Genomic DNA, 115343 nt, shown 5'->3' with positions numbered 1-115343 from the left:
GTAGATTGCGTCCGAGAACTTGCGCTGAATCAGTACGACGCCACTGCGTTTCGCGATCGGGCCCAGTGGCCAAAATCCGACATTGATGCCGCCCATCACGTGATTGAGCGGCAGACCCTCGGCCAACAGTGCAGGTCGAAGGACGAGTGGATCGAGGTAGGAGCGGTGGTTCGGCAGAAACACCAACGGATAGTTCTTGTTGAGTTCGCGGACCTTCTGCAGCTGATCACGATCGACGTCGACCTTGTACGCACGCGAGAAGTAGGCACCGAGGGTGCCCCACATCTCCACCGCCCGACGGGTCTCGGTTGCGACCATCTCCCCGAGAATGTCGTTGACCCGCTTGTCGACTGCATCGCGATCCTGACCGACTTCGTCCGCGAGCGCGGTGATGCCGTCACGGAACTTCTTCTGCTCCGTCATGTCCTCGACGACGAATCGCGGAATCTTGTACTCGGAGCCGATCACGCCACGCTCGGCCTTGTCCAACGCCAGACTGGCCTGACGGAGGATGAACGACGACAGAGAGGTTCCGCCGCCGCGCTCGAACCGATCCTGTAGATCACTGAGGGTCGCGGGCTCGCCCACCAACACCGCCGAACGATCGGGATCGTCGTTCGCCACCCACCGCTGCCACACCTGGGTGGGCTTCGATCGTCCGCGCGGAGCGAAGATTCTGTGCAGGATGCCGTTCTTGCGATCGGACAACGTCACGCGCAGCGGAATCAGAAGCGGATCGTCTGCGTAGCCGCGAACACTTTCCGCCAGTGAGGTTCTCGCTTCGCCGGAGAGCACCACCGACGGCGGCCGAGGCTCCCCGTCCGGAGTGGTCGCATCGATCCACTGATTCAGAGCCTGAACCTCGAGGGTGGATTTGGCGTCGAGCAAATACACGTGCGGACCGTCGCTGAGCGACTGTTCGTCCGCGTCGAGGTGGTACATCGAGGCTCCTGTTCCGTACCCATTCGATAAGGCACGTCGCCAGGCTACGCGGGAGGTACCGGGCGCGAGGGTGGTTCGGCGAGGTCGCAGCGCGACCGAATGTCGAGGGTGCCGCGCACGACTACCGGTCGGTAGTGAATGTGACGTCGAGTGGCCTTTCGGGGAGTCGATGTCACGTCGAGTGGACTTGGGCGGGCGGGCGCTCAGGAGTGTCGTCGTATAAAGTCGGAGACGTCGGCCCATCTCGGCCAAGCAATCTTAGTGTGAATCCAAGTAACAGTTACTTCTGGTTACAGTTACTTCGATCGAAGCGCGCATCGATTCGGTATCCATGCCCGGAGCTTCCACGGCGGCATGTGCAGCATGCTCGGTCGGTGACACCGTGGCGCAACTGTGCGACAGTATTCGCAAACACTTTCGAGAGAGGCCGGTAGTCGATGCCACCCCGTGGGCGCGCCGTGAACGATTCGTTGACCCCCGAGAATCTGACCACCCTGGCTGCGGAGCTGGCCGAGGGGCGTCGGGCCACTGTCTATCTTCGTGAGCCGAACCCCAGCCTCGGACTGCCCGACGGCACGTCGGCAAAGGTCGTCTCGATCGACGGCAACACGGTGACGATCAGCCCCAAGGGTGTCAACGATGAATTGCCCTATGAGGCAGAGGAATTGCGCATCACCCGCACTGCTGCAACCCCGCCTGCGGCCAAGCGTGTGCCGGCGAAGAAGGCGACACCGCCGGTGACCTCCGACTCGGATCGGTCCCGAGCAGTGCCGGCACCGACCAGGGCTGTCGCGGAACTACCCAGGGCAGTGGTCGAAAAGCCCGCAGCCGTGGCGGACAAGCCCAGGGCCGTGCAGCCGCAGAACCAGGTTTCGCGTCGACCCAAGAAGGCTCCGGGCGGGGTCAGTGTCACCATTCATGCCGGCGCGGACAACGACTGGTCGGTCACGGTCACCCAGGGTGCGAAGAGGCCCACCAAGGCGCAGCCGGTGAGTCCGGAGTCGGTGAGCCGTGCAGTCCGCGAGTTGGGTGATCCCATCGCACGTGACGCAGTCGAGGCCGTCATATCTCACGCGCGCGAGGAAGCCGCACGCCGCGTTGCAGAACTGAGCCGTAAACTCGAGGAGGCGCGCACGACGCTCGCAGCCCTCGAGCAGGACGTATGAGCGACTCACTCGTGTTCGTACACCTGTTGTTGCTAGGGTTCTGCCGACACCGCTGAGAGGGAGTACATGTTCAAGAAAATCATGCTCGTCGTCGTGGGGGCGGCTGCAATCGTAGCCAGCGTCGGCGTGGGAACCGCATCCGCGGTCACTCCAGCAGCTCTCGGCGGCGGCTCGGGAATCATCGTCGGAGGCCAGGCCGAGTGCACGCTGACGACGATCGGAAACGATCGCGACGGAAATCTCGTCGGCTTCACCGCCGGCCACTGTGGCCAAGCGGGCGCGTCCATCGTCCCCGAGTACGACACCTCACTCGGCGAGGTCGGCCGCATCGCGTTCTCCAACCCGGAGTATGACTACGCCTTGATCCAATTCGACCGTGCCAAGGTCGCTCCGATCAACCGCGTGGGCAACGTGACCATCTCGCAGGTCGGTCCGCCGACCGCATTCCCGAACATCGTCTGCAAGGAAGGCCGTACCACCGGCAACACCTGCGGACTCGCCTACGGCGACATCCTTCAGTCGCAGGAGACCTGGGCGCAGCTGTGTGTCGTCGAAGGTGACTCGGGCAGCCCCGTCGTCGTCGGCAACACCCTCGTCGGCATGGTCAACGCCTACCTCGGCGTAGCGTGCTTCGGACCCGAGGTCGGCACCAACTTCGACGCGATCCTTCGCAACGTCGATCTGGGCAACGGGCTCGGTGCAGGATTCGTCCCGGCTCCCTAGATCCACCGATTTCGGCCGAAGGCCCCGCTGGCGCACGACATCGCGCGAGCGGGGCCTTCGCCGTGTGCGGGGTCCGTGCTGCGTTCAGTGGGAGCGAGCGGGCACGTCGGACGATCGAACGTCGGCAACGATGCGTTCCGCGTCGCCGGGCTCGATGCCCAGCAACACCAGGCTCGACGTCGTGGCAGCTCCCGCAGGGTCGCCGATCAATCCGGCGTTCGTGGCGTCGAGGATCGACAGCGCAATGGCCTCGATGTTGAGTATCAGTACCTCGGCTGCGAGATACGAGGAGAACACACCTTCGCGCTGTCCCCGCCGGATGACCGCGGCGGCCGACTCGCGCATCGGCGTCAGGAGATCATGAATGCTGTTGTGCCCCAAATCGGATCGAGCGACCGCCAGCAGTAGCCGGTACTGATCTCCCACCCGTGCCAGCGCCAGCGTCTGCCGAACGAACACCGTCACCGCCGATTCGTCTGCAGCAGGAATTCGAGTGAGCGCGGCCGAGATTCCTTCGGCCGCTTCCCGGGCGATACCGTCGATCAGAGCTTCGCGCGAGGCGAAGTGGGCGTAGACGGTACGCCTGACCACCCCAGCAGCGGCGGCGACGTCGTTGATGGTTGCATCGGGATTGTCTGCCAGTACCCCCTGTGCCACATGCAGAATCCGCGCGCGGTTCGACCGGGCGTCGCTGCGCTGCACGGACGGCGCTGCGGCGACCCGTGCAGACGAGCTCGACTCCGTCGTCTTACGCACAGTCAACATCTAGCACGATCGTGTGCGCAGAGTGTGGTTGCCGCCACAAAAGATTGCCGATCCTAGTCGACTCTTCTTAAGCTGCACAGCACTGTGCAAGGTGTGTCTCGCACTTTGCCAACGGGGGGAACACACGATGACACTGCTTGCGATGACGCCTGTCCAAGATATGCACAAGCCGTACCCACGACGCTGGTCGGCACTGGTGGTGCTGTGCCTGAGCTTGCTGATCGTGGTCATGGCCAACACATCGCTGCTGGTCGCGGCACCGTCGATGACTCTCGACCTGGGTCTGACGAGCAGCGATCTGCAGTGGGTGATCGATGGGTACACCGTGCCCTACGCGTCGCTGATGCTGCTGTGCGGCGTGATCGGAGATCGCTACAGCCGCCGCGGCGCGCTGATTCTCGGCCTGATCATCTTCGTCGCGGGTTCGATCGCCGGCGCACTGACCGACGCCACGCTCGGCGTCATCCTGGCTCGCATCGTCATGGGCGTCGCCGCGGCGATCGTCATGCCTGCAACTCTGTCCCTGTTGGTATCGACGTTCCCGAAGCGGGAGCGTGCCACCGCAGTCACCGTGTGGGCAGCGACATCGGGACTCGCCATCGCAGCGGGTCCGTTGCTGGCGGGGTGGCTGCTCGAGAGCTTCACCTGGCATTCGACGTTCCTGATCAACGTTCCTATCGCGTTGGCCGCCATCGTCGGAGCCGTCATCCTGGTTCCACCGTCGCGGGCCGTCGACCCCGGTGCGATCGATTGGATCGGTGGGCTGCTGTCCGTCCTGGCCGTATCGACCGTCGTGTACGCGATCATCGAGGGCATGCACTTCGGTTGGACCGTCGGCCCGTTGTACTTCGGACTCGTCGGCCTGCTGTCGACCATCGGTTTCGTGGGATGGGAACTGCGCCATCCCAATCCGTTGCTCGACGTCCGAATGTTCTCCTCCCGCATCCTTGCCGGAGCAACCCTTGCCGTGCTGGTGTTCTTCCTCGTCACGTTCGGAGCCATCTATTTCGTCGCCCAGTACCTCCAGTTCGCTCTGGGGTACGGCCCGGTGTCCACGGGAGTGCATCTGCTGCCGCTGGCCGGTGCAGTATTCGTCGGATCCGGAATCACGATGTGGCTCACGCCCAAGCTCGGGCCCCGCGTCACCGTGACCGCAGGCATGGTCGTGGGTACGTTGTCGGTGGTCTCGTTGCTCGGAATCGACTCGGCGGCAACGTATACCGATTTCCTGCCCGTGTTGACGCTGCTGGGTCTGGCGATCGGGCTGTCGGTCTCGCCCTGCACCGACGCGATCATGGGGGAGTTTCCGGACAGCAAACTCGGCGTGGGAGGCGGACTCAACGACACAGCTCTCGAACTAGGCGGATCCCTGGGCATCGCTGTGCTCGGGTCGGTGCTCGCCGCGTCCTACCGCCAGGGAATCGACGGGTTTCTGGAGGCCTTCCCCGGCAAGCAGCCGAACGGTCAGTACACCGGTCAGGCAGCGGAAGGCCTTGCTGCATCGCAAGATTCGCTTGCTGGTGCAGTGATCGTGTCCGACATCATTCGTTCTCAGAACGGCTTCCTCAGCGGGTTCGCCGACAATCTCGAAGCTAATGCCGTTGCCGCGTTCGGCGAGGCAGTGGTACACACCAGCCTTGTTGCCACCGTGGTGTTCGGCGTCGGCACCGTGATCGTCGCTGTGCTGATCCCCTCGAAGAACGCTGCACAGACGGCGTCGTCGGAGAAGATCCCGTTCGAGCCGATCGTGCCCTTCGTCGCTCCGTCCACCAAGGACGCCGCAGCCGATCGAGAGGTTGCCGCACTCGAACAGCTACTGGAACGGCCGTCGGCCGCCAGAAACGACAAGACGGGCGCGCGGCACACGTCACGAAGCGACGAGAAATCCACTCCGAAGACGGTCCCGGCGCGCACCGTGGCCGAGCCGGCTCTGGTGGACGCCGAACTCGAACGCCCGAGCATCTACCAGCTGGCCTCGAAGGTGTACGAACTGGACGCATCGGTCGCCCGACAAGCCTCCCTGGACGCCCGGTCCGGTGAGCGGGTGACCATCCACCAGCTCGCATTGTCGAACCTGGCGCGCACCCGACGCGTCGAGGCCGAGGAAGCTCTCGACGCTGCACTCGAACTCAGCGACCTCCCGGTGGCTCCGGTGCACACGCCGAAGCGGCCCGTCGCTCCGCTGCAGACCTTCTACCAGCGAGCCAGCAAGCAACACGCGAACTGCACCGAATTCAAGGAACGTTCGAGCTCCATGTGGGCAATGCCGCTGTAGCTCTCCCGCTTTGGTTCTGCCGCTGCTGTCCCGCTGCCCACCCCCGCCCGCCCGCCCCCCGTCCGCCAGCCCCGCGTGAATGGACCCTTGCACTGCTCAGACGTATGCAGTGGTTCATTGACGCGCGGCTGATCGCGGCGTGAATGGACCCTTGCACTGCTCAGACGTATGCAGTGGTTCATTGACGCGAACGGTAGTGGGGCGGGCCGGCGAAGAGACTGTTGCTAGATCAGCACCGCACCGTTCGATGCGGAACCGACCAGCTTGGAGTACTTGGCCAGCACTCCTCGGGTGTAGCGCGGCGGCAGTGGAGCCCAGCCCTGTGCTCGGGATTCGAGCTCGGCCGCATCGACGAGGAGATCGAGGGTGCCCTTGCCGACGTCGAGTCGGATCTGGTCGCCGTCGCGCACGAAAGCGATCGGACCGCCGTCGACGGCCTCGGGGGCAACGTGTCCGACGCACAGGCCGGTGGTGCCGCCGGAGAATCGGCCGTCGGTGAGTAGCAGGACGTCCTTGCCGAGTCCCGCGCCCTTGATAGCTCCGGTGATGGCGAGCATCTCCCGCATCCCCGGTCCGCCCTTGGGTCCCTCGTAGCGGATGACCACGACGTCGCCCGCTGCGATGGTGCCGTCTTCGAGTGCGTCCATGGCCGCGCGTTCACGCTCGAACACGCGTGCAGTGCCGACGAAGACGTCCGAGTCGAAGCCTGCGGACTTCACCACTGCCCCGCCGGGGGCGAGTGAGCCCTCGAGGATGGTGATGCCGCCGGTCGGGTGGATCGGCTTGTCGAGTGCGCGCAGTACCTTGCCGTCGGGATCCGGGGGCGCGATGTGTGCGAGGTTCTGCGCCACGGTCTTTCCGGTGACCGTCATGCAGTCGCCGTGCATGAGGCCCGCGTCGAGCAGCGCCTTCATCACCACGGGGACACCGCCGATGGCGTCGACGTCGGTCATGACGTGCTTGCCGAAGGGCTTGACGTCGGCGAGGTGCGGAACCTTCGCTCCGACGCGGGTGAAGTCCGCGAGAGTCAGCTCGACCTGCGCCTCGTGGGCGATGGCCAACAGGTGCAGTACGGCGTTGGTGGAGCCGCCGAATGCCATGACGACGGCGATGGCGTTCTCGAAGGCTTCCTTGGTGAGGATGTCGCTGGTGCGGATGCCGCGTCGCAGCAATTCGACGACGGCCTCGCCGCTGGCGTGGGCGAATCCGTCACGTCGGCGATCGGGGGCGGGAGGAGAAGCGCTGCCGGGCAACGACATTCCCATAGCTTCGGCGGCGCTGGCCATCGTGTTGGCGGTGTACATGCCGCCGCAAGCGCCTTCGCCCGGGCAGATGGCGCGTTCGATGGTGTCGACGTCTGCACGCGACATCAGTCCACGCGAACAGGCACCGACAGCCTCGAAGGCGTCGATGATCGTCACCTGGTGCTCGCTGCCGTCGGACAGGGTCGCGAACCCGGGCAGGGTGGAGCCGGCGTAGAGGAACACGCTCGCCAGATCCAGACGTGCTGCGGCCATGAGCATTCCGGGTAGCGACTTGTCGCAACCGGCGAGCAGGACGGAACCGTCGAGACGTTCTGCGCTGATGACGGTTTCGACGCTGTCGGCGATCACCTCACGGGAGACCAACGAGAAGTGCATGCCCTCGTGGCCCATCGAGATGCCGTCGGAGACCGAGATGGTGCCGAATTCCAGCGGGTAGCCGCCGGCGGCGTGGACGCCCTGCTTGACGGCCTTCGCGAGTCGTTCGAGCGAGAGGTTGCACGGGGTGATCTCGTTCCACGAGGACGCGACACCGATCTGGGACTTGCCCCAGTCCTCGTCGCCCATTCCGACGGCGCGGAGCATGCCGCGGGCGGCGGTCTTCTCCAGTCCATCGGTGACGTCGCGGCTACGCGGCTTGACGTCGATGCCTTCTTGCGGATTCTGCGGGGTCGTCATGACACTCCTGAGCGGTCGGCGAATATGGATCCTCGGTCGCGTCCTGGAGGTTCCGCTCCTGAGGTCGCATTCACCGTCAACCCTAAACCTGTGGGTTCGGCGAGTTCGCCCGGGCGAGCGAACGACACCTTGTCTGCCCGCGACACGCCGTACCGGGACTGGCAGGGTTGTCCGCATGCGACTGGTCGACCATGCTGCCCACCCGGGAGCAGTGCACGGCATCGCGGGCCTGCAGACCCGCCTGCTCAGGTACTACCTCGTGGTGACCACGGCGCTCTACGCAGCCGGGGTGACGGTGACGCTCCTACCGCACGGTGGGCGATCCACTGCGGTGGTCACGGGCGGAGTGTTGGCCGTCGGCCTGGGGATCGGCGGTGTTGCGGTGTTGTGGCTTCGTCCGCGTACCGCTGTCGGACACCGGGTGGCGCTGATTGCTGCGGTGCTGGCCACGCCGGCCGTGATGGCGTTTCACACCCTCGCGTCGGCGCAGTCTCTGTGCTTGATCGCGGCGATGTTTCTCGCGATGTACGTCCGCGCGTTCCTGCGTGATCGGCTCGCTCACGCGGTGGTGGGGGTGCTGGTGGTTCTCGTGCTGCTCGCCCTGTGGTGGGCACCGGCTCCGACCTATCCGATCACCTATCCGATCTTCGGGGTGGCGATCGTGGCCGCGGGTGGCGCGTTCGGTGTGGTGACCAAGGCGTTGATCGCGGCATCGTGTACCGACCCGTTGACCGGAGTCTTCAACAGGGCGGGTTGGGAGATGGAGACCGCGAAAGCCCGGGCCGGTCTGCCGATCGGTGATCCGGTGGCGGTGGTGATCGTCGACGTCGATAACTTCAAACGGGTCAATGACACGCAGGGCCATCGTGCGGGCGACGACTTGTTGGTCGAGCTGGCGCAATCGTGGACGCGGTCGTCGCCGCGGGGTGCGGTCATTGCCCGTCTGGGTGGGGACGAATTCGCGGCGCTGTTGGCCGGGCATCCACCCGAGCTCATGGACGAGTTCGCTCGCGCCACCACCGAGGCCCTGCCGTTCGTCAGCGTGGGAACAGCATGGTCGACGGATCCAGGTGAGCAGGTCTCGGATATTCTCGCGCGCGCCGATGCGGAGCTGTATCGGATCAAACAGGCCCGCCGAGAACAACTCTGACCGGACTCGCGCTCCGACGTCGTCGGCGATGGTCCCCCTCATGCGGTGACCGATGACCCTGTCGTGCACTGCCGACGTGGGTCGACAGTGGTGGGCAGCCGCCGCCTCGCGGTGGGAGGTCGAGGAGAGACGATGAACGATCAGCCGGATTCTGCCGTGGTGGAGATGTTGGTGGAGCTCGCGGGCCGCGCTCCGTCGGTGCACAACAGTCAGCCGTGGAGGTGGGTTTACTCCGAGCACGGACTCGATCTGTTCACCGATCGGTCTCGACTGCTCGGGGCGATAGACCCGACCGAGCGGCAGCTGGTCCTCAGCTGTGGGGCCGCGTTGGACCATCTGTGCACTGCGGCCGCGGCATTTCGGTGGACTGCCGATGTCGAATCGATGCCGACGCCCGGTGCGCCGGATCATCTTGCGCGTGTTCGGCTCACCCACGACGCGCATCCACGATCGCACGAGTTCGACTTGTTGGCGGCGATCAACCGCCGGCACTCGGATCGTCGGGCGTTCGGGCCGGTGCCGAACAATCGCATACCGGCGCGCTACCCGAGGCGGGTCGACGGAGTCCACGACGTCCGAACGACGTTCCTGTCGGCCGAAGCCAAGGAGACGCTGGCCACGGCGTCGAGGTTGAGCGCGAACGTACGAAAATACGACGCGTCGTATCAGGCCGAGATCAGGTGGTGGGCCGGGCACTCGTTCCGATCGGGGGGAATTCCGCCCGAGGCCCTCACCGATCGCACGGAGTCCTCCAGGGTGCGGGTGGGCCGAGAGTTTCCCGAACCGCATCGAATCGGCAGGACGGGAACAGCGGCGACAGACGAGTCCACGGTGGTGCTTCTCGGCACTGCTTCCGATGAGCGCGTGAACTGGTTGCAGTGCGGGCGGGTCATGTCCGCATTCCTGCTGGCCGCAACCGCCGACGGGCTGGCGACCTGCCCGCTCACGCATATGACCGAGCAGGCGGGCAGTCGAGCCCTGGTCGAGTCACTGGCCCCCGGCCGTGGTGTGCCACAGGTGCTGATTCGGATCGGTGCGCCGATGGTCGGGTCGCCTCTCGCACCGACCCCGCGGCGAGCGGTGTCGTCGGTGCTGTCCGTGGCCACAGGTAGCACGGCGCGAGGAACACGCAAAACCCTGCCGCTGTGACGAGGTAGCAGGAACCCGAAACTGGGGACCAAATGCTCTGTGGCGCGGCCGCTCTCGAGTTGTCCAATGGCAGAGAAGCATCCGAGGACAGGAGATGGCCATGGTTCTGGCAGATCATCACAAGATCGTTGTGGGCGTCGATGGTTCGCCGAGCAGCATCTGCGCTGCTCTCTGGGCGGCAAACCTGGCCGAGCGGTTGAAGGCCCCGCTGCACATCGCCGTGGCGGTGCAGCATCCTGCGTTCTACATTGGTGAGTCCGCATCGGTCCTTCCCCTCGACATCTGGGAGGAGCAGCGTCGCGCTGCAGAACGCGTCGTGACCGACGTTGCTACCTCGGTGCTGGCCCGGCATCCGCACAGTGCGGTCACCACTTCCGTCGAGGAGATGTCGGCGTGCTCGATGATGGTCGAACTCTCTCGCACCGCACGCATGCTCGTCGTCGGCAATTCGGGTTCGGGCCCGATCGTGTCGGCGTTGTTCGGGAGCACGGCGCAGAGGACATCGACCGCGGCATGGTGTCCGGTGATCGTGTGGCGCAAAGGAACCGACGTCGTCGACGCACCTGTCCTCGTCGGCATCGACGGCAGCGCGACGAGTGAAGCAGCGGTCGGGCAAGCGTTCGATCTGGCCTCGATGTTCGGCGTGCCGATGATCGCCGCACACGCCTGGAGCTCGTTGTCCCAGGGGGCTGCTCTGTCCCTGCCCGGATCGACCGACGAGACCGAGATCGAGCGCGAACAGCAGCTGTTGCTGTCCGAGAGCCTCGCCGGGTGGAGCGAGAAGTACCCGGATGTCACGGTGGAACATGTTGTCCAGCAGGGCAACCCGGCGCACCTGCTGATAGAGCAATCCACGCGCGCCGGCATCGTCGTGGTCGGCAGCCACGGGCGAGGAGTCGTCGCCGGTGCCCTGTTCGGATCTACCAGTAGCAACCTCACCCGGCATGCGCACTGTCCGGTCATGATCTGCCGGGACCGATGACCGACCGGATTCGGGAAAGTGGGTGGTTGCGGTGTTCGGATTCGATGTTGCTCGCTGGTGGCGTCTGGCACCGTGGAGTACCAATCCCCTGATGCGAGGCCGTGATCGAACTGCGGCCCTCGTTGTCGCGTGTGGGACGGCGGTGATTCTGGCACTCGTTCCCTTCGCCGCACTGCTCGGATCGCTCACCTACGCCGATCTGAATGCCGCGTCGGCCCGAACGAGGGCCGGCACCCAGCAGATCGATGCTCTGGTGACGAGTGAACCGACGCTGCGATCGGAAGAGACTGCCGTCTTCGATCCGGCCGAGCACTACGCAACGGTCGTGTGGGAGTGGCCACCGGGGCAGCGGCACCGAGACGAGGTTCGAGTCCCGGACGAAGCCGAACAGTGGGAAACAGTTTTGGTTCGGGTCGATTCCGAGGGCGGGCGGGTTGCGGAACCGCCGTCTTCCACCTCGAACGCTGTGCTGGGAATCAGTGCAGCCGTTGGGTTCTGGGTGACCTGCGCGATGGTTGTCGTCGTCGCCGTCCAGGCGATGCGGTACTTCGGTCGGCGTGCCCGAATGCGCCAGTGGGACCTCGACTGGCTGGAGTTCGAGACCGAACGTGGTCGGACCAAGGGAGACTCGACATGAGGGACCTCGGCCACCTCGATGATGGACCGCGTGCTCCGAAGGTGGGCGCGGTTGCAGATCTACGGTCGATTCGATTCGACTGCAAGAACAGTCGACCACAAGACGAGGACGAATCATGAGCAATTCCACCGACCGCGTGCTTCCCATCCTCGTCGGCATCGACGGCTCCAGCGAGGCCGATGCCGCGGCGCACTGGGCGGCGGCCTATGCGGGGAAGGTACGCGCACCCGTGCGCCTGGTTCATGCAGTCCCCGAGGGTGATTGGTACGGGTCCGCGGCATTCGTCGACGGCGGTGCGCTGGAGAGGGACCTGCGTGCGATCGGTCGCAAACATCTCGCCCGCGCCGAGGCAGCGTTTCACGACGCAGCACCCGAGGTGTGCGTCGATACCGTCACCGCCGATGGGACCATTGCCTCGTACGTGGCGGATGCCGACGCGGAATTGGTGGTTCTGGGATCGAGGAAGTCGAGCGCACTGCGAGACCTGACTCTCGGCAGCAACACGCTCCGAGTCGTGACGCACGCACGGTGCCCGGTGCTGCTCATCCGCAACGCCGTCGACAGTGCCGACTCCGCACGCCCGATCGTGGTGGGGGTCGACGGGAGTGAGCCGTCAAATCGGGCGCTGTGGGCGGCGTTCGAGATTGCTCACACTCTCGGCTCGCCGGTGGTCGCCGTCAACTACTGGGGATTTGCCACTCAGGCAGGTCTTGGAACAGGATTCGAGGACGTCGACTGGGTGAGTATTCGTGCTCACGAACAGCATTGGCTCGATACGCAGGTGGAGACCGTGCGCGAGAAGTACCCAGATGTGGCGCTGACTACTGTGAGTGCGCAGTCGAGCCCGACGCGAGGCCTGCGTGCGATGTCCGCGTCGGCATCGATGATCGTGGTCGGGTGCCGGGGCCGGGGTGCACTTCTCGGAACGATTCTGGGATCGGTAAGCCAGAATCTCATCCACTACGCCGACTGCTCGGTACTGGTAGTCCGATGACCCGATGCGGTGAGTACTCAGTTCGGGTCCGTGCGTCGTCCGATCGGCGGTGAGCCCATATCGCAGTGCGGTGGGCAGTTCGATGCCTCGTCGCCGGGGCCGCGGATCAGCACGGCCGCGATGGCGGCACCGAGTACCAGCAGTCCGGCGCATATCAGCATTGCGCTGTGGAAACCGTCCGAGAATACGTCCGGCGCAGAGTAATCGGAGCCTGCGATCCCGGCGAGGGCAGGTAGCGCGGCGACGGCGAGCAGTTGACTGGTGCGGGCCACGGCATTGTTGACGCCCGACGCGATTCCGGCGCGATCGGTGGATACCGCACCCAGGACGGCCGCGGTCAGCGGGGCGACGAGCGTGGAGAGGCCGAGTCCGAACACGAGGACGGCGGGCAGGATGTCGGTGGCGTAACTGGATCCAGGACCGACGCGCAGCATCAGCAGTAGGCCCAGGGCGGACAGCAGCGGCCCGACCGTCATCGGAATTCGTGGTCCGATGCGCCCGGCGATTCTGCCCGCGCGGGCAGAGAGGAGGAGCATCAGAGCGGTGATGGGCAGCGTCGCCACCCCGGCGGCGATGGGCGAGTAGCCCACGGCGAACTGCAGCTGCAACACAAGAAGGAAGAACACTCCGCCCAGGGCGGCATAGACGGTGAACGTGACGAGGTTGGCGGCCAGGAACACTCGCGAGGCGAACAGTGACGGCGGCACCAATGGATCGTGCGAGCGGCGTTCGATCAGCACGAACACCGCGATCGCCACCACGCCGAGCACGAGTGCCGGTGTGTGCGACTCGATCAGCCCATAGGTGAGCAGACCCAATGCCGCCGCGACCGTCAGTGCGCCCGGTACGTCGAGCCGACCGGACACGTGCGGATCCCGGCTCTCCGGAACATGTTTCGCGGCAACGACCACGACCACCACGGCAAGCGGGATGTTGATCAGGAACACCGAGCGCCACCCGACGGCGTCGACCAACCAGCCGCCGAGCAAGGGCCCGATGGCCGACGCGACGCCGCCCAGTCCCGACCACAGCCCGATCGCAGCTCCCCGATCCTCGGCTTTGATGGATGCTGAGATCAGCGCGAGAGAACCCGGCGTCAGCAAGGCCGCGCCGACGCCCTGCAGAAGTCGCGCCGCAATCAGCACCTCGATGTTCGGGGCCAGTCCACACAGCACCGATGCGGACGCGAACCAGACCGTGCCCCAGACGGCCACCCGTCTGCGCCCCATCCGGTCGCCGAGAGAACCGCCCAGCAGAATCAGCGACGCCAGCGTCAGGGTGTAGCCGCTCACCGTCCACTGCAGGCCGGTGACGCCCGAACCGAGATCGCGACCGATCGCGGGTAGCGCAATATTGACCACGGTGGCGTCGAGCATCGCTAGAGAAGAGCCGAGCACCGTGGCCGCGACGATCCAGCGCCCCCGAGCGCTGGACAGTGAGATGGCCTCATCGCTCACAAGCGTTCGACACAGACGACGAAGTTGCGGGTGTCCTTCTCGTATCCGTACAGCGCCGGGTCGGGGCAGTCGTCGACCGAGGAGGTGCCTTGCAGGATGGCCACGACGCGCCGGGTGTCGGCGCCTGGCGTGGCGCAGTCGACGCGTCGAGCGAATTCGTCGACGATGTCCATGCATCCGCCGAGCTGCCAGTCGATGTCGAGGCACAGAGCACCCTGCTCGATGTCGAAGTAGGTCTCGTAGTAGTACTGATCGGCGTCCGCCGGGCACTCGGCCGAGGTCGGGGTCTTGGCGAAGACGACGTAATTGGACTCCGGCGATCCGCAGGTCGCGTTGGTTATGGACGCCTCCTCGACGGTCCCGCCCAGCTCGACGCATTCGCCGACCTCCACGTCGATCTCGACGCTGCCGCCGTCGTCGATGTCGGGCGTCGGTGCGGTGGTGGGAGGGCTGGTGGTCGAGGTGGCCGGAATGCTCGCGCCGGGGATCGCGACGGCGGTACCGGACACTTCCGCGGCGCAACCGCCGAGTACCAGCGCCGCACACGCCGACAGCGCGAGAACCAGAGCGCGGACCGAACGGTGGGGTGACGCCATGATGAGTCCTGCCCTCGTAGATTCATGCGTGCTGTGAGTAGAAAATATCGGACTCGCGTGTCGGCCGCATGAGGCAGGATGAACTGCGTGGATCTTCCTCTCGCCGTTCCGGTTGCGCCGATGCTCGCCAAGGCCGCGAAAGTGGTACCTGCCCAGCCCGAGGACGGGCCACCGGTGTGGTCCTACGAGCCCAAGTGGGACGGCTTTCGTGCCATCGTTTTCCGCGACGGCGACGAGGTGGTGCTCGGATCTCGAGGGGGCAAGGACCTGGCCCGCTACTTCCCGGAGTTGTTGGAAGCGGTCAAGGCCGAGTTGCCAGAGAAGATCGTCGTCGACGGCGAAATCGTGGTTCCCCGCGAGAAGAACGGTTCCACTCGTCTGGACTGGGAGTCGCTGTCGGAGCGAATTCACCCTGCGGCGAGTCGGGTGACGATGCTGGCGGAGAAGACACCCGCGCAGTTCATCGGCTTCGATCTGTTGGCCGTCGGCGACGAGGATCTGACGGGTGAGCCGTTCTCGACGCGGCGAGCGCGATTGCTCGACGAGGTGGGAACCGGCGGGCCGAGTTGCTTCGTCACCTCCGCCACCGATGATGCTGCGGTTGCCGAGGATTGGTTCGAGCGGTTCGAGGGCGCAGGCCTCGACGGTGTGGTGGCCAAGAAGCTCGACGGACCCTATCTGCCGAACAAGCGCGAGATGATCAAGATCAAGCACGCACGGACGGCCGACTGTGTGCTGATCGGTTATCGAATTCACAAGTCCGGCAACGGTATCGGATCGCTACTGCTCGGACTCTACGATGGCGATGATCTGCGCATGATCGGCGGTGCATCGGCGTTCACCGACAAGCGTCGGGTGGAATTGCTCGAAGAACTCGAACCCCTCCGAATCGGCGACGACGTCACGCATGCGGGCGAAGCGACCCGCTGGAATTCGTCGAACGACCGTAACTGGATTCCGGTGCGGATCGAGCGGGTCATCGAGGTCGCCTACGACCAGATGGAAGGCGCACGGCTGCGGCACGTGGCCCGGTTCCTGCGGTGGCGTCCCGATCGTGAACCGCGCTCGTGCGCGTACGACCAGCTCGAGGTTCCGGTGCGCTACGACGTCGCCGATGTGATTGCCGGGGGCCGCTAGTCATGGCCGCGAAAACACCACCGGCGTTCGTACAGGTCGGCGAGCGCGAAGTACGAGTGTCGAGCCCGGACCGCGTGATCTACGAGGCCACCGAACGGACCCCCGAGATCACCAAGCTGCAGGTGTGCGAGTACTTCGCCGCCGTGGGGGAGCCGCTGATGCGGGCGATCGGAGATCGTCCCACCGCGATGGAGCGTTGGCCCGACGGCTATCGCGAGGGCATGCGATTGGCGCTTGGCCCCCAGGACAAGGAGGGCGACGGCTTCTATCAGAAGCGGCTGCCCAAGGGCGCGCCCGAGTGGATCGAGACGGTGAAGATCGCGTTCCCCAGCAAACGCACCGCCGAAGAGCTGTGCCCGTCGGAACCGGCTGCGCTGGTGTGGGCTGCGCAGATGGGCACCCTGACGTTCCATCCGTGGCCGGTCCGACGACCGGACGTGGACCACCCCGACGAGCTGCGGCTCGATCTGGACCCTCAGCCCGGGACCACGTTCGCAGACGCGCTACGCGTGGCCGACGTGACGCGAGAGTTGTTGGAGGAGCTCGGCTTACGGGGGTATCCGAAGACGAGCGGCAATCGGGGCATTCACATCTATGTGCGTATCGAGCCCGAATACACCTTCGAGCAGGTGCGGCACGCGGCGATCGGTCTGGGCCGCGAACTCGAACGACGCGACGACGGGGTGACCACCAATTGGTGGAAAGAAGAACGCGGAGAACGCATCTTCATCGACTACAACCAGAACAACCGCGACCGGACGATTGCCAGCGCCTGGAGTCTGCGAGCCCGACCGGGCGCACCGGTCAGTACTCCGATGACATGGTCGCAGTTGGCCGACGTCACTGATCCGCGCGAGTTCAATCTCGTCACTGTGCCGGACCTGGCGCAGGACGGCGACCCGTGGGCCGACATGGATTCCCAGGCATACTCCCTCGAACCCCTTCTGCACCTGTGGGAAACACTGCCCGGTGGTGAGCTCAACTTCCCGCCCGACTACCCCAAGATGCCCGGCGAGCCGCCCCGAGTGCAGCCGTCGAAGAAGGTCGCGGAGCACTGGGATGCCGAGGGGAATCGCACCGAGAGCTGACGGAGCCGGGCAAGGTTGCACACAACGGTGCCGAATCGACGGGATCCAGTCGACGCAGCCGCGTCCGGTGCAACCTTGCCCGCGCTCACATGGATTCGAGCTCTCGGATCAACGTCGCCGCGTCGTACGGCCCGACATGGCGGATCAGATTCTTGTCTCCGCGACCGAGGTAGAAGGTGGGCGTTCCGTCGACGTCCGAGGACGAGGCGTCGAGTTCGTCGTCCTCGACGCGCACGACGTGATCGCCGGTGCGGATGTCGTCCTCGAACTTGTCCATGTCGAGGCCCAGTTCACGCGCATAGCCGTCGATGTCGTCGGGTTCGAGGGCATCACTGTTGCGGAACAACACGTCGGCCATCTCCCAGAACTTGCCCTGCGCCGCGGCGGCCTCACTGGCGTACGCGGCGTAGCGGGCATGCGGGTGGTAGTCGTCGAGCGGCAGGTGACGGTAGACGTAGCGGAGGTCGTCGCCGAAGTGCTTGCGTACCTCTGCGACGCTGCCGGTTGCCTTGCTGCAGAACGGGCATTCGAAATCGGCGTACTCCACGATGGTCAGAGGAGCGTCGACCGGACCGCGAATGTGATCACGTTTGGCGTTGACCGGCCTCAGAATGCGGAGCGACGCTTCGGCTTTCGGCGGGTGAATTCTCGCGTCGATGCGGAACAGAATCCAGCCGAGCAGTGCGGCGATCACCGAGGCCGCCAGCACACCGACCCGTGCTTCGTCGGCGAGCAACTCGTCGTCGAGGGCGAGGTCGATGATGAACAGGGAGATCGTGAACCCGATTCCGGACATCGCCGCACCGCCCGCGATGTGCGAGAGCGTCAGGCCCGGTGCCAGAGCCGAGGGCCTCAGCCTGGCGAAGATGGCCGATGCACCGGTGATTCCGACGAGCTTGCCGAGAACGAGTCCGGCGATGATGCCCCAGGTGAGCGTCGAGGTCGATGCCGCTTTCAGAGTGTCCGAGCTCAGCACCACGCCGGCGTTGGCGAGCGCGAAGATCGGCACGATGATGAAGGCCGTGTACGGCTGATAGAGCCGCATGAGCCGTTCGTTGACCGACACTGCTCGATCGAGTCCGAGTCGAGCAGCCCGGGCGTACTCGGGGTTGGGCGACTGCCGGAACGCACGTGTCAGGTCCGACGCGCGCTCCACCTCGGTGCGGCGCGGCGGGTAGACCGGAAGAATCAGCGCGATCATCACGCCCGCAAGGGTGGGGTGAACTCCGGACTCGTACATCGCGACCCAGGTGAACAACGAGACGACGAAGTAGCCGACGCCGCGCCACACTTCGAGTCGACGAAGAAGAAAGATCAGCCCGAGGCCGACGAACGCCAGCGCCAGCGGCACGATGTCGAGGTTGTCGGTGTAGAAGAAGGCGATGATCGCCAGTGCGCCCACGTCGTCCGCGACAGCAAGAGTGAGCAGGAAGATGCGCAGCCGCGCAGCCTTCTTCGGTCCCAGAACGGCGAGCGCTCCCAATAGGAACGCCGTATCGGTGGAAATGACGACGCCCCACGCCTGCGCGGCCGGCCCGGACGGATTGAACGTGAGGAACAGCAACGCCGGCACTGCCAGTCCGGCGAGCGCAGCCACGATGGGAATGGCGGCTCGTGATCGGTCGGTGAGCTCACCCATCGCGAATTCGCGCTTGACCTCGAGGCCGACGACGAAGAAGAACAGCGCCATGAGCCCGTCGTTGACCCAGTGGGCAAGATCGAGAGAGATGCCGTGCTCGCCCACGGTGATCGACAGTTCGGTGTGCCAGAACGATTGATAGGTCTCGCCCAGGGGCGAATTGGCCCAGATCAGTGCGATCAATGTGGCCCCCAGCAGGAAGCCGGCTGCCAGGGTCTCGCTGTTTCTCTCGCCGCGAGCGCGCGAGATCCGCTCGACGAAACGTGCCATCGGCCGATTCGTCGGCGTGATCTGATCTGCCATGTGCGGCCCGGGTCCTTCCCAAGAGTGTCGTGAAGCAGTGTGTACCAACACCGCTGTCGGCGCTTTCCTTCCGGGCACTCGAGTAGAGTTGTCGGGTCGCGGGCCCGAACCGCCGGGAGAGATGTGCACGACATATTCGGCAACAGGCATTAGTCCGCGGATAAACGGGAATACGAGCCCGACTCACCCCTGCCACGAAGGAACATCCATGCGTGATTTCATCTGCCGCAAATGCGGACAGAAGCTGTCGTTCGAGAACTCACTGTGTCTGAGCTGCTCGAGCGCACTCGGCTTCCATCTGCCGAGCAGAGCTCTGCTGGTGCTTCCCGACAAGGCCGACGACGGTGTCGCCGAAGCCGAGGTGGACGGCACCACCTGGAAGATGTGCGCCAACCTCAACACCGCACGATGCAACTGGCTGGTCGATACCGCGGACACCGACGAGCTCTGTGTGTCCTGCCGACTGACGCAAACCCGGCCGGCCGACGACGACGTGGACGCCATGGCCGCCTACGCCGATGCCGAGACCAACAAGCGCCGCGTGATCCTCGAGCTCACCGAACTGGGACTACCCATAGTGGGCCGAGACGAGGATCCCTCGACGGGCCTGGTGTTCGATCTACTGTCGAGCGCCGACCAGCAGGTGATGACCGGTCACGACAACGGACTGATCACCCTCGACCTGGCCGAGGGCGACGATGTGCACCGCGAGCAACTGCGAGTGGCGATGTCCGAGCCGTACCGGACGCTCGTCGGGCACTTCCGGCACGAGATCGGCCACTACTACCAGATGGTGCTGGTCGGAAACGGCGAGCATCGGGCGGCGTTCGAGGAACTGTTCGGCGATCCGGATTCGAGCTACCAGGACGCTCTCGATCGCCACTACAGCGAGGGTGCGCCCGACGGCTGGGAAGACAACTACGTCTCCTCGTACGCCACGATGCACCCCGCCGAGGACTGGGCCGAGACTTTTGCGCACTACCTGCACATCCGCGACACCCTCGACACGGCCGCGGCCTTCGGGATGGCACCGGCCGGTTCGACGCTGGAAAGCCCGCTCCCCGGTGACGTCGGCTTCGATCAGATCGTCGACTGGTGGCTGCCGTTGTCGTGGGCACTGAACCAGATCAACCGATCGATGGGTCATCAGGACCTCTACCCGTTCGTGCTGCCGGCGACCGTGGTGAAGAAGATCGGGTTCGTGCACTCCTTGATCGCACCCAGCGGACTCTGAACCTCCGCTAACGGTTCTCGATCTGCACCTCCTGGGGCGTATCCTGTGGTGTCGGCATTCGGCCGACGTCGGGATACGCCCCTGCGTGTAGTGGGGGCGGGTGCAGAGCAGGACGAGGTGACCGCAATCAGCGAGCAGACACTGAACGCGTCGGGACCGATCCCGCGGGTTCCCGACTTCGACCTGAGCCGACGACTGGCCGAGGTGGCCGAGAAGCTGCGGCGTCAGCACTCGGATCCCGATCGAGTGCTTGCCGTCATCACCGAGTCCGCGGTGGCGAACGTGCCCTCCGCGGAGTGCGCGTCGATCACCACCGTGCTGCAAGGCAAGTTCGTGCACAGCGCTGCGCTGTCGGGTGAGCCGGCCGGTCAGTGCGACAAGATTCAGGAACGCTTGGGCGAAGGCCCGTGCCTCGAATCGGCTATCGAACAGAAGACCATCAGAATCGACGACATGGACAGCGATACCCGCTGGCCACAGTTCGCCGCTGCGGCGTCCGCGCTCGGGGTCAAGAGCATGATCTGCTTCCAGCTCTACGTCGAGGGAATCAATTTCGGCGCTCTGAACCTGCACTCCACCCGAACGAACGCGTTCTCGGGCGAGGCGGAATCCATCGGATCGTTGTTCGCTGCGCACGCCGCCATTGCCTTCTCCGCCGCGCGCGAGGAACAGCAGATTCGGGCTGCCTTGACGAGCCGAGACCTGATCGGTCAGGCCAAAGGCATGCTGATGGAGCGGTACAACCTGAACTCGCAGGCAGCATTCGCGTTGTTGGCCAAGCTCTCCCAGGACACCAACGTCAAACTCGCCGAGCTGGCAGAACAGCTCGTGATCGACGCGGCTAAGTCCACCGACTGACCTCCATCCGGTCCACATCGAGCGCAGTCAGCGCACGTCGAGACCGTCCGTGCTTGCAACCGACACTGCCGGCCCGTCCGAGACGACGAAGATCTCGATGCGCACGTCCTCGTCCAAATATCGGCTGAGCAACGCCAATCCCGGTGTGGCCGCGATGATCTCGTGCACACGGTCACCGGCGAGCGGATAGTCGTCCACTTCGTGACGCCAATGAGCCGCCACGAGAGTACCGCCGGTCTCCAGATGCTCGACGACGCGACTCATCGCCGACGCCAGATCCGCAGCATCGAGGTAGTAGCCGACCTCGCTGACGACGACCAGATCGAACGGCACCGTGGAATCGGGCAGGGCCGACCAGTCGTCCGTCAGCGACCACAGCGCGAATTCCACTGCCGCAGAGCCCTTCAGCCGAGCCCGAGCGGAATCGAGAACGCTCTGCACCACATCGGTCGAGACCACCTGCTCGCACCGCGCGGCCAACTGCTCGGTGAGTACGCCGATCGAACAACCGGGCTCCAATGCTCGTCGATACTGCGGCTTGGGGAGCGACGCCATGGTCAGCGCGTACTTGCGTCTCTCGTACCACTTGCTGTCCAGCATGAACGGATCGTCCGTGGACGCGTAGACGTCGCGGAAGTACTCGGCGCTCAGGCTCGAGCTCGTCCGAGGACTCTGGCTCATGCGAAGACCACCTCGAACGGACGCCGGTAGCGGGCAAGTATGTGCGGCGGCAGGACGGCTCTATCCGCGGGGTGATCCGACAGCGGCCGGATCTGAGAGTCGAACTGCTCGATGGACGCGCGCTTTGCATCGAGGGCGTGCGCCGGGAGATCCACCCGGCGACAGCGCGTCCACGGTACCGCAGGATGCTGCGGAGTTGCCCAGTGCCACATCCAGATCGGGTACTCCACCACCGGGATTCCCACCGCATTCGCCGCGGTGAGACAGGCTCGCGCGGTGGCTTCGTGGTCGGGATGGCCGTCTCCTCGCCACGGCGTCAGGCACCAGGTGCCCGGGGTGGCGTCGAGTAGCGGCATCAGTGCATCGGTCAGTGCGCTCTCGTGATGTTCGACGGCACCGTCGGTGAACTGCAGACGCGTCGGAGAGTGGTCGATGCCCAGCTCGGCCAACGCACGCTCGGACTCGACGGGGCGTCGGGCGCGAAGATCGTCCGACGTCACGGTCGGGGAACCGGGATGTGAACCGTCGCCGTCGGTCACCGCGACCACCCGCACGTCGACGCCCGCCGCCGCCGCCAACGACAGCAAGCCACCGACGCCCAGGATCTCGTCGTCCGGGTGCGGGGCAACGACGACCATGGTGACCACGTCCGTCCAGTCGAGACCGGGGACGGACCAATCGGCCGTCATCCAGTCCGATTCTGTGGTGCCGACATCCACTTCGGTGTCGAAGGCGTTCTCTACCATGGGTTGTCCTCCTCGGCGATATCGCGGCCGAGTGCTTCGAGATCGCGCTCGGCATGGCTCTGCCGCAGGTAGACGGTGAGATCGGCGACGCGTCCGGCATGCTCTGCATCGCTGCACAGGGGGCCGGCTCCGAGGGCGCGACCGACGCGGTCGATGCACTGCGTGGCCGCATCCTCGACGACCGCCCGCACGATGCGGGCCCGCGTACGGGCGCGACCGGAGCGGTCGAACGGGTCGGCGTCCACCTCGGCCGCCGCGGTGGTCAGTGCGCTCGACGCCGCGCCGAGTGCTGCGGCGATGGCACCGAGATGGGCTGTGCGATGGGGATCCGGCCGCTCTCTGACGGCAGCATGCAACGTGTCGGCGACGGCGCACGCGCTGCCGAACCACGCCGCTGATACACCGATCGCGCCGTGCCAGAATCCCGGTCGAGTCAGATAGTCGGTCGGACCTCCGGCGGTGACGGCGGGGACGGTATCGAAAGCGACCGAACCGGAATCACTTTCGCTCATGCCGACGGCATGCCAGGTGTTCGGCACCGGAGCGACACCTGGATGAGTCAGATCGACGGCGAACAACCGCGGGCTGCCGTCCACCCGGGCAGTCACCAGAGCGTGCGTGCACAGCGAAGCGCCCGAACACCACGGCTTGGTTCCCGTCAGCAACCAGCCCGAATCCTGCTGTACCGCTTCGAGAACAGGTGCCGGAGGTTCCGCAGCCCACACGCCCCAGATCTGCCCTCGCTCCGGCGTCGGACCGTCGAGTTCGTGCAGGATCGCGATCGCATCGGTGTGCGCTTCGGACCATCTACCGAGCACGGTGTTGTGCCGACTGAGGGCGGCGAGAGATTGCCACCGCAAATCTGTGTATCCCGACCCGGGCAGGGCCAGGTCGAGACGCCCGTCGGCCTCGAAAGCCAGGAAGGCGGCGCGCAACCCGGCGCCCTGCCGCGGGGTGTCGAGTGAAGCGCGGATGTCGGTATCGATCATGCAGAGGGCTCCAGAGAACGAAGGAATCCGGCCATACCGTCGGGCGCTCTGCCTCGTAGTCGGCCTGACGTGGTGACCGGGATATCGCACACCCGGCGGCATCCGATGCCGCCGAGTTCGAGGCGTCGGACCAGGTCGTGGTCCTCGCCGGTGGCGAGCGGCGCGAATCCGCCGACGGACAGGTAGTCCGTCGCTCGGATGCCGAGATTGGCGCCGTGTACGTGTGGGTGGCCGACTTCGTGTCGGTAGTGCGCGTCGTAGGTCGATCGCAGCCGGAGGTCCTTCTCGACGCGGCCTTCGAACTCGACGGTCACCGTTCCTGCCACTGCGCGAGCGCCGTCGTCGGCGTGCCCGAGGTGGCCGAGCAGCCAGTTCTCGCCCACTCGGGTGTCGGCATCGGTGGTGGCGAACCAGGTGTTCGTGGTGTCCGCTAGGCCGTAGCTGAAGAATCCGGCCGCTCGCGCCGCTCCCACGTTGCGGTGCGCCACGGTCACGGTCGACACCGACGGGTGCCGTGCCGCGATAGCAGCCGAGTCGTCGGAGCACGCATCCAGTACGACGATCGTCGTCACGTTCACCTGCGCCACGTCGACGACGCGACGTTCCGCGCGTGACAGTGCGGTCAGGCAGGCGTCGAGCAGATTCTGCTCGTTGTGCGCAGGCACGACGACGACGATGTCGCTGATGGAGGTACGGCCGATGGGCCTATGGCGAGAAACTTCGACGACCACGGTTCACCCTTTTCACACACGGGACATGAAAGAGCCCGCGAACGGTAAACCGCCGGTGTCTGGACGGATGAGTTGCTTACTATTACCCGTTCTCGGCCCGCCGACACATCGATGCGGGCCTGCGCGGGCATCGCCCGGTCCGGTCGGCGCAAGATAGCGGTAATCGTGGCTTCTTTCCCGCTTTCGGAGATATTCGATTAGCAAATGGCGAGACGGTATGTGTTAATGGGCTTGGCTCACACCCAGCTCTGTCGGTGGGCATCACGACGCAGCACGAAGGATGGTCGGATTTCATGGCATCACCGGTCCGCACACGCAGATTCGCCCGTATCGGCGCGATCCTTGCAGGTACAGCCCTCGCCGCCTCCGCCGCATTCGGCTCGGCGCAGGCCGCCCCTCTGTGGCCCGGAGGTCCGGACATCTCCATTCCCGGTCTTCCCGGGTCGTCGGACCCGAGTGCACCTGCGCCGCAGCAAGTGTTTCCGCAGCAGGTGATCCCGCAACCGGCACCGGCGAACTTCGCCGATCCCAGCATCAGCCCGTCGGGCGGCGAGGTCGTCGGAGTGGCGCAGCCCATCGCCATCCGCTTCGACGAGGCCATCGGCGATCGCGACGCCGCACTGCGGGCCATTCGCGTCACGACGAACCCGTCCGTCGACGGCCACTTCTACTGGATCAACGACACCCAGGTGCGGTGGCTGCCCAACGAGTTCTACCCGGCGCACACCCAGGTGACCGTGGAAGCGGGCGGCGCGAGAGCGGAGTTCTCCACCGGTGACTCGATCATCACCACCGCCGACGACAACACCAAGCAGATCACCGTCACCCGCAACGGCGAGGTCGTCAAGACCATGCCCACCTCGATGGGCAAGGTCGACCACGAAACCCCGAACGGCACCTACATCGTCGGTGAGCGACACCGCGACATGTACATGGACTCGTCCACCTACGGCGTCCCGGTGGACTCCGAGGAGGGCTACCGCACGTACGTCGAGTACGCCACGCGCATTTCCTACAGCGGCATCTTCGTGCACGCTGCCCCGTGGTCGGAAGCGCAGCAGGGGTACTCCAACGAATCGCACGGCTGCCTGAACGTCAGCACCGAAGACGGCAAGTGGTTTTTCGAGAACGCCCAGAAGGGCGACCCCGTCATCATCGTCAACACCGACGGCGGCACCTTGAGCGGATCCGACGGGCTCGGAGACTGGAACCGCTGAGTGCTTCGCAGTGGTGCGGTTATGAGCCCTCCGCGGCACATAACCGCACCACTGCGCAGCATTTGGTCTGCGCGACGGTAACCGTTGGAACTGAGTTCACCATTCGTTAGCCGAGATTGAGCACAGTCCTCGCGGTGAGTGCAACAACCGAACGAGTGCTGCCCACGGCACAGGAGAAGCGCTTCTTCTCCCGGCCGTGGACCGATTACGCACTGTTCCTGATTCTCGTGGGCCCCAACCTGGCTCTGCTGGCGGTGTTCACGTATCGCCCGCTGGTGGAGAACTTCCAGTTCTCGTTCTTCGACTGGAATCTCTCCTCACCCACCTCCACGTTCGTCGGATTCGAGAACTACCGCGAGTGGGCGTCGCGCGACGACACCTGGCAGATCGTCGGCAACACCGTCGTGTTCACGGTCGCGGCCGTCGTCGGATCGCTGGTCCTCGGGCTGGTGCTCGCGCTGTTACTCGATCGAAAGCTCAGGGGCCGCAACTTCGTTCGCTCCGCGGTGTTCGCCCCGTTCGTCATCTCGGGTGCCGCGATCGGCATCGCGTTCCAGTTCGTCTTCGACCCCAACTTCGGGCTCGTTCAAGACCTGCTGCGACGCGTCGGCCTCGGTGCCGTCCCGGATTTCTACCAGGACCCGAAGTGGGCGATGGTCATGATCACCGTGACCTACCTGTGGAAGAACCTGGGCTACACGTTCGTGATCTACCTGGCCGCACTGCAGGGCGTGCGCCAGGAATTGATGGAAGCGGCCGAGATCGATCAGGCGAGCCGCTGGACCACGTTCCGCAAAGTACTGCTGCCGCAACTACGTCCAACGACGTTCTTCCTGTCGATCACCGTGCTGCTCAACTCGCTCCAGGTGTTCGACATCATCAACGTCATGACCCGCGGCGGCCCACTCGGCACCGGAACCACCACGATGGTCTACCAGGTCTACGAGGAGACGTTCCGTAACTTCCGGGCCGGCTACGGCGCCACGGTCGCGACGATCCTGTTCCTCGTGCTGTTGATCGTCACACTCGTGCAGGTACGAATCATGGATCGAGACGATCAGCGATGACTGTGGTGGACAAGCCCGCGACGGCCGCGTCGCAGAGAGCGTCCGTCGATGTGCAGCGGACGCGCCGCACTGCGAACATCCTCGGTTATGCGGCCATGGTTGCCGTCCTGCTGATGATCGGGCTGCCGCTGTTCTGGATCCTGATCACCTCGTTCAAGGACCGCCCGGACATCTACGTTCAGCCGGTTACATGGTGGCCCAGCAGCTTTCACCCGCAGAACTACGACGAGGCGACGACGGAGGTGCCGTTCTTCACGTACCTGCGCAACTCCATCATCATCACCACGGCCGTCTCGTCCATCAAGTTCGTCCTCGGTGTGCTCAGCGCCTACGGGTTGGTGTTTCTGCGGTTCCCGGGCAAGAACATCGTCTTTCTCGTCATCATCGCTGCGCTGATGGTGCCCAATCAGATAACGGTCATCTCCAACTACTCGCTGATTTCCGAGCTGGGCTGGCGAAACTCGTTCCAAGGCATCATCATTCCTCTGGCCGGCGTGGCCTTCGGTACCTTCCTGATGCGTAATCACTTCCTGTCGTTGCCGCCGGAGATCATCGAAGCCGCGCGCATGGACGGTGCAGGCCCGGTTCGATTGATGTTCCGCGTCATCCTGCCGCTGTCGGGTCCGACGATGGTGGCGTTCGCGATCATCACGATCGTCACAGAATGGAACGAGTACCTCTGGCCGTTCCTGATGTCCGACGACTCGTCGGTCGCGCCGCTACCAGTGGGCCTGACGTTGTTGCAGAACGACGAGGGTTACACCAACTGGGGAGCCGTGATGGCTGCGACCGTGTTGACCATTCTGCCGATTCTTCTCGTCTTCCTCGTCCTGCAACGCCACATGATCAAGGGCCTCACCTCCGGTGCGGTCAAGGGCTGATTCACCTCACTATCAGGAGTCGAACACCATGGCACACATCATCAATCGGCGTGGCTTTCTCACGCTCACCGGTGCGGCTGCGGCTGCCGCAGCCCTCGCAGCATGCAGTGGCCCCGGATCGGGCTCGACGGGCCGCGACGGCGGCGTCGAAGGCGACGCGAACACCATCAACTTCTGGTCGAATCATCCGGGTAGGTCACAGGATTTCGAGAAGGAACTCATTGCGCGGTTCCAGGCCGAGAACCCGGGCCTGACGGTGAACCTCATCGACGGTGGCAAGAACTACGAGGAGGTCTCGCAGAAGTTCAACGCTGCGCTGTCGGGCGACGATGTGCCCGACGTCGTCGTGCTCTCGGATGTCTGGTGGTTCAATTACGCGCTCACCGGAGCCATCGAGCCGCTCGACAAGCACTTCTCCGCGGCCGGAGTAGACCAGTCCGATTACGTGGATTCGCTTCTTGCCGATTACAACTGGAACGGCAACCACTGGGCATTGCCGTACGCACGATCGACGCCGTTGTTCTACTACAACAAGGCCGTCTGGCAGCAGGCCGGACTGCCCGATCGCGGACCGGCCACGTGGCAGGAATTCGACGAGTGGGGCCCGCGCATCCAGGCCGTCGTCGGAAACGGCAAGCTCGCTCACGGTTGGGGCAACGCCGTCGACTACCTCGGTTGGACATTCGAGGGACCGATCTGGACGTTCGGCGGATCGTACTCCGATCAGTTCGAGCTGAAGTTCGACGACCCCAAAACCATTGCTGCAGGCAAGTTTCTGCAGGACATGATCCACACGAAGAAGTACGCCGCGGTGTCCAACGACATCGCCAACGACTTCGCTGCGGGCATCCTCGCGTCCACCATCGCCTCCACCGGTGACCTGTCCACCATCAAGGCCGGTGCCGCGTTCGAGTTCGGCACCGCCTTCCTGCCGGCCACCGACGGCACGCCGGGCTGCCCCACCGGCGGTGCGGGTCTCGCCATTCCGGCGAAGATCTCGGAGGAGCGAAAGGTGAACGCACTGAAGTTCATCGACTTCGTCACCAACGGTGCCAACACCGCCTACTTCTCGCAGAACACCGGCTACATGCCGGTTCGCAAGTCTGCGCAGCAGGATCCGTCGGAGATCGCATTCCTCGAGGCGAACCCCAACGCGAAGACGGCGGTCGACCAGCTGGCTCTCACCCGCTCGCAGGATTACGCCCGGGTGTTCGTACCCGGCGGCGACAAGATCATCGGTAGCGGTCTCGAGCAGATCGCGCTGCAGAATGCCGATGTCGCAACGACGTTCGCGTCCGTCTCGGATCAGCTGCAGCAGATCATCGACCGTCAGATCACCCCGAAGCTGCCGAAGTAATGGCCTCCGTTCAGTACGCCGGTGTGTCGCATCGGTATCCCGGAGCCGACGCGCTCGCAGTGGACAGCCTCGAACTGGACATCGCGGACGGTGAATTCATCGTCCTGGTCGGCCCTTCGGGCTGCGGCAAGTCGACGAGTCTGAGGATGCTGGCCGGTCTCGAATCCGTCGAGAGTGGCCACATCGAGATCGGCGGGGTGGACGTCACCTCGTTGGCACCGAGGGCCAGGGACGTCGCGATGGTGTTCCAGAATTACGCGCTGTACCCCAGTATGACCGTGGGCGACAACATGGGTTTCGCGCTACGCAATGCCGGAATGAGCAAGTCCGACACTGCAGCACGAGTAGTCGAAGCGGCGAGGATGCTCGAACTCGAGCCACTGCTGGGTCGCAAGCCCGGCAAGCTCTCCGGTGGGCAACGTCAGCGGGTGGCCATGGGCCGCGCCATCGTGCGTCAGCCCAAGGTGTTCTGCATGGACGAACCGCTGTCCAACCTCGACGCCAAGTTGAGGGTGTCGACGAGGGCCCAGATCGCCGGTCTGCAGCGGCGATTGGGCACCACGACGGTGTACGTCACCCACGATCAGGTCGAGGCCATGACGATGGGCGACAGGGTCGCGGTACTGCTGGACGGCACGTTGCAGCAGATCGCCGCCCCGCGAGAGCTGTACGACAACCCCGTCAACACGTTCGTGGCGGGATTCATCGGGTCGCCCGGCATGAATCTCGTCGACGCCCCCGTGCGCGACGGCGCTGCCGTGCTCGGTGAGCTGCGCATTCCGGTGCCGTCCTCGGCACGCGAGCGCGTCGTCGTCGGCGTGCGACCGGAATCGTGGGATCTGGTGGGCGACAATGCCGGCGTGCAACTGACCGTCGAGTTGATCGAGGAACTGGGCGCGGAATCGTTCGTCTATGCTTCCGCGCCCAGCTCCGAGCATGCTTGGACTACGACGTCAGGACGAATTTCGGTTCGGGTCGACCGCAAGCTGTCCATTGCACTCGCCGAAACGATTCGTCTGGTGCCCAAGCAGGACGAGCTCTTCTTCTTCGACTCCGTTACCGGCCTGCGGTTGTCCTGACGGGCTCACCCAGATCGACGGGAAGAGTGGCCCATCCGTGTAGGACACGGGTGTTGCGCCGGGTTCCCTCACCTGCCGACCGCAGGTGGGGGAACCGGTCGAACAGGGTCTTGAGGCCCACTTCCGATTCGGCCTTGGCGAGCGCGGCACCGAGGCAGTAGTGGCGTCCACCCGAGAACGACAGGTGTTTGCCGGCGTTGGCGCGGGTGACGTCGAACCGGTTGGGATCCTCGAACACCAGTGGATCGCGGTTGGCACCGGCGAGCACCAGCACGACGAGCTTGCCCTCGTGCACCGTCACCCCCTCGACCTCCACGTCCCGCTTGGCCATACGTGCGGTGAGCTGTACGGGCGACTCCATCCGCAGCATCTCGTCGATCGCGGTGGGCCAGTGCGACGGATCTTGTTGCAGCACAGCCAGTTGGTCGGGATGATCCAGCAGCAGTCGAATGCCGCTGCCGAGCAGATTGACCGTCGTCTCGAACCCGGCAGCCAACACCAAACCTGCGGTGGCCCTGAGCTCCTCGTCGTTGAGGCCGATGCCCTCGTCCTTCGCGGCGATCAGCTGGCTCATCAGATCGTCGCCGGGATTGCGGCGCAACTCCGCAATGTGCTGCGAGAGCCATGCGTCGAACCCGATCAGCCCCCGCTCGACCTGCTTGAACTGAGCCCACGACAAACCGATGTCGAGACTCGGTGCGGCCATCTCACCGAACTCGAGGACTCGCTCGTTGTCTTCCTCGGGAACGCCGAGGATGCGACCGATCACGGCCACCGGAAGACGCGCGCAGTACCGGTCGACGATGTCGACCACCGAAGAGCCGTCGGACAGCTCGTCGAGCAAGGCATCCGCTGTCTCCTGCACCTGATCGCGCATCTTCTTCACCGCGCGGGCGGTGAACACCGAGGACACCAGTTTGCGGTACCTCGTGTGATCGGGCGGCTCCACCGAGAGCAGTGAGGGCGGCAGGATCGGATGGAGTGCGCCGGATCTGGTGTGCTGCTCGATCCACCGCAACGGCCCGGGAAGGGTCGCACCCAGCTGAGTGACGCGGAAGTCGTCCGATCGCAGAAGATCGAACGCCACCGAGTGGTGCACGGTGATGTTCGAGATCCGTGTCTTGACCAAAGGTGCTGTGCTGCGCAGCTTTTCGTAGACCGGAGTCGGATTCGCTCGCGTCACAGGATCGGCCACGAGCATGGCTTGCGGGTCGCCCGCTGCCGCCGCTCGTTTGGCACCGAACCGGATTACCCCGTGCGCCGCGAACCATCGTACGAATTCCCTCATCCGAACACCCTCCCCGTTGCTACCAGATTCTGACGCGCCTATCCGGCTCCAAGTACAGCGCATCGCCGGGCTGTACGTCGAATGCTTGGTGAAAACTGTCCATATTGCGTACGACGCCGTTGCAGCGGAACTCCGGCGGCGAGTGTGGATCGACGGCCAGGCGACGGATTGCCTCGGCATCCCTGGCCTTCGTACGCCACACCTGGGACCAGCCGAAGAACACTCGCTGCAACCCGGTGAGGCCGTCGAGCACCGGTGCGTCCTTGCCTTCGAGCGAGATCTCGTAGGCGGCGACGGCGATGGACAGGCCACCCAGATCGCCGATGTTCTCGCCGATGGTGAATTCGCCGTTGACCTTGTGGCCGGGCAGCGCGGCGGGCTCGAACTCGTTGTACTGCTCGATCAGGGCCGTGGTGCGCTTGCCGAACTCGGAGCGGTCGCTGTCGGTCCACCAGTCGACCATGTTGCCGTCACCGTCGTATTTGGCCCCCTGATCGTCGAATCCGTGGCCGATCTCGTGGCCGATCACCGCTCCGATACCGCCGTAGTTGGCCGCGTCGTCGGCCTCGGGATCGAAGAACGGTGGCTGCAGAATGGCTGCGGGAAAGACGATTTCGTTCATGCCGGGGTTGTAGTACGCGTTGACGGTCTGCGGCGTCATGAACCACTCGTCGCGATCGACCGGACCGCCGAGCTTGTCGAGGTCACGCTGGTGGTCCGCGGTGTACCCGCGACGGTAGTTCCCGAGCAGATCGTCGGCGCTGATCTCGACGCCGGAGTAGTCGCGCCAGCGATCGGGGTAGCCGATCTTGGGGGTGAACTTACCCAGCTTGTCCAACGCCTTCTCGCGCGTCTCCGGGCTCATCCATTCGAGCTCGGAGATGTTGCGGCGGTACGCCTCGGTGAGGTTCTCGACCAGCACCTGCATCCGGGCCTTGGACTCGGCCGGGAAGTGGCGTTCGACGTAGAGCTTGCCGACGGCCTCGCCGAGCACGTCCTGTACCAGGGAGACTCCGCGCTTCCAGCGCTCGCGGTTCTCCTCGGTGCCGGTCAGCGTCGTTCCGTAGAACGCGAAGTTCTCGTCGACGATCGCGCCGGTCAGAAACGGTGCGCGAGAGTGTACGACGCGCCAGGCCAGCCATGCTTTCCACGCTTCGATGTCCTCGGAAGCCCACAGTGCCACGAAAGTGTTCAGGAACGACGGCTGCCGTACGACTATCTCGGCGAACTGCTCGGTGGTGGCTCCGAGTCCGGAAATCCAAGCAGCCCAGTTGAATCCGGGTTCGTTCTGGACCAGGGTGTCGAACTGGACGAGGTTGTAGCTCTTCTCGGCGTCGCGCCTGGCGACGACATCCCAGTGACCCGCGGCAATTTTCTTCTCGAGATCGAACACCGTCTGGGCGTCGTACTCGATGCCGCTGAGCGCGAACATCTTCGAGATGTGCGCGACGTAACTCGTGCGAATCTCCGCGTACTCGTCCTGGCGGTAGTACGACTCGTCGGGCAGGCCGATGCCGGACTGGCTGAAGTGCACGAGGTAACGATCGGACTGCTTGGCATCGGTGTCCACGTACTGGCCGATTCCACCACCGACGCCGGTGCGCTGCAGCGAGCCGAGGACGCCGGCGAGAGTGACGAGGTCCGACGCGTCGGAGACCGCGGTGAGTTCCCCGGCGATCGGCGTGACGCCGAGCTGCTCGGCACGGTCGGCGTCCATGAAGCTCGAGAACAGGTCGCCGATCTTCTGCGCGTCACTGCCGGCGGGGGCATTCGCGGCGGCGGACTCTTCGATGATCGTCTGTACGTCCACCTCGGCGCGGTCGTACAACGTTCGGAAGGCTCCGTCGACGGCACGGTCGGCCGGGATGTCGTACTCCTCGAGCCATCTGCCGTTGACATGCACGAACAGGTCGTCCTGCGCACGTGTGTTCTCGTCCTGGTAGCTGAGGTCGATGCCCGAGTTCACTACTGAAGTCATGCGTCCATCTTTACACTCTTGCGCTTGATTGAACGGGTGTTTAATGTGCTGTACATGCGTACAGCAGCGGAGGATCTGACCACCAGGGCGCGGATTCGCGATACCGCGATCGACGTCTTCGGCGCGCAGGGCTTCGCGGCCGGCGTGCGGTCCATCGCCACGGCGGCGGGCGTGTCGCCGGGGCTCGTCAATCACCACTTCGGGTCCAAGGACGGGCTGCGGACGGCGTGCGACGAGCACGTCCTGCGGGTGATCCGGGAATCGAAGACTGCGTCCACCGGCCCCACCGCAATGATGGAACAGATCGCCCGTATCGACGAGTACGCGCCGCTCGTCGCCTACATCGTGCGCAGTTTCTCCGCGGGCGGCGGGTTGGCGCGAGAGTTGTTCGAGCACATGGTCGCCGACGCCGTTCGGTACATCGACGACGGTGTCCGCGACGGCCGGTTCACGCCCAGCCGAGACCCCGCGGCACGCGCAAGGTTCCTCACGAGGCAGAACGTCGGCGGTCTGTTGCTCTACGTGCAGATGGCTGGGCCGGACGTCGATTTCCGGGAGGCTCTTACTGCGCTGAGCGACGAGGTCATGCTCCCGGCCCTCGAGCTCTACACCGATGGATTCTTCACCGACTCGCAGGCTTTGGACACCTATCTGGAGGCCACGTCATGACCGAAGCAGTGTCCGTGGACGGGTTGGTCAAGACGTTCGGGTCGGTCCGGGCACTCGATGGGCTGGACCTGCACATCGAGACCGGCGAGGTGCACGGCTTTCTCGGTCCCAACGGGGCCGGAAAATCCACGACGATCCGCATCCTGCTCGGTCTGGTCCGCGCGACGGCCGGCACTGTCCAACTGCTCGGTGGCGACCCATGGGGCGATTCCGTTGCGCTGCATCGGCGCCTGGCCTACGTCCCGGGTGATGTGACGCTGTGGCCGTCGCTGACCGGTGGAGAGGTGATCGACCTCCTCGGCCGCATGCGCGGCGGAATCGACACTGCACGCCGAGCCGAATTGCTCGAACGGTTCGCTCTCGACCCCGGCAAGCGCACCCGTACTTACTCCAAAGGTAATCGGCAGAAGGTCGCACTGATCTCTGCCCTGGCCTCCGACGTCGAATTGTTGATACTCGACGAACCCACCTCCGGACTCGATCGGCTGATGGAACAGCACTTCGCCGACTGCGTGAAAGACGCTGCCCGACGCGGAGTCACGGTGCTCTTGTCCTCGCACATCCTGTCCGAGGTCGATGCGCTGTGCAGTTCGGTGACCATCGTCAAGGACGGGCGGACCGTGGACACCGGGACCCTGGCGTCGATGCGGCACCTCACCCGAACGACGTTGAGCGTCACGGTGGATCGCGCGCCGGACGACCTTCACACGGTCACCGGGGTGAGTGCGGTGAGTGTGGACGGTTCCACCATCACCTGCACGGTGGAGAACGAGGCTCTTCCATCGGTGCTGCGCGTGCTGGCCGACGCGGGCGTGCGGAGCCTGGTCAGCTCCGCTCCGACGTTGGAGGAGCTGTTCATGAGGTATTACGCATGAGCGGCACGGGAGCACTGCTTCGGCTGTATCTGCGACGCGATCGCCTGGTACTGCCGATCTGGGTCGTTCTGCTCGGTGCGCTCCCGCTGCTGTACGCGGTCAGTTTGGAGGGGCTGTATCCCACGGCTGCGGACCGTCAGGCGTTCTACCTCGGCACGGTGGCCGTGCCGGCCCAAGCGGCGCTCGTCGGTCCGATCTTTGGTAGTGACCTCGGCGCTCTGGTCGCGTGGCGTTCCGGTGCCCTGCTCGCACTCCTCCCACTGGCGGCAATTCTGACCGTCGTCCGGCACACCCGCGGTGAGGAGGATGCGGGTCGAAGCGAGTTGGTCGGGTCTACGGCCGTGGGTAGAAACGCGGGGCTCACCGCGGCGGTCACGCTGGCGGGAATCGGGCTGGCGGCGACGGGCGCATTGTCGTCGATGTCGTTGTGGGCATTCGGCCTTCCGGTGGCAGGGAGCATCGCGTACGGGGCATCGGTGATCGTGGTCGGTCTCGTCTTCGTCGGTTGTGCGGCACTGGCGGCACAGGTGGCGTCCGGGGCTCGCGCGGCACGCGGCTACGCCCTCGGCGCGCTCGCGGCGGCGTTCGTCCTGCGGGCGATAGGCGACATCGGTTCGGGAACCGTGTCCTGGTTCTCGCCGATCGGGTGGTCGGCGCAGGTACGGCCCTTCGCAGAGGAGCGGTGGTGGCCGCTGCTGCTGTCGCTGGTGGCTGCAGCCGCGTTCGGTTCCGCGGCGTTCGTTGCAGCGAATCGCCGCGATCTAGGCAGTGGTCTGCGGGCCGAGCGTCGGGGCCGGGTGGCTGCCGTGCCGTCACTGTCGGGTCCTGTCGCCCTCGCGTGGCGACTGTCCCGCGGAACCGTCGTCGTCTGGACCGTCGGCCTCGCCCTGTTCGGCATTGCCATCGGCTCGTCCACGGACGGAATCGGTGACCAACTCGGCAGCAGCGCCACCATCGGTGATGCGCTCGGAAAGTTCGGTGGCACCACAATCGAAGAGTCGTTCATCGCCGCTGTCCTGAGCATCATCGGTGTCATCGTGGCGGCCTTTTCGGTATCGGCCCTGCTGCGTCTGCACGGCGAGGAGGAGGCAGGCCTGGCCGAGATCGTGCTGGCCACCGGTATCTCGCGCGCTCGGTGGCTGTCAGGTCACCTGCTCGTCGCCGTCCTCGGCCCGGCATGGCTGCTGCTGGTGTCAGGCCTGATGATCGGCTTGGCGTACGGATCGGCAGCCGGCAATATCGCGGGTGAACTGCCCGCTGTCCTGGGCGGCGCACTGGGTCAGCTCCCCGCGGTATGGGTGGTGACGGCCATCGGAGTGGCCCTTCTCGGTGCTGTTCCTCAGTTCGCGCCCTTCCTCTGGGCTGTCCTGGTGGGGTTCGTCGCGATCGGTCAGGTCGGTGCCGTGGTCGGCGTGGACCAATGGGTTCTGGACCTGTCGCCGTTCACTCACTCACCGAAACTGCCCGGCGGGTCGGCGTCTGCACTCTCCCTGTCGGCTCTCACAGCCATCGCTGTAGTGGGAGCGGGCATGGGTGTCGATCGGTGGCGTCGACGCGATGTGCGGGGGTGACGTAAGCCGACACCGGATCGCGTTTCGTAGCGAAGCGCCTCTCCGGGTCAGTCGAATTCCGATACAGTTACGGCTGGTCCGGCTGTCCTGGCCAGTGACGTCCATCGAGCGAACAACCATGTCGGCTGATTCTGTGGTCGCGACGCGCTGGGGGGTACGGTGCAGTCGACGTTCACCAGCAAGTGGTGGCACCAGCCACACGATTACGAGGCCACTGTCCGTGATTTGGACAAATTCGGTGCGCTACGCCCGTATCGGATTGCGGCCGCGTTCACCACGTTCACCTACGGACTCATTCCGCTGACGCTGCTGCTGACCCGGACGCCGCCGACCTCCGTCGCGGCTCGAGCAATCATCGTGGCCGCTGGGCTCAGCGCCTTCGTGTTGAGTATTGCGTGGTTGAAGTGCCCGTGGCCGAGCGAACGTATGGCAATGGCATTCGGCGTGTTGGCCGACGTCGGTGTCGCCTCCGTTCTGCTCGCGTACGGATCTCCGCCGAGTGTTTTCCTGGCGTGCGCGCTGTTCGCAACGAACGGCATCTTCATCCAACTGTTTCTCAGCCCCAGAATGCTGAGCCTGCATTTGGTGTGGTCGGGGGCGGTGGTGATCTCGATGTTCGTGTTGGTCCTGGGCACGCCCGGCGCAGACCGCGCGCTCGCCGTCGTCCAGGTCCTCGTGCTGCTCCCGGTCACGTTCATGGGCCCCACGTTTCTCCAGTATCTGCTGCTGAGGCTTCAGGTGCAGGCGGCCGGAGCAAACGTCGACCCACTGACCGCCCTTCGCAACCGCCGCGGACTCGACGAGGAACTGTCGAGCTATCTGGCAGGTGCAGTCCAGGTGGCGGCCATGGTCATCGACGTCGATCGATTCAAGGCGATCAACGACCGATTCGGCCACCATGTCGGAGATTCGGCGCTCGAGCTGACCGCGCGTCGGCTGTCCGTCGACGGCGTCCTGGTCGCGCGGACCGGCGGTGAAGAATTCGCGGTGGTCGCCCGCCTCGGGGGCGACGATGCCGTCGCGTTGGCAGAGCAGCTCAGGACCCGCGTCCATTCGGCCGACGACCGAGCACCGCTCACCGTGAGTATCGGCGTGGTGCACGGGCGATGTGACTTCACGGGCTGGGGTCCGGACGACGTCATCGTCGAAGTCGGCCGCCTGCTACGAGGTGCCGATGTGGCGATGTACGACGCCAAACGCCGCGGTGGCGACCAGGTAGTCGTGGCGGATGGGCATCACAGTCGCTCGAATTCGATGCCGTGACGAAAGGCGGGTCGACACGATCGACCCGCCTGACGTACCGAAATCAAGTGTCCGTGCCGCGACTCAGTTCGGTGTCGAGTCGTCGAACCGATCCTCGAGGTTCTGCTGAAACTCGTCGGCACATTGCTGTTGCGCTGCGGTATCGCTGCCTGCTTGGTTGATGCATTCGGTGAAGTCCTGTCCACCACCTGCATTGAACAGGCCGATGCCGACGACGACGAGAACGATCGACAGTGCTGCGGCCACGAAACCGAGAATGATCGCGAAGAGTGACACTTTGCCGTTGGTGGCGGTGCGTTTCTTGTACCTCGACCGTCCGATGAAGCCGAGGACGATGGCGATCAGGCCGAGAACAACTCCACCGACGATGGTCCAGGAGAACAACACACCCAGAATCGCCAGGACCAGAGCCACGGTGCCGATGGTGTTCTTCGGGGCTACCGGCTGTTGCTGATACCCGCCCTGCTGGTAGCCGCCCTGCTGGGGGTACTCGCCGGGTGACGGATAGTTTCCGGGCGGGGGATAGTCACCGGGCGGCGGATTCTGATTCGACACGTGTCAAACCCTCCCAAATAGGCGTTCGTCAACGCTGCGAGTGTAGGCACAGCCCTGTCCGGCGCGCAGGCGTCGCGGGTTCCCGTGATCAACTCGTCATCGACCGACCGTGTCAACCTCCGAGCCGCGAATGCATCTCCCAGATCAGCACCTCTGCCGGCTCGGTGGCGGTAATGCTTTGTCCGCCAGTCGAACTCATACGAACGGCATCGCCCTCGTACAGTTCGCCGACGCCTTCCATCGAGACGGTGCCGCGCGCGACGAACACGTGCACGAACGGTGCGTCGGGCACTGTCGCCGAGGTTCCGGGCAACAATCTGGCCGCGTGCAGCGCCGCCGACTTCTGGGAGATTCCGATCGCAGCCTGACCGCGGTGCTTGCTCATGCCCGACGCCACAGTGACCAGCCCACCGCGCAACAACTCGTCACCGATTTCCAGCTGTTCGTACCCCGGGGCGGTGCCGGGACTGTCCGGCAGCACCCACATCTGCACGAAGCGAACGGGTTCGGTGTGGCGGTTGCCGTCGATGTTCCAGGAGTCGTTCTTCTCCGAGTGCATGATGCCCTTGCCCGCGCTCATCCGTTGCGCGAGTCCGGGATAGATGATTCCGGAGTGTCCGATGGAGTCCTGATGTACCAGGGAGCCCTGCACCACCCACGTGACAATTTCCATGTCGCGATGCGGATGCGTCTCGAAACCCTGACCAGCAGAGACGATGTCGTCGTTGTTCACCAGCAGCAGTCCGTGATGGGTGTTGTCGGGATCGTAATGCTGACCGAAGGAGAACGAATGCTTCGAGTCCAGCCAGGACACACGGGTTTTCAGTCGATCACCGGCGCGGTGCACATCGATGTGGGCGGTCAGTGGAGCGGACATGTCACCACTGTACGAGCATGTCGGTGCACCGGCGTACGACCTGCATAACGTTCGGGTGTCTTTACCGTCGGTGTGTGAGCGCGGCCGCGAGTGGGTAGGTTTTGCTGAGCACGGTCACAGCTCCGCACACTCCGAAGAAGGCGGCGAGAGATTCCCATGGTCGGTTCCAGCTCGAGTGCGGCACGCACGGTCGAACCCCAGCTCACGGAGGCACTCGCGACGTGGCTACCGGCTCAGCGGTGGTTCGGTGCCAAGGGGTCGACCGTCGATTCGGTGCAGATCCTCGAACGCCAAGTACTGCATGACGAACCGCATTTCGCGGCAGAGCATGTGCTGGTGGAGGTGCAGTTGACCCAGGACGGCGAGGTGGTGACGCAGACCTATCAGGTGCCGCTGGGCTTCCGCACCGAGCTGACCGATGAACTCCGGCCGTGGGTGCTTCCGGTCGCGGGCGAGGTGGCCGTGTTCGACGGCTTGCGAGACCCCGAGGTCATCGCTCTGTACGGCGACGCCTTTGCTTCCGGAAATTCCACGGACAGCATCGATTTCAGGATCGTCGACGGGTCGAGTGTCCCCAGCGGTTTGCCCGGTCGGGTTCTGGGGGCCGAACAGTCCAACACCTCGGTGATTCTCGGTGATCTGTTGCTGCTCAAGCTGTTTCGCCAGGTTCCGCCCGGCGTGAGCCCCGATGTCGAGCTGCACCGTGCGTTGGCGGAGGCGGGCAGTGTCAACGTCGCACCGCTGCGAGGCTGGTTGGAAGCCGTGGTCGGAGGTGAGCCCACCACTCTGGGAATGATCCAGGACTTCGCTGCCAACTCCGTCGAGGGCTGGACAGCAGCGCTCGCCAGTGTTCGCGAGGTCTTCGATTCGCCCGATACGCCGATAGAAGAACTGCCAGGAGATTTCGCTTCCGACGCGCACCGGATCGGTGCAGCAGTCGCTCAGGTGCATCATGACCTGGCCTCGGTGCTGGGTACCGTCGAACGCTCGGTGGAATCGACCGCCGTCGAAGAGATTTTGGCTCGTATCTCGGGAGTGGCGCGGGTGGTCCCGGAGATCGCCGAGTTCATTCCGGCGGCAACGGCGCTGATTTCGCGGGCCGAGGCGTCGAACAGCACCACCGTGCAGCGCATCCACGGCGATCTGCATCTGGGGCAGGTGCTGGGAACTCCCGAGCGGTGGTTGCTCATCGACTTCGAGGGTGAGCCGGCCAAGACGTTGGCCGAACGCCGGCAGATGGACAGTGCCCTGCGTGACGTCGCGGGAATGTTGCGCTCGTTCGACTACGCCGCCAACCATCTCTTGGTCGACCGACCCGAGGATCCGTCGACGCGTGCGCGAGCCGACCAGTGGGCGGCGCGGAGCATCGAGGCGTTCTTCGACGGATACGCCTCGGTGGCCGGACACGATCCGCGGGACGAGGCCGATCTGCTGCGCGCATACGAACTCGACAAGGCCGTGTACGAGGTTCTCTACGAGGCGCGCAACCGGCCGACCTGGTTGTCGTTGCCCCTGCGTGCTGTGGAGCGCTTGGTGAGCTGATCGGTGAGCTGGGGGTGCACGTCGACGGGCCTGTCTACGACAAGTACCGTATTGCCTGACACGGGAGGCAGGACATGAACGGTATCTTGGCAATTTTCGGCATCGCGGTGGTCGTCATCACCATCGTCGTTGTGGTGATCCTCGTTGCGGTGTTGTTCGTCGCGTCGATCAAGCCCGACAGTCTGAACATCGACCTGGATCGCAAGAAGCGCGCTCGGGACGAAAGTTCCTCCAAAGCCTGAGACGTCCGTCACGTCCGAGACCGATCTGTTCGTGCTCGGGGTTGTATCGAATCGAAGCGCCGATCGACGCTTCCGGTTCGACAACTGGAGATTTCGTGAGCACTTCGCTGAAGGCATCGCCTCGACCCTCGGGTTGCGCGCCCAGACTGAAGTCGAGGTTGCTCGGGGAGTCGGTTCTCGCTCAATTCACTCGGTTCGTCGTCGTCGGAGTGTCGAGCAACGGTGTGTACGCCCTGCTGTTCGTAGCGCTCGCTTCCCTGGGCTCGTTCACCGCGAATCTTGCCGGTGTCGTGGCCAGCACCGTTCTTGCCAATGAGCTGCACCGCCGTCACACCTTCCATGCCGCCGCCCGGGTCGGCTGGTTCCAGACGCAGTGGGAGGCCGGTGGGCTCGCTCTCATCGGGTTGGGTCTGAGTACCGCCTCACTGGCCGCGGTCCACATCTTCTTTCCGGGAGCCGGCACATCGGTGCAAGTGCCCGTCGTGATCGCAGTCGGCGGAGTGTTCGGTGCCGCCCGATTCCTGGCCCTTCGGGGTTGGGTGTTCCGCCCGCCGAACTTCTCCGGTCTCGAGCCTGCCCAGCAGTGACCTGTCAAAGCAGTGACCTGTGAAAGCTGCGACCTGTGAAATTGCACCAGTCGGTGCCGACGTCGGTTGCTACCTCTAACAGAATCTCGGCGAGGTGCCCTGCCTGTCGCAACGCGGGCTCTACGCTGGTGAGCTGACGACGACGCGAGGAGACAGGCCAATGGCGAGGGATCTGACACAGCTCGAGCTTCTGCAGGAGCTGGTACCCACTGCCGAAGACAACGTGAACCGGCACATCACGATGGCGCGCGAATGGCATCCCCACGACTACGTGCCGTGGGACGAAGGCCGCAACTTCGCCGCCCTCGGCGGCACGGACTACGACCCCGAGCAGTCCAAGCTCTCCGAGGTCGCCCAAGCCGCGATGATCACCAACCTGCTCACCGAGGACAACCTGCCCTCCTACCACCGTGAGATCGCCGAGAACTTCTCCCGCGACGGAGCCTGGGGCACCTGGGTCGGCCGTTGGACCGCCGAAGAGAACCGCCACGGCATCGTCATGCGCGACTACCTCGTCGTCAGCCGCGGCGTCGATCCCGTCGCCCTCGAAGAAGCCCGCATGATCCACATGACCAACGGCTACGCATCCCCCGCCGGAACCCAGGTCGGTCTGCTGCACTCGGTCGCCTACGTCACCTTCCAGGAACTGGCCACCCGCGTCTCGCACCGCAACACCGGCAAGGTCTGCGACGACCCGATCGCCGACCGGATGCTCCAGCGCATCGCCGCCGACGAGAACCTGCACATGATCTTCTACCGCAACATCACCGGCGCGGCGATGGACATCTCCCCCGACCAGACCCTGCAAGCGGTCTCGGACATCGTCACCAACTTCGTCATGCCCGGTGCCGGGATGCCGAACTTCCGCCGCAACGGTGTGCTGATGGCCAAGCACGGCATCTACGACCTGCGTCAGCACCTCGAGGACGTCGTCTGGCCGGTACTGCGCAAGTGGCAGGTCTTCGAGCGCAACGACTTCACCGCCCGCGGTGAGAACAAGCGCGAAGAACTCGCCGCGTTCCTCGAAGACCTCGAACGTCAGGCCACCAAGTTCGAGGAAATGCGCGACCGCTCCCTCGCCCGCGAACGCGCCAAGGCCGAAGCACGCGCATCCTAGATTCGGATCGTCTGGTGTGCCCGGTACCGACTTCGGTGCCGGGCATCACTGTTTTCTTTCCGCCCCACACCACTCCCCTCCGAAGGCTCTTCACATGACACTGCAGATCGGCTCCCTCGAGTTGAACAGCCCTGTCGTCCTCGCACCCATGGCCGGCGTCACCAATGTGGCGTTCCGGACCCTGTGCCGGGAGCAGGAACTCGAGCGGGCAGGCAGCACGTCGGGCCTGTACGTCTGCGAGATGGTGACCGCCCGAGCGCTGGTCGAAAGACAGCCCGCCACGATGCACATGACGACGTTCGGCCCCACCGAGACACCGCGGTCTCTGCAGCTCTACACCGTCGATCCCGATACCACCTACGCCGCGGCGAAAATGATCGTCGACGACAACCTGGCCGATCACATCGACATGAACTTCGGCTGCCCGGTTCCGAAGGTCACCCGCAAGGGCGGCGGCGCCGCGCTCCCGTACAAGCGAAACCTGTTCGGCCGGATCGTCGCCGCAGCGGTCAAAGCAACCGAGGGCACCGACATTCCGGTCACCGTCAAGTTCCGCGTCGGCATCGACGAGAACCATCACACCCATCTCGACGCCGGCCGAATCGCCGCCGACGAGGGTGCCGCTGCGGTGGCGTTGCACGCCCGCACCGCCTCCCAGCGCTACTCCGGTAGCGCCGACTGGAACGAGATCGCTCGACTCAAAGAACACGTCACCGGCATCCCGGTGTTGGGAAACGGAGACATCTTCTCTGCGTCCGACGCGGTCCGGATGATGGCCGAGACCGGCTGCGACGGCGTCGTCGTCGGTCGAGGATGCCTTGGCAGACCGTGGCTGTTCGCCGAACTCAGCGCCCGCCTGAACGGCCGCCCCGAGCCGATTCCGCCCACCCTCGGCGAGGTGGCCACGATCATCGCTCGACATGCGGAGTTGCTCGCCCAGCATCACGGCGAGATGAAGGGCCTACGCGAGCTGCGCAAGCACGTCTCCTGGTACCTCCGCGGTTTCCCGGCCGGATCGGATCTGCGCGTCTCGATGGCGTTGGTGTCCACGCTCGGGGAACTGGATGACCTGCTGGCGCAGCTCGACCCTTCCGTTCCTTTCCCCAAGGACGCGGAGGGTCCCCGAGGACGACAGGGTTCGCCGGGCGCGGTCTCCCTGCCCGACGGCTGGTTGGACGACCCCGAGGACATCTGCGTCCCGGCCGGTGCCGACCTGATGCACTCGGGCGGCTGACCTGCCCTGGTACTCGCGCGAAGTGGACCATGCCGCTCGAGTCAGTACTATGGCTGGGATTGCCGAGTAGGCAGCGCGCGTGTGTGATGGAAGGCCAGGTTCGAATTTCGTGGGAGACGATCGAGAGTCGGGCCCGTCCGTGCCCGAGGGTCGCGCCCCATGGGAGCGCCCGATTTCCGCAATCGGACGAACGGGCGCAAACGGGCAGCGTCGATCCCGCTCCGAACGTCCCGAGTCTCCGGACGATGAATCACCACAGCCGGGCGACAGCGGCCGGCTGGGCAAGCGGTCGCCTCGCAACGCCGACACCGTCTCGGTGGCCGAATTGGTCGACAAGATGTCGCGATCGGGCTCGAGCCGCCGGGAACCCCCCGAACGTCCGGAAACCGAAGAACCCACCGAGATCATTGCCCCGATCACCGATTCCACTCCCCCACCTTCCCCGGTAGTTCCCCCGACACCGCCGCACGCGGTACCTGAGTCCGTGGGCGCGCCCGACTCCGATCGCCCGGCGTTGACACGGTTGGCCATGAGCCGGGTACGACGACGCAGACGACTGCGGGTGGTCGGCCGCAGTGTGGTCTCGATGATCGCGATTCTCTCGGTTGCGCTGACCGGGGTGGTGTGGGGATACCTTCGCAACACCGACCAGGGGTTCCTACAGGTCGCTGCGCTCGATCCGGACTCGACCGACGTCGTCGACGCCGAAGGCCAGTACGGCGACGAGACCTACCTGATCGTCGGTACCGACACACGCACCGGTGCCAGTGGCGAGGTGGGTGCGGGAACCGTCGCCGATGCCGAGGGAGCCCGCTCGGACACGGTCATGCTCGTCAACATTCCGGCCGATCGCAGCCGCGTCGTCGCTGTCTCGTTTCCACGCGACCTCGATGTGACGCGTCCCGAGTGCGAACAATTCGACAACGAAACCAATACCTACACCGGCGAGATGTTCCCCGAGGCGTACGGCGACAAGCTCAACGCCACCTACGCCCTCGGCGGACCCAAGTGCCTGGTCAAAACCATCCAGAAGATCTCCGGTCTCCGCATCGGCCACTTCGTGGGAATGGATTTCGCAGGGTTCGAGTCCATGGTCGACGAAGTCGGCGGCGTCGAGGTCTGCACGGCGCAACCGCTGTTCGACTACGAACTCGGAGACGTGCTGCCCAACCCCGGCACTCAGCGCATCGACGGCCGCACCGCGCTGAACTACGTCCGGGCTCGCAACATCGAATCCGAGGGCAATGGAGACTACGGCCGCATCAAGCGGCAGCAGCGTTTCCTGTCGTCCCTGCTCAGGTCCGCGCTCTCCAACCAGGTGCTGCTCGACCCGGGCAAGCTCAACGGATTCGTCAACGCGTTCACTTCGGACACGTTCGTGGAGAATGTCAAGACCCAGGACCTGGTCACGCTGGGACGATCACTGCAGAACGTGGACGCCGGTGCGGTCACCTTCCTCACCATTCCCACCACCGGTACCAACGACTACGGCAACGAGATCCCCAACGACGACGCGATCGGTGCGATCTTCCGAGCCATCATCGACGACGATCCGCTGCCCGGCGAGGAACGCGCCGAGCCGGTGACCCCGGAGTCCTCGGCTCCCGCCGCCGCTCCCGACGTACCGCTACTGGCCGTCGAACCGGGCACGGTGTCTCTGCAGGTGTCCAACGCCTCCGATATCGCAGGAATGGCGCAAGCAGCGTCCGACGAGCTGGCGACGTACGGATTCCAGATTCTGACGGTAGGCAACTTCTCCGGCTCCGCGGCCCAGACCGTGGTGCGCTACTCCCAGGACCAGGAGGCTGCCGCAGCGACGGTCGCGTCGGCGATCCCGGGCGCAGCCATCGAGCTGGCTCCGAGCCTGAACAATGTCGTCGAGGTGGTGCTCGGCTCCAACTACCCTGGCTACACGCAGTTTCCGGCTGCTTTCGGCGCGGTGATCGATCCCACTCAGGTGGAGGGCGCAATCGAGAGCGCACCGCTTCCGGAGGATCTGTCCTTCACCAACGCCGCCGACGACACGTGCGCCTGACTTCATTCATGCTCCGTTAACCCTCGGGACAGAGAACAGGTCGTTGTGACCTACTAAACTTCGCTCATGCGCGTCGCCTACAACGAACAGATGAACGAGCTCGCCGATCTCCTCGGAGAAATGGCGAGCCTGGCTGGTACGGCCATGGAGAAGGCCACCCAGTCACTCCTCCAAGCAGACCTGGTGCTCGCCGAGCAGGTCATTTCCGAGCACGACAAGATCACCGAGCTCAGTGCGGTGTGCGAGGAGAAGGCCTTCACTCTTCTCGCCCTGCAAGCTCCCGTCGCGGGCGACCTCCGTTCGGTGGTGGCCGGCATTCAGATCGTCGCCGATATCGACCGCATGGGTGCACTCGCCCTGCACGTCGCGAAGATCACCCGTCGCCGGCACCCGAACCACGCCCTCCCCGAGGTCGTCAACGGGTACTTCGCCGAGATGGGACGCCTCGCCGTTCAGATCGGCGCGTCCGCGCGCGAGGTCCTCGAGACACGCGACCCCGAGCGCGCTGCGAAGCTGCAGGAGGAAGACGAGGCGATGGACGACCTGCACCGTCACCTCTTCACCGTCCTGATGGACCGCGACTGGAGTCATGGCGTCGCGGCTGCAGTGGACGTGACCCTGCTGGGTCGCTTCTACGAGCGCTTCGCAGACCACGCCGTCGAGGTCGGCCGCCGAGTGATCTTCCTCGTCACCGGCGAGCTGCCGGCCGACCTGCACCAGAACAACATCCCCACCTCCTGAGACCGCTTTCGTCGAGTAGCGCTGCCCCGCAGCGCTACTCGGTGTCCTTATCAGGGCAAGCGCACAACGAACAGAACCCCCGTCGAGCTCTCGCTCGGCGGGGGTTCTGTTTTCGCTGCGTGGCTATCCGAAGCGGCCGGAGATGTAGTCCTCGGTGGCCTTCTGCGTCGGGTTGGAGAAGATCTTCTCGGTGTCGTCGATTTCGATGAGCTTGCCGGGCTTGCCGGTCGCCTCGAGGTTGAAGAAACCGGTCTGATCGCTCACCCGTGCTGCCTGCTGCATGTTGTGTGTGACGATCACGATCGTGAAGTCCTGCTTGAGTTCCTGGATCAGGTCCTCGATGGCCAGCGTGGAAATGGGGTCGAGGGCCGAGCAGGGCTCGTCCATCAGCAGAACGTCGGGCGAGACAGCGATCGCGCGAGCGATGCACAGACGCTGCTGCTGACCGCCGGACAGGCCGCCACCGGGCTTGTCGAGGCGATCCTTGACCTCGGTCCAGAGGTTGGCACCCTTGAGCGAGCGCTCGGCGATCTCGTCGAGTTCCTTCTTGCCGCGGCCGCCCTGCAATTTCAGGCCGGCGACGACGTTGTCCCGGATCGACATGGTCGGGAACGGGTTGGGACGCTGGAAGACCATGCCGATGGTGCGGCGCACACCGACGGGGTCGACGCCACTGCCGTAGATGTCCTCGCCGTCGAGCAGCACCGAACCTTCGACGCGGGCACCGGGGGTGACCTCGTGCATGCGGTTGAGCGAACGCAGGACGGTCGACTTGCCGCAGCCGGACGGTCCGATGAACGCGGTGACGCTACGCGGCGGTACGGCCAGAGTGACGTCCGAGACGGCATGGAACTTGCCGTAGTAGATGTTGACGTCTTTGAGATCGAGACGCTTTGCCATGTTCTGGTTCCTTAGAATTCGCTGGAGTCGAGTGGGTCAGAAGTTCTTGGGAGAGAAGAACTTCGAGACCAACTTCGCGCCGATGTTGAGTATTGCGACGATCAGGATCAGCGTCAGGGCTGCTCCCCACATGCGCTCAGCGGTGAGCACGCCGGTTCCTGCTTTCTGCAGGTCGACCATCATGAGCGGCAGCGACGTCTGCGGCCCCTCGAAAATGTTGAAGTTGATAGCTGTTGCCGATCCCACCAGGATCAGGACCGGTGCGGTCTCGCCCATGACTCGTGCCAGGGCCAACATGATGCCGGTGACGATGCCGGACAGGGCGGTGGGGATGACGATCTTGGCGATGGTCTTCCACTTCGGTACGCCCAGTGCGTAGGACGCCTCGCGCAGATCCTGGGGAACGATGCGCAGCATTTCCTCGGCCGAGCGCACGATCACCGGGATCATCAGCAGAACGAGGGCGAATGCGACGGCCACACCGGATCGCTGGAACCCGAAGGTGGCGATCCACAGCGCGTAGATGAACAGGGCCGCGACGATGGACGGGACACCGGTGAGGATGTCGACCATGAACGTGGTGACCTTGGCCAGCTTGGTTCCTGCGCCGTACTCGACGAGGTAGATGGCGACGAAGATGCCGATCGGGATGGAGATGACGGCGCAGAAAAGGCCTTGGAGGAGCGTGCCGACGATGGCGTGGTACGCGCCGCCGCCCGCGATGAACTGGGTGATTCCGGCCTGCGAGTTCTGCCACCAGGCCGGTGCGACCACTGCGGACAGTCCGCGTGAGATCACCGTGTAGAGCACCCAGATCAGCGGTACCAGTGCCACCAGCACCGACAGGCTGACAAGGATCGTCGCCGCGAGGTTGGACGCCTTGCGCCGGGCGCTGACGCCCTGGAACGTGGGTTCCTTGACGGGCTTGTCCATGGTTGCGGTCATGGGTCAGTCCTTCTTTCCGGCGATAGCGGCGCGGGCCCCGGCGTTGACGACGAAGGTCAGGATGAACAGCACCAGGCCTGCGGCGATGTAGGCACCGGCTTGCAGCGGATTGTTGAATTCGCCTGCTGCCAGTGCGATCTTGGTCGCGAAGGTCGAACCGCCGTCGAACAACGTTCCACCGAACGTCGACTGAGTGCTGCGGATGATGATGTAGAGCGCGATGGTCTCACCGAGTGCACGACCGAGTCCGAGCATGGAGCCGCTGACGTATCCGGACTTTCCGAACGGAATGACCGTGGTACGCACGACTTCCCAGCGGGTGGCACCCAGTGCGAGAGCCGCTTCGATCTGCCCCTTCGGGGTCTGCATGAACACCTCGCGGGTGACCGCGGCGATGATCGGCAGGATCATGACGGCGAGCACGATGCCACCGGTGAAGATGGTGCCGCCGCCGGCGATGGAGACCGATCCGGTGCCGAAGAGCGGGAACCAACCCAGGCTGGTGTTCAGCCACTCGGCGACCGGGCTGATGACCGGCGCGAGGACGTACAGGCCCCACAGTCCGAAGACGATGGACGGCACGGCGGCCAGCAGGTCGATGACGTAACCGAGCGGACCGGCGACGCGCTTGGGTGCGTAGTTCGTCAGGTAGATGGCGATGCCGAGTGCGACGGGCATCGCGAGGATCAGCGCGAACAGCGACACCGTGACGGTGACCAGGAACAGATCGAGAACACCGAACACCATGGCGGAGGTGTTGGACGTGTCCCAGGCACCGTTGTAGGTCAGAAAGTTGACCGTGTTGTTGGACAGCGAGGGGATCGCGCGCCAGACCAGGAAGAGGCCAACGGCGGCGATCAGGGCGATGATGAAGATACCCGAGCCCGTGGCGAGGCCGGAGAAGATCCTGTCACCGGGACGTGTGACGGTCCCCGATTTTTTCTTGTCGGACAATTGTGGTTCTTCCGGTTTGTGCGCGGCACCCGCAGTCGGCACGCTAGCCGCGGAGGGGACGCCGGTCATCGAGTGGGTGTCGCTCATACCGCTCACTGTCTCGTGTGGAGGTCGAGGACGGTCTTGCTTCGGCTCGCGTTCTCGCGAGCCGAAGCAAGATTACGTCTCATTGAATCAGGCGATTGCTTCGATAGCGGTGATCAGGCGCTCCTTGAAGCGATCCGGCAGCGGCACGTAGCCGGCTTCTTCGAGGCCCTGCTGGCCCTCGTTCGCAGCGCTGAGCAGGAACGACTTGACTGCGGCCGAGGTGTCGGCGTCGTAGCCCGCCGAGCAGACGATCTCGTAGGTCGCGAGAACCAACGGGTAGGTGTCGGCTTCGTTGCTGGCGTACAGCGCATCGATGTCGAGCACGAGGTCGTTGCCCTCACCGGAGAAGGACACAGCGTCGATGGCTGCGGCAGCCGTCTCGCTGGTGAGCTCGACCGGTCCGTTGCCGAAGTCGATGTTCGCGGCGCTCAGGCCTTCCTGCTCCACGAAGCCGAACTCGACGTAGGTGACCGAGCCGGGAGTGGCTGCCACGGCCTGGGCGACGCCCGAGGATCCGTTGGCACCTTCGCCGACGCCGCCGGCCCAGTCGGAGCTGTGATCGAGGGTCCATGCCTCCGGAGCTGCATCGGTCAGGAAGCGCTGGAAGTTGTCGCTGGTGCCCGAGGAGTCGGAACGGTAGACCGGGGTGACCGGGGTGGACGGCAGGTCGACGCCTTCGTTGAGGGCGGCGATCGCGGGATCGTTCCAGGTGGTGATCTGGCCGGTGAACATCCGTGCGGTGACGTCGGGGGTGAGCACCAGGCTGTCGACACCGTCGAGGTTGTACGCCACTGCGACCGGGCCGAAGACCAGCGGGAGGTTCCAGGCCGGGTTGCTGTCGCAGCGAGTGGCCGCTTCGGCTGCCTGCTCTTCCTTGATCGCGGAGTCGGATCCGGCGAAGTCGACCAGACCGGCGACGAACTGCGTACGACCGTTGCCGGAGCCGCTGGTGGTGTACTCGACGGACTTACCGGCGCACACGCTCGAGTAGACCGAGGTGAAGTTGGACATCGCGTTCTGCTGAGCAGACGAACCTTCGCCGGTGAGCGGAGACTTGCCCTCGCACGTAGCGGAAGAATCTTCCGCACCGACGGTTTCGACGTTCGCGTCGCTACCGCATGCGGTCAGCAACATGGCACTGATGGCCACTGCACTCATGAGAGCACCGTTGCGCTTGAGGTTCACCTGTTTCCTCCGAGGAATCTTGGGCCGTGTCCACAGCTCGAACTGCTCGGCCGTGCTGTGGCTGTGTGGGTGCCGGCTCCAGAAGAGAACCTCGCACCAGGCGGCGTAGGTTGCCGCCCACGGAGAAAGGTAGGGGCAGGTGGTAGACGTTTACCCCCGCGCGGGTGAACGGAAGATGAACACCGCGCTCGAAATGTCCGATCAGACGGTGCGGGCGTACGCAGCGTCCACGTGGTAATTGACGAACCCGAGCTTGGTGTACGTGTGCACGGCGGCAGTATTGTCGGCCTCGACGTAGAGCATCATCTGCTCCAGTTCGCGGCCGCGTAGGTAGTGCAGGCCCGCCAGCGTCAGCACCCGGCCCAGACCCCGACCCTGCGACTGCGGATCGATACCTACTACATACACCTCGCCGATCGCCGGGTCGTTGCCCTCTGCCGCATGGACCTTGGTCCAGTGGAAGCCGAGAAGACGGTCGCTGCCCTCCTCGAACGCGAGGAACAGGCCGGCCGGATCGAACCAGGACTCGTCTCGCCGTGATGCGATGTCACGATCGGTCCAGCCACCCTGCTCGGGGTGCCACGAGAATGCCGCATTGTTGACGCGCAACAGCTCTGCGTCGTCCTGATGACCACGATAGGTGCGCAGCGTAATTCCTTCCGGCACAACAACATCCGGTAGGTCAGGGCTGACCGATGCCCGACGCATCTGCAACAACTCGCGTGTCACCTGCAGACCCAGCCGGGCGGCAACGGCCTGCGCCGCAGCGAGGTTACCGTGCGCCCAGATTTTCGTGTCGGAACCGATATCGAGTGCGCGAGAAACCAATTCGCGGCCAATTTCACGACCTCGAGAGGAAGGATCGACCACCGCTTCGGCCATGCCGTCGGCAATTCCGGCGTAGCCCACGATCCGATCACCGTCGGTGGCAACGAGGCGATCGACGTCCTCGCCGGTGTCGACCGCCTTGACCGCCTGCTCCGAGAGCGGGGCGGTACCGTCGACTTCCGTTGCGCGAGAAAGAATCCGATGGATCTCGTCGGCAACCCGGGAAGACGGTACGTCGCCGTCGATGGGATGGACGCCGAACGCAGTCTCCGAGTTCATCTACGAGAGAGTACTCTCCTGCTCGAACTCGAAATCCACATCGTCGGCATCCTCGCCCGCGGCGTCCGATGCCGCCTGCCCGCCCTTGGCGTTGCGCGCGGGCCGAACCGCCTTGTACCCCACGTTGCGCACGGTTCCGATCAGCGATTCGTACTCGGTACCGAGCTTGGCGCGCAGGCGTCGAACATGGACGTCGACGGTGCGCGTGCCACCGAAGAAGTCGTAGCCCCACACTTCCTGCAGGAGCTGCGCCCGAGTGAAGACGCGGCCGGCGTGCTGAGCCAGATACTTCAACAGCTCGAATTCCTTGTAGGTCAGATCGAGCGGACGCCCGCGCAGTCTCGCGGTGTACGTGCCCTCGTCGATGATCAGCTCACCGAGCGTGATCTTGCCCGAGGTCTCCGGACTCGCGACACCGCCGCTGCGTCCGACCAGCAGTCGCAGTCGCGCGTCGAGTTCCGCCGGGCCGGTGCCGGGAAGCAGGATGTCGTCCAGTCCCCAGTCGGAGTTGACCGCCACGAGCCCACCCTCGGTGAGAACGGCGACGACGGGGATGGCCGATCCGGTACTGCCCAGCAGTCGACACAAGCCGCGTGCCGCCGCCAGATCGGTGCGAGCGTCCACGAGCGCGATATCGGCCGAACCTGCCTCCAGCAGCGAGGACACCTCGGTGGGCACCGGGCGAACCTGGTGCGCCAGAAGCGCAAGGGACGGAAGAACGCCCTCCGGGTTGGGGTCGGAGGTCAGTAGTAGGAGCTCCACTGCGTCTCCATTCTTGCTGCTGGCCGGTCCAGCCCGAGCTGGATTGGAGTATTCGTCAAGGACACAGACTAGCTTGTCCGTACCTTCGGCCGAAGCGGGCAGTATGCGGCTCGTCGGTCACAATGGACGCGTGCGCACACTTCTCATCGGACTCGCCAGCCTGCTGGCCCTCGTGCTCGTGGTGGATTTCGGCGCTGCGGCCTACTCCGAGTACCGGGTCTCCCGAGCGATTCGAGCCGGCGGAGAACTCACCTCGGACCCTCAGGTGATCGTGCACGGCTTCCCGTTCCTGACTCAGGCTGCGGACGGCCACTATCAGAACATCGAGATACGGGCTCAGGACGTCCCCACCGAGTACGTCGGCTCGACGACGATCGAGGCCAACCTCCGCGGCGTGCACATCGCGTTGTCGGATTTGATCGACAACAACGTTCGGGCCATCCCGGTCGACGAGCTCGACGGCCGCGTTCGTATCGAGGCGACGGACCTCGGCCGGTTCCTCGGCATCGTCGACCTGCAGGTTTCTGCCCCTCCGGCCGACAGGTCCGACGGCACCGGCGGCTCCGGCGGTTCGGGCAAGACGACGACCGGAGGCGTCGTGCTGACCGGGACGGTGCCGGTCGGCCCACTCGAAACCACGGTGAGCGTGCAAGCCGACCTGTTGCTCGAAGGAGACAGCGTCGCCATCGTCGCGACGGACTTCTACTTCGGCCCGGAGGGTCGTGCGGATTTCACGATTCCGGATTTCGCTGAGCCGGCAGTCCTCGGGATGTTCACCAGGACCATCGAGCGTCAGAACTTGCCCTTCGGACTCACCCCCACCGACGTGTACGCGGAGGGGTCGCAAATCGTCGTCGAGGGTTCGGGCGACAACGTGACCATCGACCTGAACGAAATCGAAAAGCCGTGACAGGGATCACAGTTCTGGCTGTCGTGGCGGTTCTTGCCCTGGCTACCGGATTCTGGCTTCGAAGCCGGTCCGGCACTGTGCGCGCCGTACGACGAACCGACTCCGATGACGACGCTCTGCGGCCACTGCTGCTCGAGGCGGGCGTCACGACGGACACCGCCACGGTGCTGCACTTCTCGGCGGACTGGTGCGGACCGTGCGCTGCCGTCCGTCGCGTCGTCGGACAAGTTTTGACCGACCGCACCGGGGCCCGCGAAGTCGAACTCGACATCGATGCCCATCCAGACCTTGCCCGGGAACTGGGAGTGCTGTCCCTGCCCACCACCTTCGTGCTCGACGCCGATTTGCGTCGACGCTCCAGAATCGCGGGTGTGCCGTCCACGGCGGCCCTGCGGTCTGCGCTCGACGCGCTGTAACTCCTCCACATCGGGCCGGCGGTTCGACGCGCCGCTGGTAGCGGGTACGATCTTCTTCGTGTTGTACCGCCACGAGCTGATGCTCACCAGTCGCCGCACGGTAGATCTGTGCCGACTGGGCGGTTGTTGCTGTCGCTGCTGCTGATTTCCTCGAGCCGCCACGCCCGTGCGTGATGTCGGCCCCAAGACAGGAATCCACGTCCGAGCACTGCCTTTCGGCGTGCCCCGGCTTCGCACAGGAGTACTTCTCGATGTCGACACCCGACACCCACACCGACTCACCCACGATCGACCAGGTCGACGTTCGCGGTCCACGCTTCGCAGCATGGATCACCACTGCCGTTCTGGTCGTCGTACTTCTCCTGACCACGTTCTCGGTCCCCGCAGCGGCAATCCTGCTCGGGCTACAGGCGATCGTGTTCGGAATCGGAGCCGTCCGCGGACCCAAGCACAGTCCGTACGGCACGATCTACGCGACATTCGTCGCACCGCGACTCTCTCCGCCGAGCGAACGCGAGCCGGTGGCTCCGTTGAAGTTCGCTCAGCTGGTGGGATTCGTGTTCGCCGCCGTGGGAGTACTCGGCTTCGCGCTGGGCAGTCCCGTCGTCGGCACCGTGGCAGCGGGCTTCGCCCTGTTCGCGGCGTTCCTCAACGCCGCGTTCGCGGTGTGCCTCGGGTGCATGGTCTACCCCTTCGCGGCGCGACTGCGCAGCACTTTCTGAACTGCGTCGTTTCGCAGGCTCCACTCCTGTCCCGACACCCCTTCTTCCGATCCGTACAAGTAAGACCGAAAGGAACACCATGGCTCGCTCCGACGTCCTGGTCTCTGCCGACTGGGCCGAGCAGAATCTGAACGCACCGAAGATCGTCTTCGTCGAGGTCGACGAAGACGCCAGCGCCTACGACGGCGGACACATCGAAGGTGCCGTCAAGCTCGACTGGCGCAAGGACCTCCAGGACCCGGTTCGCCGCGACTTCCTGGGTCAGGAACAGTTCTCGGACCTGTTGTCCGCAAAAGGAATCAGCAACGACGACACCGTCGTCCTGTACGGCGGAAACAACAACTGGTTCGCTGCGTACGCCTACTGGTACTTCAAGCTCTACGGCCACAAGGACGTCAAGCTCATCGACGGTGGACGCAAGAAGTGGGAACTCGACGGACGCGAGCTGTCGAAGGACGTCGTCAGCCGTGAGACCACGCAGTACCGTGCCGAGGCTCCCGACCTGTCGATCCGCGCCTTCCGCGACGAGGTCATCGACGCCATCGGCAACAAGAACCTGATCGACGTGCGCTCGCCCGACGAGTTCTCGGGCAAGATCCTCGCTCCGGCTCACCTGCCGCAGGAACAGGCTCAGCAGCGTGGCCACGTGCCGTCGGCCATCAACATCCCGTGGAGCACCACCGCCAACGAAGACGGCACCTTCAAGTCCGACGAGGCGCTCGAAGAGCTGTACAAGACCAAGGGCTACGACGACGACAAGGCCACCATCGCCTACTGCCGCATCGGCGAGCGCTCGAGCCACACGTGGTTCGTCCTCAAGGAGCTCCTGGGCAAGACGGACGTCAAGAACTACGACGGCAGCTGGGTCGAATACGGCTCTCTCGTCGGAGCACCCATCGAGTTGGAGGTTCACTGATATGTGTGGAGCACCCGTACAGGGCCAGACCATCCCAGCAGGCGTCGACGTCGAGAAGGAAACGGTCATCACCGGCCGCGTTGTCGCGGGCGACGGTGAACCGGTAGCCGGCGCGTTCGTGCGTCTGCTCGACGGCACCGGCGAGTTCACCGCCGAGGTCGTCGCCTCGGGCACCGGAGACTTCCGCTTCTTCGCCGCTCCCGGCCAGTGGACGCTGCGCGCACTGTCCTCATCGGGCAACGGCACCACCGTCATCGCCCCCGAGGGCGCTGGCGTGCACTCCGCCGACGTCACTGTCGGAGTCTGATCTCGCCGTCACTCGACAGACACGAAGAACCCCGCACCGGACACCGGTGCGGGGTTCTTTTTTCGTGTTGCTAGCCGGTGGCTCCTGCCGGCTCGGGGACCGTGGAGAACTGTGGCGGGAACATGCCCTCCGGGACCGGGATGCCCTGGGACTCCAGGAAAGCACCGAGGTCACTGATTCGAGTCTGCGTACCCGGCTCCGGTAGTAGTCGGGGCTCGGTGGCCGGAGCAGGCGTCTCGGTAGCAGGAGCAGGCGTCTCGGTGGGCGGATCGACTGCAGGCGGCGCGTTCTTCTTTTCCCGTTCGGTGCGAGCAAGATCGGTCACCCACGCGACCATCTTCTCGCTTTCCCAGTCGTATCCGTCGTTCGGATCGTTGTACCAGTAGGACAGGTGCTGCAGAAAGCCGAGCGCCAGGTACGGGCCGAGAACCACGTCGACGATGCCCGCGTTGTTGTCCACCAGCCCCTCGCCTTCGGCGAGCAACTTCGCCTTCACGGTCTCCGCTCCCGGCCCCATAGCCCAGTTGAGATCGGCCAGGAGCTGGTCGGGAGACAGCGCTGCGGCAGCCTGTGCGTCGTCCACCTGGTACTGCCGGTCGGACACTTTGACCAGAACCTGCAGCAGTGTCTCGTCCGATTCGAGCCAGGACTTGTTCGTGGCGATGTCGATGATCGCGCGGGTGGCGATGGTGGCCACCGTCCGGCCGAAGTCCGACACCGTCTGTACCGGATTCAACAGCGTCAACCGCATCTGACTCAGCACGCCGAGCGCCAACTGCAGCAGCTCGATCTTGTCCGGTGCATCGCACGCCAGATCCCAGGGCCGACACGACCACGTGACCTTGTCGGTCATCGTGCCGTAGTCGCGGGGGGACTGATCCATGAAGCCGCCGAGAGACTCACCGACCTCGTCGCCGAAGTTCGGCACCCCGGCCGGGCGGTAAGGCGACCCGACCATGATGACGCCGACGACGTCGTCGGACGTGACGAGCGCGTTGGGATCGCGATGTCCGAGTTCGATCGACAGCCGATCGAGAACTTCACCGCCGACGCTGTACCCGAGTAGCGCGAACTTGGTCTTCTCGCCGCACTTGGTCTTGTACTCGTTCATCAACCGGTTGGTCGACGCGATGCCGTCGTCGATCGATTCCTGATACGTCGCCACGTTGTCGAGCACGTCGAAGCCGTAGGTGGAGGTGTACGGAACGTAGAGCCAGCCGACGGTCCCGGGACTGTCCGCGTTGGCCTCACCGACCGGAACGGTGACGTTGCCGACCCAGTTCGACGCGATCGTCTGCGCTTCTTCGTTCAGCGGGTTGCGTCCCGCGTCCGAGTCTGTGGCTCCGGACACTGCCAACAGCAGCACGTCCGGGCAGTCCTGTGCGTAGTTGTTGGGGTCGATGTTCGGGCCCTGCGAAGAACCGAAATCTGCCGACCCGGAGTCCGAAGAACCCGAATCAGGAGCGGCCAGCGCAGCAGCGGGAGCTGCCAGCGCCAACGCCATTGTGACGACCGCCGATCGAACCAACACGGAACCGAACGACGATGTCCGAACACGCTTACGACGCAGCATTTCTGCAGAGACCTCCCCAGCCTTCACGACACAACCCGACTCCACGACACAGCGCGGTGACCACGTCGGGCTGTCACGAGCGAGAGCCCGACGCCCCCCGGGGAAGAAGGTACCTGCTCGCGACGATTTCACCATCACTACGAGTGATTCAGGGCACTGGAAGCCACGAAGAGGGGCTTGTGTCACCAACACCACAGAGCGGATCAGGGCCGTTGTCGTAGACCGGGACAGCCGCGGGTTAAACTCGGTCCCGTGGTCATCTTCTTCGAGTTGTTGCTGGTGCTTGCGGCAATAGCCATCATCGCGTTCTCGCTCTACGTCGTCTACCGACTGGTCAACGACGAATCGTGACAGAACCGGTCGCGGGTCAATCCGGCAACGCTGACGAGGGCTCGCCCATCACCAGCGGCGACGAAGCGATAGCGGCTGCCGAACAGAAGTTCGCCGACGCGTCGACGCGCAATGTTCCGGTCCTGCCGGACATCCCGCATCCCGACGACACGGCCAACGTCCGCCTCGGCCCCGATCTGCATCCGTCGATGCTCGCGCTCCTACCGCTCGTCGGTGTGTGGCGCGGCGAGGGCGAAGGCCATGACCCGGAATCGGGCACCGACTACCCCTTCGGTCAGCAGATCGTGATCACACACGACGGCGGCAGTTACCTCAGCTGGGAATCGCGTTCGTGGCGACTCGACTCCGACGGCAACTTCGCACACCCCGATCTCCGCGAGACCGGATTCTGGCGCATGAGCGGAGGCGACGGCGTCAAGGGTTCCGAGAACGAAGAGGTCGTCGAACTTCTGCTGACACACAGCACCGGAGTCGTCGAGCTGTACTACGGGCATGCGCTCACGCAGTCCTCGTGGGAATTGGCCACCGATGTCGTCATTCGCAGCTCATCGGGTGCGTTGGTCGGTGGGGCAAAGCGGCTCTACGGCATCGTCGACGGCGGAGATCTCGCGTACGTCGAGGAACGCGTCGTCGCCGACGGCCCGCTGGCACCGCGGTTGTCAGCGCGCCTGACTCGCTACATCGGCTGAGGGCACTTTCTCCCACCGAACTTCTGATCACTGCACGTTCTGGTCACTGCACGCGAACGGCCCCCGAGCCATACCTGCTTTCAGGTCCCGACCGGACAGGTCGGGGGCTCGGGGGCCGGGTAGCTGCCTGGGATTCGCTTGCCGCTCGCGCGGTCTTCGCAGTGAATCCGTCAGCGATAGCGGCTAGCTGACAGCCACCTCACGCGTCCTAGAGTTCATCAACTTCAGACCACCTCCTCTCTCGTGTACTCCCAACGTACGCCGCGGATTCCGAGTCGGCAAAGTCTTTTTTCGCACGGGCTCGCCCGAGGTCGATCACCTGGTCGGCGTCGGTGCCCTCCGGTAATTGATGAGTCACGACCACCACGGTGCGGTCGGCTCCGAACAGTCCTCCGTCGACGGTGAGCAGCTCGCGCAGTATCGCTTCGCCGGAGACCCGATCCAGATGCTCGGTCGGCTCGTCGAGCAGCACGATCGGTGCCGTACCGAGCAGGGCGCGCGCCAACAGCAGTCGGCGTCGCTCTCCCCCGGACACGGCCTGTGCGCCGCCGTCCAGAGTGGTGTGGATGCCGAGAGGCAGTGTGTCGAGCCACCCACCCAGGCCCACGCGTCGTAGCGCCTGCGAAGCCTGCTCTTCGTCGACATCGCCGCGCACCACCCGCAGGTTCTCCAGAATCGAGGTGTCGAACAGGTGCGCGTCCTCGGCGAACAGCGCTGCGTCCGAGCCGCATTCCGCGGCGAACTCCCGCAGCATCGTGGTCTTGCCCGATCCGCTGGGTCCGATGATTGCGCTCCGCGCAGTGGTGCGGTTGAGGACCCCAGAGGGCACATAACCACGCCACTGCGGCGGAGCCACATCGAGCATGGCCAGTATTCGGGTGGCTGCGATTCGTCCCCGCATCAGAGCGATTGCCGCCCCGGGCAGTGCTGCAGTCGCCTCGAAAGCGGCCAGCGGAACCAGCACGAGGATCGCCAGTGCCATCGGTGTCATACCGCCGGCGGTGCCTCCGTCCGGTCCGTAGAGCCCGATCCCGACGAGCAACGAACCGATCACCGACACCCCGATCGACAGCGGCCCAGCGGCATCGGCCATCGCCGACGGCCGGGCGGCTCGGTCCCGGGCAATCACCGAACTCTCTGCCGCGCTTCGCGCTTCGGCCAGTGTTGCGTCCATGCGTCTGGCGACCCTCAGTTCTGCGGCGTGGTCGAGTGCCCGGACCGCCGCTTCGGCGAATCGCGCGTCGGCATCGGCTCCGGCTTCTTCGGCGATCCGTGCCGACCGCGCCGCCAGGATCGGTGCGCCCACCCCGGCAATCAGCAACGACACCGCCAGGATCGACGCGGCAGCCGGCGAGATACCGGCGAGCAGTCCCACGGCTGCCAGCATCATCACGACGGCGACACAGATGGGGACGATGGCGCGGACGACGACGTCACCGAGCACGTCGACGTCCGCCCCGGTACGAGCCAGGACGTCACCTCGCCGAAGAGCGAGCACGCCGTCACCGCTCGCCAGTCGCTCGTAGATCCTCGTGCGTGCGGCCGTCGTACCGCGCAGGGCCGCGTCGTGCGTGGTCAATCGTTCGAGATAGCGAAATATGCCGCGGGAGATGCCCAGTGCCCGAACCGCTACCACCGCGACTGTCAGGTCCATCACCGGAGGCATCTGCCAGGCTCGCGTGATCAACCAGGCCGACAGTGCGGCCAGAGCCAGCGCGCTGCCCAGGGTTGCCACCCCCGCCGCCACGGCCAGTGAAACTCGCCGCGGAGAGAGCTCGAACAGAACGAGTGCTCGTCGTAGGTCAGACATGATCGACCTCCGTTAGCGCCGATGAGCTGCTTCGCACCTCGACGACGCGATCTGCGGCGTGCAGCACCGAGCGCCGGTGACCGACCATCACGACCGTGACGCCTCGGTCTGCTGCGTCTCGAATGGCCCGCAGCACAATCTGTTCGGTGGTCGGATCCAGGTGCGCCGTCGGCTCGTCCAGCACCATCACCGCGGCACCGGCCAGAAAAGTTCGGGTCAGGGCCAGACGTTGCAGTTCACCGAGGGACAGCCCCACGCCGCCTTGTCCGACGCGAGTGGCCCAGCCGTTCGGATGATCTCGCAGTACCGCATCGAATCCCGAAGCGCGGCAGGCTGCGTCCAGTGCGACGGCGTCGGTCACGCCGTGCAGGGTCACGTTCTCGTAGAGCGTGCCCGGCAGCAACACCGGCCGCTGCGGAAGCCACGCGACCTGAGCCCACCACCGATCGAGATCGAGATCGGCCACGGGTACGCCGCCGACGAGAACCGCACCACTCGTGGGCGTCGTCAGTCCCAGAACAGACTGCAGCGCAGTCGATTTGCCCGAGCCATTGGGTCCGGTCAATACCGTGACGGTGCCCGGTCGGCACAGTGCGCTCAGACCTGCCGGAGCCTCGCCTTCCCGGCTCGCGACGGTGAGCCCGACGAGTTCGATGTTCGCGCCCGTAGCGTCGACCGTTCGACGCCCCATCGGCTGTGCCGTAGGCCGATCGAGCACTCGGAAGGCGCGGTCCGCGGCCTCGACGCCGTCCTCTGCTGCGTGGAACTGGGTCCCCACGGCGCGTAACGGGAAATACACTTCGGGGGCGAGGATCAACGCGATGATGCCCGCTTCGAGTGTCATCTCACCGAAGACCAACCGTAGTCCGATTCCGACGGCCACCAGCGCCACACACAGGGTTGCGAGCAATTCGAGCACCATCGACGAGAGAAACGCAACCTTCAACGCGCGCATCGTGGTTCGTCGATGCGCGTCACCCAGCGCGCGGATGCGAGCGGCCGGACCGTGTTCACGACGCAGCGCGCGCAAGGTCGGCAGACCGGCCAGTAGATCGAGCAACTGCGCGGACAACCTGGTCATCGTGGCGAGCGTCGCTGCGGCTCGGCCTTTGGTCAGCAACCCGATCAGAATCATGAAGATGGGGATGAGGGGAAGAGTGACGGCGATGATGACCGCCGACGTCACGTCCTGGGTGACGATGACGACCAGGACGAGCGGCGTGACGATGACCGCCGACACCAACGCCGGCAGATATCCGGTGAGGTACGCGCGTAGACCCCCGATGGCCCGGGTCACGATGACGGCCAGCTCTTCCCGTTCGCGGTCGAGCTCCCGAGGCTCGAATCGCGTTGCCGTGGTGAGGACCTCGACCTCGAGCTCGGCAACCACCCGTGACGCCGACCGGTGCGCGTACCGGGACTGGACTCCGGTGACGAGCACACGGGCCACCACTGCGCCCGCCAGCACGGCCAGTTCCGTCGTCCAGGCGGACACCGATCTGGCCGTCGGGTCGGTGATGACGCCTGCCAGCACACGTCCGATGGTCGACGCGCTCACGATGATGCAGAGCGTGACGACGGTCGACAGGGCGACCGTGACGATCAAGTAGCCCCGCGCAGATCGAGAGTATTTCCACAGTCGCGGGTCGACCGGTCCCCGCGAGCGAGCGGGCGCGGTCACGATGTCACCGTCAGTCCGATCGAGTCCGGGATCTGTGCGCTCGAAATACGCTGGCGGAACACCCAGTACGTCCACGCCTGGTAACCGATCACGACGGGCGCGGCGAACGCGGCAGCCCAGGTCATCACCTGCAACGTGTATGGACTGGACGACGCGTTCTCGATGGTCAGCCCGAAGGCAGCGTCCGTACTGGACGGCATGACATTGGGGAACAGCGACGCGAACAGCAGCACGACGACGGCAACGATCGCGACACTGGTGAAGACGAAGGCCCAGCCTTCACGTACTTTTGCCGTCGACGCGACGACGAGCAGCAAGGCCACTGCTGCCACCGCGACGAGCACCCAGGTCCAGGTCTTCCCGTAGGCGAGTTGTGTCCACAGCGCGAAGGCTCCACCGACGAGCACTGCCGGAACCGAAAGCCATGCAGCCATTTTCACGGAGTCCTCGTGGACATCGCCGGAAGTCTTGAGCGCGATGAACACGGCACCGTGCAGTGCGAACACCACGGCCATCGTGACTCCGCCGAGCAGTGCATACGGGTTGAGGAGGTCGAAGAATCCTGCGGTGACCTTCTTGTTCTCGTCGATCGCGACTCCGCGCACGATGTTGGCGAACGCGACACCCCACAGCACCGCCGGAACCCACGAGCCGATGCCGATTCCGATGTCGCAGCGTCGACGCCACACCGGGTCGTCGATCTTGCCGCGCCATTCGATGGCGCAGATACGGAGGATGAGCGCTACCAGGATCAACAGCAACGGCAGGTAGAAGCCGGAGAACAGCGTGGCGTACCACTCCGGAAAGGCTGCGAACAGGGCTCCGCCGGCGGTGATGAGCCAGACTTCGTTGCCGTCCCAGACCGGGCCGATCGTGTTCAGTACGGCACGCCTGCGCTTCTCCCCCGTCGCCGGGTCGGGGTGCCGACCCAGTATGGGCATGAGCATGCCGACACCGAAGTCGAACCCTTCCAGTACGAAGTAGCCGACGAAGAAGAAGCCGATGAGGAAGAACCAGAATTCGGGCAGTGACATGGCTATCCCCTAGTACGCGAACGAGAGTTGTTTCGGCTCATCGTCTTCCGATTCCGGTGGGTCGACGTGCGGGTGCGCGTCGTGGTCGAGAGGTCCCTCGATGACGTAGCGCCGGAGCAGGTAGAACCAGACCCCTCCGAGTGCGGCGTACAGCAGTGTGAACGTCACCAGCGAGGCGAGAACGAGGCCGACGGGATGGTCGGACACGCCCTGGTCGACGGTGAGCCGGATCTGATCGACGCCGGAGAGATTCGGCGCGACAACCCATGGCTGACGGCCCATTTCGGTGAAGATCCAGCCGGCACTGTTGGCCAGGAACGGAGTCGGGATTGCCGCGAGGCTGAGCCACGAGAACCACTTCTGGTCGGGCACTCGACCACCGCGGGTGACCCACAGTCCCGCAATCGCGAGCAGAGCGGATCCGGCGGCCAGTCCGATCATCATCCGGAATGCCCAGTAGGTGACGAACAGGTTGGGCTTGTAGTTACCGGGCCCGAACTGCTGCTCGTACTGCTCCTGCAGTTGGTTGACGCCCTGCACGGTGGCACCGAAGTCGTTCTCCGCCAGGAACGACGTGAGGCCGGGGATCGAAATGAGGTGCACCACCGATTCGCAGTTGTTGTGCGTCCCCACGGTCAGGAGCGAGAAGCTGGCTCCGGTTTCAGTGTCGCACAACGATTCTGCCGAGGCCATCTTCATCGGCTGCTGCTCGAACATGAGCTTGCCCTGAATGTCTCCGGTGATGGCCAGCGCGCCGCCTGCGACGATCATGACGATGAAGGACATGCGCGCTGCCGACCTGAACATCGAGCGTGAATCAGTAGCCGCATTGTTCAGCTTCGTCTTTCGGGCCTCCCGCACCATCCACCAACCGGAGATGCCGGCGACGAAGGTTCCCGCGGTGAGGAAAGCTCCTGCTACGGCGTGCGGAAAAGCCGCCAGCGCAGTGTTGTTGGTGAGCAGGGCCCAGATGTCGGTCAGCTCGGCGCGGCCGGTCTCCTCGTTGTAGATCGCGCCGACGGGATGCTGCATCCAGGAGTTGGCTGCGATGATGAAGAAGGCAGAGGCGTTGACGCCGATCGCGACGAGCCAGATCGTGGCCAGGTGAACAAGCTTGGGCAACCTGCTCCAGCCGAATATCCACAGGCCGAGGAACGTGGATTCGAGGAAGAAGGCCACCAATCCTTCGAGTGCGAGGGGCGCACCGAACACGTCACCGACGAAGCGTGAGTATTCGCTCCAGTTCATCCCGAACTGGAACTCCTGGACGATTCCGGTTGCGACGCCGAGTGCGAAGTTGATGAGGAACAGCTTGCCGAAGAACTTGGTGAGTCGATACCAGGAGTCCTTGCCGGTGATCACCCACATGGTCTGCATAGCTGCCACCATCGGCGCGAGGCCGATCGTGAGGGGTACGAGAATGAAGTGGTACACGGTGGTGATACCGAACTGCCACCGCGAGACATCCAACGCGTCCATCGATACTCCGAACTCTTCCACCTGAGCTGTGACGGGCAACACCGCAGGTCAGGGCGTTGTCCCGCGACGAATTCGAATGTACTACTACGAGTAGTAGTAGGGAAGAGTCCCTGGGCAGGGTCGTTGGTCACTCAGCTCGTAGCGGCGACGCCCACGGCTCGATCGACCATCTCCGACACCTGTTCACCGCTGCCTGGACGCCCGAGAACAACGCCGTTCATCGTCGTCACCCGCGCCGCGAGCGTGACACTCGAGACCAGCCAAACACTATCTGCCGCAATGAGATCCGCAGGATAGAGATGGCCGTGCTCGCACTTCCAGCCAGCATCCTCGGCAACCTCGAACAACGCTGCCACGGTGGTTCCGGCCAGGATGCCCTGCTCCACCGACGGTGTGACGAGTGTCTTACCCCGCGCGAGCACCACCGTCGACCTCGGGCCTTCCAGTACCCGGCCCTCGCTGCTGAGGTAGATCACGTCGTCCGCGCCCTGCGACACCGCATGTCGCAATGCGGCCATGTTGGTCGCGTAGGACAGAGTCTTGGCACCGGCGAGCTGCCACGGGGCGGTCGCCGAGAAATCGACCGAATAGCCTCGGTCGAGCGTGATCACCGACACCCCGTGGGCCCGCGCGGTCCGCACGCGCTCGGGGAGCGGCCCCACCGTCACGAACGCCGTCGGCTCGCCGCCGCTCTCGCGTCCACGACTGAGCACCAAACGCAGTACGGCCTCGTCCGCCGAGTTCCGAGTCCACAGAGCGGCGGACTCGTCGACCACCGTTCGCCATGCGTCCAGGTCGGGGGTAGGCAGTTGTAGCGCCGCCGCCGACGCCGCCAGACGGGCCAGATGCAACTCCACTGCGCGGGCCACGCCTCCGCGCACGAGCAGCGTCTCGAATACACCGTCGCCGCGCACGGCAGCGAGGTCGTCGGCGAACAGCAGGGGCTGCGCAGCGTCGTGCACTCGGCCGTCCAGCGTCATCACTACCGGTTCGGACATGGCGTCACTGTAGATCAGGCGATCAGTCGGCTCGATCCGCCTGGGCCATCACGTCGCGGTACTCGTCGAGGTCTATCTCCTCGGCAACCACGTTCTTGGTGCCGTTGTAGACGTCGCGGTCGATCTCGTCGTCGGCGTTGGCCACCAACATGGCGACGAACGTGTCTCCGTTGACGTTGAGGAAGGTGCGGAAGATGCCGGCGAACCAGTCGACCGCGATGAGTAGTCCGACCGCCTCGAACGGCAGGTCCAACGAGGTTGCGAGGAACATTGCGACCACCGGGAAGCCACCTGGAACGGTGATCGTGCCCATGTTCAGCAGTATCGCCAATCCCATCCCGAGGGCAATCTGGCCGATACTCAGTTCGATGTCGCCGGCCTGCGCGAGGAACATGACCACGATCATGTAGTTCAGTACCGCGCCGTACGAGCCCATGGTCAGGCCGATCGACAGCGTGAAGTTCGCGACCTTCTGGCTGACACCCACCTTTTCCACGGTGTTCTTCAGAACGGTCGGGAACGTGACGGCCGAACTCGTGGTCGTGACCGCAATAGCCGTCTGCTCGGTCAGCTTGTTCGGCAGACTCCTGGGATCCAACCGGGTTCGCACCGTCACCACCACCACGAACAGCGCGAACAGAATCAACACGCCGAGCAGGGTGGTTCCCAAGTAGCTCAACGCCGTCGAGACGACGGAGAATCCGACGTCGCCGGCGAGGGCCGCGAGAAGGCAGAAGACACCGACCGGTGCAATGGTCATGACGAGCCGAATCATGGTCAGGACGATCTGCTGAATCTGATCCATGAGCCTGAGCACGCCGGTGTCACCCGTCGTGGAGATGTGGCTGCGCAGGGCGATTCCGAAGAGCAACGAGAAGACGATGATCGGCACCATCGTCGCGGTCGACATCGCGTCGAACACGTTGGTCGATACGAAGCCCCGCAGGGTGTCCTGCCAGCCGATCGCCTCGCTCGCGCTTTCTTCGAGGCTGGGATCCAGCTGTTGCGTGAACTCCATCCCCGCACCCGGGCGAATGAGAATGCTGAGCAGCCACGCCAGCACTGCTGCCACGAACGAGAACCCGATCATCCACTTGAATGTCCGCGCCGCGATCTTGCCGGTGCCCGTTCCGGACATCGATCCGGTCGCCACGATCACCGACGCCATGACCAGCGGCACGATCGACATCTGAATCAGGCGGATGAACAGATCGCCGACGAACTTCAGGTTCGCGGCCCAGTCACCGACGATCAGACCGAACACGATTCCGCCGATCGCAGCCAGGCCGATCTGCGCTGCCGGATGCTTCAGAGTTTTCACGGATCGAACGTAGAGAGGGTAGTTCGCCTGCCTGTATCGGACGCGTTGCACGTGGGTAAAACCCTGGACTGCGCAGGCTCCTACTATGGAGTGGTGTCCGATTCCGTGACGATCAGTCCCAGTCCTCTTCTCACTCTTCCCGGTGCGGTTCCTTCCCCGGACGACAGCGTCGACGCGGGGGTGGCCTGGCACTACGGCAATCCCTTCGGCGAACAGCGTGACGCCGTCGGCTCTGCCGCCGTCATCGACCGATCCCACCGCTTCGTCCTCGCCATCAGCGGAGACGAACGCCTGAGCTGGTTGAACACGATTTCGAGCCAACTGGTCTCCCATCTGCCCGACGGCAGTTCGGCCGAGAATCTGAGCCTGGACGTCAACGGACGCGTCGAACATCATTTCGTGCAGACCGACTCGGGCGGCGTCACGTATATCGACACCGAGCGCGTCGCCGGCCCGGATCTGCTGTCGTTTCTGAAGAAGATGGTGTTCTGGGCCAAAGCCGAACCGCGCGAGGCCGACGAACTGGCCGTGCTCACCGTCCTGGGGTCGGATGCGGTGTCCGTTCTGACCGAGGCCGGTGCACCGGTTCCGGGCGAGATCTACGACGCGTCGGAGATCGACGGCGGCGGCTTCGTCCGGCGGATGCCGTGGCCGGGCCCGAACTCGTACGACGTGGTGATCCCCCGTGCACACCTGACCGAGTGGTTTCTCCGACTGCGCGACGCCGGGGCGAGCCCGGCCGGAACGTGGGCGTTCGACGCGTTGCGGGTGGAATCACTGCGGCCGCGCGTGGGCGTCGACACGGACGAGAAGACCATTCCGCACGAGGTTCGCTGGATCGGTAGTGCCGCCGAGTTCGGGGCCGTGCACCTCGAGAAGGGCTGCTACCGCGGGCAGGAGACGGTGTCGCGCGTCCACAACCTCGGTCGACCGCCGCGGCATCTGGTGCTGCTGCATCTCGACGGTTCCGCGGACGGTCGGCCCAGCACCGGCGATCCGGTCACCGCCGGCGGACGGTCGGTGGGCCGTCTGGGTACCGTCATCGATCACTTCGAGCTCGGTCCGATCGCTCTAGCCCTTCTCAAGCGAACGACTCCGGTGGACACCGCCCTCGAAGCGGGGCCGTGTGCCGCGTCGATCGATCCGGATTCGATCCCGTCCTACGACGACGTCCAGGCCGGGCGCGCGGCCGTCGACCGCTTGCGCGGCCGGTGATCGGGGCCGTCTCGGCTGTCTGCGTGGTGCACGCCGACGTTCCGCTCGGTCGGCGCGGCGTCGTGGACAGCGGGATCGACAAGCGGCCCGTCGACGGTCCGGTGGACGTGCACGAGCTCGGGATCGGCGGCGACCACTGCCGGGACACCAAGTTCCACGGCGGGCTCGATCAGGCCGTCTACGCCTACGACGAGGCGGAAGCCAAATACTGGGCCGACGAGCTCGGAGTGCCGGTTCCGCCGGGTCGATTCGGCGAGAACCTCCGCACCGAGAGCGTGCCGGTGACCGACGCGGTGATCGGCTCCCGGTGGCGGGTGGGCAGCGTCGAACTGGAGGTGACGATCGCCCGCAAACCATGCGCAACGTTCGCACGGTGGATGGACGAGCCCGGGTGGATCAGTCGATTCACCGACCGCGGCGATGTGGGCGCGTATTTCCGGGTCATCGAACCGGGGGTGTTCACCGGCGGTGACGCTGTGACGGTGACGTCGGTTCCCGACCACGGGGTGACGGTGCGGACGCTCTTCATGGGCAGAAACGCCGATGCGATGCAGACCCTGTTGGACACGCCGATCTGGCACCGAAGGTGTACCGCGACGCCGCCGCGGCCCTGAAGAGGTTGCGGAGGCCATGACCCGCAGCACGTAGTTTTCGTGTCGCCGAACGAAGATAGTTTGCCTGTGCACGGATATCTGCAGGTACAGGCAGCGCGGGTCCCGATCCCGGGCGTGTCGCGCCCGTTCGCCCGTGACCGACACGTGGTGCCGTATGCGCATCGCGGCGATTCGCGCGCTAGAGTGTGTGCCAGGAAGAAATACCAACTCTAACGGGGCCGCCAAATTTCCCCAGGCCGCCCCGCAAGTCCGCGAGGGGGCACCGCCATGGGCCGAGGCAGGGCTAAGGCAAAGCAGACAAAGGTCGCTCGTGAGCTCAAGTACAGCTCGCCGACAACGGACTTGGAGAGTCTGCAGAAAGAACTCTCCGGTGGTTCGTCCAACTCCCATCGTGGCATCCACTCTGACTCGGATGTGCATTCCCGAGTCGAGGAAGACGAGTACGAGGACTGGCGACGCTAGTACTGTGCAACGACAACGACTGAGGGGGAGCCGCTGAGCGGCTCCCCCTCACTTGTTCATCGTGTACTTACCGTTCAGAACCCCGCCGTTCAGAATCTCGGGTGATTGCCCAGCAGTAGTGCGCGCTCGTCGGCGATGTCCTTACCGGCGGCCTTCTTGACGGTGCCCAGCGTCCAGCAATCGATGTGACGCGCGGTCAGCACGGCCAGCGCCCGGTCGACGTCCTCGGGTGCCACGATGGCGACCATGCCGACACCCATGTTGAACGTCTGCTCCATCTCGGCCCGCTCGACGCGTCCGCGCTGAGCGATGAGCGAGAAGATCGGAGCCGGGCTCCACGTGGTGCGGTCGAGTTCGGCCACCAGTCCCTCGGGCATCACCCGGGAGAGGTTGTTGGCCAGTCCGCCGCCGGTGACGTGGCAGAACGTGCGCACGTCGGTCTCGGCGGCGAGTGCCAGACAGTCCTTGGCGTAGATCTTGGTGGGCTCGAGCAGTTCCTCGCCCAGCGTGCGACCGAACTCTTCGACATGTCCGCCGAGGTCCATGTGGTTGATCTCGAGCAGCACCTTGCGGGCCAGGGAGTAGCCGTTCGAGTGCAGGCCCGACGATCCCATCCCGATGACGACGTCACCCGGGCGTACCCGCTCCGGGCCCAGGACCGAATCGGCCTCGACGACGCCGATGCCGGTGGCCGACAGGTCGTAGTCGCCGTCGGCCATGAGTCCGGGGTGTTCTGCCGTCTCGCCTCCCAGCAGTGCGCAGCCGGCGATGATGCAGCCCTCGGCGATGCCCTTGACCAATTCTGCGACCTGCTCGGGAACGACGCGGCCCACCGCGATGTAGTCCTGCAGGAACAGCGGTTCCGCGCCACAGACGACGAGATCGTCGACGACCATCGCCACCAGGTCGAGGCCGAGCGTGTCGTGCTTGCCCAGGGCCTGCGCCACGGCCACCTTGGTGCCGACGCCGTCGGTCGAGGCGGCCAGGACCGGCTCACGGTAGTCGCCCTTGAGCGCGAAGAGACCGGCGAACCCGCCGAGACCGCCCATCACCTCGGGCCTACTGGCCTTCTTGGCGAGCGGCGCGAACAGCTGCACTGCTCGATCTCCAGCGGCGATGTCGACCCCGGCCGCCGCGTAGGAGGCACCGCCCGAGTGAGTTGCGCTCGTGGGTTGGGATTCCTCGGTCATTCGGCTCCAGCCTGTGTGCTCGTTCATGTCGGCGCCCGTTCGAGCGCGGCCCCAACGGTACCGGAGTGCCCGGTCAGGAGAAGAACTCACGTGTGCAGGCGTTTGCCGGGGATCGCGGCCAACAGCTTTTCGGTGTACTCCTCCTCCGGCGAGCGCAGAATCTTCCACGGCGTTCCCTGCTCGACGACGCGGCCTCCGCGCAGCACTGCCACACGATGCGCGACGCGGTCGACCACGGCCAGGTCGTGGCTGATGAACAGACATGCGAAACCGAATTCCTGCTGCAACGCCTCGAAGAGGTCCAACACTGCTGCCTGCACCGACACGTCGAGTGCACTGGTCGGCTCGTCCGCCACCACCAGATCCGGACCCAGCACCAATGCTCGCGCCAGGCTGACGCGCTGCCGCTGCCCACCGGACAATTCGTGCGGGTACCGCTTGTCGGTGCCCGAGGGCAGTTGCACGGCGTCGAGAAGCTCGGTCGTTCTGGCCGCGATCGCGTCCTTGGAGCCGTACTTGTGCACGATCGTCGGCTCGGCAACACACTGCCCGACGGTCAGGCGCGGGTTCAGTGACGCCGACGGGTCCTGGAAGACGAAGCCGAAGCGCTTACGCAGGGGCTTGAGCTTGCGTTCGCTCACACCGGCAATGTTCTGCCCCATCACCGTCACGCTGCCGCTGGTCGGCTTCTGCAGCGCAGCGACACATCTGCCGATAGTGGATTTGCCCGAGCCGGATTCACCCACCAAGCCGAGGGTCTCGCCGCGGTGGATGGTGAGCGAGACGTCGTCGACCGCCCGAAACGCAGGCGAGCCGACTCCACCGGAGAACTGCACCACCAGCTTCGAGACGTCGAGAACCGGTTCACCCGAGGTGTCGACGGTCTTGTCCGACTCCACCGCAGCCAGAGTCGGCACTGCCGCCAGCAGCTTCTTGGTGTACTCGTCCGCGGGGGCGTCGAACAGCTGCGCCACCGGAGCTTCCTCGACGACGCGACCGTTCTGCATGACGACGACACGGTCGGCCAGATCGGACACGACGCCCATGCTGTGGGTGATGAGCACGATGGCACAGCCGAGCCGGTCCTTGAGATCGCGCAACAGTTCGAGGATCTCGGCCTGTACCGTGACGTCGAGAGCGGTGGTCGGCTCGTCGGCGATGATGACCTTCGCCTCACACGAAATGGCGATCGCGATCATCACGCGTTGCTTCTGCCCGCCCGAAAGCTCGTGCGGATAGTACGAGAAGCGCTGCTCGGGGTTGGGCAATCCCACCATCGTCAGCAACTCGACGGCCCGTGCTTTGGCACCCTTCGCCGACATCCGTTTACCGTCGTCGCTGCCGCCACTGGTCGTTCCGCCGGCTCCACTCCTGGGGTGCGCCCGGAGTGCTTCGACGATCTGATACCCGATGGTGAACAGCGGATCGAGAGCGCTGCCCGGTTCCTGGAACACCATCGAGATCTTGTTGCCGCGCAACCCCGCCCACGCTTTGTCGTTCAGCGTGGTGACGTCCCGGCCACCGAGAATCACGTGCCCATCGACCCGTGCGGTGTCGGGTAGGAGACCGATCGCGGAGCGAACACTGACGGACTTCCCCGACCCCGACTCCCCCACCACGGCCAGTACCTCGCCGGGATACACCTCGAAGGAGACCTGGTCGACGGCGTGTACTTCGCCTGCGTCGGTGGCGAACGTGACGGACAACGACTCGACCGACAGCGCGGACTCTCGTGGAGTCGCCACACTCTGTGTCATACCTTCACCGCCTTCTTGAATTTCTTACGGGTACGCAGCAGCGGATTGAGTGTCTCGCTTGCGCTTTCACCCACCATGGTCAAGCCGAGCACCACCAGCACGATGCCCAGGCCCGGGAACACCGACGTCCACCAGATGCCGTTGGAGATGTCCGGCAGGGCCTTGTTGATGTCGTAGCCCCATTCCGAGGCGGAGGTGGGTTCGATACCGAATCCGAGGAATCCGAGCCCGGCCAGGGTCAGGATGGCCTCGGCCCCGTTGAGGGTGATGATGACCGGCAGTGTCTGCACCACGTTGGCGAGTATGTGGCGGAACAGAATTCGCGGTGTGCCGGCCCCGGTGACCCGTGCTGCATCGACGTACGGTTCGGTCTTGACCGCCACCGTGGCATTGCGGACCACCCGGAAGTACTGCGGTACGAATATGGCCGTGATGGCGATTGCTGCGGACGCGATGCCACCGAAGCTCGACGACTGTCCACCCGCCACGACGATCGAGATGACCACGGCCAGAAGCAGAGACGGGAATGCGTACATCGCATCCATGAACAGCACGAGCACACGGTCGAACCAGCGCCCGATGTATCCCGAGGCGAGCCCCAGCGGAACGCCGATGATCAGCGAGAGAATCAACGACGAGGCGATCACCATCAGAGCTGTTCTGGCACCGTAGATCACACGTGAGAAGACGTCCTCCCCGCGGACCGAGGTGCCGAACCAGTGCTCCGCCGACGGAGCTGCCTGACGCGCAAAATCCTGGCCGGCATCGCTGGTCTGCGAGAACCCGTAAGGCGCAAGCAGCGGAGCGAACAAGGCAGCAAGCACGAACGCCACCATCAGTGCCAGACCGACGAGCAGCGTGACCCGCTGCAATCCCGAGGTGGACTTCACGAACGACACACCGGGGATTCCTCGACGGTGTGGGCGGGTGGAGGGGACGTCGGACAGCACGACTTCGGTGCTCATCAGAACCTCACTCTCGGGTCGATGAGGGCGACGATGGCGTCGGTGACGAAGCTGACGACGGCCACCACCACGGCCAGGAACGTCACGATGCCCTGCACCGCAACGAAATCGCGTTGCTGCAGGTAGCGGGCCAGCTCGTAGCCCAGGCCCTGCCACTCGAACGTGGTCTCGGTGAGCACTGCTCCGCCCAGCAGCACGGCGATCTGCAGGCCGATGACCGTGACGATGGGGATCATGGCGTTGCGGAACGCATGTCGCCTGGTCACCGTGCCCTCGCTCAGTCCGCGCGCGCGGGCGGCGTCGACGAACGGTGCCTGCAGCGTCTGAATCAGGTTGACGCGCACCAGCCTCAGAAAGACGCCTGCCGTCAACAGGCCCAGTGCGAGAGCAGGAAGAACGGCATGCTCGAGCACGTCGACGGTGTAGCTCGTCTCTCCGTAGAGGAAGGAATCGACGATGAGAATGTTCGTCTTCGGCGAGACGTTCTGCAGTGCCAGTTCCACATTGGTGCTGGCTCGTCCGGCCACCGGCAGCCAGCCGAGCTTGACGGCGAACAGCAGCTTGAGCAGCATGCCGACGAAAAACACCGGTGCCGCATACGCCAGGATTGCGAAGATCCGCAGCGAGGCGTCACCGAATCGGTCTCGATGGGTGGCGGCGTAGAACCCGAGCGGGATACCGACGGCAAAGGCCACCAGCAGTGCCCAGAACGCCAATTCCAGTGTCGCAGCACCGTTGACGAGCAGGACGTCGCTGATCGCTCGATTGTCGGTGGCAGAACGGCCGAAATCGCCGCGCAGCAAACCGGTCAGGTACTCCCAGTACTGCGTCAGAATCGGACGGTCGTAGCCGGCCTCGGCCTTGCGCTGGGCGATCTGTTCGGCAGGGAGGCGGCCACCGAGGGCCGCGGTGATCGGATCACCGATCACGCGCATCAGAAAGAACACGACGGTGACGAGAATCCAGGCAGTCGGAATGATCAGCAAAAATCTGATCCCGAGATAGCGAGCGAGCGCGCCGTATCGTGACGGCGCGCTCGCCTGCTGTGCTTTCTTCTCCCCTACCGACGCATCCGCGGTAGCGGGCACCGGTCAGCTCTTGGCGAGAGTGACGAAACGGAACTTGAACGAGGCGTCGAGCGTCTCGTCCACGCCGCTGATCTCATCGGTCGCTACGGCGATCTGCTTGCCCTCCAACAACGGAAGCGTCGGCAGGTAGTTCGTCGCCAGCTCGGTCTGGATCTGACCGATGATCTGCATCCGCGCATTCTCGTCGGCCGTCGTGCGCTCCAGATCGAGCAGCGACGTGATCTCCGGGCTCTCGAAGTGCGACTGCAAGAAGTTGTCCGGCGCGAAGAACGGCGTCAGGTAGTTGTCTGCGTCGGGGTAGTCCGGGAACCAGCCCAGCTGGTACACCGGGTACGCGTCGGCGACACGTTCCTTGGTGTACGTGCTCCACTCGGTGGACTGCAGGTTCACGTTGAACAGCCCCGTCGCGTCGAGCTGACTCTTGATCGCGGCGTACTCCTCGCTCGAGGACGAACCGTAGTGATCCGGGTTGTACTGCAGGTTGAGCTGCACGGGAGTGGCAACCCCTGCGGCAGAGAGGAATCCGGCGGCCTCGTCGCGGTTGGGCGTCGTGCCGTAGACATCGCCGTACGCGGTGTTCGCACCCTCGAGACCGGTCGGGACGACGGAGTACAGCGGGGTGTAGGTGCCCTTGTAGACGCCGTCGGAGAGCGCCTGACGATCGACCGAGGCCGCAATTGCCTTGCGCACGGCCAACTTCTGTTCGGGAGTATCGCCCGGCATCGTGTTCATGTTGAACACCATGTAGCGCGATTCACCGCCCGGTCCCTCGTGCACCGTCAGACCGTCGACGGCTTCGAGCGATTCGACGTCGGTCGGGGTCAACGAACGCCACGCGACGTCGATGGCCTTGTTCTGTACGTCGAGCTTGAGGTTGTCCGAGCTGGTGTAGTACTTCGTGTTGATCGCCGACGTTTTCGGTGTGCCCAGGATGCCCTGGTAGTTCTCGTTCGCGGTGAAACTGACGAGCGAGTTCTTGGCGTAGCTCGAGATCGAGTACGGACCGGCGAACGGGGTACCCGCCACGATGGCGTCGTCGTCGAGAATCTGGTCTGCCGGAAACACCGTCTGGTCGACGATCGGACCTGCCGGTGTTGCCAGGATCTGCGGGAACGTCTGATCGTTGGCGGCCTTCAGCGTGAACTCGACGGTCTTCTCGTCCGGTGTCGCGATGCTGTCGAGGTTGGTCAGCAGCGAGGCGGGCCCGTTGGGATCGTTGATCGCGACGATCCGGTCGAACGAGTACTTCACGCTCTCGCTCGTCAACGGATTGCCGTTCGCGAACGTCAGGTCGTCCTTCAGCGTGCACGTGTAGACGGTCGGCTCGGCGAAATCGCAGCTTTCGGCGACGTCGGGCTCGAGTTCCGAACTGCCCGGAGCGAAGTTCATCAGGAAGGGATACGTCTGGTTCATCACCATGAACGAGCCGTTGTCGTACGAGCCGGCCGGGTCGAGTGATGTCACCTGGTCGGTGGTGCCGACCGTGATGGTGTCTCCACCGGCGTCACCGGAGCCGCCGGCCTCGTCGGTACGGCCCGAGCCGCAGGCTGCGGCCGTCAACGCGAGTACCGACAGTGCTGCCACTGCAGCGGTCTTCTTGCCGTGCTTACGCACAGCCGTTCGTGATGCAGCGCTGTAGCGCTGCATGCGTCCGTCGTCGGGCGACAGGGTCATCTGAGCCTCTATCCAAATCGGTGTGTCCTATGTAACTCGGGACAGTACCGATGGACTGTTTCCAATATGTGGCATTCAGAAAACCCTGCTGTTCCCTGACGGGAAACCGCAGGTCAAGGGCGACTGAGAGCGCTCACATTCGCGTCGTTCGCCACCGGCTGCCCGGCTGCCGAAGCCAGCAGACCTTCGAGAACGTGCTTACCGAGTGCGTTGTCGGCGGGCAGATCGATCGGGTACTTGCCGGTGAAACATGCTGCGCACAACCGCGATTCGGGCTGCTCGGAGGCCGCGATCATACCGTCGATGGAGATGTACCCCAGAGAATCGGCACCGATTGCCTGCCGAACGCCTTCGAGAATCCCGTCCTCGGAGTCGACTCCGTTGGCGATCAGCTCTGCAGGAGAAGCGAAGTCGATGCCGTAGAAGCAAGGCCACCGCACCGGCGGGGAGGCGATCCGGACGTGGATCTCGAGCGCACCGGCCTCACGCAGCATCCTGATCAGGGCGCGTTGGGTGTTACCGCGGACGATCGAATCGTCCACCACCACCAGTCTTTTGCCCCGAATGACCTCTTTGAGAGGATTGAGTTTGAGCCGGATGCCCAGCTGACGGATGGTCTGCGAGGGCTGAATGAACGTGCGGCCCACGTACGCGTTCTTCATCAGGCCCTGGCCGTACGGAATGCCCGAGCCCTGGGCGAAACCTACTGCGGCGGGAGTTCCGCTCTCGGGCACCGGAATCACCAGATCGCCCTCGGCCGGATGCTCCTTGGCGAGCCGTCGTCCGATCTCGACACGGGTCGAGTGCACCGAACGGCCGCCGATGACGCTGTCGGGGCGCGCGAGGTAGACGTACTCGAACACGCATCCCTTGGGCTCCGGGGCCGCGAAACGTGAGGAACGAACGCCGTCGGCATCGATCGCCAGCAACTCACCGGGCTCGATGTCGCGAACGAAGGCGGCACCGACGATGTCGAGTGCGGCCGTTTCGCTGGCCACCACCCAACCGCGATCGAGGCGGCCGAGGCACAGGGGACGAACCCCGTGCGGGTCGCGGGCAGCGTAGAGAGTGTGCTCGTCCATGAAGGTAAGGCAGAAAGCGCCTTTGAGCTGCGGAAGCAACTCCATTGCCGCCTGCTCGACGGTGCAATCGGCGGCCTTGTGCGCCATCAGCGCCGTGACGACGTCGGAATCCGAGGTTCCGTTGCCCTGCAGCCGATCGCTGATCAGGCCGGCGTCACGTGCCTTGGTGGCAAGTTCCGCGAAATTGACGAGGTTTCCGTTGTGGCCGAGCGCAATACCGGTGCCCGCAGTGGTGGTGCGGAAGATCGGCTGAGCGTTCTCCCACGTCACCGAACCACTGGTGGAGTAGCGGCAGTGACCGATGGCGACGTGCCCGGGCATGGCTCCGAGAGTCTGCTCGTCGAACACCTGACTGACCAGGCCCAGATCCTTGAACACCAACACCTGCGACCCGTCGGACACTGCGATGCCGGCCGCTTCCTGGCCGCGGTGCTGCAGCGCATAGAGGCCGTAATACGAGAGCTTGGCCACATCCTCGCCCGGTGCCCATACTCCGAACACTCCGCACTCTTCGCGCGGCTCGTTCTCCGGTTCGTCGATGGGCTTGTTCAGCAGAAGATTCGGACTGTCGACCGACAAATCGGCGTTGGTCACGGGCATTGCTCCCTTGGGGGACGGGGCGGGGGGCCGTGCCTGAGTCTACGGGCACACGGGCGGAGTCAACGCATCGTGTGGACCGCAGATTCCCGGTAGGTGAACCACGGTCCGATTCGCACCGTCATGTGATGGACAGCAACGGCAGCCACCGGCCCACTTCCACTGCCCGGCTCCCGGACGCATCGATGGAACCGTCGGCGAGGGCCGCGTCGAAATCCCGGATCCCAGTGACCACCTGCAACCACGTCAGAGCATCGGTTTCGACCACGTTCGGCGGGGTTCCCCGAGTGTGTCGAGGCCCGACGATGCACTGCACCGCGACGAACGGCGGGACTCGCACCTCCACCGAGGATCCGGGCGCGTTCTGACCCAAAGTTCTGGCGGTGGTGCGCACCGCCGCGGCAATCTGTGCGCGAGCCGGCTTGTCCGCCTCACCTCTGATCCACTCCGCAACCGCCAGGACCGCTTCCCGCACCTCGGCGGGAGAGACTTCCTTGTGTGGAGGCACTGCTTCTAGCTCCTGTCGTTCGCCGCCAGATGCGCCAGCACGGCGCCGCTCGCGTTGAGGAAATAGTGCAGCAGGGCCGGCGCGAGCACGCTGCCGCTCCGGCTCCGCAGCCACGAGAACACCACGCCGGCGGCCGTTGTCGCCAGCACCGTGCCCAGCACCGTGTCGCCGGCAGCGCGCGCCGGGTGGATGTGCCACAGACCGAAGAAGGCCGTCGACAGCACAGCCGACTCGGCGTCGAGTACGCCGCGGAACAGCAGCTCCTCGGTCAGCACCGTTCCCACCGGAATCCGGAACAGGACCCACTCGGCCAGGTTCTCCCGAGACGGCCTCACCCGGCGTCGCAGCGCTGGAATGGCCGTGACGAGGGCGGAACCGAGAACAGGAATTGCCGACGCCGCAGCGCCCCACTTCAGTCCGGCAGCGGTATTGCGCAGACCGAGCTCGTCCGCTCTGGTTCGGGATAGTGCAGCCACACCCACTGCGAACGAGGCATTGGCCAGCGCTCTCCCCCGCGCATCGAGACCGAGCGACGGTAGGACCGCCGTACTCCATGCCGTCGTCGCCAGTCCTGTTGTGACGGCGCTTCTCACTTCTCGGGACCGTCTCGGCCGGCGAATTGCTCCATGACTCCGCGGACTCGTTCGGTGTCGCGGTCGGTCCACCCCTCGGGTGCCGCGACGGCCACCCAGCCGTCGAGCACCAGGGTTCCGTAATTGTGTCCGTGTCCATCGGGGACGCCCGCGGCATTGGTCAGGTCTGCGGCCACCTGCCAGAACGTGACGACCGGGAACCAGCGCATGCTCGGCAAGCGGTCCGGCCCCGGTGGCTCGGACAGCCAGTCCGGACGCTCGAAGAGGAGGTCGGGCGACCACCACACCACCGGATCCGACGCGTGCTGTACATACAGAATCCGCGGCTCGTACCAGGGCTGGTCCTCCGGCGGGATGCCCGACGAGTTGTCGGCGAAACGGACCGTCAGGCCCTCGGAGTAGACCGGCCGCACCTCGGGACTGCCCGGGTCGCGTCGGCTGACGAACTGACTCCAGATGCGGTTGTTGTTCGGCGGCCCCACCCACAGGACACCGTCGGTGGTGGCCCTGATGTCGGCCAGACCCACGAACGCACCCTCACCCGCCTGGGTACCGAGGCTTTCGCCGTAGACGTAGAACTTGGGGCGGGTGGCCTCCGGCTCCTGCAGCCAGCGATCATGAACCTTGTCGATGAGCGCTTTGCCGGCCTGAGCTGCCTTGTCGCCCTCGGCGATGAACGAGATCCAGCTGGGCAGATACGAATACTGAGATGCGACGGTGGCAACATCGCCGTCGAACATGAGCTCCTCGGCCTCGATGGCGGTGGGATTGACCCACCCGGTACCCGTGGTCGGAACGACGACGAGAGCCTGGCGTTGGAAAGCTCCGGTGCGCTCGAGTTCGGCGACCACGATGTCGAGCCGTTCGTCCTGTGTCTCCGCAGTTTCCAATCCCGCATACGCCCTGATCGGCTCGAGGCTCGGACGGCCCGTGGCCCGTTCCATCTCGTCGGCCCGCAGACCGCTGGAAACGAAGTTGCGACCCTCGAACCCCAGGGTGTCCCAGGGTGCCAACGAGTTCGGACTACCGGATCGCTCGTCGGCAACGGGTTGTTCTGCGCCGTCTCGTGTTTCGTCGTTCTGCAGACTGAATACCGAGTTGGTGACCTCGGACACCGCCCGCAGTAACACACCCTGAACGAGTGCGACGGACAGCACCACGAGCAGGACGACCCCGAGCGCATTGGCCACTTCCCGCGGCATCTTCACGATGCGGTTGATCTGGCGCGCCAGCAACCGAACGAAATCGCGCAACACGCGCCACACCGAAATCAACAGCGCTGCGATGGCGATACTCAGCGCTCCGGTACGGAAATACCCCGTGGTGGTGGTGCCCTCGGCTTCCATCAGGGCGGCCAGCTCACGCTGCCATTCTGCGGAGACCGCCAGCATGATCATCGATGCCGTGATTGCCAGAACGGGTACCGCGACCTTCACGGCGAGTTCGACCTTGCGCGGCAACGGCCACCACGATCGCGAAGTGAGCCACCACCGAGTCACGGCCCATCCCACCGCCACGCCGAACGCGTAGCCGATGGCGGCATTGATACCGCCGATGATGCCCTGGAACAACCATCCGCGAGGGAGCAGGGACGGAGTCAACGACCAGCAGAAGAACAACGCGCCGAACGCGATTCCGGTGAAGTCCAGGCGGAGCAGACCCCAGGCCCACATGATGGCGGGATGCTTGCCGGGCGAGGAGACTTCCTGCGTGGGCCCGTGGTGCCGGTGATGCTCATCCTGTTCGTGCGCGGGATCGAGTGCCGCGCCACGTTGCTCCGATGCCTGCTCCCCGACCGATGTCTGTCCCCCCACCTCGGTCAGCCGAAGAGTCTGGGAAGAGTGCTCTCGAACGTCTCGCGCAGTTCCGTCATCGGGACGGAGAACTGCCCTTGTACCTCTATCGAATCCGAGCCCTCGTCCACCACGCCGATGCGCGTCCACGGCAAACCGCGGGCGGTGCACATACCGGTGAAGCGCGTCTCCTCTGTGCGCGGCACCGCGACGAGTACGCGACCCGAGGACTCGGAGAACAGTGTCACGAACGGATCGGCACCCTCGGGAACGATGATGCGGCAACCGGTTTCACCGGCCAGTGCAGCTTCGACGACAGCCTGCGCGAGGCCACCCTCGGACAGATCGTGTGCTGCCGAAACCAGACCGTCGCGCGAGGACGAGAGCAGGATGTCTGCGAGAAGTTGCTCGCGGGCGAGGTCGACCTTCGGCGGAACGCCGCCGAGGTGATCATGCTCGACCTGCGACCAGATGGACCCGTCGAACTCGTCGTGCGTGTCGCCGAGCAGGATCAGTGTCTCGCCGGGCTCGAGTCCGAGTCCGGTGGGGATGCGGCGATGCACGTCGTCGATCACGCCGAGCACACCCACGACGGGCGTCGGCAGAATCGGCTCGGCACCGGTCTGGTTGTAGAAACTGACGTTGCCACCGGTGACCGGGATGCCGAGGCTCACGCAGCCGTCCGCCAAACCGCGGACGGCCTGCTGGAACTGCCACATGACGCCCGGGTCCTCGGGCGAGCCGAAGTTCAGGCAGTTGGTGACGGCTTTCGGCGTCGCGCCGGTGACCGCGACGTTGCGGAACGCCTCGGCGAGTGCAAGCTGCGCACCCTGGTACGGGTCGAGTGCGGTGTAGCGGCCCGACGCGTCGGTGGCCAAAGCGATTCCGCGACCGGTCTTCTCGTCGATGCGGATCACTCCGGCGTCGGCGTTCTCGGCCAGGACGGTGTTGCCGCGGACGTAGCGGTCGTACTGCTCGGTGATGAATCGGCGGCTGCACAGCTGCGGCGAGGCGATCATCTTCAGCAGTGTCGCCCGCAGTTCGTCACCGGTTTCCGGGCGCTTCAGCGACGCCGTAGTGTTCGCGACGAGATCGTCCTGAGTGGCGGGCCGCTGCACCGGACGGTTGTAGACAGGGCCTTCGTGCGCAACGGTTTTCGGCGGAACGTCGACGACGGTATCGCCGTGCCACGTGATCTGCAGGTGCTCACCGTCGGTGACCTCACCGATCACCGTCGCCAGCACGTCCCACTTCTTGCAGACGGCCATGAACGCGTCGACGTTCTCGGGCGTCACCACCGCGCACATACGCTCCTGGGATTCGCTCGAGAGCACCTCGGCGGGTGTCATGCCGGTGGCGCGCATCGGCACCTTCTCCAGCTCGATGTGCATGCCGCCACTGCCGGCGGAGGCGAGTTCGGATGTGGCGCAAGACAACCCGGCACCGCCGAGGTCCTGGATGCCGACGACCAGCTTGTTGGAGTACAGCTCGAGGCAGGCTTCGATGAGCACCTTCTCGGTGAACGGATCGCCGACCTGCACCGCAGGAAGCTTCTTGCGGCCCCCACCCGTCTCGTCGCCGTCGAACGTCTCCGAGGCCAGCACGGACACACCGCCGATGCCGTCGAGACCCGTCCGGGCACCGAACAGAATGATCTTGTTTCCCAGGCCCGACGCGAACGCGAGATGCATGTCCTCCACGCGCATCACGCCGGCACACAGAGCGTTGAGAAGGGGGTTACCGGCATAGGAGGCGTCGAACACCGTCTCGCCGCCGATGTTCGGCAGGCCGAGCGAGTTTCCATAGCCGCCGACGCCAGCGACGATGCCGCTCAGGACACGGCGGGTATCGGGTGCATCGGCAGCGCCGAATCGCAGCTGATCCATGACGGCGATCGGACGCGCACCCATGGCCATGATGTCGCGGACGATGCCGCCGACACCCGTCGCGGCACCCTGGTAGGGCTCGACGTACGACGGGTGATTGTGGCTCTCGACCTTGAACGTGACGGCCCAACCGTCGCCGACGTCGACGACGCCCGCGTTCTCGCCGATCCCGGCGAGCATCGGCTTACGCATCTCCTCGGTGGTGGTCTCCCCGAAATACTTCAGGTGCACCTTGGAGGACTTGTAGGAGCAGTGCTCGCTCCACATCACCGAGTACATCGCCAGTTCGGCATCGGTGGGCCGGCGGCCGAGGATTTCCTTGATGCGGACGTACTCGTCGTCATTGAGTCCGAGTTCCTTGTACGGCTGCGCAACGTCGGGGGTGGCGACGGCGTTGGAGACAGTGTCTGTGGGTACAGAGCTAGCGGACACGAGGAATGGGTCCCTTCGATGGAGCGAAATGCCAGGGGGAGTCTATAAGGTGCCGCCGACATGTACGGCATCGGACGTATCGCCCTCGTGCGAACATCACCTGATGGACATCGCATTGACCGAGGACGATCTGGACGAAACGGGCGTCATCGACCCGTCGATGGTGGCCAAGGGGGTCGACGTCCCAGCGAAGGCCGTCGTCTGTTTCTTCTCCGAGGTGATCGACAGCATCTGCGCGAAGGGCGATGCCCGGGTCGTCTCGGTCATGCGCTCCGAGCACGGCGAACACCCCGTCTACGAGATCGAGCGGGCCGGGCAGAAGCTCGCCGTTTTCCATCCCGGTGTCGGGGCTCCGCTGGCCGCACTGTTCCTCGAAGAAGCCATCGCGATGGGCTGTACCCAGTTCGTTGCCGTCGGCGGTGCCGGTGCGCTGTCCGACGACCTGGGCATGGGACACGTGATGGTGGTCGACAGCGCCGTCCGCGACGAGGGCACCTCGTTCCACTACCTACCGCCGGGACGAGTGGTCGACGCCGATCCCGCAGGAGTGGCCGTGCTGCAGTCGGTGCTCACGGATGCCGGGATCGACTTCGTCACCGGGCGCTCCTGGACGACGGACGCGCTCTACCGAGAGACCCGGGCCCGCGTCACCCGCCGCGTCGAGGAGGGCTGCCGCACCGTCGACATGGAGGCATCGGCCTTCTGTGCAGTGGCCCGATTCCGTGGTGTGCGATTCGCGCAACTGCTCTACGCCGGTGATTCCCTCGCCGCCGACTGGGACCACCGCGGCTGGACCAAGGCAACATCGGTGCGCGAGCAGTTGTTCTGGCTCGCGGCGGATGCGTGTCTGCAACTCGATCCGCTGTAGGTCGTCGGGGGGTTGCTGGGTCACTGGGTCACTGGGTCACTTCCGGATCTCGCAAACGCGCTCGCGTTTGCCAGACGCGAGTGGAATCGCGGCGGAATCGGCCACGAAACCACGTGCGCCTGGCGAACGCGCGCGCGTTTGCGAGCGGCGAGTGAGCTCAGGCTGGGGCGAGGAATGCCGCCAATGCGTCGGCGTAGGCCTTCACGTCACTGGCACCCATCAACTCTCGCGACGAATGCATGGCGAGCTGCGCTGCACCGACGTCCACCGTCGACAGCCCGGTGCGCGAGGCGGTGATGGGCCCGATGGTCGATCCACACGGCAGGTCGGCACGATGTACATAGCGCTGCAAGGGAACTCCGGCTTGGTCGCACGCCAGCGCGAAGGCACCAGCGCCCGCGGAATCGGTTGCGTAGCGCAGGTTCTGGTTGACCTTGAGCACCGGTCCACCACCGAGCTCGATGCGATGCGCAGGCTCGTGCCGATCCGGGTAGTTAGGATGCGTCGCGTGCGCCATATCGCCTGAGGCACAGATGGATCCAGCCATCGTGCGCAGGAATTCCTCACGCCCACCGCCTCTTCCCAGCACGATGCGCTCGAGCACGGTGTTCAGCAGATCGGAGAACGCACCGCGATCGGACATGCTTCCGACTTCCTCGTGGTCGAACAGCGCCAGCACTGGAGTGACATCTGTCGGATTCTCCACTGCCGCAAGCAATGCCTGTGTTCCGGCGTAGCAGGTACCTTGATTGTCCAGCCGCGGCGCACTGACCAACTCCGACTCGACGCCCACCACTGCACTCGGTGCGAGGTCGTGGGTCATCAACTCCCAACCCAGTACCGAACGCGGGTCGACGCCTTCTCGCTCGGCGACGTAGGCGATGAACGATTGTGGCGAATTACCGACGCCCCAAATGGCATTGACGTGTCGTTGCGGATCGAGGGTGACGCCCTTCCGATCCTCGGACAGGTGGATCGCAAGCTGCGGAACTCGCAGGATCGGCTCGTCCACCTTGACGAGCACCTCGCGCGCAGCGTTGCCGTCACGCACACTCAATCGGCCGGAGATGCCCAGATCACGGTCGAGCCAGGAGTTGAGCCACGCGCCGCCGTACGGCTCGAGACCCACCATCTGCCAGCCCGCGGATTGCAGATCGGGATGCTGCTTCACGCGGAGATTGGGGCTGTCGGTGTGCCCGCCGACGACGCGGAAGGGGCTATCAGCCGAGTCGCTCTCCGTACTCCACGCGACGAGTGATCCACCGCGGATCAGGTAGTAGCGGCCGGCCTCGGTCGGCCAGGCCGCGGTCTCGTCGAGACGCACGAACCCGGCGTCCTCGAGCTGCACCGACACCGTGTTGCAGACGTGGAACGGCGACGGCGACACGTCGACGAAGTTGCAGAGACCAGTTGCAGAAGCGTGAGTCGACATGGGAACCATTGTGGCAGCCGCCGCGTCGAACACCCCAAGAGCACACACCGACCCGGGGGACAAACATGAAGATTCAGCCGAAACCGAACCAACACATCGCTGACGCAACCACACTCGCGATCGTTCGGATGAAGACGATCGAAGCGTTCCGCGTCCGTGGAGTGGTGGTGCACCGTGAAGATGCGACCACGCTCGGTGCGGAGTCTGGTGCACACTTTCCGCTCGACAACGTGTTCGCCCGCTGCTCGGGTGCGCCTCGGTCGGCGTGGGACGGCATCATCGGCGGCCATGTGCAGGTCATGATCGAGGCGATGCGCGAGTCGGACCCGGCCTTCATCGCGGCCCTGTCCGACGACGAGTTCTACTCGAAACTGCGCGAACGCATCGTCGCGCCGTGCGTGTTGGACTCCGTGGGTGCCTACAGCTACTCCGTCCCCTTGCTCGCGGTGCCCGACGCACCGAGACGGGTATTGAATCTGTCGTCTCCCAATCGAGCTCTGACGTTGTCCGACAGTCACTTCGAGGGTCGCGACATCGACGCTGCGTGGGCTGCTGGTCGGAAGAACACTGCCGCAATCGAGTTCGAGGGCACACAGATTCTCGAACGAGAGGGCATCTGCATCGAGGTGCTCGACGGCGATTCGATTTACCTCGCGTCGAAGATCGCCGATATGACCACGTTGATCTCGACGCATCTGGGCGAATGCCTGTACGGCGTACTCTTCGCCGTCCCCAATGCGTACGAACTCGCCTTTCACCGACCCCGGGACGCCGACGACGCAGTCTCCGCGGTCACCGCACTCGCCGAGCTGGCCGACGTGTTTTCTCGCAGTACACCGAGCCCGCTGTCGCGCTCGGTCTTCTTCTGGAGAGATGGCGAGTACAGCCAGGTGTCCGACGGGGCCGCGATCGCACTCACCGGAATCTTTGCGTCGACCGTGGCGGAACTGCGCAAGAACGCAGCATGATCGCGTGCGGGTGAAATCGCTACTCGGGCGGCGGGACAGTGGGTCGTCCCGCTGCGGCGTCGCGTATCCAGTCGGGTACGGGTTGATGATCACGTTCGGCCATGGTGATGTACGCGCGGGCAGCGGCAGCGGCGACCGTTGGCCGTGGTGCTTTGATGTTGCGTTCGTCGGTGGTGGTCATCGCGGGTCCTCCTGCTCGCTCTCGCCGTCAGTGTCCTCGGTTTCGCGCGGTTGCGCCAGTGCGCGGCGTGCACATCGGCCCGCAACGGCCAGCAGCACCTTGCGTTCGGTGCTGGTGATGAGCGGGGAGTCGGTGACCGTCGCAAAGACCTCCCAGCCGAGTTCCGCTTCGTCATCACGTTCACTGACGGTGTGATCGAGGCACCAGGCGATCCGCTGCCAGGCCTGGGCCCGTTTGTCGACGATCGTTCGCTGGCGAATGGTGAGGGCGACCCCGAGGACGGCCAGAACGCCAACGACGAGCGTCACCCACGATTGGGCCGGCATCCGCTGCTCAGTGCGAGCCGGATACGCAGAACAAATTGCCGTCGGGATCGCTCAGCGTCACCCAGCGAAAATCACCCATGCTGTGCTGAGCAACCTCACTCGCACCTGCCTCGACCAGTCGCGCGACCTCACCGTCGAGGTGCTCGGTGGTCATGTCCAGGTGGACGCGATTCTTGCCGGGCGTCGGGTCGTCGATCTTCTGGAAAGCCATTCGATACGGTGCCGCAGCGAGTTCGACGACGTAGAACCAGCCGTCGTTCTCCTCCACGATCGATCCGTCCGCCTGCGCGGCCCACCAGCGTGCGAGCGGTTCCGGATCGGTGGTGTCGAACGTGATCATGCCCAGCGTCAGTGTCATAGCGGCAGGTTAGACCCACCTACCGACACGAAACTCAGGCGTTGACGATCGTGTCCAGGGCCGAGTAGAAGATGCCCAGACCGTCGTCGCTCGGACCGGTCAGCGGCTCGGTGGCGTGCTCGGGGTGCGGCATCAGACCGACGACCCGGCCGTTGGCGGAGGAGATACCGGCAATCCCGCGCTGCGAACCGTTGGGGTTGGTGCCGCTGTAGCGGAACACGACGCGCCCCTCGCCCTCGAGCTCGTCGAGCACGTTCTGCGGTGCCTGGAACCGGCCCTCGGCGTTCTTGACCGGGATCAGAATTTCGGCTCCGGGCTCGTATCGCGACGACCACGCGGTGTCGGTGTTCTCCACTGCCAGCCACTGGTCGCGGCACACGAAGTGCAGTCCTTCGTTGCGAGTCAGAGCGCCGGGCAGCAGTCCCACCTCGCACAGCACCTGGAAGCCGTTGCAGATTCCGAGAACCGGCATACCGCCCTCGGCGGCCTTGACGACGGACTCCATCACGGGAGCGAAGCGGGCGATGGCACCGGCCCTGAGGTAGTCGCCGTAGGAGAAGCCGCCGGGGACGACGATGGCGTCGACGTTCTTCAGATCGGCGTCGGCGTGCCACAGGCTGACGGCTTCTCCACCGGCGAGGGTGACCGCGCGGGAGGCGTCGACGTCGTCGAGTGTGCCGGGAAAGGTGATGACACCTACGCGGGCGCTCATGAGATGCGAGTCACCTTCCAGTCCTCGATCACCGTGTTGGCGAGCAGCGATTCGGCGATCTTCTCGATTTCGGCGTCGTCGACGGAGTCGTCGACCTCGAGCTCGAAACGCTTGCCCTGGCGAACGTCGGATACACCGGAGATCCCCAGACGGCCGAGCGCTCCTGCGATCGCCTGACCCTGCGGATCGAGAATCTCGGCCTTGGGCATGACATCGACAACGACTCGGGCCACGAAAGCGCTCCTTGAAATACGTACAGCAAGACAGTTACCGGCAGGTGGGAGTCTACGCAGCCCTGGCGGGAGGCGCGAAACCGCGCTTACTGTGGAGTGCATGCGGCTGACACACTTCGGACATTCCTGCGTTCTCGTCGAACTCAACGGCACTACCGTGCTGTTCGATCCCGGCACGTTCTCTCACGGGTTCGAGGGCATCACCGGACTGGACGCGATCCTCGTCACCCATCAACACCCGGATCACGTCGATCTGCAGCGACTTCCCGCGCTCGTCGAGGCGAATCCGCGAGCGGCACTGCACGCCGATCCGATGACGGCAGGCCAACTCGGTGGCAAGTGGGCGGCAGCTCCAGCCGGAAAGGCCTTCACCGTCGGCGGCATCACGGTCACCGGAGTAGGCGGCTCCCACGCCGTCATCCACCCGGAACTACCCGAGATCGACAACACCGGTTACTTGCTCGGCACCCCAGAGAATCCAGGTCAGCTGTTGCATCCGGGCGACTCGTTGTTCGTCCCCGAGCAGCAGGTCGAAGTACTCGCGCTTCCTGCCGCCGCGCCGTGGTCGAAGCTCTCCGAGACCGTCGAATTTCTACGCGCAGTGGCCCCGAAGATGGCATTCCCCATCCACCAAGCCATCGTCGCGGAACAGGCCAGAGGCGTCTACTACGGGCGCTTCAAGGAGATGTCCGACGCCGAATTCCGCGAACTTCCCGAGGAATCTTCCGTCTCGATCTAGCCGGTGACCTCGGGCGGGAGGGTGCCGATCATGGTCACCTGCGTTCCGTCCCACTGGTAGTCGATGGTCACCGGTCCGCCGGTGGGATCGGCATTCGCGTCGGCCGGGAGTGGCCAGCGGTAGTTCACCGTGACGGTATCGGCGGATTGCGCCGCAACGGAGGTGAATCCGTAGGGCTCGAGGGTGGCTGTACCCAGGTACTCGGCATCGTGAAAGAACAGAAGATGCGTCGGCGAGCTGACCGTCGCGCCGTACGGCAGGGCTTCGACCCAGGTGAACGACGCACACGGATCGCCCATGTCGGTGGCGACCCACGGCGAATCTTCGAATACGAGCGGCAGCGAGTCCACGGCCTGCGCTACCGGCCCCCACGTCAGATCCAGGCACGGCGGCTCGGCTTCCGACGGACCCATGGGGATCAGGTCGCCGGCCTCCTCTGGTGGCGTCCGCTGCGGCTGCGTTCCTTCGGTGACTGTGGCCGGGTCGGGTGTCACTTGCACCGAGCTAGCCGGTGCGGTCGTCGGAACGGCCGCCGACGGCGATCCTTGCTCCGATCCGCCGCACGCGACCAGAGCTGTTGCACCGACTGCGAGGAGCAGAAGTCGTTTCATGAAGACCACCTGGTTCGATTTATCCGACGTCAGGTATGTCCGCTCGCAAACATGCTCCGTTACATCACGTTTCGGCCAAGGGCCCAGTACCTCTGCCTGCACAGGACAATTCTCGCTCCACTGCCCGCCCACTCCGCAGTATTTCGGCGGATATCGCCGCAGAGTGGAGCGCCCGTTGCAACTGTCAGCCCAGCCGAGCCAGTTCACGTAGCGCCGACTCGTCCACCGTGTCGAGTCCGTCGAGAAATGCTGCCGCGAAAGATCCCGGCCGCGAGGTCGACCGAGCCGCGATCTCCGACGCGACCGCGACATGCGCGTGCGCCGCGACGGCACCTATCAGCGCATTCGGTGACACCGAGCAGTACGCAGCCGTCAAAGCACCCAAAGCGCAGCCGGTTGCTGTAACGCGTTGCAGCAGTGCACTTCCGCCGCCCACCATCACCGTCGAGCCGCGTGCGAAGATGTGGTCGACCTCCCCCGAGGCCGCTACGACCTCGGCTCGATCGAGGAGAGAACGGGCCGCGTCGACGGAATCCGCAACCTGCGCAGACGAATCCACGCCTCTCGATCCACCTTCGGCACCCGCGAGGCCCATGACCTCGGACGCGTTCGCTCGAATGACACTGGGCCGGTTGGCAAGTAGCTCGACAGCAACACCGGTTCGCCACGGCAGCCCACCTGCCCCTACCGGATCGAGCACCCACGGCTTGCCCGCTGCTCGCGCAGCAGCCGATGCCAGACGAGAACTCTCGACCTGCGCGGTGGTCGGAGTGCCGAGATTGACCAGCACTGCGTCGGCGATCTCGGCGAAGCCGGCCGCTTCCTCCGGATTGTCCACCATCGCCGGCGCTGCCCCCGCCGCCAACAGCGCATTGGCGACGAATTGAACCGACACCGTGTTGGTCAGGCATTGCACCAGCGGATTGCGCTCACGCAATTGCCGATGCGCGGCAACGATGTCGTCCAGGGTCACAGTCGAATTACTCATCGCTGACGAGTCTACGACCGCTCCCGCCCCGTCCGCGTCAATGGACCACTGCATACGTCTGGGCACTGCACTGGCACATTCACGCGCTGACCCGGTGCGCGTCGATGTCACATTGCATACGTCTGGAGCGTGCAAGGGTCCATTGACGCGAGAGCGAGCGGAGCGGGCGAAACAGACCGCTAGGCCACGCGAGAGTTGGTGCGCGGAATCCATTCGTACACTCCGGCCTCGGCTCCGTGGTGCAGGGAGAGGTCGATGGCATCGAGGATTGCCTGTCGCGGCCCCGGGCGTCCGAGTTGTTTGGCACTGATGGCGAGGCGTACCGCTCCCCCGCGTCGGGCGGTGCGGCCGGCCCCGAGGACCAACGCCTTGAACCACCAGGGTTCGGCTTTGAAGCCTTCGCCGATTCCCCATACTTGGGATCGCACAATGTCGTCGCGTTCGAGGTCGTGAATACCGTTCAGCGCAGCCAACATTCGGAAGCCTGCGTCCGGGAGAGCCTCGAGGGCTCCGGGTGAAGCGATCCACCGGGGAGCGGCGAACACTCGGGTCCGCAGACCGGTCTGTTCCATGACACGGTCGGCAGCCATCAGGCGCAGTCGAGCTTCGTGACGCGGCAGTGCGGAGAACTCGGAGCGTCGACGCTTCGTGGCGGCCTGGTCGTAGCCGTGCAGAACGATCGCATCGCCGCCGTCGCGTCGTGCGCGCAGCCATTCCTGGGTTGGTGCGTCCGCTGCGAGACGGTACTTGTCCTTCAACCGAGGCGCGACGAGCAGCGACAGCGGGACGCCCCGTTCGTCGAGGGTCCGCGCGAACTCGGCGGCGTGCTCGTAGGTGTCGTTCTTGATTCCGCTCACCGACACGATCAGGCGTCCAGACATGACCCGAGCCTCGCACACGGGCGTGAACGAGGCTCGACGTCGATGCAGACAGAAGCTAAACGGAGATCGTTTCCTTCGGCAGGATCTTGTCGATCGCTGCGAGCACCTCGGGTGCGTCCGGCTCGGTGCGCGGACGGAAACGGTTCGTGACGACGCCGTCGGGCGAGATCAGGAACTTCTCGAAGTTCCACTGCACGTCTCCGGCCTTGCCGTCGGCATCCTCGGCCTTGGTCAGCTCGGCGTAGAGCGGGTGCTGGCTGTCGCCGTTGACATCGACCTTCTCGGTCATTGCGAACGTGACGCCGTAGGTGGTGGAGCAGAAGGTTTCGATCTCCTCTGCGGTACCGGGTTCCTGGCCACCGAATTGGTTGCAGGGCACTCCGACGACCGACAGGCCGCGAGAGGAGTAGTCGTTGGCGAGCTTCTCGAGCTTCTCGTACTGCGGGGTCAGTCCACACTTGGACGCGACATTGACCACGAGGACGGCCCTTCCGGCGTACTCGTCGAGCGAGGTGGGCGCACCGCCCAGCGTGTTGATGCCGATGTTCTGAACTTCAGTCATCAGCCGAACTTACCTGTGAGTACCGACAGAATGGAACCGACGTACACAAGCAAGTACGACCCCGCTGGTGGCAGGGTCGTACTTGCGTTCTTCCGAACCGGGCGACGGGGGGATGCGCGTCGCCCGGCAGGTACTACGCCTTGGCGGCGTGCTTTTCGATGATGACCTGCTTGTCGGCGGGTCGCTCGTCCTCGGGAAGGTGGTCGTCGACCATGGTCTCTTCGTCGAACGGCAGTCCGCCGTCGAGAACGGTGTTGACTCGTTCCTTGTCCAGCGTCTTGGTCCAGGTTCCGACCAGCAGGGTAGCGACGGCGTTGCCGGAGAAGTTGGTGACTGCGCGGGCCTCGGACATGAAGCGGTCGATGCCGACGATGATCGGGACGCCGTCGAGCAGCTGCGGTGCGTGACTTTCCAGGCCGCCGGCCAGCGTGGCCAGACCGGCTCCCGAAACTCCGGCTGCGCCCTTGGAGGCGATGATCATGAACAGCAGCAGCGAGAACTGCTCGGGTATCGAGAGCGGCAGGTTCATGGCGTCGGCGATGAAGATCGAGGCCATCGTCAGGTAGATCGCAGTGCCGTCGAGGTTGAACGAGTAGCCGGTGGGGACGACGATGCCGACGGTGGTGCGCTCGACTCCGACGTGCTCCATCTTGGCGATCAGACGCGGCAAGGCCGATTCGGAGGACGACGTGGCGACGATGAGCAGGTATTCACGGGCCAGGTACTTCACCAGCTTGAAGATGGAGAAGCCGGTGACGAAGCGCAGGATCAGGCCGAGGAAGAAGAAGACGAAGATGAAGCAGGTGATGTAGAAGGCAAGCATCAGAGTGCCGAGCTGGATGACGGCATCGAATCCGGTCTTGCCGACGACACCGGCGATGGCACCGAAGGCACCGATCGGGGCGAGCCACAGGATCATCGTCAGGATGCGGAAGACGAGCTTCTGCACTGCACCGATGCCCTTGAGGATGCCTTCGCCGCTTTTGCCCATGGCCTGGAGTGCAAACCCGACCAGGATGGCGACGAACAGCGTCTGGAGCACGGATCCGGCGGTGAGGGAGGACAGCAGCGACGTCGGGATGATGCCGGCGATGAAGTCCATCGTGCCGCCAGCGGCCTCGGCGTCGGCCGCGTACTCCGCTCCTGCGCCCGCCGTCGGGATGTTCAGGCCGTCACCGGGCTGGATCAGGTTGCCGACGACCATGCCGATACCGAGCGCGATGGTCGACATGGTCAGGAAGTAGGCCAGCGCGAGGCCGCCGACCCGACCGACACTCGCTGCGGCACGAACCGATCCGATACCGAGGACGATGGTGCAGAAGATGACCGGGCTGATCATCATCTTGATCAGGCTGACGAACAGCGTGCCGAGAACCGCCAGCTCGACGCCGAAGTCCTTCCACAGCAGGCCGACGGCCACACCGGCGATCACCGCGATGATCACGGCAATGTAGAGCCAGTGAGTCTTGTCGCGCTTCTTCTTGGGCTCGGCTGGCGGATTGTCGAACCGCTCGGCATCGATGGTTGTCATGAATGTTCCTTCTGGTTTCAGCGCGAAGCGCGAGTCGAATTGGCTGACTTCGTGACTACGGGGAGTGGAGTGAGGTGGATCACCCCTGCTGAGAGATGATGTTGCTCGACGCCGTGACTGGAGTCACCTATACGTTCATTTCGTTCACACCGACTGTTCTTGCCCGAAAGGAAAGTGTTGTCCTCGAAGCGCCCGCTGAGTGTCGCCGGCCAGGTACTCGTGCTGCAGCTCGTCGTCATGGCCGTCGTCGTGTTCGCCGGTGGCATTCTGACGGTGCTCAACGAACGGTCCAACAGCGATGACGCGACCCGACGCGAGGTCACGGCGATCGCGGTGAGCATCGCCAACGAACCGTCCACTCCTCTCGCGATCGAATCCGATGATCCGACGTCGCGGCTGCAACCGGAAACGGAGAAGATCCGTCAGGTCACGGGCGTCGACTTCATCGTCGTCATGGCTCCGGACCGCACGCGGTTCACGCACACCACCGTCGACCTGATCGGTAAACCGTTCAGCGGCAACATCGATCGCGCGTTACAGGGTGAGACGTTCACCGAGACCTACGTCGGTTCCCTCGGGCCGTCGATCCGATCCGTCACCCCGGTCACCGACACCGACGGTGAGATAGTCGGCCTCGTCTCCGCCGGCGTCACCCGACAGAAGATCAGCGATCAGTTCCTCCGGGGCCTGCCGCTGATCATCGGGGTCGTGGTCGCCGCCTTTGTTGTCGCAGCAGCAGGTTCGACGCTGCTCAGCCGCCGGCTGCGGCGTCAGACATTGGGCATGGCACCGGCGGAGCTGCGGACCATGTACGAGCATCACGATGCCGTCCTGCACTCGATCGGTGAGGGTCTGTTGGTGTTCGGCCGCGGCGACGAGGCGGAGTTGGTCAACGACGAGGCTCGACGCCTCCTCGACCTTCCGGACGGGCCGGTGTCACTGACGTCGTTGCCGGAGTCGATGCAGCAGATGGACACCGGCATCGTGCGCGGCGAATTGCATCTGACGAAAGATCGCGTACTCGTCGTCAATCAGGATCCGGTGATGTGGGAGGGTCGACGCCTGGGCAATGTGCTGACGATTCGCGATCAGACCGAATTGCGTTCGCTGATGGGCGAATTGGACTCGGTACGCAGCTTCGCGGAGTCGCTGCGCTCACAGGCTCACGAGTCGGCGAACAGACTGCACACCGTCATCACGATGGTCGAACTCGGTCGACCCGAGGAGGCCGTCGAATTCGCGACGGCAGATCTGGAACTCTCCCAGGCCCTCATCGATCGTCTGATGAACGCGGTCAGCGAGCCTGCCCTCGCTGCGCTGCTGCTGGGCAAGGTCGGTCAGGCCGCCGAGCAGGGCGTGGAGCTCACGATCACCGACGACACGGCGATGGAACACGAGGGTGTGCTCACGGCTCGGGAATTGGTCACGCTGGTAGGCAATCTGATAGACAATGCCATCGATGCCTCGAAAGAATCCGACCAGCCGTGGGTCGAAGTGACGGTCCGCGATGCCGACGGTGAACTCGTCGTCCGGGTCGCCGACAGCGGTGTCGGTATGCCGCCCGAGACGCTCGAAGCTGCTCTGCGGCGCGGGTACTCGACCAAATCCGGCTCTCGCGGTTTGGGTCTGGCCCTGGTGGCTCAGGTGATCGATCGCCATCGCGGCACGCTGGCGTCGGAAGTCACGTACGGATCCGTAGTCGTTGCCACCATCCCCGGAGCGACATCGTGATTCGGGTACTGATCGTCGACGACGAGCCCCTCATCGCCGAGGCCCACAAGACATACGTCGAACGCACCCCGGGCTTCGAGGTTGCCGGAGTGGCGCACTCCGGTGCCGCGGCCATGCGCTTCGCCAGCACCGAGCCCGTCGATCTGGTCCTGCTGGATATCGGCCTGCCCGACGCGAGTGGTATCGACGTCGCTGCAGCGCTCGGCGGTCTGCGCCCGAGCCCCGACGTCATCGCCATCACCTCCGAACGTGATCTGTCGGTGGTGCGTTCGGCGGTGGCACACGGCATTGTGCTGTATCTGCTCAAGCCCTTCACGTTTGCTGCGTTCCGCGACAAACTCGAACGCTACCGCGAGTTCCACGCCGCGTTGCCTGCCGGCGAGAACGCATCGAGCCAACGCGACATCGACCGTGCCATGGCGCATCTACGGACGGCCGACGAACGCGTCTCGACGCCCAAAGGCATTGCCCCGCAAACGATGGACGGCATCACCGCGAGCATCAAGGAATCCGCCGACGGACTCAACGCGTCCCAGGCCGCCAAAGCAGTCGGGGTATCCCGAGTGACGGCCTGGCGATATCTCGAACGCCTCGCCGACGACGGACTGGTCACCCGGCACACCGAATACGGCAAAGCCGGGCGACCGCAGGTCCGTTACGTGTGGCGCTGACGCGCCAGTGGTGTGGTTGAGTGCCCCCTGGGGCGCTTGATCACTCCACTGCGGCGCCAGCCGCACTCACGATCCAGGCGTACTCGAAGGCCGCTTCTTTCCACTTCTCGTAGCGTCCGCTGACTCCACCGTGTCCGGCGCTCATTTCGGTCTTGAGCAGCAGGTCCGAGTCACCGGTCTTCGTGGCGCGAAGGGCAGCAACCCATTTGGCGGGTTCGACGTAGAGCACGCGGGTGTCGTTGATGGACGTGATCGCCAGGATCGACGGGTAGTCCTTGGCCTCGACGTTCTCGTAGGGGCTGTACGACTTCATGTACTCGTACACCTCCTTGTCCGCCAACGGGTTTCCCCACTCGTCCCATTCGATGACCGTGAGCGGCAACGACGGGTCGAGGATGGAGGTCAGCGGGTCCACGAACGGAACGTTGGCGAGAATGCCGTTGAACAGTTCCGGTGCGAGGTTGGCCACCGCACCCATCAGCAGACCGCCCGCGCTTCCGCCGTCGGCGACCAGATGCTTCGGTGACGTCCGACCGGAGTCGATGAGATGCTGCGCCGCAGCGATGAAGTCGGTGAACGTGTTCTTCTTCTTCAGAGTCTTGCCCTGGTCGTACCAGTGCCTACCCATCTCACCGCCGCCGCGGACGTGCGCGACGACGAAGACGATGCCGCGGTCGAGCAGAGACAGTCGTGCCACCGAGAACGACGGATCCATCGAGGCCTCGTACGACCCGTACCCGTAGAGCAACGTCGGAGCAGGTCCCTCGGGGACGTCCTTGCGCGCGATGACCGACAACGGAATCTGCGTGCCGTCGGGCGCAGTGGCCCACTCGCGGTGCTGAACGTAGTCACCGGCATCGAAATCACCGAGAACCGGCTGCGATTTGCGAAGCATCAGTTCACCACTGGCGAAATCCAGGTCGTAGACCTGACCCGGCGTGATGAACGAGGTGTAGACCATCCGCAGCAGAGGCTGGTCCCATTCGGGGTTCGAGCCCGAACCGACGGAGTAGAGCTCCTCGTCGAACTCGAGCTCGCGATACTCCCCGTAACCCTCGTCGGTCAGCGGCCAGATGGCCATCCGAGTCAACGCTTCTCGTCGGTACGTGAAGATCAGGTGGCCGGCGAAGGCGTCGATGTCCTCGACGCGGACGTCGTCGCGATGCGGAACGAGGGTGCGCTGATCGAGAGGATCGGAGACCGGAGCCTCGGCCAGCAGGAAGTTCTCGGCCTTCTCCCCCTCGGTGCCCCAGCCGTTCACCGAGCCGTTGTGGGTGATGAGGAAACGATCCTCACCTGCCACCACGGCGTGTTCGATGCTGTACTCGATGCCGTCCGTACGCGGAAGTACGACGCGGAACTCACCTTCGGGGTCGGTGGATTCGAGCACGAGGCATTCGGAGGTGATCTTGGAGCCGACCCAGATCATCAGGTACTTCTCGCTGCGGGTGGAACCGAAACCGACCCAGTAGCTTTCGTCTGGCTCGTGGAAGACCTTCACGTCACCGGATTTGCCGAGGGTGTGTCGCCAGACGGTGTCGGGCCGCCAGGACTCGTCGACCGTCAGGTAGAAGACATGGGTGGCGTCGGCGGTCCAGGTGGCTCCGGGCGCGACGTTCTCGATGGTGTCGGCCATCAACTCGCCGGTCTCGAGGTTCTTGAAACGCAGCGTGTACCGCTCGTCGCCCTCGGTGTCGGTGGAGTACGCCAGCAACGTGCCGTCGAGGCTGATCGAGAATGCACCGAGTGCGAAGTAGTCGTGACCCTCGGCTTCGACGTTGGCGTCGAGCAGGATCTGCTCACCGGGAACGTCCACGTCCGACGACAGTGTCGGTGGGGTCCAGTCGTCGGGAGAGTCGACAGGGCAACGGCATTGGAGGCCGTACGACTTTCCCTCGACGGTGCGCGAGTAGTACCACCACTGGCCCATGCGCGTCGGCACGGACAGGTCGGTTTCCTGGGTCCGCGATTTGATCTCGTCGAATATCTTGCCGCGGAGCGATTCCAGACCGGCCGTCTGCTGCTCGGTGTAGGCGTTCTCGGCCTCGAGGTAGGCGATCACCTCGGGGTCGTCCTTGGCGCGCAACCATTCGTAGTTGTCGATGAACGTGTCGCCGTGGTGGGTGCGCTCGAACGGCACCTTCTTGGCAACGGGTGGGGTGATCGTCATGGCGTGACCCAATCGTCGAAGTTCAGGCCCGAGATGCGCTCGTAGGCCTCGATGTAGCGGCTGCGTGTCGCGGCGACGATGTCGTCGGGCAACGGTGGCGGTGGAGTGTCGGAGCTTCTGTCCCAGCCTGATTCGCCGGTAAGCCAGTCGCGGACGAACTGTTTGTCGAAGCTGGGCTGAACGCGACCCTCCTGATACGAATCGGCGGGCCAGTACCGCGAGGAATCCGGGGTGAGCACCTCGTCGGCGAGCACGAGGTTGCCGTCGGCATCGGTACCGAACTCGAACTTGGTATCGGCCAGGATGATTCCGCGCTCCAGAGCGAAGTTCGCTGCGCGCGAATAGATCTCGATGGTGTCCGCACGGAGCTTGAAGGCCAGCTCGGCACCGACCAGGTCCACGGCCTGGTCGAAGGTGATGTTCTCGTCGTGCTCGCCCAGTTCGGCCTTGGCGGCCGGAGTGAAGATGACCTCGTCGAGTTTGCTCGATTCGATCAGGCCCGACGGAAGCTCGACGCCGCACACCGAACCGGTCGCGTTGTAGTCCGCCAACCCGGAACCGGTGAGGTAGCCGCGAGCGACGCATTCGATCGGCACCATGTTCAACTTCTTCACCACCAGGGCGCGGCCGAGCAGTTCGGCGGGGATACGTTCGTCGAGCGGGTCGCCGGCCAGGTGGTTGACGCCGCCGAGTTCGGTGAAGAAGAACACGCTCATCGCCGTCAGTACACGTCCCTTGTCCGGGATCGGGGTGTCGAGGATGTGGTCGTAGGCCGAGATGCGGTCGCTCGCGACGAGCAGCAGATGCGCGTCGTCGATGGTGTACAGATCGCGGACCTTGCCGCCGGCCAGATGCTCGTAGCTACTCAGTGATGGTCGCACGAGGCTCAACACTATCTGGGCCGGTGACGGTGGGGGTGCCGGCAGGCATCAGACTGATAGCCGTGGCAACGAACAATACGACGGCGGATGTCGGCTTCCGCTCCGAACGCGGACCGATATTGGTTGCGCTGATGCTCAGCACATCTCTGGTTGCCCTCGACGCGACCATCATCGCCACGGCCGTTCTGTCCATCGTCGACGACCTGGGCGGCTTCACGCAGTTTCCGTGGCTGTTCTCGATCTATCTTCTGGCGCAAGCAGTGTCCGTACCGATCTACGGCAAGCTGGCCGACCTGTTCGGGCGCAAGAAGATCATGCTGTTCGGCATCGCGGTCTTTTTGCTCGGCTCCATCCTGTGCGGACTGGCCTGGAGCATGCCCGCTCTGATCGCCTTTCGGGCGGTCCAGGGTCTCGGGGCGGGCGCCGTGCAGCCGATGGCCATCACCATCGCCGGCGACATCTACTCGCTGGCCGAACGCGCCAAGGTGCAGGGCTACCTCGCCAGCGTGTGGGCGATGTCCTCGGTACTCGGCCCCGCTCTCGGCGGAATCTTCTCCGAATTTCTGACGTGGCGGTGGATCTTCTTCGTCAACATTCCCCTGTGTGCGCTGGCTGCGGTGATGCTGTGGCGCAAGTTCGACGAGGGAGCCGTGGATCACACCAAGCCGAAGATCGACTACCTCGGTGCCGGGTTGCTGACCGTCGGCGCAGCGATGGTGCTGCTCGGGCTGCTCGAGGGCGGACAGTCCTGGGCCTGGAACTCCGCCGTCAGCATCGCAATCTTCGCCGCCGGATTCTCCTTGCTCGCGGCTTTCGCAGTGGTGCAGACCAAAGTCGAGGAGCCGATCCTGCCGCTGTGGGTGTTCACACGCCGGGTCCTGGTGGCGAGCAGCTTCATCTCGATGCTCGTCGGCGCTCTGATCCTCGGCCTGACCTCCTACGTCCCGACGTTCGTGCAGGGCGTGCTCGGCACCGGCGCGATCGTCGCCGGCTTCGCGCTGTCCACCCTCACGCTCGGGTGGCCCATCGCGGCCTCCCTCTCCGGACGGGTGTACCTCCGGTTCGGCTTCCGCACCACGGCGCTCATCGGTGCCTCCATCGCAGTCGTCGGAGCCGCCTTCGCCACCGGCCTCGGGGCCGGTTCGCAGGTGTGGCAGGTGGGCGCGGTGTGCTTCGTGATCGGCCTCGGTATGGGTCTGATCGCCAGCCCCACCCTCATCGCCGCGCAGTCGAGCGTCGAATGGTCCGAGCGGGGAGTCGCTACCTCGACCAACATGTTCGCCCGGTCCATCGGCAGCGCGGTGGGCGTCGCGATGTTCGGTGCCATCGTCAACTCCCGCATCTCGGGGGACCCAACCCCCGAACAACTGTCCGACGCCCCATCCATCCGGTCTTTCTGGGTGTCCTGGCGGCGGCAGCGGTGATGGCGATCGCGGCACTGTTCATGCCCAAGCGCGCCGCGGAACCGACGCGATAGCTCAGCTCGCCTGACGCGGGAACCAGTGCACCGGAGATGTCACGGAGACCTGCACGGCGGTACCGGGGGCCAAGCGGTCGGCGGTCCGGGCGATGGCTCGAAGCAGTAGCCCGGTGTCGCTGTGCCGCAGGGTCACCGAGGATTCGGGGCCGGTGAAGAACTCGTGTTCGACGACGAACGCACCGTCCTTGCGCTCCGAGACCGCCAGCTGCTCGGGCCGGAGCAACGCCTGCCCGGGACCCGTCGCTCGGGTGGTGCATTCGAGCCGCCCGAGGACGGTATCGACGTGGCCCCCCTGCGCGGACGCGTCGACGAAATAGGCGTCGCCGACAAAACGCGCGACCGCGGGCGTGGCGGGCCGCTCGTACACCTCACGTGGGGTGTCGATCTGGGCGCAGCGACCACCCAGCAGCACGGCGACCCGATCTGCAGTTCCGAGCGCCTCGGCCCGGTCGTGGGTGACGAGGATCGACGCGGTCTTGCTGGACTGCAACAACTCTCGTACGTCCTGACGAATCGAGGTACGCAGCCCCGCATCGAGGGCGGCGAACGGTTCGTCCATCAACACCACCGACGGAGCCGGCGCGAGCGCACGCGCCAACGCGATGCGCTGCTGCTGGCCGCCCGAGAGCTCACTGGGCTTCACCCCACCGGAGTCGGGTAGTCCGACGAGCTCGAGCATCTCGCCGACGCGTCGTGCGCGCTCGCCCCGACCGGACAGGTAGGGCCGCACAAAGCCTGCACGCAAACCGAATTCGATGTTCTTTCGCACCGTCAGGTGTGGGAACAATCCGCCTTCCTGCGGCATCAGGCCTATCCCCCGCTTCTCCGGCGGCACCTGAATCTGCCCCGCCACCGAGATGTCCCGCCCGTCGGAGGTGATTCGGCCCGCGTCGATGCGATGCAGTCCGGCGATGGATCGCAACAGGGTCGTCTTTCCGCAGCCGGAGGGGCCGAGGACGGCAAGCATCTCGCCGTCGCCGAGGTCGAGGTCGATGCCGTGCAGCACGGCCGTACTGCCGTACGAGGCAACGAGACCGGATATCACCATGGTCATGGCAGTGCTACTCGCTTCCGCGTCGTGCGCCCCAGCGCCCGTGTCAGTACGACCGTCGGGACCACCGAGGTCAGGATCAAGGCCAGGGCGTAGGGGGCCGCCTCGCCGTATCGGAACGCCTCGGTGGTGGACCACAGCGTAGTCGCGAGAGTGTCGACTCCCCGAGGGCGCAACATCAACGTTGCCGGCAGCTCCTTGGCGACGGTCAGGAAGACCAGAGCGGCCCCGGCGGCGATGCCGGGTGCCGCGATCGGAATCGTCACTCGTAGGTCGGTACGCAGCCGGCCCGCGCCCAGGGTGCGCGAGACATCCTCGAGCACAACGGGAGTGGCGTCGACAACAGCTCTGGTACTGCCGACGGCCAACGGCAGGAACAGCACCACATACGCCAGTACCAGCAGAACCGCCGTCTGATAGAACGACGGCAGAAACCGGATTCCGAGAAAGACCGTGGCGAGCCCGACGGTGATACCCGGTAGTCCGTGCGCGATGTAGGTGGACAACTCGGCACCGCGGGCGGTCCTCGTCGTGGATCGGGCCGCGAATAGTGCGACGGGCAGCGCGAGTACGGCCACCACCACGGCGGCGGTCGCGGAGTACTGGACGGTCTTGGCCGTGACGGCCAGCACGTCCACCCAGTCGAAGGTGAATCGCAACGAGCGGCTCAGCCATCGCGCCAAGGCCAGTATCGGTACCACCACCGAGACCGTCAGTGCCGCAACCACAACGGCCAGAGCCGGCATGCGCCACCGGCCGAGGACGATGGGCTCGGCCATCCGGTCGGTTCCCGATCCCACTCTCGCCGTGGCCCCGCGTCGAGCACGCCGTTCGAGGAGGGTGAGCACCAACGCGCCCACCACGAGGACCAGCCCGAGGACAGCGGCCGCAGTGCGATCGAGTCCCCCGCGGTAGGCGCTGTAGATGCCGAGGGTGAAGGCGTCGTATCGCATCAGAGCCACCGCCCCGAAGTCACTGATGGTGTACAGCGCGACCAGCAGCGCGCCCGCCGCCGCGGCCGGAACCACGCGACGGCACTCGACGGTCAGCGCTGTGCGTACGGCACCTCGACCGAGGGTTCGGGAGACCTCGGCCAACGATGGGTCCGCGGTGGCGAACGCCGCCGACACCGGCAACATCACCAGCGGAAAGCAGGACAGCGTGAGCACCAGGGCTGCACCGGAAAACCCTGCCAACGAGGGGAACTCGGCGATCCACAGGTACCCGGACACATAGGACGGAATCGCGAGTGGAGCGGCGAGGACCATCGCGAAGAAGCGTCGCCCCGGTAGGTCGGTACGGACGGTCAGCCACGCCAGCAGCGTTCCGATCACGACCGACGCGAGAAGCACGGTGAGCGTCAGTGTTGCCGTGCGGATGGCGAGGTCGAGTGTGCGTTGTCGAAGGAGCAGTCGCAGAACCTTCTCGGTTCCGCCGTCGAACGCTCGAACGAACAGGTACACCAGGGGTGTCAGCGTCAGCGCTCCCACGCACAACGCGGCCGTCCCGAGAACGGGACGACCGCCGAAGTGACGCCGCCGAAGCGGCTGGAGTGCAGACATGAGCCCGGAATCGAGACGTGCCTAGATGATTCCGACGTCGGTGAGCAGGGTCTGGGTCTCTTCGAGGGACGACAGCTGACCCAGATCGAGATCGGTCGAGCCCAGCTCGGACAGCGGAGGCAGGTCGTAATCGGAAGTCACTCCGTCGATGACCGGGTATTCGGCAGTCTCGTTCGCGAAGTACGTCTGCGATTCGGTCGAGAGCAACTCGCGCACGAAGTCGAATGCCGCTTCCTGGTTGTCCGACGCAGCCAGCACACCGGCACCGGCGACGTTGATCAGCGCGCCGGGGTCGCCGGGCTCGAAGTAGTGCAGCTCGACCGGGGCGTCGTCGCCGTTCTCGTCCTTGAAGGGGTACCAGTAGTAGTGGTTGAGCAGGCCGGTGGAGACCTGCCCGTCGTTCACGGCGGTCAGCAGAGGGCCGTTGCCCTCGAAGGCGACGGGTTCGTTGGCGACGAAGCCTTCGAGCCAGGTGCGGGCACCGTCCTCGCCGCGCTGGACGCGCAGGGCGGTGACGAAGGCCTGGAACGACGCGTTGGTCGGTGCGTAGCCGATCTGTCCGCGCCAGCGCGGGTCGAGCAGCCCGTCGATACCGGTGGGCAGGTCTGCTGCCTGCACGGAATCGGAGTTGTAGGCCAGCACGCGGGCCCGCGCGGAGGTGGCGACCCAGGTGCCGTCGGCACCGCGGTACTGCTCGGGAACGAGGGAGAGGATGTCCTCGGGCAGCGGTGCCAGAGCGCTCGCCTCGTCGAGGGCACCGAGTGCGCCTGCGTCCTGACCGTAGAAGACATCCGCCGGGGTGGCGTCGCCTTCTTCGAGGATCTTGGCGGCCTGGGCGTTGGTGTTGCCCGAGTAGTCGACCTCGATACCGCCACCGATGCGCTCGATCAGTGGGTCGACGAGTTCTTCACCGCGGCCGGAGTACACCACGAGTGCGGAGTCTGCGGTGGCGGACTCGGAGGTGGACGTGCTCTCGTCGGACGACCCTTCCGAGCTGCATGCGACGAGACCGAGGGCGAGAGTTGCGCTGAACGAGAGCAGCGCCAGACGGCGAACGGTGAACACGGTTCTCCTGACGAAAACGGGTGATTCGGACAATTCGATGAAAGTACACCACAAAGGTGAGGCTCAGCTACTTTCCGTCCCGTGATTGACCGGATGCCCGCCCGGGCACTCCCGCTCCATGACTTCTCGCGTGCTCGTCACCGGTGCCAGCATCGCCGGACCCACCGTGGCCTTCTGGCTCGACAAGGCCGGCTTCGACGTCACGGTCGTCGAACGCGCGCCGCAGCTACGGCACGGCGGCCAGAACATCGACGTTCGAGGCTCCGGCCGCGCGGTACTGCGGCGGATGGGCCTGGACGCGACACTGCTCGCCAACGGCACCACCGAGAAGGGCACCAGATTCGTCGACGACGGCGACGCCACCATCGCGGCATTCCCGGCCGGCAACGGATCACACGACGGCCCGACGGCGGAACTGGAGATCTTGCGCGGCGAGTTCGCTCGAATACTCGTCGAATCGGCCGGTCCGAGAACCGAGTATCGGTACGGCGATCACGTCGTCGGCGCGACTCAGGATGCCGACGGAGTCGACGTGACGTTCGCGTCGGGTACGTCCGAGAGATTCGATCTAGTTTTCTTCGCCGACGGAATCCGTTCCACCAGCAGGGAACTGGTGTTTCCCGGGGAGGCCGAGACCGCACCGGTCGGCCTTTACACCGCCTACGGGGTGTTGCCGAAGGGACCGAGCGACGACGGCTGGTGGCGCTGGTACAACGCCCACGGATCGAGGGTGGCGAATCTACGACCGGACAACCTCGGCACGACGCGTTTCAGCCTGTCCTGGGTGTCCGACGACGGCGGGTACGAAGGCGCGTCCACCGAACAGGTGGTTGCCGCCTTGCGAGCGAAGTTTGCCGACGTCGGCTGGGAAGTGCCCCGAATTCTGGAGTCACTGGGACCGGACTCGGAGCTCTACGTGGACTATCTCGCGCAGGTCAGGGCACCGCGCTGGTCGAACGGCAGAATTGGAATGCTGGGCGACGCCGCCTGGTGCGCCACTCCGCTCAGCGGTATGGGGACCACGTTGTCGGTCACCGGTGCCTACGTTCTCGCGGGCGAACTCGCACGGGCGAGCGATCATCGCGCCGGATTCGAGGCCTTCGAGACACGCATGCGGCCGTTCGTGGAGCAGGCCCAGAAGCTGCCACCGGGAGTTCCACGCGTCGCGCACCCGAAAACCGCTGCAGGAGTGACCGCTTTCCGCACGGTGTTGCGCCTGGCCGGATCAAAGCCGGTACAGGCCATCAGCAGTAGATTTCTCGGACCCGACGCCGCAACGCTCGAGTTGCCCGCCTACGAATTTCGGGGTTAGAGACCGACCCGCTCGAGCAGCGCGTCGAAAGCTTCACTGGCCTCCTGCTCGGATCGACCGGATTCGATGACGCCGTTGTACACCGCCAGCGCCTCCTCCTGATACTGCTTGTACTTCTCGAGCCACTTCTCGGAGTCGGCGCGCCAGTAGCCGATGATGTCGAAATACTTGATGTCGTAACCCAATTCCTTGCGGAAGTACTTGCGCACCCGACGCGAGGACGACGCCTCACCGGCGAACCACACGTAGCCGCGCCCCTCCGGCAAAGGGTAGGCGAGCGCGGCGTCGTCGAGCACGCTGGCGCTGTCGCCGTTACCGGATCCGATGCGCCAGTCGAACGTGACATCGGCCCGGGTCTCGAAGGATTGGATGTCGCCGCGTTCGAGAACCTCGACGATCGCATGCGCCCGCATCCCGGCAGGCAACTGTTCGACGAGTCGGCCGAGCGCAGGGACCCCCGTCATGTCGGCCACCAGCAGCAGCCACTCGACGTCGGCGGGAGGCGAGTACCAGGATCGTGGCCGAGTGAAGAGCACCCTCTGACCTGGAGCGGCCTGCTGCGCCCACGTGGCTGCTACCCCGCCCTCGTGCGCGAAGAAGTCGATGGTCAGTTGGCCGGCGTCGGGATCGACGCGTCGAATCGTGTAGTTCCGACCCTCCGGCGCGTTCGCGAGACCGTGGAACCACCACTGACCGTCGACCTCGGTCATCGGCGGCGGCGCCGACTCGCCTTCGCGCGGGAAGTAAACGCCGACACACTCGTCGGGCGCTCCCAGCGTGCGGTAACCCGCTACATGCTCGCCGCCGAAGGTGACACGCACCATGTGCACGGTGAGCTGCTGCACCGCAACGACGTCGGCGTAGTAGTAGCCACGTTGCTGTTCAGTCATCTTCGTCCTCGATACATCTCTCGTCCGACGGTGCGCGAACCCTCTGGCCAACTCGGGATCCGAACTCGACCGACAATTCTACTCCGATTCTAAACTAAGCCTTGCCTAGCCTGCGCGCGGACCACCTTGGGAATCACCAACGGAGTGTGCGATTCAGGATCGTCGATGATGCGGCACGGCAGGCCGAACACTGCCTCGACCAGCTCGGCGGTGACGGTCTCCGGCGGCGAACCCTCGGTGACCACTGCGCCGTCCTTCATCACGATGATGTGATCGGCGTACCGACACGCGTGGTTGAGGTCGTGCAGAACCGCGACCAGAGTAGTGCCGTTCTCACGGTTCAGGGTTGCCAGCAGGTCGAGAAGTTCGATCTGATGCGCGATGTCGAGAAACGTGGTGGGCTCGTCCAACAGCAGCAGAGGCGTCTGCTGCGCGAGAACCATTGCCACCCAGACGCGTTGACGCTGCCCGCCAGATAGTTCGTCCACCGGACGAGCGGACAGTGACGTCACTCCGGTGGCGTTCATGGCCTCGATCACCGCGGCCTCGTCCGCCGCCGACCACTGCCGGATCAATTTCTGATGCGGATACCGGCCTCGCGCAACGAGATCGGCCACCGAGATACCGTCGGGCGCGATGGAGGTCTGCGGCAACAGGCCGAGGCGTCGCGCCACTTCTTTCGCCGGATACGACGAGATCGCTTTTCCATCGAGAAGAACGGTTCCGTGGCTGGGTTTCAGCAGGCGCGAGAGTGCCCGCAGCAGAGTGGATTTGCCGCAGGCATTCGGTCCGACGATGACGGTGAACTTGCCGTCGGGAATCGAGACGGTGAGGTTGTCGCTGATGACGCTCTTGTCGTACCCGACCGTGATCGCGTCGGCGTGCAGTCGAGGTTCGGTCACTGCTTTCTCCCTTCGCGCGCCAGCAGCCAGACGAAATATCCGCCGCCGATGCACACGGTCACCACGCCCACCGGTAGCTGGGTCGGCGCGAACATACGTTGCGCAACAACATCACTGACGACGAGGAGCAGAGCACCCATGCACGCTGCCGGCACCATCGCCACTCCCGGCGTGCCCGTGAGCCGGCGCGCGAGTTGCGGCGCGGCCAGCGCGATGAAGGAGATCGGACCCGCCGCTGCAGTGACCAGCGCGATCAGTGCGACTCCCAGAAACACCAGCATCAGACGCGACGGCTCGGCGCGCACACCGAGTGCCCGCGCCGCGTCGTCCCCCATCTCCAACATCGGCAGCCGACGCGACAACACCGCCAGGAACGGGGCGATGACGGCCGCGATCACCAGCGCAGGCCACACCTGCGCCCACCCCAACCCGTTGAGGCTGCCGGCACCCCACACTGCAGCGGCTATCGCTGCATCCAGGTCTGCCTTCACCACCAACCAGGTGTTAATCGAGGCCAGTATCGCGCTCACGCCGATCCCGACGATGATCAGACGAAAGCCCTGCACGCCGCGCTTGTAGGCAAGTAGATACACCGCTGCGGCCGTGACCAGTCCGCCCACGAGCGCGCCCGCCCCTGTTCGGTAGTAGCCACCACCGAGAGTGAGGATCACCACGAGTGCGCCGGTGTAGGCCCCGGTGGCGAATCCGATGATGTCCGGGCTACCCAACGGATTACGCGTCAACGATTGGAAGATCGCACCGGACACACCCAGCGCGGCTCCGAACCCGAAGGCCAGGACCACCCGAGGAAGCCGCCACTCCATGACGATGAGCTCGGTGATGCGCGGCGCGTCGCCGAACACCGCGGCCAGCACCTCGTTCGGCGAAAGGTAGTAGTCACCGGTACCGACTGCGACGACGGCGATCGCCGCTGTGACGAGCATCAATATCGCGCAGACCGCCACCGTTCGGATATCGATTCGGCCGTCCACCCGGCCCCGTACTCGAACGATCCACAGCGTTCGCCCGAAGTCCACCCTGTCGCGCTGCCCCGAGGTCACAGTCCGCTCGCCCTCTGTCGGCGAACCAGCAGTATCAGCACCGGAGCGCCGACGAAGGCTGTGACGATGCCGACCTGCAACTCCCCCGGCCTGATCACCAGGCGCCCCACCACGTCGGAGAGCAGCAGCAGCGCCGGTGCCGCGAACACGGTGTAGATCAGGATCCAGCGTTGATCCGGCCCGACGAACCACCGGACCATGTGCGGGATCATCAGTCCGACGAACCCGATGGGGCCGGCCGCGGCGGTCGCGGCACCGGCGAGCAGAGTCACTGCGACGACACCGATAGCGCGCGTACGAAGCACTCTCGCCCCCAAGGACTGCGCCAGATCATCGCCCAGTGCAATCGCATTGAGCGGACGTGCGACGAGGGCGGCCAGAATCAGCCCAAGAACGATGAACGGGGCTGTTGCCGTCACGACGTCCACGCCGCGCCCGGCCAAAGATCCCGCGCTCCAGAACCGCATTCTGTCGAAGGCGTCCGGGTCCAGCAGCAGCACGCCGGAGGTGATGCCGCCCAGCACCGCACCGAGCGCAATTCCGGACAGTGTCAGACGAATCGGCGTCGCACCCGCCCGTCCCATCGACCCCAGTGCATAGACCGCGACCGTGGCGAGCGCGGCACCGGCGAACGCGAACCAGATGTAGGACTCGATACCGGTGAACCCCAGGACGCCGACGGCGATCGCGACGAAGAACGCCGCCCCGGCGTTGACACCCAGGATGCCCGGGTCGGCCAGAGGATTTCGCGTCAGAGCTTGGATCAATGCACCGGCAACTCCGAGTGCCGTTCCGATGACAAGACCCAGAACTGTTCTCGGAAGACGCAATTCGCGGACGATCACGGATTCGCTCGACCCGTCCGAGGAGAACAGAGCCTGCCACACACGCCCGAGGGAGATGTACTCGGTACCCACCGAAATGCTCACCAGGCACAGGGCTGCCAGTACACCGATGACCACGAACAACCCCGCGGCGCGACGCGCATCGGTGTGAGCGAGCCCGCCGACGAGAGCCGCACCCTGTTCCGGCTTGTCATTCAGGCTCGAAGCACCGATCACTACAGGGCGGCCGCGATCTCGGCCGCCAACCGGTCGAGTTCGGATCGTTGCGGCGACGACGGCCGAGCCCGCAGCCCGAAGCCGTCGCCGATCATGCGCGGGATGACGTGCAGATGCACGTGGAAGATTTCCTGACCGGCCACGGTGCCGTCGGCGAGAAAGAAGTTCACGCCGGCGACACGCGGATTGCTCGCTCGCACAGCGGCGGCCACCTTCTGCCCGACGACGAACAGGTGAGCCCCGACCTCCGGCGGCAACTCGGCCAGGGTCCGATACTGCTGCTTGGGCACCACGAGTACGTGTCCGGTGGTGAGAGGCCTGATGTCCATGAACGCGATCGCGGTCTCGTCCTCGTGGACGCGAGAGGCCTCGGCGGTCCCGGCAATGATGTCGGCGAAGATCGTGTAGGGGTTCACAGTCCCCGAGCGTAGGCGCTCGTCCTCTGAGGCTGCGAGGCCCGAAGCCCGAGGCTACTGTTTGCCGATGGGTATCGGCGGGGTTCTGTTCGACATCGACGGCGTCCTGGTGACGTCGTGGCAGGCGGTGCCCGGGGCCGCCGAGACGCTGAAGTTCCTGGACAGCAGGGACATTGCTCGTGCCTTTCTCACCAACACCACCTCGAAGACCCGCGGACAGATTGCGTCGGCGTTGCGTGATGTCGGGCTGGACGTCCATTCCGACGAGATCGTCACGGCCGCGTCGCTCACCGCCGATCATCTACGCGAGAACTATCCCGATGCCCGCGTGGTGCTGATCAACAACGGTGATATCACCGGCGACATGCCAGGGATCGAATTCGTCGACGAGACGTCCGAGGACCCCGACGTCGTGGTGGTCGGCGGTGCCGGGCCGGAGTTCACCCACGAACGCCTCAGTCGCGTCTACGACTGGCTGTGCCGCGGCATACCGGTCGTCGCCATGCATCGATCGTTGATGTGGAGCACCGGGGCAGGGCTGCGCATCGACACCGGGATGTACCTCGCCGGGATGGAACAAGCATCGGGCCACACTGCGAAGGCCATCGGAAAGCCGGCCCCGCTGGGCTTCCGGACGGCGTCCGAGCGGATGGGCGTCGACCCGGACGATGTCGTGATGGTGGGCGACGACCTGGACAACGACGTACTCGCAGCCCAGGTCGTCGGCATGACAGGGGTGCTGGTGCGCACCGGAAAATTCCGTCAGGACGTCCTCGACCGACGCATCATGGACGAATTCGCGATGGAACCCGACCACGTGATCGATTCGGTCGCCGATCTCCCGGACGTCCTCCTCTCCTGACTACAGAATCGGCGACGGGCTGTACGACGCCCCGGCCGGGAACTTCTCGATCAGACGCTCGACGGCGGAGACGACGGCACCGACCTGAGCCTCGGCCGCACCGATGAACGCCGTCTTGTCGGCCAATGCAGCATCGAGGGCGGCCCGGTCGAGTGGGAGTCGATCGTCGGCGGCCAAGCGGTCGAGCAAGTCCGGTTCTTGTCCTTGCTCGCGCATCGCCAGTGCGACGGCGACGGCGTGTTCCTTGATCGCCTCGTGTGCCGTCTCGCGTCCCACGCCCGCGCGCACGGCTGCCATCAGCACCTTCGTCGTCGCGAGGAACGGCAGGTACCGGTCGAGTTCCTTGGCGATGACGGCCGGGTAGGCACCGAATTCGTCGAGCACGGTCAGGAAGGTCTCGATGAGACCGTCGATGGCGAAGAAGGCGTCGGGCAGCGCGACGCGGCGCACGACGGAACAGAAGACATCGCCCTCGTTCCACTGTGCGCCGGCGAGCTCGGCGGCCATCGATCCATAGCCACGAAGTATCACCTGCAGTCCGTTGACGCGTTCGCACGAGCGAGTGTTCATCTTGTGCGGCATCGCCGAGGAGCCGACCTGTCCCGGCTGGAATCCTTCGGTCACGAGTTCGTGGCCCGCCATCAGTCGGACGGTGTGCGCGAACGACGACGGCCCGGCACCCACCTGGACCAGTGCGGACACGACCTCGTGATCGAGCGATCGGGGGTACACCTGGCCGACGCTCGTGAGCGTGTGCCGGAAGCCGAGGTGATCGGCCACGATGCGCTCGAGTGCAACGAGCTTGGCGGAGTCGCCGCCGAAGAGGTCGAGCATGTCCTGCGAGGTGCCCATCGGACCCTTGATTCCGCGCAGCGGGTAGCGCGCGATCAGTTCCTGGACCCGCGCAAGCGCCAGCAGCAACTCGTCGGCAGCGGACGCGAAGCGCTTACCCAGCGTCGTCGCCTGGGCTGCAACATTGTGGCTACGCCCGGCCATCACCAGGGAGGAGTACTCGGACGCGCGTTCGGCCAGCCGCTTCGCCACCGCAACGCCGTGGGCGTGAATGTGTTCGAGCGAACGCAGGATCTGCAATTGCTCGACGTTCTCGGTGAGATCGCGACTGGTGAGCCCCTTGTGGATGTGCTCGTGTCCGGCAAGGGCGTTGAACTCCTCGATCCGAGCCTTGACGTCGTGGCGAGTGACGCGCTCACGCTCGGCGATCGAGGCGAGATCCACCTGGTCGACGACGGCTTCGTAGTCGGCGATCGCCGCGTTCGGGACGTCCACTCCGAGGGAGGACTGCGCGCGGAGCACCGCGATCCACAACTGACGTTCCAGGGCGATCTTGTGCTCCGGCGACCACAGCTCCACAAGTTCCGGACTTGCGTAACGGGTGGCCAGGACATTCGGGATGCTCACGAGCGTCCAGCTTACGTGGCGCAGTTAGCGGTCTCGGAAGACGACTGCACTGTTCCTCTGCCGGCGGCTGGAATACTCACGACGCACTCCGATGTTGCATCCGCCGTGAGCCGAACAGTGAAGGTCGACATCTGGTCCGACATCGCGTGCCCGTGGTGCTTCGTCGGCAAGCGCCGTTTCGAGGCAGGCGCTGCGAAATTCACCGCCGGGGGCGGGACGCTCGAGGTCGAATTCCACTCGTTCGAGCTGGCACCCGACACACCGGTCGACTTCGACGGCAGCGAGGTCGACTTTCTCGTCTCCCACAAAGGGATGCCGGCCGCCCAGGTCACGCAGATGTTGCAGCAGATGACCGAGCTGGCCGCAGCCGAAGGGCTCGCCTACGATTTCGACGCTCTGCAGCACACCAACACCGTCAAGGCGCACGAGCTCCTACACTTCGCCAAGTCGAAGGGCAAGCAGGTCGAGCTGAAGGAACGGCTGCTGGCGGCCTACTTCGAGGAGGGCCGCCACGTCGGCCGTGTCGAAGACCTCGCCGATCTGGCCACGGAGGTCGGCCTGGACCGCGACGAAGTGGTCGAGGCCCTGAAGTCCGAGGAGTTCCTGCCGGCAGTTCGCGCGGACAAAGAACAGGCCATCGCCTACGGGATCAGTGGTGTGCCGTTCTTCGTGATCGACGGACGACTCGGTGTGTCGGGCGCGCAGGACCCATCGGTGTTCGCCGACGTCCTGCAGAAGGCCGCGGCCGACTCATGAGCGGACCACTGGAGATGGTCGGCGACGACCACGGCCTCGTCTGCGCGGACGGTGTGTGCGAGGTACCACCGGTTCACGACGCAGACTCCGGCGAGACCCACTAGTCACTCTGCCGACACCTGTTTCGCCGGCGCGACGACGTCGATGACTTCGAGGAGCATGCTGCGCGCCATCTCCCGGGGATCGGGATCCACCTCGCTGAGCGCGCCCACCACCGCCCCGTCGACCACTGCCACGAGCCGTCGGAGCTGCATCTCCTGCACGGTTCGGCCGGATCTGCGCAGCACATCGGTCAGTAGGTCGTCGATCTGGGCGCGCAAGCGCAGCTGCACCTCCCGCAGCTCGGGATGTCGAGCCGAGGCGATGAAGCGTTCGTATCGTGCGATCAGCTGTTCGTGGCCGACTTGTGGGCCGACGAGAAGGTCGACGATGAGGTCGACCGTCGATTCCATCTCGTTCGAGCATGTGCCCTCGTCCTCGATGCGTCCCCGCATGACGTCGATCTCACGTGAACCGACGACGTCCACGGCCGCGGCCACCAAGTCGCCGAGGGACTCGAAATAGTAGGTGGTCGACGCCAGGGGAAGCCCGGCTCGCGATGCCACCGATCGGTGCCGAACCGCGTCGAAGCCACCCTCGACGAGAAGGTCCGCCGCGGCCGACGCCAATGCCTGGCGGCGGCGCACTCCCTTCGGAGTCGCACCCGACACCTTGTGCTGCGACTCGGTCGGACCTGCGGACATCAAGTCATCGTGCCAGCTCGAGGGCGTTCGTCGGACTGCTTTCGCGCTATGGAATTGTCAGTGGTCGTGGCACATAGAACGATCGACCTTCGCTCCGACACCATCACCCGCCCCGATTCGGTCATGCGACAAGCGATGGCCGACGCCGAAGTGGGCGACGACGTCCTCGATCACGATCCGACGATGGCGGCCCTCGAAGAGCGAGTGGCGGATCTGCTCGGATTCGAAGCAGCACTGTGGGTGCCCTCCGGTTCCATGGGCAACATCATCGCGTTGATGCTGCACCTGCAGCGCGGCGACCGATTCCTGGCCCCCGAACACGCACACGTCCTTGGATCCGAACTCGGTACCGCTGCCTGGCTGGCGGGCGGAATGCCCGACGCTCTCCCCCACGACGGCGGGCCCGGACGTCCCCTTGCGTCGACCGTGCGCGTGAAGGCCGGCGGTGCCGGGCCCTATTTTGCTCTGCGGACGACACTGCTCTCGCTCGAGAACACTCACAATTTCGCCGGGGGCACCGTGTTCGGGCCGGACGAGTGGGCGGAACTCGTTTCTGCCGGACGGGACTCGGGACTGAAGATTCACCTGGACGGCGCACGACTGTGGAATGCCGCTGTGGCCCTCGATGTTCCGATCACCTCACTGACTGCCGGTGCGGACACGGTGCAGGTGTGCCTGAGCAAGGGGCTCGGTGCCCCCGTCGGCTCGATGTTGGTCTCGGATCAGGCGCGAATCCACGAGGCGCGGCGCGTACGAAAGATGTTGGGCGGCGGCGTCCGTCAGGGTGGCGTCCTGGCCGCCGCCGGGCTCGTAGCACTGGATCGCATCGGTGATCTGGCGCAGGATCATGCCAACGCGTCGACGCTGGCATCCGGACTGCGCGAGCGGGGTTGGGACGTCGCCGAACCGCAGACGAACATCGTGCTGGCCACCGTCGCCGACACCGTCCACACGGTGACGGAATTAGCCGATCTGGGCATCGCTGCGGTGACGGTCGCGGGCAAGGTGCGATTCGTGACCCACCGAGACGTCTCCGCCGCGGACATCTCCGAGGCGCTGGAGCGGCTGCGCCGCATGTGACTGGAACCTCGTAGCCTGCTACGAAATGCCACTCACGACCCGAAGGCGCGTCAATGCTTCTTCGACGTCGGATGTGCTGCCCGCGAACGAGAATCGGACGGTGTGATTGCCCCGGACGGTGTCGAAGTCGACGCCCGGTGCCAACGCGACACCGGTCTCGGCGAGCACGCGCGCGCACCAACTTCGTGAGTCGTCGGTGAGATGCGCGATGTCGGCGTAGACGTAGAAGGCACCGTCGGCCGGAGCCAGGTCGGTGATTCCCAACGCGGGCAAGCCGTCGAGCATGATCCTGCGGTTGACGGCGTATCGCTCGACGTGCGAATCCAGCTCTCGGCGTGACTCTTCGGTGAACGCGGCGATGGCGGCAATCTGCGAGATCGCCGGCGGGCAGACCGTCATGTTCGACGCCAATCGTTCGACAGCCCTGCGCAGTCGGGTCGGCAGCAACATCCAGCCCAGCCGCCAGCCGGTCATCGAGAAGTACTTCGACACCGACCCGATCACCACGGATTCCTTCGACGTCTCCCACGCACTGGACGTGTGCGCATTGCCGTACGAGATGCCGTGGTAGATCTCGTCCGAGATCAGGAGCGTTCCGTGCTCGTCGCACCAGCGCGCGATGGCGGCCAGCTCGTCAGCGTCGATGATCGTGCCGGTGGGATTGGCCGGGCTCGCGACGATCAGCCCCGCAGGAGGCTCGGGCAGTTCTTCGAGCATCGCGACGGTGGGCTGGAACCTGGTTTCCTCCACACAATCCAGCTCGACGACGCGGCAGCCCAACGCCGCCAACGTGTTTCGATATGCAGGATAGCCCGGCCTGGCCATGACGACGGTCTCCCCCGCGTCGAACGCTGCCAGGAACAGCAAGGTGAACGCGCCCGACGAGCCGGTGGTGATCACTACGTCGTCGGCGTCGACGCTGATGCCGTACCGGGAGCTGTGATACTCGGCGATGGTCTGCCTCAACGGAAGTATGCCCAGCGTCTCGGTGTACCCGAGCAAGTGCGCGTCCAGGGCCTCGCGAGTGGCACGCAATACCGGCTCGGGAGCTCTGGTGGACGGCTGACCTGCGGCGAGGGACAGCACATCCCCGTGAGTGCGCGCCCGCTCGGCTGCTGCCGCGAACACGTCCATCACATGAAACGGCTCGACCTTCGACCGCTGCGATTCACTGTGCATTCGATCGACACTACTGACCTCACCGCCCACAATTGCGCGGCAGGCATGGGATTGCTGGGCTCGATCGGTCCGCACAAGCAGGCTCAGTGTCCACAATTACGCAACAGACACGGAATCCCGCCCGAGATGGCGAATAGTGGACACTCAGCTCAGTCCAACCGAACAAGCAGGCTCATTGTCCACAATTACGCAGCAGACACGCAATTCGGGCTGTTGCGATTTCGAGATGGCTTCCATTGAGCAGTGTTGGACGGCGGATATCGATGCGGCCACGGGCGGGCCACCGACCTCAAGTGAGTGC

At 64.9% G+C, this 115343-nt stretch carries 107 protein-coding genes and 1 pseudogene (1 of these 108 running past the window's edge); 47 read left to right on the top strand and 61 right to left on the bottom strand.

The annotated features are described in order from the left end of the window. Positions 1–942 carry the 5' portion of a glycerol-3-phosphate 1-O-acyltransferase gene (locus ACIGGF_RS17070; protein WP_397522425.1) on the bottom strand. The gene continues 1356 nt to the left of window position 1, outside the view, so 942 of the gene's 2298 nt are visible here — the first part of the coding sequence; its start codon is at positions 940–942; its stop codon lies beyond the left edge, outside the window. Positions 943–1379: 437 nt separating this feature from the next. Here ACIGGF_RS17070 and ACIGGF_RS17065 point away from each other — a divergent pair, with 437 nt between their 5' ends. Both ACIGGF_RS17065 and ACIGGF_RS17060 read left to right on the top strand, forming a co-directional pair. Further along, the gene (locus ACIGGF_RS17065; RefSeq protein ID WP_397522424.1) at positions 1380–2108 is read left to right on the top strand and encodes a DUF6319 family protein; all 729 of its coding nucleotides are present in this window, start codon (positions 1380–1382) and stop codon (positions 2106–2108) included. Positions 2109–2174: 66 nt separating this feature from the next. Beyond that, complete coding sequence (locus ACIGGF_RS17060; protein WP_397522423.1) at positions 2175–2831, top strand: serine protease; 657 nt, start codon at positions 2175–2177, stop codon at positions 2829–2831. A gap of 84 nt (positions 2832–2915) precedes the next feature. On the opposite strand, the gene ACIGGF_RS17055 is transcribed toward ACIGGF_RS17060, so the two are convergent. Then, entirely contained in the window at positions 2916–3596 is a 681-nt protein-coding gene (locus ACIGGF_RS17055; RefSeq protein WP_397522422.1) for a TetR/AcrR family transcriptional regulator, read from the bottom strand. 127 nt (positions 3597–3723) lie between these two features. Between ACIGGF_RS17055 and ACIGGF_RS17050 the strand changes: the two genes are divergently transcribed. Next, positions 3724–5871, top strand: coding sequence for an MFS transporter (locus ACIGGF_RS17050; RefSeq protein WP_397522421.1), 2148 nt, complete (start codon positions 3724–3726; stop codon positions 5869–5871). Positions 5872–6095: 224 nt separating this feature from the next. Here ACIGGF_RS17050 and ilvD read toward each other — a convergent pair whose 3' ends face one another. Then, complete coding sequence (gene ilvD / locus ACIGGF_RS17045; RefSeq protein WP_397522420.1) at positions 6096–7811, bottom strand: dihydroxy-acid dehydratase; 1716 nt, start codon at positions 7809–7811, stop codon at positions 6096–6098. A gap of 175 nt (positions 7812–7986) precedes the next feature. On the opposite strand from ilvD, the gene ACIGGF_RS17040 reads away from it, so the two are divergent. From ACIGGF_RS17040 to ACIGGF_RS17020, 5 genes are all read left to right on the top strand, one after another. Next, on the top strand, positions 7987–8961 hold the full coding sequence (locus ACIGGF_RS17040; protein ID WP_397522419.1) for a diguanylate cyclase domain-containing protein: 975 nt from the start codon (positions 7987–7989) through the stop codon (positions 8959–8961). A gap of 132 nt (positions 8962–9093) precedes the next feature. Next, positions 9094–10110 carry an Acg family FMN-binding oxidoreductase gene (locus tag ACIGGF_RS17035; protein ID WP_397522418.1) on the top strand — a complete coding sequence of 339 codons (1017 nt, stop codon included), beginning with the start codon at positions 9094–9096 and terminating at the stop codon, positions 10108–10110. Between the two features lie 94 nt (positions 10111–10204). Continuing rightward, positions 10205–11092: a universal stress protein gene (locus ACIGGF_RS17030; RefSeq protein ID WP_397522417.1), complete on the top strand. Its 888-nt coding sequence runs from the start codon at positions 10205–10207 to the stop codon at positions 11090–11092. 31 nt (positions 11093–11123) lie between these two features. Further along, positions 11124–11729, top strand: a complete 606-nt coding sequence (locus ACIGGF_RS17025; protein WP_397522416.1) for a hypothetical protein — start codon at positions 11124–11126, stop codon at positions 11727–11729. A gap of 115 nt (positions 11730–11844) precedes the next feature. Beyond that, positions 11845–12723 (top strand): universal stress protein, encoded by an 879-nt coding sequence (locus ACIGGF_RS17020; RefSeq protein WP_397522415.1) that lies wholly within the window; start codon positions 11845–11847, stop codon positions 12721–12723. Between the two features lie 17 nt (positions 12724–12740). On the opposite strand, the gene ACIGGF_RS17015 is transcribed toward ACIGGF_RS17020, so the two are convergent. Beyond that, positions 12741–14180, bottom strand: a complete 1440-nt coding sequence (locus ACIGGF_RS17015) for an MFS transporter (RefSeq protein WP_397522414.1) — start codon at positions 14178–14180, stop codon at positions 12741–12743. After that, on the bottom strand, positions 14177–14776 hold the full coding sequence (locus ACIGGF_RS17010; protein ID WP_397522413.1) for a hypothetical protein: 600 nt from the start codon (positions 14774–14776) through the stop codon (positions 14177–14179). The genes ACIGGF_RS17015 and ACIGGF_RS17010 overlap by 4 nt, the downstream gene beginning before the upstream one ends. A gap of 87 nt (positions 14777–14863) precedes the next feature. On the opposite strand from ACIGGF_RS17010, the gene ACIGGF_RS17005 reads away from it, so the two are divergent. Both ACIGGF_RS17005 and ACIGGF_RS17000 read left to right on the top strand, forming a co-directional pair. Next, positions 14864–15913: an ATP-dependent DNA ligase gene (locus ACIGGF_RS17005; RefSeq protein ID WP_397522412.1), complete on the top strand. Its 1050-nt coding sequence runs from the start codon at positions 14864–14866 to the stop codon at positions 15911–15913. Between the two features lie 2 nt (positions 15914–15915). Continuing rightward, the gene (locus tag ACIGGF_RS17000) at positions 15916–17001 is read left to right on the top strand and encodes a DNA polymerase domain-containing protein (protein ID WP_397522411.1); all 1086 of its coding nucleotides are present in this window, start codon (positions 15916–15918) and stop codon (positions 16999–17001) included. Positions 17002–17086: 85 nt separating this feature from the next. Here the strand turns inward: ACIGGF_RS17000 and nhaA are convergent, their stop codons facing one another. Further along, positions 17087–18943 carry a Na+/H+ antiporter NhaA gene (gene nhaA, locus ACIGGF_RS16995; RefSeq protein WP_397522410.1) on the bottom strand — a complete coding sequence of 619 codons (1857 nt, stop codon included), beginning with the start codon at positions 18941–18943 and terminating at the stop codon, positions 17087–17089. Between the two features lie 208 nt (positions 18944–19151). Between nhaA and ACIGGF_RS16990 the strand changes: the two genes are divergently transcribed. Continuing rightward, the gene (locus tag ACIGGF_RS16990) at positions 19152–20177 is read left to right on the top strand and encodes a putative zinc-binding metallopeptidase (protein WP_397522409.1); all 1026 of its coding nucleotides are present in this window, start codon (positions 19152–19154) and stop codon (positions 20175–20177) included. A 117-nt stretch (positions 20178–20294) separates the two neighbouring features. Then, positions 20295–21035 carry a GAF and ANTAR domain-containing protein gene (locus ACIGGF_RS16985; protein WP_397522408.1) on the top strand — a complete coding sequence of 247 codons (741 nt, stop codon included), beginning with the start codon at positions 20295–20297 and terminating at the stop codon, positions 21033–21035. Between the two features lie 27 nt (positions 21036–21062). Here ACIGGF_RS16985 and ACIGGF_RS16980 read toward each other — a convergent pair whose 3' ends face one another. From ACIGGF_RS16980 to ACIGGF_RS16965, 4 genes are read right to left on the bottom strand one after another with little or no spacing between them, the layout of a single operon-like run. After that, positions 21063–21716, bottom strand: coding sequence for a class I SAM-dependent DNA methyltransferase (locus ACIGGF_RS16980; RefSeq protein WP_397522407.1), 654 nt, complete (start codon positions 21714–21716; stop codon positions 21063–21065). Then, the gene (locus tag ACIGGF_RS16975) at positions 21713–22462 is read right to left on the bottom strand and encodes a PIG-L deacetylase family protein (RefSeq protein ID WP_397522406.1); all 750 of its coding nucleotides are present in this window, start codon (positions 22460–22462) and stop codon (positions 21713–21715) included. Before ACIGGF_RS16975 ends, ACIGGF_RS16980 begins: the two co-directional genes overlap by 4 nt. Continuing rightward, a complete protein-coding gene (locus ACIGGF_RS16970; RefSeq protein ID WP_397522405.1) occupies positions 22456–23451 on the bottom strand; it encodes an acyl-CoA dehydrogenase family protein in 996 nt (331 codons plus the stop codon). Before ACIGGF_RS16970 ends, ACIGGF_RS16975 begins: the two co-directional genes overlap by 7 nt. Next, positions 23448–24182, bottom strand: coding sequence for a glycosyltransferase (locus tag ACIGGF_RS16965; protein ID WP_397522404.1), 735 nt, complete (start codon positions 24180–24182; stop codon positions 23448–23450). Before ACIGGF_RS16965 ends, ACIGGF_RS16970 begins: the two co-directional genes overlap by 4 nt. 293 nt (positions 24183–24475) lie before the next feature. Here ACIGGF_RS16965 and ACIGGF_RS16960 point away from each other — a divergent pair, with 293 nt between their 5' ends. The 5 genes from ACIGGF_RS16960 to ACIGGF_RS16940 all read left to right on the top strand — a co-directional run bounded on the left by ACIGGF_RS16960 (position 24476) and on the right by ACIGGF_RS16940 (position 29783). Further along, positions 24476–25399 (top strand): L,D-transpeptidase, encoded by a 924-nt coding sequence (locus tag ACIGGF_RS16960; protein ID WP_397522403.1) that lies wholly within the window; start codon positions 24476–24478, stop codon positions 25397–25399. Between the two features lie 134 nt (positions 25400–25533). Beyond that, positions 25534–26466 (top strand): carbohydrate ABC transporter permease, encoded by a 933-nt coding sequence (locus ACIGGF_RS16955; RefSeq protein WP_397522402.1) that lies wholly within the window; start codon positions 25534–25536, stop codon positions 26464–26466. Beyond that, positions 26463–27347: a carbohydrate ABC transporter permease gene (locus ACIGGF_RS16950; protein ID WP_397522401.1), complete on the top strand. Its 885-nt coding sequence runs from the start codon at positions 26463–26465 to the stop codon at positions 27345–27347. Before ACIGGF_RS16955 ends, ACIGGF_RS16950 begins: the two co-directional genes overlap by 4 nt. Positions 27348–27375: 28 nt before the next feature. Beyond that, the gene (locus ACIGGF_RS16945) at positions 27376–28704 is read left to right on the top strand and encodes an ABC transporter substrate-binding protein (protein WP_397522400.1); all 1329 of its coding nucleotides are present in this window, start codon (positions 27376–27378) and stop codon (positions 28702–28704) included. Beyond that, positions 28704–29783 carry an ABC transporter ATP-binding protein gene (locus ACIGGF_RS16940; RefSeq protein ID WP_397522399.1) on the top strand — a complete coding sequence of 360 codons (1080 nt, stop codon included), beginning with the start codon at positions 28704–28706 and terminating at the stop codon, positions 29781–29783. The genes ACIGGF_RS16945 and ACIGGF_RS16940 overlap by 1 nt, the downstream gene beginning before the upstream one ends. Here ACIGGF_RS16940 and ACIGGF_RS16935 read toward each other — a convergent pair. Together ACIGGF_RS16935 and ACIGGF_RS16930 are read right to left on the bottom strand one after the other, a co-directional pair. Then, positions 29761–31071: a cytochrome P450 gene (locus tag ACIGGF_RS16935; RefSeq protein ID WP_397522398.1), complete on the bottom strand. Its 1311-nt coding sequence runs from the start codon at positions 31069–31071 to the stop codon at positions 29761–29763. The genes ACIGGF_RS16940 and ACIGGF_RS16935 overlap by 23 nt on opposite strands. A gap of 19 nt (positions 31072–31090) precedes the next feature. Continuing rightward, positions 31091–33049 carry a M13 family metallopeptidase gene (locus ACIGGF_RS16930; protein ID WP_397522397.1) on the bottom strand — a complete coding sequence of 653 codons (1959 nt, stop codon included), beginning with the start codon at positions 33047–33049 and terminating at the stop codon, positions 31091–31093. 54 nt (positions 33050–33103) lie between these two features. Here ACIGGF_RS16930 and ACIGGF_RS16925 point away from each other — a divergent pair, with 54 nt between their 5' ends. From ACIGGF_RS16925 to ACIGGF_RS16910, 4 genes are all read left to right on the top strand, one after another. Then, the gene (locus ACIGGF_RS16925; RefSeq protein WP_397522396.1) at positions 33104–33718 is read left to right on the top strand and encodes a TetR family transcriptional regulator; all 615 of its coding nucleotides are present in this window, start codon (positions 33104–33106) and stop codon (positions 33716–33718) included. After that, the gene (locus tag ACIGGF_RS16920) at positions 33715–34593 is read left to right on the top strand and encodes an ATP-binding cassette domain-containing protein (protein ID WP_397522395.1); all 879 of its coding nucleotides are present in this window, start codon (positions 33715–33717) and stop codon (positions 34591–34593) included. Before ACIGGF_RS16925 ends, ACIGGF_RS16920 begins: the two co-directional genes overlap by 4 nt. After that, positions 34590–36164 carry an ABC transporter permease gene (locus ACIGGF_RS16915; protein WP_397522394.1) on the top strand — a complete coding sequence of 525 codons (1575 nt, stop codon included), beginning with the start codon at positions 34590–34592 and terminating at the stop codon, positions 36162–36164. The genes ACIGGF_RS16920 and ACIGGF_RS16915 overlap by 4 nt, the downstream gene beginning before the upstream one ends. Positions 36165–36323: 159 nt before the next feature. Then, positions 36324–37427, top strand: coding sequence for a GGDEF domain-containing protein (locus tag ACIGGF_RS16910; RefSeq protein WP_397522393.1), 1104 nt, complete (start codon positions 36324–36326; stop codon positions 37425–37427). Between the two features lie 63 nt (positions 37428–37490). On the opposite strand, the gene ACIGGF_RS16905 is transcribed toward ACIGGF_RS16910, so the two are convergent. Beyond that, positions 37491–37982: a DUF4190 domain-containing protein gene (locus ACIGGF_RS16905; protein ID WP_397522392.1), complete on the bottom strand. Its 492-nt coding sequence runs from the start codon at positions 37980–37982 to the stop codon at positions 37491–37493. Positions 37983–38094: 112 nt separating this feature from the next. Beyond that, entirely contained in the window at positions 38095–38859 is a 765-nt protein-coding gene (locus ACIGGF_RS16900) for a pirin family protein (protein ID WP_397522391.1), read from the bottom strand. A gap of 156 nt (positions 38860–39015) precedes the next feature. Here ACIGGF_RS16900 and ACIGGF_RS16895 point away from each other — a divergent pair, with 156 nt between their 5' ends. From ACIGGF_RS16895 to phoU, 7 genes are all read left to right on the top strand, one after another. Further along, positions 39016–40401: a hypothetical protein gene (locus ACIGGF_RS16895; RefSeq protein WP_397522390.1), complete on the top strand. Its 1386-nt coding sequence runs from the start codon at positions 39016–39018 to the stop codon at positions 40399–40401. A 74-nt stretch (positions 40402–40475) separates the two neighbouring features. Continuing rightward, positions 40476–40643 (top strand): hypothetical protein, encoded by a 168-nt coding sequence (locus ACIGGF_RS16890; RefSeq protein ID WP_397522389.1) that lies wholly within the window; start codon positions 40476–40478, stop codon positions 40641–40643. 95 nt (positions 40644–40738) lie between these two features. Then, positions 40739–41230: a GtrA family protein gene (locus ACIGGF_RS16885; protein WP_397522388.1), complete on the top strand. Its 492-nt coding sequence runs from the start codon at positions 40739–40741 to the stop codon at positions 41228–41230. A 160-nt stretch (positions 41231–41390) separates the two neighbouring features. After that, positions 41391–42347 (top strand): acyl-ACP desaturase, encoded by a 957-nt coding sequence (locus ACIGGF_RS16880; protein WP_397522387.1) that lies wholly within the window; start codon positions 41391–41393, stop codon positions 42345–42347. Positions 42348–42441: 94 nt separating this feature from the next. After that, the gene (dusB, locus tag ACIGGF_RS16875; RefSeq protein ID WP_397522386.1) at positions 42442–43581 is read left to right on the top strand and encodes a tRNA dihydrouridine synthase DusB; all 1140 of its coding nucleotides are present in this window, start codon (positions 42442–42444) and stop codon (positions 43579–43581) included. Between the two features lie 109 nt (positions 43582–43690). After that, positions 43691–45616, top strand: coding sequence for an LCP family protein (locus ACIGGF_RS16870; RefSeq protein WP_397522385.1), 1926 nt, complete (start codon positions 43691–43693; stop codon positions 45614–45616). Between the two features lie 66 nt (positions 45617–45682). After that, positions 45683–46357, top strand: coding sequence for a phosphate signaling complex protein PhoU (gene phoU, locus ACIGGF_RS16865; protein ID WP_397522384.1), 675 nt, complete (start codon positions 45683–45685; stop codon positions 46355–46357). 123 nt (positions 46358–46480) lie between these two features. On the opposite strand, the gene pstB is transcribed toward phoU, so the two are convergent. The 6 genes from pstB to ACIGGF_RS16835 form a co-directional block, all read right to left on the bottom strand. Next, positions 46481–47257, bottom strand: a complete 777-nt coding sequence (pstB, locus tag ACIGGF_RS16860; protein WP_397522383.1) for a phosphate ABC transporter ATP-binding protein PstB — start codon at positions 47255–47257, stop codon at positions 46481–46483. Between the two features lie 36 nt (positions 47258–47293). Further along, positions 47294–48202: a phosphate ABC transporter permease PstA gene (gene pstA / locus ACIGGF_RS16855; protein WP_027495870.1), complete on the bottom strand. Its 909-nt coding sequence runs from the start codon at positions 48200–48202 to the stop codon at positions 47294–47296. A gap of 3 nt (positions 48203–48205) precedes the next feature. Then, complete coding sequence (gene pstC / locus ACIGGF_RS16850) at positions 48206–49243, bottom strand: phosphate ABC transporter permease subunit PstC (protein ID WP_397522382.1); 1038 nt, start codon at positions 49241–49243, stop codon at positions 48206–48208. A gap of 87 nt (positions 49244–49330) precedes the next feature. Further along, a complete protein-coding gene (gene pstS / locus ACIGGF_RS16845) occupies positions 49331–50428 on the bottom strand; it encodes a phosphate ABC transporter substrate-binding protein PstS (protein WP_397522381.1) in 1098 nt (365 codons plus the stop codon). A 201-nt stretch (positions 50429–50629) separates the two neighbouring features. After that, entirely contained in the window at positions 50630–51535 is a 906-nt protein-coding gene (gene mshD / locus ACIGGF_RS16840) for a mycothiol synthase (protein ID WP_397522380.1), read from the bottom strand. Beyond that, positions 51536–52297, bottom strand: coding sequence for a winged-helix domain-containing protein (locus ACIGGF_RS16835; RefSeq protein ID WP_397522379.1), 762 nt, complete (start codon positions 52295–52297; stop codon positions 51536–51538). Positions 52298–52427: 130 nt separating this feature from the next. Here ACIGGF_RS16835 and ACIGGF_RS16830 point away from each other — a divergent pair, with 130 nt between their 5' ends. The 5 genes from ACIGGF_RS16830 (at position 52428) to ACIGGF_RS16810 (ending at position 55568) form a co-directional block, all read left to right on the top strand. Next, on the top strand, positions 52428–53207 hold the full coding sequence (locus ACIGGF_RS16830; protein WP_397522378.1) for an LmeA family phospholipid-binding protein: 780 nt from the start codon (positions 52428–52430) through the stop codon (positions 53205–53207). Continuing rightward, the gene (locus tag ACIGGF_RS16825; protein WP_397522377.1) at positions 53204–53623 is read left to right on the top strand and encodes a thioredoxin family protein; all 420 of its coding nucleotides are present in this window, start codon (positions 53204–53206) and stop codon (positions 53621–53623) included. Before ACIGGF_RS16830 ends, ACIGGF_RS16825 begins: the two co-directional genes overlap by 4 nt. Positions 53624–53874: 251 nt before the next feature. Next, on the top strand, positions 53875–54345 hold the full coding sequence (locus ACIGGF_RS16820; RefSeq protein ID WP_397522376.1) for a DUF4395 domain-containing protein: 471 nt from the start codon (positions 53875–53877) through the stop codon (positions 54343–54345). Between the two features lie 79 nt (positions 54346–54424). After that, the gene (locus ACIGGF_RS16815; RefSeq protein ID WP_397522375.1) at positions 54425–55261 is read left to right on the top strand and encodes a sulfurtransferase; all 837 of its coding nucleotides are present in this window, start codon (positions 54425–54427) and stop codon (positions 55259–55261) included. A 1-nt stretch (position 55262) separates the two neighbouring features. Beyond that, on the top strand, positions 55263–55568 hold the full coding sequence (locus ACIGGF_RS16810) for a DUF1416 domain-containing protein (protein WP_397522374.1): 306 nt from the start codon (positions 55263–55265) through the stop codon (positions 55566–55568). 70 nt (positions 55569–55638) lie between these two features. Here ACIGGF_RS16810 and ACIGGF_RS16805 read toward each other — a convergent pair whose 3' ends face one another. Further along, positions 55639–57168, bottom strand: coding sequence for a cutinase family protein (locus tag ACIGGF_RS16805; RefSeq protein WP_397522373.1), 1530 nt, complete (start codon positions 57166–57168; stop codon positions 55639–55641). Positions 57169–57485: 317 nt separating this feature from the next. On the opposite strand from ACIGGF_RS16805, the gene ACIGGF_RS16800 reads away from it, so the two are divergent. After that, positions 57486–58181, top strand: coding sequence for an FABP family protein (locus tag ACIGGF_RS16800; RefSeq protein ID WP_397522444.1), 696 nt, complete (start codon positions 57486–57488; stop codon positions 58179–58181). A 208-nt stretch (positions 58182–58389) separates the two neighbouring features. On the opposite strand, the gene ACIGGF_RS16795 is transcribed toward ACIGGF_RS16800, so the two are convergent. From ACIGGF_RS16795 to ACIGGF_RS16770, 6 genes are all read right to left on the bottom strand, one after another. Then, positions 58390–59991, bottom strand: coding sequence for an ATP-binding cassette domain-containing protein (locus tag ACIGGF_RS16795; protein WP_397522372.1), 1602 nt, complete (start codon positions 59989–59991; stop codon positions 58390–58392). Continuing rightward, positions 59984–61672, bottom strand: coding sequence for a thiol reductant ABC exporter subunit CydD (cydD, locus tag ACIGGF_RS16790; RefSeq protein ID WP_397522371.1), 1689 nt, complete (start codon positions 61670–61672; stop codon positions 59984–59986). Before cydD ends, ACIGGF_RS16795 begins: the two co-directional genes overlap by 8 nt. Then, positions 61669–62706 carry a cytochrome d ubiquinol oxidase subunit II gene (gene cydB / locus ACIGGF_RS16785; protein ID WP_397522370.1) on the bottom strand — a complete coding sequence of 346 codons (1038 nt, stop codon included), beginning with the start codon at positions 62704–62706 and terminating at the stop codon, positions 61669–61671. Before cydB ends, cydD begins: the two co-directional genes overlap by 4 nt. A gap of 9 nt (positions 62707–62715) precedes the next feature. Beyond that, positions 62716–64185 (bottom strand): cytochrome ubiquinol oxidase subunit I, encoded by a 1470-nt coding sequence (locus ACIGGF_RS16780; protein WP_397522369.1) that lies wholly within the window; start codon positions 64183–64185, stop codon positions 62716–62718. 131 nt (positions 64186–64316) lie between these two features. After that, positions 64317–65183, bottom strand: coding sequence for an aminodeoxychorismate lyase (locus tag ACIGGF_RS16775; RefSeq protein ID WP_397522368.1), 867 nt, complete (start codon positions 65181–65183; stop codon positions 64317–64319). Positions 65184–65205: 22 nt separating this feature from the next. Next, positions 65206–66504: a dicarboxylate/amino acid:cation symporter gene (locus ACIGGF_RS16770; protein WP_397522367.1), complete on the bottom strand. Its 1299-nt coding sequence runs from the start codon at positions 66502–66504 to the stop codon at positions 65206–65208. A 93-nt stretch (positions 66505–66597) separates the two neighbouring features. Here ACIGGF_RS16770 and ACIGGF_RS16765 point away from each other — a divergent pair, with 93 nt between their 5' ends. The 3 genes from ACIGGF_RS16765 to ACIGGF_RS16755 all read left to right on the top strand — a co-directional run bounded on the left by ACIGGF_RS16765 (position 66598) and on the right by ACIGGF_RS16755 (position 68795). Beyond that, positions 66598–67719 carry a YgfZ/GcvT domain-containing protein gene (locus tag ACIGGF_RS16765; RefSeq protein WP_397522366.1) on the top strand — a complete coding sequence of 374 codons (1122 nt, stop codon included), beginning with the start codon at positions 66598–66600 and terminating at the stop codon, positions 67717–67719. A 23-nt stretch (positions 67720–67742) separates the two neighbouring features. Further along, positions 67743–68333: an MOSC domain-containing protein gene (locus ACIGGF_RS16760; protein WP_397522365.1), complete on the top strand. Its 591-nt coding sequence runs from the start codon at positions 67743–67745 to the stop codon at positions 68331–68333. Between the two features lie 267 nt (positions 68334–68600). Next, complete coding sequence (locus ACIGGF_RS16755; protein WP_008719426.1) at positions 68601–68795, top strand: DUF3073 domain-containing protein; 195 nt, start codon at positions 68601–68603, stop codon at positions 68793–68795. A gap of 89 nt (positions 68796–68884) precedes the next feature. Here ACIGGF_RS16755 and purM read toward each other — a convergent pair whose 3' ends face one another. From purM to purL, 10 genes are all read right to left on the bottom strand, one after another. Continuing rightward, positions 68885–69985 carry a phosphoribosylformylglycinamidine cyclo-ligase gene (gene purM / locus ACIGGF_RS16750; protein WP_397522443.1) on the bottom strand — a complete coding sequence of 367 codons (1101 nt, stop codon included), beginning with the start codon at positions 69983–69985 and terminating at the stop codon, positions 68885–68887. An 86-nt stretch (positions 69986–70071) separates the two neighbouring features. Beyond that, positions 70072–71742, bottom strand: coding sequence for an ABC transporter ATP-binding protein (locus ACIGGF_RS16745; RefSeq protein WP_397522364.1), 1671 nt, complete (start codon positions 71740–71742; stop codon positions 70072–70074). After that, positions 71739–72707, bottom strand: a complete 969-nt coding sequence (locus ACIGGF_RS16740) for an ABC transporter permease (protein WP_397522363.1) — start codon at positions 72705–72707, stop codon at positions 71739–71741. Before ACIGGF_RS16740 ends, ACIGGF_RS16745 begins: the two co-directional genes overlap by 4 nt. Next, the gene (locus ACIGGF_RS16735) at positions 72707–73702 is read right to left on the bottom strand and encodes an ABC transporter permease (RefSeq protein WP_397522442.1); all 996 of its coding nucleotides are present in this window, start codon (positions 73700–73702) and stop codon (positions 72707–72709) included. Before ACIGGF_RS16735 ends, ACIGGF_RS16740 begins: the two co-directional genes overlap by 1 nt. Positions 73703–73798: 96 nt before the next feature. Further along, on the bottom strand, positions 73799–75442 hold the full coding sequence (locus tag ACIGGF_RS16730) for an ABC transporter substrate-binding protein (RefSeq protein ID WP_397522441.1): 1644 nt from the start codon (positions 75440–75442) through the stop codon (positions 73799–73801). A 140-nt stretch (positions 75443–75582) separates the two neighbouring features. After that, positions 75583–77145, bottom strand: coding sequence for an amidophosphoribosyltransferase (gene purF, locus ACIGGF_RS16725; protein WP_397522362.1), 1563 nt, complete (start codon positions 77143–77145; stop codon positions 75583–75585). A 124-nt stretch (positions 77146–77269) separates the two neighbouring features. After that, positions 77270–77656, bottom strand: a complete 387-nt coding sequence (locus tag ACIGGF_RS16720; protein WP_397522361.1) for a sterol carrier family protein — start codon at positions 77654–77656, stop codon at positions 77270–77272. Positions 77657–77661: 5 nt separating this feature from the next. Further along, the gene (locus ACIGGF_RS16715; protein WP_397522360.1) at positions 77662–78249 is read right to left on the bottom strand and encodes a CPBP family intramembrane glutamic endopeptidase; all 588 of its coding nucleotides are present in this window, start codon (positions 78247–78249) and stop codon (positions 77662–77664) included. Further along, the gene (locus ACIGGF_RS16710; RefSeq protein WP_397522359.1) at positions 78246–80063 is read right to left on the bottom strand and encodes an alpha/beta hydrolase; all 1818 of its coding nucleotides are present in this window, start codon (positions 80061–80063) and stop codon (positions 78246–78248) included. The genes ACIGGF_RS16715 and ACIGGF_RS16710 overlap by 4 nt, the downstream gene beginning before the upstream one ends. A gap of 5 nt (positions 80064–80068) precedes the next feature. Further along, the gene (purL, locus tag ACIGGF_RS16705; RefSeq protein ID WP_397522358.1) at positions 80069–82360 is read right to left on the bottom strand and encodes a phosphoribosylformylglycinamidine synthase subunit PurL; all 2292 of its coding nucleotides are present in this window, start codon (positions 82358–82360) and stop codon (positions 80069–80071) included. A gap of 103 nt (positions 82361–82463) precedes the next feature. On the opposite strand from purL, the gene ACIGGF_RS16700 reads away from it, so the two are divergent. Then, positions 82464–83228 carry a nucleoside phosphorylase gene (locus ACIGGF_RS16700; RefSeq protein ID WP_397522357.1) on the top strand — a complete coding sequence of 255 codons (765 nt, stop codon included), beginning with the start codon at positions 82464–82466 and terminating at the stop codon, positions 83226–83228. A gap of 157 nt (positions 83229–83385) precedes the next feature. On the opposite strand, the gene ACIGGF_RS16695 is transcribed toward ACIGGF_RS16700, so the two are convergent. Further along, positions 83386–84669, bottom strand: coding sequence for a M18 family aminopeptidase (locus ACIGGF_RS16695; protein WP_397522356.1), 1284 nt, complete (start codon positions 84667–84669; stop codon positions 83386–83388). Between the two features lie 119 nt (positions 84670–84788). Here ACIGGF_RS16695 and ACIGGF_RS16690 point away from each other — a divergent pair, with 119 nt between their 5' ends. After that, positions 84789–85628, top strand: a complete 840-nt coding sequence (locus ACIGGF_RS16690) for a hypothetical protein (protein WP_397522355.1) — start codon at positions 84789–84791, stop codon at positions 85626–85628. 19 nt (positions 85629–85647) lie between these two features. Here the strand turns inward: ACIGGF_RS16690 and ACIGGF_RS16685 are convergent, their stop codons facing one another. The 5 genes from ACIGGF_RS16685 to purS are packed head-to-tail and all read right to left on the bottom strand — an operon-like array spanning position 85648 to position 87438. Continuing rightward, complete coding sequence (locus ACIGGF_RS16685; protein ID WP_222092187.1) at positions 85648–85809, bottom strand: hypothetical protein; 162 nt, start codon at positions 85807–85809, stop codon at positions 85648–85650. Next, complete coding sequence (locus tag ACIGGF_RS16680) at positions 85806–86135, bottom strand: hypothetical protein (RefSeq protein ID WP_397522354.1); 330 nt, start codon at positions 86133–86135, stop codon at positions 85806–85808. Before ACIGGF_RS16680 ends, ACIGGF_RS16685 begins: the two co-directional genes overlap by 4 nt. A gap of 7 nt (positions 86136–86142) precedes the next feature. Beyond that, positions 86143–86493: a VOC family protein gene (locus tag ACIGGF_RS16675; protein WP_397522353.1), complete on the bottom strand. Its 351-nt coding sequence runs from the start codon at positions 86491–86493 to the stop codon at positions 86143–86145. Between the two features lie 34 nt (positions 86494–86527). Continuing rightward, positions 86528–87205 carry a phosphoribosylformylglycinamidine synthase subunit PurQ gene (gene purQ, locus ACIGGF_RS16670; protein ID WP_314142951.1) on the bottom strand — a complete coding sequence of 226 codons (678 nt, stop codon included), beginning with the start codon at positions 87203–87205 and terminating at the stop codon, positions 86528–86530. Next, positions 87202–87438: a phosphoribosylformylglycinamidine synthase subunit PurS gene (gene purS, locus ACIGGF_RS16665; protein ID WP_397522352.1), complete on the bottom strand. Its 237-nt coding sequence runs from the start codon at positions 87436–87438 to the stop codon at positions 87202–87204. Before purS ends, purQ begins: the two co-directional genes overlap by 4 nt. A 100-nt stretch (positions 87439–87538) precedes the next feature. Between purS and ACIGGF_RS16660 the strand changes: the two genes are divergently transcribed. Beyond that, positions 87539–88177 (top strand): MBL fold metallo-hydrolase, encoded by a 639-nt coding sequence (locus ACIGGF_RS16660; protein WP_397522351.1) that lies wholly within the window; start codon positions 87539–87541, stop codon positions 88175–88177. On the opposite strand, the gene ACIGGF_RS16655 is transcribed toward ACIGGF_RS16660, so the two are convergent. From ACIGGF_RS16655 to ACIGGF_RS16635, 5 genes are all read right to left on the bottom strand, one after another. Beyond that, positions 88174–88788, bottom strand: a complete 615-nt coding sequence (locus ACIGGF_RS16655) for an LppP/LprE family lipoprotein (protein ID WP_397522350.1) — start codon at positions 88786–88788, stop codon at positions 88174–88176. The genes ACIGGF_RS16660 and ACIGGF_RS16655 overlap by 4 nt on opposite strands. Before the next feature lie 184 nt (positions 88789–88972). Continuing rightward, entirely contained in the window at positions 88973–89776 is an 804-nt protein-coding gene (gene thiM, locus ACIGGF_RS16650; RefSeq protein WP_397522349.1) for a hydroxyethylthiazole kinase, read from the bottom strand. A 179-nt stretch (positions 89777–89955) separates the two neighbouring features. Then, positions 89956–90657 carry a DUF2334 domain-containing protein gene (locus tag ACIGGF_RS16645; protein WP_397522348.1) on the bottom strand — a complete coding sequence of 234 codons (702 nt, stop codon included), beginning with the start codon at positions 90655–90657 and terminating at the stop codon, positions 89956–89958. A gap of 55 nt (positions 90658–90712) precedes the next feature. Further along, on the bottom strand, positions 90713–91222 hold the full coding sequence (locus ACIGGF_RS16640) for a glutathione peroxidase (protein ID WP_397522440.1): 510 nt from the start codon (positions 91220–91222) through the stop codon (positions 90713–90715). Positions 91223–91352: 130 nt separating this feature from the next. Continuing rightward, positions 91353–92750 (bottom strand): cation:dicarboxylate symporter family transporter, encoded by a 1398-nt coding sequence (locus ACIGGF_RS16635; protein WP_397522347.1) that lies wholly within the window; start codon positions 92748–92750, stop codon positions 91353–91355. Positions 92751–92987: 237 nt separating this feature from the next. Between ACIGGF_RS16635 and ACIGGF_RS16630 the strand changes: the two genes are divergently transcribed. Together ACIGGF_RS16630 and ACIGGF_RS16625 are read left to right on the top strand one after the other, a co-directional pair. Continuing rightward, positions 92988–94481 (top strand): ATP-binding protein, encoded by a 1494-nt coding sequence (locus ACIGGF_RS16630; protein ID WP_397522439.1) that lies wholly within the window; start codon positions 92988–92990, stop codon positions 94479–94481. Next, the gene (locus ACIGGF_RS16625) at positions 94478–95152 is read left to right on the top strand and encodes a response regulator (RefSeq protein ID WP_397522346.1); all 675 of its coding nucleotides are present in this window, start codon (positions 94478–94480) and stop codon (positions 95150–95152) included. The genes ACIGGF_RS16630 and ACIGGF_RS16625 overlap by 4 nt, the downstream gene beginning before the upstream one ends. A 40-nt stretch (positions 95153–95192) precedes the next feature. On the opposite strand, the gene ACIGGF_RS16620 is transcribed toward ACIGGF_RS16625, so the two are convergent. Further along, positions 95193–97322 carry a S9 family peptidase gene (locus ACIGGF_RS16620; RefSeq protein ID WP_397522345.1) on the bottom strand — a complete coding sequence of 710 codons (2130 nt, stop codon included), beginning with the start codon at positions 97320–97322 and terminating at the stop codon, positions 95193–95195. Continuing rightward, complete coding sequence (locus tag ACIGGF_RS16615; RefSeq protein WP_397522344.1) at positions 97319–98203, bottom strand: phosphoribosylaminoimidazolesuccinocarboxamide synthase; 885 nt, start codon at positions 98201–98203, stop codon at positions 97319–97321. The genes ACIGGF_RS16620 and ACIGGF_RS16615 overlap by 4 nt, the downstream gene beginning before the upstream one ends. Positions 98204–98265: 62 nt before the next feature. Here ACIGGF_RS16615 and ACIGGF_RS16610 point away from each other — a divergent pair. Then, positions 98266–99680 (top strand): annotated as a pseudogene (locus tag ACIGGF_RS16610) (MDR family MFS transporter). A 1-nt stretch (position 99681) separates the two neighbouring features. Here ACIGGF_RS16610 and ACIGGF_RS16605 read toward each other — a convergent pair. From ACIGGF_RS16605 to ACIGGF_RS16595, 3 genes are read right to left on the bottom strand one after another with little or no spacing between them, the layout of a single operon-like run. After that, positions 99682–100737, bottom strand: a complete 1056-nt coding sequence (locus tag ACIGGF_RS16605) for an ABC transporter ATP-binding protein (RefSeq protein WP_397522343.1) — start codon at positions 100735–100737, stop codon at positions 99682–99684. After that, positions 100734–102296: an ABC transporter permease gene (locus ACIGGF_RS16600; RefSeq protein ID WP_397522342.1), complete on the bottom strand. Its 1563-nt coding sequence runs from the start codon at positions 102294–102296 to the stop codon at positions 100734–100736. The genes ACIGGF_RS16605 and ACIGGF_RS16600 overlap by 4 nt, the downstream gene beginning before the upstream one ends. 21 nt (positions 102297–102317) lie before the next feature. Continuing rightward, positions 102318–103361: an iron ABC transporter substrate-binding protein gene (locus ACIGGF_RS16595; protein WP_397522341.1), complete on the bottom strand. Its 1044-nt coding sequence runs from the start codon at positions 103359–103361 to the stop codon at positions 102318–102320. A 118-nt stretch (positions 103362–103479) separates the two neighbouring features. Here ACIGGF_RS16595 and ACIGGF_RS16590 point away from each other — a divergent pair, with 118 nt between their 5' ends. Further along, positions 103480–104673: an FAD-dependent monooxygenase gene (locus ACIGGF_RS16590; protein WP_397522340.1), complete on the top strand. Its 1194-nt coding sequence runs from the start codon at positions 103480–103482 to the stop codon at positions 104671–104673. On the opposite strand, the gene ACIGGF_RS16585 is transcribed toward ACIGGF_RS16590, so the two are convergent. The 5 genes from ACIGGF_RS16585 to ACIGGF_RS16565 all read right to left on the bottom strand — a co-directional run bounded on the left by ACIGGF_RS16585 (position 104670) and on the right by ACIGGF_RS16565 (position 109003). Further along, positions 104670–105563, bottom strand: a complete 894-nt coding sequence (locus ACIGGF_RS16585; RefSeq protein ID WP_397522339.1) for a siderophore-interacting protein — start codon at positions 105561–105563, stop codon at positions 104670–104672. The two genes, ACIGGF_RS16590 and ACIGGF_RS16585, sit on opposite strands and share 4 nt — an antisense overlap. 89 nt (positions 105564–105652) lie before the next feature. After that, a complete protein-coding gene (locus ACIGGF_RS16580; RefSeq protein WP_397522338.1) occupies positions 105653–106465 on the bottom strand; it encodes an ABC transporter ATP-binding protein in 813 nt (270 codons plus the stop codon). Beyond that, a complete protein-coding gene (locus ACIGGF_RS16575; RefSeq protein ID WP_397522337.1) occupies positions 106462–107526 on the bottom strand; it encodes a FecCD family ABC transporter permease in 1065 nt (354 codons plus the stop codon). Before ACIGGF_RS16575 ends, ACIGGF_RS16580 begins: the two co-directional genes overlap by 4 nt. Then, a complete protein-coding gene (locus ACIGGF_RS16570) occupies positions 107523–108587 on the bottom strand; it encodes an iron chelate uptake ABC transporter family permease subunit (protein WP_397522336.1) in 1065 nt (354 codons plus the stop codon). Before ACIGGF_RS16570 ends, ACIGGF_RS16575 begins: the two co-directional genes overlap by 4 nt. Next, on the bottom strand, positions 108587–109003 hold the full coding sequence (locus ACIGGF_RS16565) for an HIT family protein (RefSeq protein WP_397522335.1): 417 nt from the start codon (positions 109001–109003) through the stop codon (positions 108587–108589). The genes ACIGGF_RS16570 and ACIGGF_RS16565 overlap by 1 nt, the downstream gene beginning before the upstream one ends. 67 nt (positions 109004–109070) lie before the next feature. On the opposite strand from ACIGGF_RS16565, the gene ACIGGF_RS16560 reads away from it, so the two are divergent. Further along, the gene (locus tag ACIGGF_RS16560) at positions 109071–109865 is read left to right on the top strand and encodes an HAD-IIA family hydrolase (protein WP_397522334.1); all 795 of its coding nucleotides are present in this window, start codon (positions 109071–109073) and stop codon (positions 109863–109865) included. On the opposite strand, the gene purB is transcribed toward ACIGGF_RS16560, so the two are convergent. After that, the gene (gene purB / locus ACIGGF_RS16555) at positions 109866–111284 is read right to left on the bottom strand and encodes an adenylosuccinate lyase (protein WP_397522333.1); all 1419 of its coding nucleotides are present in this window, start codon (positions 111282–111284) and stop codon (positions 109866–109868) included. Between the two features lie 105 nt (positions 111285–111389). On the opposite strand from purB, the gene ACIGGF_RS16550 reads away from it, so the two are divergent. Continuing rightward, the gene (locus ACIGGF_RS16550; RefSeq protein ID WP_397522332.1) at positions 111390–112040 is read left to right on the top strand and encodes a DsbA family protein; all 651 of its coding nucleotides are present in this window, start codon (positions 111390–111392) and stop codon (positions 112038–112040) included. Positions 112041–112144: 104 nt separating this feature from the next. On the opposite strand, the gene ACIGGF_RS16545 is transcribed toward ACIGGF_RS16550, so the two are convergent. Beyond that, positions 112145–112783, bottom strand: a complete 639-nt coding sequence (locus tag ACIGGF_RS16545; protein ID WP_397522331.1) for a TetR/AcrR family transcriptional regulator — start codon at positions 112781–112783, stop codon at positions 112145–112147. Between the two features lie 48 nt (positions 112784–112831). Here ACIGGF_RS16545 and ACIGGF_RS16540 point away from each other — a divergent pair, with 48 nt between their 5' ends. Next, positions 112832–113863, top strand: a complete 1032-nt coding sequence (locus ACIGGF_RS16540; protein WP_397522330.1) for a threonine aldolase family protein — start codon at positions 112832–112834, stop codon at positions 113861–113863. Between the two features lie 18 nt (positions 113864–113881). On the opposite strand, the gene ACIGGF_RS16535 is transcribed toward ACIGGF_RS16540, so the two are convergent. Next, positions 113882–115042: a pyridoxal phosphate-dependent aminotransferase gene (locus ACIGGF_RS16535; RefSeq protein WP_397522329.1), complete on the bottom strand. Its 1161-nt coding sequence runs from the start codon at positions 115040–115042 to the stop codon at positions 113882–113884. Positions 115043–115343 lie beyond the last annotated feature (301 nt).

The organism is Rhodococcus sp. NPDC078407 (assembly GCF_044542515.1).
Lineage (GTDB): Bacteria > Actinomycetota > Actinomycetes > Mycobacteriales > Mycobacteriaceae > Rhodococcoides.
Note: the sequence above shows the minus strand (reverse complement) of the source record. Positions and strands in the feature narration are given on the sequence as shown.

Excerpts from the sequence above, each read along its gene's own strand:
- ACIGGF_RS16740 (WP_397522363.1), bottom strand. The coding sequence starts at position 72,707 with ATGAGCACCGAAGTCGTGCTGTCCGACGTCCCCTCCACCCGCCCACAC.
- ACIGGF_RS16925 (WP_397522396.1), top strand. The coding sequence starts at position 33,104 with ATGCGTACAGCAGCGGAGGATCTGACCACCAGGGCGCGGATTCGCGAT.
- ACIGGF_RS16980 (WP_397522407.1), bottom strand. The coding sequence starts at position 21,716 with ATGAGCCAGAGTCCTCGGACGAGCTCGAGCCTGAGCGCCGAGTACTTC.
- ACIGGF_RS16685 (WP_222092187.1), bottom strand. The coding sequence starts at position 85,809 with ATGACCACCACCGACGAACGCAACATCAAAGCACCACGGCCAACGGTC.
- purQ (WP_314142951.1), bottom strand. The coding sequence starts at position 87,205 with ATGAGCGCCCGCGTAGGTGTCATCACCTTTCCCGGCACACTCGACGAC.
- ACIGGF_RS16930 (WP_397522397.1), bottom strand. The coding sequence starts at position 33,049 with ATGACTTCAGTAGTGAACTCGGGCATCGACCTCAGCTACCAGGACGAG.
- nhaA (WP_397522410.1), bottom strand. The coding sequence starts at position 18,943 with ATGGCAGATCAGATCACGCCGACGAATCGGCCGATGGCACGTTTCGTC.
- ACIGGF_RS16900 (WP_397522391.1), bottom strand. The coding sequence starts at position 38,859 with ATGTCCGCTCCACTGACCGCCCACATCGATGTGCACCGCGCCGGTGAT.
- ACIGGF_RS16945 (WP_397522400.1), top strand. The coding sequence starts at position 27,376 with ATGGCACACATCATCAATCGGCGTGGCTTTCTCACGCTCACCGGTGCG.
- ACIGGF_RS16780 (WP_397522369.1), bottom strand. The coding sequence starts at position 64,185 with ATGGACGCGTTGGATGTCTCGCGGTGGCAGTTCGGTATCACCACCGTG.
- ACIGGF_RS16960 (WP_397522403.1), top strand. The coding sequence starts at position 24,476 with ATGGCATCACCGGTCCGCACACGCAGATTCGCCCGTATCGGCGCGATC.
- ACIGGF_RS16820 (WP_397522376.1), top strand. The coding sequence starts at position 53,875 with ATGTCGACACCCGACACCCACACCGACTCACCCACGATCGACCAGGTC.
- ACIGGF_RS17055 (WP_397522422.1), bottom strand. The coding sequence starts at position 3,596 with ATGTTGACTGTGCGTAAGACGACGGAGTCGAGCTCGTCTGCACGGGTC.
- ACIGGF_RS17030 (WP_397522417.1), top strand. The coding sequence starts at position 10,205 with ATGGCCATGGTTCTGGCAGATCATCACAAGATCGTTGTGGGCGTCGAT.
- pstC (WP_397522382.1), bottom strand. The coding sequence starts at position 49,243 with ATGAGCGACACCCACTCGATGACCGGCGTCCCCTCCGCGGCTAGCGTG.
- ACIGGF_RS16540 (WP_397522330.1), top strand. The coding sequence starts at position 112,832 with ATGGAATTGTCAGTGGTCGTGGCACATAGAACGATCGACCTTCGCTCC.
- ACIGGF_RS16605 (WP_397522343.1), bottom strand. The coding sequence starts at position 100,737 with ATGACCATGGTGATATCCGGTCTCGTTGCCTCGTACGGCAGTACGGCC.
- phoU (WP_397522384.1), top strand. The coding sequence starts at position 45,683 with ATGCGCGTCGCCTACAACGAACAGATGAACGAGCTCGCCGATCTCCTC.
- ACIGGF_RS16940 (WP_397522399.1), top strand. The coding sequence starts at position 28,704 with ATGGCCTCCGTTCAGTACGCCGGTGTGTCGCATCGGTATCCCGGAGCC.
- ACIGGF_RS16890 (WP_397522389.1), top strand. The coding sequence starts at position 40,476 with ATGAACGGTATCTTGGCAATTTTCGGCATCGCGGTGGTCGTCATCACC.
- ACIGGF_RS16920 (WP_397522395.1), top strand. The coding sequence starts at position 33,715 with ATGACCGAAGCAGTGTCCGTGGACGGGTTGGTCAAGACGTTCGGGTCG.
- ACIGGF_RS16935 (WP_397522398.1), bottom strand. The coding sequence starts at position 31,071 with ATGAGGGAATTCGTACGATGGTTCGCGGCGCACGGGGTAATCCGGTTC.
- ACIGGF_RS17000 (WP_397522411.1), top strand. The coding sequence starts at position 15,916 with ATGGCCGCGAAAACACCACCGGCGTTCGTACAGGTCGGCGAGCGCGAA.
- ACIGGF_RS17065 (WP_397522424.1), top strand. The coding sequence starts at position 1,380 with ATGCCACCCCGTGGGCGCGCCGTGAACGATTCGTTGACCCCCGAGAAT.
- ACIGGF_RS16815 (WP_397522375.1), top strand. The coding sequence starts at position 54,425 with ATGGCTCGCTCCGACGTCCTGGTCTCTGCCGACTGGGCCGAGCAGAAT.
- ACIGGF_RS16975 (WP_397522406.1), bottom strand. The coding sequence starts at position 22,462 with ATGGTAGAGAACGCCTTCGACACCGAAGTGGATGTCGGCACCACAGAA.
- dusB (WP_397522386.1), top strand. The coding sequence starts at position 42,442 with ATGACACTGCAGATCGGCTCCCTCGAGTTGAACAGCCCTGTCGTCCTC.
- cydB (WP_397522370.1), bottom strand. The coding sequence starts at position 62,706 with ATGTCACTGCCCGAATTCTGGTTCTTCCTCATCGGCTTCTTCTTCGTC.
- ACIGGF_RS16690 (WP_397522355.1), top strand. The coding sequence starts at position 84,789 with ATGAAGACGATCGAAGCGTTCCGCGTCCGTGGAGTGGTGGTGCACCGT.
- ACIGGF_RS16645 (WP_397522348.1), bottom strand. The coding sequence starts at position 90,657 with ATGTCTGGACGCCTGATCGTGTCGGTGAGCGGAATCAAGAACGACACC.
- ACIGGF_RS16635 (WP_397522347.1), bottom strand. The coding sequence starts at position 92,750 with ATGACAACCATCGATGCCGAGCGGTTCGACAATCCGCCAGCCGAGCCC.
- ACIGGF_RS16600 (WP_397522342.1), bottom strand. The coding sequence starts at position 102,296 with ATGTCTGCACTCCAGCCGCTTCGGCGGCGTCACTTCGGCGGTCGTCCC.
- ACIGGF_RS16660 (WP_397522351.1), top strand. The coding sequence starts at position 87,539 with ATGCGGCTGACACACTTCGGACATTCCTGCGTTCTCGTCGAACTCAAC.
- ACIGGF_RS16590 (WP_397522340.1), top strand. The coding sequence starts at position 103,480 with ATGACTTCTCGCGTGCTCGTCACCGGTGCCAGCATCGCCGGACCCACC.
- ACIGGF_RS17020 (WP_397522415.1), top strand. The coding sequence starts at position 11,845 with ATGAGCAATTCCACCGACCGCGTGCTTCCCATCCTCGTCGGCATCGAC.
- pstA (WP_027495870.1), bottom strand. The coding sequence starts at position 48,202 with ATGACCGCAACCATGGACAAGCCCGTCAAGGAACCCACGTTCCAGGGC.
- ACIGGF_RS16630 (WP_397522439.1), top strand. The coding sequence starts at position 92,988 with ATGGCCGTCGTCGTGTTCGCCGGTGGCATTCTGACGGTGCTCAACGAA.
- ACIGGF_RS16810 (WP_397522374.1), top strand. The coding sequence starts at position 55,263 with ATGTGTGGAGCACCCGTACAGGGCCAGACCATCCCAGCAGGCGTCGAC.
- ACIGGF_RS16730 (WP_397522441.1), bottom strand. The coding sequence starts at position 75,442 with ATGCAGCGCTACAGCGCTGCATCACGAACGGCTGTGCGTAAGCACGGC.
- ACIGGF_RS16695 (WP_397522356.1), bottom strand. The coding sequence starts at position 84,669 with ATGGTTCCCATGTCGACTCACGCTTCTGCAACTGGTCTCTGCAACTTC.
- ACIGGF_RS16680 (WP_397522354.1), bottom strand. The coding sequence starts at position 86,135 with ATGCCGGCCCAATCGTGGGTGACGCTCGTCGTTGGCGTTCTGGCCGTC.
- ACIGGF_RS16620 (WP_397522345.1), bottom strand. The coding sequence starts at position 97,322 with ATGACGATCACCCCACCCGTTGCCAAGAAGGTGCCGTTCGAGCGCACC.
- ilvD (WP_397522420.1), bottom strand. The coding sequence starts at position 7,811 with ATGACGACCCCGCAGAATCCGCAAGAAGGCATCGACGTCAAGCCGCGT.
- ACIGGF_RS17050 (WP_397522421.1), top strand. The coding sequence starts at position 3,724 with ATGACACTGCTTGCGATGACGCCTGTCCAAGATATGCACAAGCCGTAC.
- ACIGGF_RS17060 (WP_397522423.1), top strand. The coding sequence starts at position 2,175 with ATGTTCAAGAAAATCATGCTCGTCGTCGTGGGGGCGGCTGCAATCGTA.
- ACIGGF_RS16895 (WP_397522390.1), top strand. The coding sequence starts at position 39,016 with ATGGTCGGTTCCAGCTCGAGTGCGGCACGCACGGTCGAACCCCAGCTC.
- ACIGGF_RS16755 (WP_008719426.1), top strand. The coding sequence starts at position 68,601 with ATGGGCCGAGGCAGGGCTAAGGCAAAGCAGACAAAGGTCGCTCGTGAG.
- ACIGGF_RS16745 (WP_397522364.1), bottom strand. The coding sequence starts at position 71,742 with ATGACACAGAGTGTGGCGACTCCACGAGAGTCCGCGCTGTCGGTCGAG.
- mshD (WP_397522380.1), bottom strand. The coding sequence starts at position 51,535 with ATGAACTCGGAGACTGCGTTCGGCGTCCATCCCATCGACGGCGACGTA.
- ACIGGF_RS16970 (WP_397522405.1), bottom strand. The coding sequence starts at position 23,451 with ATGATCGATACCGACATCCGCGCTTCACTCGACACCCCGCGGCAGGGC.
- ACIGGF_RS17035 (WP_397522418.1), top strand. The coding sequence starts at position 9,094 with ATGAACGATCAGCCGGATTCTGCCGTGGTGGAGATGTTGGTGGAGCTC.
- ACIGGF_RS16655 (WP_397522350.1), bottom strand. The coding sequence starts at position 88,788 with ATGAAACGACTTCTGCTCCTCGCAGTCGGTGCAACAGCTCTGGTCGCG.
- ACIGGF_RS16915 (WP_397522394.1), top strand. The coding sequence starts at position 34,590 with ATGAGCGGCACGGGAGCACTGCTTCGGCTGTATCTGCGACGCGATCGC.
- ACIGGF_RS16560 (WP_397522334.1), top strand. The coding sequence starts at position 109,071 with ATGGGTATCGGCGGGGTTCTGTTCGACATCGACGGCGTCCTGGTGACG.
- ACIGGF_RS17010 (WP_397522413.1), bottom strand. The coding sequence starts at position 14,776 with ATGGCGTCACCCCACCGTTCGGTCCGCGCTCTGGTTCTCGCGCTGTCG.
- ACIGGF_RS16585 (WP_397522339.1), bottom strand. The coding sequence starts at position 105,563 with ATGACTGAACAGCAACGTGGCTACTACTACGCCGACGTCGTTGCGGTG.
- ACIGGF_RS16775 (WP_397522368.1), bottom strand. The coding sequence starts at position 65,183 with ATGTCCGAACCGGTAGTGATGACGCTGGACGGCCGAGTGCACGACGCT.
- ACIGGF_RS16535 (WP_397522329.1), bottom strand. The coding sequence starts at position 115,042 with ATGCACAGTGAATCGCAGCGGTCGAAGGTCGAGCCGTTTCATGTGATG.
- ACIGGF_RS16880 (WP_397522387.1), top strand. The coding sequence starts at position 41,391 with ATGGCGAGGGATCTGACACAGCTCGAGCTTCTGCAGGAGCTGGTACCC.
- thiM (WP_397522349.1), bottom strand. The coding sequence starts at position 89,776 with ATGAGTAATTCGACTGTGACCCTGGACGACATCGTTGCCGCGCATCGG.
- pstB (WP_397522383.1), bottom strand. The coding sequence starts at position 47,257 with ATGGCAAAGCGTCTCGATCTCAAAGACGTCAACATCTACTACGGCAAG.
- ACIGGF_RS16675 (WP_397522353.1), bottom strand. The coding sequence starts at position 86,493 with ATGACACTGACGCTGGGCATGATCACGTTCGACACCACCGATCCGGAA.
- purM (WP_397522443.1), bottom strand. The coding sequence starts at position 69,985 with ATGACCGAGGAATCCCAACCCACGAGCGCAACTCACTCGGGCGGTGCC.
- ACIGGF_RS16545 (WP_397522331.1), bottom strand. The coding sequence starts at position 112,783 with ATGTCCGCAGGTCCGACCGAGTCGCAGCACAAGGTGTCGGGTGCGACT.
- ACIGGF_RS17040 (WP_397522419.1), top strand. The coding sequence starts at position 7,987 with ATGCGACTGGTCGACCATGCTGCCCACCCGGGAGCAGTGCACGGCATC.
- ACIGGF_RS16700 (WP_397522357.1), top strand. The coding sequence starts at position 82,464 with ATGGACATCGCATTGACCGAGGACGATCTGGACGAAACGGGCGTCATC.
- ACIGGF_RS16990 (WP_397522409.1), top strand. The coding sequence starts at position 19,152 with ATGCGTGATTTCATCTGCCGCAAATGCGGACAGAAGCTGTCGTTCGAG.
- ACIGGF_RS16795 (WP_397522372.1), bottom strand. The coding sequence starts at position 59,991 with ATGTCTGACCTACGACGAGCACTCGTTCTGTTCGAGCTCTCTCCGCGG.
- ACIGGF_RS16950 (WP_397522401.1), top strand. The coding sequence starts at position 26,463 with ATGACTGTGGTGGACAAGCCCGCGACGGCCGCGTCGCAGAGAGCGTCC.